This window comes from Arthrobacter sp. 10T425 (assembly GCF_056393985.1).
On record NZ_JBFTGZ010000009.1, the window covers coordinates 1 to 113,731 of the forward strand.

At 67.9% G+C, this 113,731-nt stretch carries 106 protein-coding genes, 1 pseudogene and 1 riboswitch (1 of these 108 cut by a window edge); of the genes and pseudogenes, 68 read left to right on the forward strand and 39 right to left on the reverse strand.

Features of this window, described 5'->3' with window-relative positions; translation table 11 throughout:
• Both AC1DDH_RS11840 and nboR read left to right on the forward strand, forming a co-directional pair.
• Window positions 1-2,493: pseudogene (locus tag AC1DDH_RS11840) on the forward strand (pyruvate dehydrogenase (acetyl-transferring), homodimeric type); the annotation flags it as partial.
• Window positions 2,494-2,514: 21 nt separating this feature from the next.
• The gene (gene nboR, locus AC1DDH_RS11845; protein ID WP_476955487.1) at window positions 2,515-3,138 is read left to right on the forward strand and encodes a nicotine blue oxidoreductase; all 624 of its coding nucleotides are present in this window, start codon (window positions 2,515-2,517) and stop codon (window positions 3,136-3,138) included.
• Window positions 3,139-3,207: 69 nt separating this feature from the next.
• Here the strand turns inward: nboR and AC1DDH_RS11850 are convergent, their stop codons facing one another.
• From AC1DDH_RS11850 to AC1DDH_RS11880, 7 genes are all read right to left on the reverse strand, one after another.
• A complete protein-coding gene (locus AC1DDH_RS11850) occupies window positions 3,208-3,852 on the reverse strand; it encodes a uracil-DNA glycosylase (RefSeq protein ID WP_476955488.1) in 645 nt (214 codons plus the stop codon).
• A gap of 37 nt (window positions 3,853-3,889) precedes the next feature.
• Window positions 3,890-4,873: an aldo/keto reductase gene (locus AC1DDH_RS11855; protein ID WP_230007749.1), complete on the reverse strand. Its 984-nt coding sequence runs from the start codon at window positions 4,871-4,873 to the stop codon at window positions 3,890-3,892.
• 26 nt (window positions 4,874-4,899) lie between these two features.
• Window positions 4,900-7,722, reverse strand: a complete 2,823-nt coding sequence (locus AC1DDH_RS11860; RefSeq protein WP_476955489.1) for a molybdopterin-dependent oxidoreductase — start codon at window positions 7,720-7,722, stop codon at window positions 4,900-4,902.
• Window positions 7,723-7,724: 2 nt separating this feature from the next.
• A complete protein-coding gene (locus AC1DDH_RS11865) occupies window positions 7,725-8,705 on the reverse strand; it encodes an FAD binding domain-containing protein (RefSeq protein WP_476955490.1) in 981 nt (326 codons plus the stop codon).
• Window positions 8,696-9,979: an XdhC family protein gene (locus tag AC1DDH_RS11870; protein WP_476955491.1), complete on the reverse strand. Its 1,284-nt coding sequence runs from the start codon at window positions 9,977-9,979 to the stop codon at window positions 8,696-8,698. Before AC1DDH_RS11870 ends, AC1DDH_RS11865 begins: the two co-directional genes overlap by 10 nt.
• A 17-nt stretch (window positions 9,980-9,996) precedes the next feature.
• Window positions 9,997-10,491, reverse strand: a complete 495-nt coding sequence (locus tag AC1DDH_RS11875) for a nucleoside deaminase (RefSeq protein WP_230008935.1) — start codon at window positions 10,489-10,491, stop codon at window positions 9,997-9,999.
• 284 nt (window positions 10,492-10,775) lie between these two features.
• Window positions 10,776-10,958, reverse strand: a complete 183-nt coding sequence (locus AC1DDH_RS11880) for a hypothetical protein (protein WP_476955492.1) — start codon at window positions 10,956-10,958, stop codon at window positions 10,776-10,778.
• Between the two features lie 382 nt (window positions 10,959-11,340).
• Here AC1DDH_RS11880 and pucL point away from each other — a divergent pair, with 382 nt between their 5' ends.
• Both pucL and AC1DDH_RS11890 read left to right on the forward strand, forming a co-directional pair.
• Entirely contained in the window at window positions 11,341-12,249 is a 909-nt protein-coding gene (pucL, locus tag AC1DDH_RS11885) for a factor-independent urate hydroxylase (RefSeq protein ID WP_476860184.1), read from the forward strand.
• Between the two features lie 108 nt (window positions 12,250-12,357).
• A complete protein-coding gene (locus tag AC1DDH_RS11890; protein ID WP_476955493.1) occupies window positions 12,358-13,866 on the forward strand; it encodes a nucleobase:cation symporter-2 family protein in 1,509 nt (502 codons plus the stop codon).
• Window positions 13,867-13,964: 98 nt separating this feature from the next.
• Here AC1DDH_RS11890 and AC1DDH_RS11895 read toward each other — a convergent pair whose 3' ends face one another.
• Window positions 13,965-14,720, reverse strand: coding sequence for an IclR family transcriptional regulator (locus AC1DDH_RS11895; RefSeq protein WP_476860186.1), 756 nt, complete (start codon window positions 14,718-14,720; stop codon window positions 13,965-13,967).
• A 208-nt stretch (window positions 14,721-14,928) separates the two neighbouring features.
• Between AC1DDH_RS11895 and AC1DDH_RS11900 the strand changes: the two genes are divergently transcribed.
• The 12 genes from AC1DDH_RS11900 to AC1DDH_RS11955 all read left to right on the forward strand — a co-directional run bounded on the left by AC1DDH_RS11900 (window position 14,929) and on the right by AC1DDH_RS11955 (window position 28,258).
• Window positions 14,929-16,341: an NAD-dependent malic enzyme gene (locus AC1DDH_RS11900; protein WP_476955494.1), complete on the forward strand. Its 1,413-nt coding sequence runs from the start codon at window positions 14,929-14,931 to the stop codon at window positions 16,339-16,341.
• 35 nt (window positions 16,342-16,376) lie between these two features.
• Window positions 16,377-17,975 (forward strand): malate synthase A, encoded by a 1,599-nt coding sequence (gene aceB / locus AC1DDH_RS11905; RefSeq protein WP_476955495.1) that lies wholly within the window; start codon window positions 16,377-16,379, stop codon window positions 17,973-17,975.
• Between the two features lie 66 nt (window positions 17,976-18,041).
• Window positions 18,042-19,328 carry a DUF6986 family protein gene (locus AC1DDH_RS11910; protein WP_476955572.1) on the forward strand — a complete coding sequence of 429 codons (1,287 nt, stop codon included), beginning with the start codon at window positions 18,042-18,044 and terminating at the stop codon, window positions 19,326-19,328.
• The gene (locus tag AC1DDH_RS11915) at window positions 19,325-20,137 is read left to right on the forward strand and encodes a bifunctional allantoicase/(S)-ureidoglycine aminohydrolase (protein WP_028275486.1); all 813 of its coding nucleotides are present in this window, start codon (window positions 19,325-19,327) and stop codon (window positions 20,135-20,137) included. Before AC1DDH_RS11910 ends, AC1DDH_RS11915 begins: the two co-directional genes overlap by 4 nt.
• A 166-nt stretch (window positions 20,138-20,303) precedes the next feature.
• A complete protein-coding gene (locus AC1DDH_RS11920; protein ID WP_162159054.1) occupies window positions 20,304-20,465 on the forward strand; it encodes a glycine zipper domain-containing protein in 162 nt (53 codons plus the stop codon).
• A gap of 279 nt (window positions 20,466-20,744) precedes the next feature.
• Window positions 20,745-21,545 (forward strand): hydroxypyruvate isomerase family protein, encoded by an 801-nt coding sequence (locus tag AC1DDH_RS11925; protein ID WP_476860188.1) that lies wholly within the window; start codon window positions 20,745-20,747, stop codon window positions 21,543-21,545.
• 94 nt (window positions 21,546-21,639) lie between these two features.
• Window positions 21,640-22,551 carry a 2-hydroxy-3-oxopropionate reductase gene (locus AC1DDH_RS11930; protein ID WP_290370298.1) on the forward strand — a complete coding sequence of 304 codons (912 nt, stop codon included), beginning with the start codon at window positions 21,640-21,642 and terminating at the stop codon, window positions 22,549-22,551.
• 160 nt (window positions 22,552-22,711) lie between these two features.
• Complete coding sequence (gene gcl, locus AC1DDH_RS11935; RefSeq protein ID WP_476955496.1) at window positions 22,712-24,502, forward strand: glyoxylate carboligase; 1,791 nt, start codon at window positions 22,712-22,714, stop codon at window positions 24,500-24,502.
• A 1-nt stretch (window position 24,503) separates the two neighbouring features.
• Window positions 24,504-25,718 carry a glycerate kinase gene (locus tag AC1DDH_RS11940; protein WP_476931607.1) on the forward strand — a complete coding sequence of 405 codons (1,215 nt, stop codon included), beginning with the start codon at window positions 24,504-24,506 and terminating at the stop codon, window positions 25,716-25,718.
• A complete protein-coding gene (allB, locus tag AC1DDH_RS11945; protein WP_476931606.1) occupies window positions 25,711-27,054 on the forward strand; it encodes an allantoinase AllB in 1,344 nt (447 codons plus the stop codon). Before AC1DDH_RS11940 ends, allB begins: the two co-directional genes overlap by 8 nt.
• 11 nt (window positions 27,055-27,065) lie before the next feature.
• Window positions 27,066-27,716 carry a winged helix-turn-helix domain-containing protein gene (locus tag AC1DDH_RS11950; RefSeq protein ID WP_476887145.1) on the forward strand — a complete coding sequence of 217 codons (651 nt, stop codon included), beginning with the start codon at window positions 27,066-27,068 and terminating at the stop codon, window positions 27,714-27,716.
• A gap of 44 nt (window positions 27,717-27,760) precedes the next feature.
• A complete protein-coding gene (locus tag AC1DDH_RS11955) occupies window positions 27,761-28,258 on the forward strand; it encodes a peroxiredoxin (RefSeq protein ID WP_476955497.1) in 498 nt (165 codons plus the stop codon).
• 51 nt (window positions 28,259-28,309) lie between these two features.
• Here AC1DDH_RS11955 and AC1DDH_RS11960 read toward each other — a convergent pair whose 3' ends face one another.
• Window positions 28,310-29,008: a serine hydrolase gene (locus tag AC1DDH_RS11960; RefSeq protein WP_476955498.1), complete on the reverse strand. Its 699-nt coding sequence runs from the start codon at window positions 29,006-29,008 to the stop codon at window positions 28,310-28,312.
• Between AC1DDH_RS11960 and AC1DDH_RS11965 the strand changes: the two genes are divergently transcribed.
• From AC1DDH_RS11965 to AC1DDH_RS11975, 3 genes are all read left to right on the forward strand, one after another.
• A complete protein-coding gene (locus tag AC1DDH_RS11965; protein ID WP_476955499.1) occupies window positions 28,983-29,171 on the forward strand; it encodes a hypothetical protein in 189 nt (62 codons plus the stop codon). The genes AC1DDH_RS11960 and AC1DDH_RS11965 overlap by 26 nt on opposite strands.
• 313 nt (window positions 29,172-29,484) lie before the next feature.
• Entirely contained in the window at window positions 29,485-29,964 is a 480-nt protein-coding gene (bcp, locus tag AC1DDH_RS11970; RefSeq protein WP_028275479.1) for a thioredoxin-dependent thiol peroxidase, read from the forward strand.
• 200 nt (window positions 29,965-30,164) lie between these two features.
• A complete protein-coding gene (locus AC1DDH_RS11975) occupies window positions 30,165-31,115 on the forward strand; it encodes a hypothetical protein (RefSeq protein ID WP_476955500.1) in 951 nt (316 codons plus the stop codon).
• A gap of 127 nt (window positions 31,116-31,242) precedes the next feature.
• Here AC1DDH_RS11975 and AC1DDH_RS11980 read toward each other — a convergent pair whose 3' ends face one another.
• A complete protein-coding gene (locus tag AC1DDH_RS11980; protein ID WP_476955501.1) occupies window positions 31,243-32,091 on the reverse strand; it encodes a class I SAM-dependent methyltransferase in 849 nt (282 codons plus the stop codon).
• Window positions 32,092-32,180: 89 nt separating this feature from the next.
• On the opposite strand from AC1DDH_RS11980, the gene AC1DDH_RS11985 reads away from it, so the two are divergent.
• The 3 genes from AC1DDH_RS11985 (at window position 32,181) to purM (ending at window position 35,471) form a co-directional block, all read left to right on the forward strand.
• Entirely contained in the window at window positions 32,181-32,564 is a 384-nt protein-coding gene (locus AC1DDH_RS11985; protein ID WP_476955502.1) for a hypothetical protein, read from the forward strand.
• Between the two features lie 64 nt (window positions 32,565-32,628).
• The gene (purF, locus tag AC1DDH_RS11990; RefSeq protein ID WP_476955503.1) at window positions 32,629-34,305 is read left to right on the forward strand and encodes an amidophosphoribosyltransferase; all 1,677 of its coding nucleotides are present in this window, start codon (window positions 32,629-32,631) and stop codon (window positions 34,303-34,305) included.
• Complete coding sequence (gene purM, locus AC1DDH_RS11995) at window positions 34,302-35,471, forward strand: phosphoribosylformylglycinamidine cyclo-ligase (RefSeq protein WP_223913416.1); 1,170 nt, start codon at window positions 34,302-34,304, stop codon at window positions 35,469-35,471. The genes purF and purM overlap by 4 nt, the downstream gene beginning before the upstream one ends.
• Window positions 35,472-35,560: 89 nt before the next feature.
• Here the strand turns inward: purM and AC1DDH_RS12000 are convergent, their stop codons facing one another.
• The gene (locus AC1DDH_RS12000) at window positions 35,561-36,343 is read right to left on the reverse strand and encodes a VOC family protein (RefSeq protein ID WP_476955504.1); all 783 of its coding nucleotides are present in this window, start codon (window positions 36,341-36,343) and stop codon (window positions 35,561-35,563) included.
• 263 nt (window positions 36,344-36,606) lie between these two features.
• Window positions 36,607-36,840 carry a DUF3073 domain-containing protein gene (locus tag AC1DDH_RS12005; protein WP_018774150.1) on the reverse strand — a complete coding sequence of 78 codons (234 nt, stop codon included), beginning with the start codon at window positions 36,838-36,840 and terminating at the stop codon, window positions 36,607-36,609.
• 293 nt (window positions 36,841-37,133) lie between these two features.
• Between AC1DDH_RS12005 and AC1DDH_RS12010 the strand changes: the two genes are divergently transcribed.
• Window positions 37,134-37,904 (forward strand): septum formation family protein, encoded by a 771-nt coding sequence (locus AC1DDH_RS12010; protein ID WP_476947847.1) that lies wholly within the window; start codon window positions 37,134-37,136, stop codon window positions 37,902-37,904.
• Window positions 37,905-37,920: 16 nt separating this feature from the next.
• Here the strand turns inward: AC1DDH_RS12010 and clpB are convergent, their stop codons facing one another.
• Window positions 37,921-40,578: an ATP-dependent chaperone ClpB gene (clpB, locus tag AC1DDH_RS12015; RefSeq protein ID WP_476955505.1), complete on the reverse strand. Its 2,658-nt coding sequence runs from the start codon at window positions 40,576-40,578 to the stop codon at window positions 37,921-37,923.
• Window positions 40,579-41,137: 559 nt separating this feature from the next.
• Between clpB and AC1DDH_RS12020 the strand changes: the two genes are divergently transcribed.
• The 8 genes from AC1DDH_RS12020 to AC1DDH_RS12055 all read left to right on the forward strand — a co-directional run bounded on the left by AC1DDH_RS12020 (window position 41,138) and on the right by AC1DDH_RS12055 (window position 50,298).
• Window positions 41,138-42,196 carry a LacI family DNA-binding transcriptional regulator gene (locus tag AC1DDH_RS12020; protein WP_476955506.1) on the forward strand — a complete coding sequence of 353 codons (1,059 nt, stop codon included), beginning with the start codon at window positions 41,138-41,140 and terminating at the stop codon, window positions 42,194-42,196.
• 166 nt (window positions 42,197-42,362) lie between these two features.
• On the forward strand, window positions 42,363-43,682 hold the full coding sequence (locus AC1DDH_RS12025) for an MFS transporter (RefSeq protein ID WP_476849780.1): 1,320 nt from the start codon (window positions 42,363-42,365) through the stop codon (window positions 43,680-43,682).
• Between the two features lie 85 nt (window positions 43,683-43,767).
• Entirely contained in the window at window positions 43,768-44,532 is a 765-nt protein-coding gene (locus tag AC1DDH_RS12030; protein WP_476856980.1) for an SDR family oxidoreductase, read from the forward strand.
• 100 nt (window positions 44,533-44,632) lie between these two features.
• Complete coding sequence (kce, locus tag AC1DDH_RS12035; RefSeq protein WP_028275471.1) at window positions 44,633-45,565, forward strand: 3,5-dioxohexanoate:acetyl-CoA acetone transferase; 933 nt, start codon at window positions 44,633-44,635, stop codon at window positions 45,563-45,565.
• A gap of 4 nt (window positions 45,566-45,569) precedes the next feature.
• Complete coding sequence (locus tag AC1DDH_RS12040) at window positions 45,570-46,586, forward strand: glycerate kinase (protein ID WP_476955507.1); 1,017 nt, start codon at window positions 45,570-45,572, stop codon at window positions 46,584-46,586.
• Between the two features lie 717 nt (window positions 46,587-47,303).
• Window positions 47,304-47,795, forward strand: coding sequence for a carboxymuconolactone decarboxylase family protein (locus tag AC1DDH_RS12045; RefSeq protein ID WP_476873673.1), 492 nt, complete (start codon window positions 47,304-47,306; stop codon window positions 47,793-47,795).
• Between the two features lie 176 nt (window positions 47,796-47,971).
• Window positions 47,972-49,309, forward strand: a complete 1,338-nt coding sequence (locus AC1DDH_RS12050; protein WP_476955508.1) for an FAD-binding oxidoreductase — start codon at window positions 47,972-47,974, stop codon at window positions 49,307-49,309.
• Window positions 49,310-49,428: 119 nt separating this feature from the next.
• Window positions 49,429-50,298 (forward strand): DUF4031 domain-containing protein, encoded by an 870-nt coding sequence (locus AC1DDH_RS12055; RefSeq protein WP_476887134.1) that lies wholly within the window; start codon window positions 49,429-49,431, stop codon window positions 50,296-50,298.
• A 34-nt stretch (window positions 50,299-50,332) separates the two neighbouring features.
• Here AC1DDH_RS12055 and AC1DDH_RS12060 read toward each other — a convergent pair whose 3' ends face one another.
• The 3 genes from AC1DDH_RS12060 to AC1DDH_RS12070 form a co-directional block, all read right to left on the reverse strand.
• Window positions 50,333-50,806, reverse strand: coding sequence for an SRPBCC family protein (locus AC1DDH_RS12060; protein ID WP_223917130.1), 474 nt, complete (start codon window positions 50,804-50,806; stop codon window positions 50,333-50,335).
• 70 nt (window positions 50,807-50,876) lie between these two features.
• On the reverse strand, window positions 50,877-51,290 hold the full coding sequence (locus AC1DDH_RS12065; RefSeq protein ID WP_028275466.1) for a YccF domain-containing protein: 414 nt from the start codon (window positions 51,288-51,290) through the stop codon (window positions 50,877-50,879).
• A gap of 142 nt (window positions 51,291-51,432) precedes the next feature.
• Complete coding sequence (locus AC1DDH_RS12070; RefSeq protein WP_028275465.1) at window positions 51,433-51,984, reverse strand: YceI family protein; 552 nt, start codon at window positions 51,982-51,984, stop codon at window positions 51,433-51,435.
• A gap of 409 nt (window positions 51,985-52,393) precedes the next feature.
• Here AC1DDH_RS12070 and AC1DDH_RS12075 point away from each other — a divergent pair, with 409 nt between their 5' ends.
• Window positions 52,394-53,443 carry a metallophosphoesterase gene (locus tag AC1DDH_RS12075; protein ID WP_476955509.1) on the forward strand — a complete coding sequence of 350 codons (1,050 nt, stop codon included), beginning with the start codon at window positions 52,394-52,396 and terminating at the stop codon, window positions 53,441-53,443.
• A 77-nt stretch (window positions 53,444-53,520) separates the two neighbouring features.
• Here the strand turns inward: AC1DDH_RS12075 and AC1DDH_RS12080 are convergent, their stop codons facing one another.
• Entirely contained in the window at window positions 53,521-54,531 is a 1,011-nt protein-coding gene (locus AC1DDH_RS12080; protein WP_476860204.1) for a glycoside hydrolase family 16 protein, read from the reverse strand.
• Between the two features lie 301 nt (window positions 54,532-54,832).
• On the opposite strand from AC1DDH_RS12080, the gene AC1DDH_RS12085 reads away from it, so the two are divergent.
• From AC1DDH_RS12085 to AC1DDH_RS12120, 8 genes are all read left to right on the forward strand, one after another.
• A complete protein-coding gene (locus tag AC1DDH_RS12085; protein ID WP_243180637.1) occupies window positions 54,833-55,684 on the forward strand; it encodes a glycosyltransferase family 2 protein in 852 nt (283 codons plus the stop codon).
• Window position 55,685: 1 nt separating this feature from the next.
• Window positions 55,686-56,684 (forward strand): glycosyltransferase family 2 protein, encoded by a 999-nt coding sequence (locus AC1DDH_RS12090; RefSeq protein ID WP_476955510.1) that lies wholly within the window; start codon window positions 55,686-55,688, stop codon window positions 56,682-56,684.
• A gap of 93 nt (window positions 56,685-56,777) precedes the next feature.
• A complete protein-coding gene (locus AC1DDH_RS12095; protein WP_476860207.1) occupies window positions 56,778-57,878 on the forward strand; it encodes a hypothetical protein in 1,101 nt (366 codons plus the stop codon).
• A gap of 11 nt (window positions 57,879-57,889) precedes the next feature.
• Window positions 57,890-59,983: a glycosyltransferase gene (locus AC1DDH_RS12100; RefSeq protein ID WP_476856991.1), complete on the forward strand. Its 2,094-nt coding sequence runs from the start codon at window positions 57,890-57,892 to the stop codon at window positions 59,981-59,983.
• Between the two features lie 8 nt (window positions 59,984-59,991).
• Window positions 59,992-61,875: a hypothetical protein gene (locus AC1DDH_RS12105; protein WP_223917145.1), complete on the forward strand. Its 1,884-nt coding sequence runs from the start codon at window positions 59,992-59,994 to the stop codon at window positions 61,873-61,875.
• Window positions 61,865-62,242, forward strand: a complete 378-nt coding sequence (locus tag AC1DDH_RS12110; RefSeq protein WP_230009974.1) for a hypothetical protein — start codon at window positions 61,865-61,867, stop codon at window positions 62,240-62,242. The genes AC1DDH_RS12105 and AC1DDH_RS12110 overlap by 11 nt, the downstream gene beginning before the upstream one ends.
• Entirely contained in the window at window positions 62,239-62,418 is a 180-nt protein-coding gene (locus tag AC1DDH_RS12115; protein ID WP_026538140.1) for a hypothetical protein, read from the forward strand. The genes AC1DDH_RS12110 and AC1DDH_RS12115 overlap by 4 nt, the downstream gene beginning before the upstream one ends.
• Window positions 62,419-62,515: 97 nt before the next feature.
• Window positions 62,516-63,220, forward strand: a complete 705-nt coding sequence (locus AC1DDH_RS12120; RefSeq protein ID WP_476955511.1) for a hypothetical protein — start codon at window positions 62,516-62,518, stop codon at window positions 63,218-63,220.
• Window positions 63,221-63,251: 31 nt separating this feature from the next.
• Here the strand turns inward: AC1DDH_RS12120 and AC1DDH_RS12125 are convergent, their stop codons facing one another.
• A complete protein-coding gene (locus tag AC1DDH_RS12125) occupies window positions 63,252-63,854 on the reverse strand; it encodes a phosphoribosylanthranilate isomerase (protein WP_476955512.1) in 603 nt (200 codons plus the stop codon).
• Between the two features lie 152 nt (window positions 63,855-64,006).
• Between AC1DDH_RS12125 and AC1DDH_RS12130 the strand changes: the two genes are divergently transcribed.
• Window positions 64,007-64,657, forward strand: coding sequence for a HutD/Ves family protein (locus tag AC1DDH_RS12130; RefSeq protein WP_476955513.1), 651 nt, complete (start codon window positions 64,007-64,009; stop codon window positions 64,655-64,657).
• Here AC1DDH_RS12130 and AC1DDH_RS12135 read toward each other — a convergent pair.
• The 4 genes from AC1DDH_RS12135 to AC1DDH_RS12150 form a co-directional block, all read right to left on the reverse strand.
• Complete coding sequence (locus AC1DDH_RS12135; RefSeq protein WP_476955514.1) at window positions 64,654-65,481, reverse strand: ABC transporter permease; 828 nt, start codon at window positions 65,479-65,481, stop codon at window positions 64,654-64,656. The two genes, AC1DDH_RS12130 and AC1DDH_RS12135, sit on opposite strands and share 4 nt — an antisense overlap.
• A gap of 13 nt (window positions 65,482-65,494) precedes the next feature.
• A complete protein-coding gene (locus AC1DDH_RS12140; RefSeq protein ID WP_223917155.1) occupies window positions 65,495-66,424 on the reverse strand; it encodes an ABC transporter permease in 930 nt (309 codons plus the stop codon).
• A 68-nt stretch (window positions 66,425-66,492) separates the two neighbouring features.
• On the reverse strand, window positions 66,493-67,680 hold the full coding sequence (locus AC1DDH_RS12145) for an ABC transporter substrate-binding protein (RefSeq protein ID WP_476955515.1): 1,188 nt from the start codon (window positions 67,678-67,680) through the stop codon (window positions 66,493-66,495).
• A gap of 88 nt (window positions 67,681-67,768) precedes the next feature.
• Window positions 67,769-68,845, reverse strand: a complete 1,077-nt coding sequence (locus AC1DDH_RS12150; protein WP_476955516.1) for an ABC transporter ATP-binding protein — start codon at window positions 68,843-68,845, stop codon at window positions 67,769-67,771.
• Window positions 68,846-69,082: 237 nt separating this feature from the next.
• On the opposite strand from AC1DDH_RS12150, the gene AC1DDH_RS12155 reads away from it, so the two are divergent.
• The 6 genes from AC1DDH_RS12155 to AC1DDH_RS12180 all read left to right on the forward strand — a co-directional run bounded on the left by AC1DDH_RS12155 (window position 69,083) and on the right by AC1DDH_RS12180 (window position 73,364).
• A complete protein-coding gene (locus AC1DDH_RS12155) occupies window positions 69,083-69,823 on the forward strand; it encodes a FadR/GntR family transcriptional regulator (protein WP_476955517.1) in 741 nt (246 codons plus the stop codon).
• Between the two features lie 79 nt (window positions 69,824-69,902).
• The gene (locus AC1DDH_RS12160; RefSeq protein WP_476955518.1) at window positions 69,903-70,664 is read left to right on the forward strand and encodes a cache domain-containing protein; all 762 of its coding nucleotides are present in this window, start codon (window positions 69,903-69,905) and stop codon (window positions 70,662-70,664) included.
• Window positions 70,665-70,686: 22 nt separating this feature from the next.
• A riboswitch (guanidine-III (ykkC-III) riboswitch) is annotated at window positions 70,687-70,753 on the forward strand.
• Between the two features lie 9 nt (window positions 70,754-70,762).
• The gene (locus tag AC1DDH_RS12165) at window positions 70,763-71,086 is read left to right on the forward strand and encodes a DMT family transporter (protein ID WP_028275448.1); all 324 of its coding nucleotides are present in this window, start codon (window positions 70,763-70,765) and stop codon (window positions 71,084-71,086) included.
• A gap of 20 nt (window positions 71,087-71,106) precedes the next feature.
• Window positions 71,107-71,493, forward strand: coding sequence for a DMT family transporter (locus AC1DDH_RS12170; protein WP_476849797.1), 387 nt, complete (start codon window positions 71,107-71,109; stop codon window positions 71,491-71,493).
• A gap of 188 nt (window positions 71,494-71,681) precedes the next feature.
• On the forward strand, window positions 71,682-72,692 hold the full coding sequence (locus tag AC1DDH_RS12175; RefSeq protein ID WP_476955519.1) for an aldo/keto reductase: 1,011 nt from the start codon (window positions 71,682-71,684) through the stop codon (window positions 72,690-72,692).
• 21 nt (window positions 72,693-72,713) lie between these two features.
• Window positions 72,714-73,364: an MBL fold metallo-hydrolase gene (locus AC1DDH_RS12180; protein WP_243180621.1), complete on the forward strand. Its 651-nt coding sequence runs from the start codon at window positions 72,714-72,716 to the stop codon at window positions 73,362-73,364.
• A gap of 122 nt (window positions 73,365-73,486) precedes the next feature.
• Here the strand turns inward: AC1DDH_RS12180 and AC1DDH_RS12185 are convergent, their stop codons facing one another.
• Together AC1DDH_RS12185 and AC1DDH_RS12190 are read right to left on the reverse strand one after the other, a co-directional pair.
• A complete protein-coding gene (locus tag AC1DDH_RS12185; protein ID WP_476856999.1) occupies window positions 73,487-75,391 on the reverse strand; it encodes a DEAD/DEAH box helicase in 1,905 nt (634 codons plus the stop codon).
• A 344-nt stretch (window positions 75,392-75,735) separates the two neighbouring features.
• Complete coding sequence (locus tag AC1DDH_RS12190; protein WP_476857000.1) at window positions 75,736-76,053, reverse strand: hypothetical protein; 318 nt, start codon at window positions 76,051-76,053, stop codon at window positions 75,736-75,738.
• A 215-nt stretch (window positions 76,054-76,268) separates the two neighbouring features.
• Here AC1DDH_RS12190 and AC1DDH_RS12195 point away from each other — a divergent pair, with 215 nt between their 5' ends.
• From AC1DDH_RS12195 to cycA, 12 genes are all read left to right on the forward strand, one after another.
• Window positions 76,269-77,294, forward strand: a complete 1,026-nt coding sequence (locus tag AC1DDH_RS12195; protein ID WP_476860214.1) for a class I SAM-dependent methyltransferase — start codon at window positions 76,269-76,271, stop codon at window positions 77,292-77,294.
• Window positions 77,291-77,983, forward strand: a complete 693-nt coding sequence (locus AC1DDH_RS12200; RefSeq protein ID WP_476860215.1) for an SAM-dependent methyltransferase — start codon at window positions 77,291-77,293, stop codon at window positions 77,981-77,983. The genes AC1DDH_RS12195 and AC1DDH_RS12200 overlap by 4 nt, the downstream gene beginning before the upstream one ends.
• Window positions 77,984-78,293: 310 nt before the next feature.
• Window positions 78,294-78,713, forward strand: coding sequence for an Asp23/Gls24 family envelope stress response protein (locus tag AC1DDH_RS12205; RefSeq protein ID WP_476860238.1), 420 nt, complete (start codon window positions 78,294-78,296; stop codon window positions 78,711-78,713).
• Window positions 78,710-78,901: a hypothetical protein gene (locus AC1DDH_RS12210; protein WP_223917174.1), complete on the forward strand. Its 192-nt coding sequence runs from the start codon at window positions 78,710-78,712 to the stop codon at window positions 78,899-78,901. The genes AC1DDH_RS12205 and AC1DDH_RS12210 overlap by 4 nt, the downstream gene beginning before the upstream one ends.
• Complete coding sequence (locus AC1DDH_RS12215) at window positions 78,898-79,299, forward strand: hypothetical protein (RefSeq protein ID WP_476887114.1); 402 nt, start codon at window positions 78,898-78,900, stop codon at window positions 79,297-79,299. The genes AC1DDH_RS12210 and AC1DDH_RS12215 overlap by 4 nt, the downstream gene beginning before the upstream one ends.
• On the forward strand, window positions 79,296-79,877 hold the full coding sequence (locus tag AC1DDH_RS12220; RefSeq protein WP_476857004.1) for a hypothetical protein: 582 nt from the start codon (window positions 79,296-79,298) through the stop codon (window positions 79,875-79,877). Before AC1DDH_RS12215 ends, AC1DDH_RS12220 begins: the two co-directional genes overlap by 4 nt.
• Complete coding sequence (locus AC1DDH_RS12225; RefSeq protein ID WP_476857005.1) at window positions 79,874-80,479, forward strand: hypothetical protein; 606 nt, start codon at window positions 79,874-79,876, stop codon at window positions 80,477-80,479. Before AC1DDH_RS12220 ends, AC1DDH_RS12225 begins: the two co-directional genes overlap by 4 nt.
• 59 nt (window positions 80,480-80,538) lie before the next feature.
• A complete protein-coding gene (locus AC1DDH_RS12230) occupies window positions 80,539-80,769 on the forward strand; it encodes a CsbD family protein (RefSeq protein ID WP_476849806.1) in 231 nt (76 codons plus the stop codon).
• Between the two features lie 42 nt (window positions 80,770-80,811).
• Window positions 80,812-81,399, forward strand: a complete 588-nt coding sequence (locus AC1DDH_RS12235) for an RNA polymerase sigma factor (RefSeq protein ID WP_476887112.1) — start codon at window positions 80,812-80,814, stop codon at window positions 81,397-81,399.
• Entirely contained in the window at window positions 81,396-81,989 is a 594-nt protein-coding gene (locus AC1DDH_RS12240) for an anti-sigma factor (protein ID WP_230008642.1), read from the forward strand. Before AC1DDH_RS12235 ends, AC1DDH_RS12240 begins: the two co-directional genes overlap by 4 nt.
• Window positions 81,986-82,408: a hypothetical protein gene (locus AC1DDH_RS12245; RefSeq protein WP_476887111.1), complete on the forward strand. Its 423-nt coding sequence runs from the start codon at window positions 81,986-81,988 to the stop codon at window positions 82,406-82,408. Before AC1DDH_RS12240 ends, AC1DDH_RS12245 begins: the two co-directional genes overlap by 4 nt.
• A 386-nt stretch (window positions 82,409-82,794) precedes the next feature.
• A complete protein-coding gene (gene cycA, locus AC1DDH_RS12250; RefSeq protein WP_476857008.1) occupies window positions 82,795-84,309 on the forward strand; it encodes a D-serine/D-alanine/glycine transporter in 1,515 nt (504 codons plus the stop codon).
• Window positions 84,310-84,471: 162 nt separating this feature from the next.
• On the opposite strand, the gene AC1DDH_RS12255 is transcribed toward cycA, so the two are convergent.
• Together AC1DDH_RS12255 and AC1DDH_RS12260 are read right to left on the reverse strand one after the other, a co-directional pair.
• The gene (locus AC1DDH_RS12255; protein WP_476955520.1) at window positions 84,472-85,920 is read right to left on the reverse strand and encodes an MFS transporter; all 1,449 of its coding nucleotides are present in this window, start codon (window positions 85,918-85,920) and stop codon (window positions 84,472-84,474) included.
• Between the two features lie 91 nt (window positions 85,921-86,011).
• Window positions 86,012-87,043: an Lrp/AsnC family transcriptional regulator gene (locus AC1DDH_RS12260; RefSeq protein ID WP_476857035.1), complete on the reverse strand. Its 1,032-nt coding sequence runs from the start codon at window positions 87,041-87,043 to the stop codon at window positions 86,012-86,014.
• Window positions 87,044-87,247: 204 nt separating this feature from the next.
• Between AC1DDH_RS12260 and AC1DDH_RS12265 the strand changes: the two genes are divergently transcribed.
• Complete coding sequence (locus AC1DDH_RS12265) at window positions 87,248-88,516, forward strand: M20 metallopeptidase family protein (protein ID WP_476955521.1); 1,269 nt, start codon at window positions 87,248-87,250, stop codon at window positions 88,514-88,516.
• Between the two features lie 24 nt (window positions 88,517-88,540).
• Complete coding sequence (locus tag AC1DDH_RS12270; RefSeq protein ID WP_079550797.1) at window positions 88,541-89,830, forward strand: MFS transporter; 1,290 nt, start codon at window positions 88,541-88,543, stop codon at window positions 89,828-89,830.
• 87 nt (window positions 89,831-89,917) lie between these two features.
• Here AC1DDH_RS12270 and AC1DDH_RS12275 read toward each other — a convergent pair whose 3' ends face one another.
• The gene (locus AC1DDH_RS12275) at window positions 89,918-91,189 is read right to left on the reverse strand and encodes an MFS transporter (protein ID WP_476955522.1); all 1,272 of its coding nucleotides are present in this window, start codon (window positions 91,187-91,189) and stop codon (window positions 89,918-89,920) included.
• A gap of 137 nt (window positions 91,190-91,326) precedes the next feature.
• On the opposite strand from AC1DDH_RS12275, the gene trmB reads away from it, so the two are divergent.
• Window positions 91,327-92,283: a tRNA (guanosine(46)-N7)-methyltransferase TrmB gene (trmB, locus tag AC1DDH_RS12280; protein ID WP_476857012.1), complete on the forward strand. Its 957-nt coding sequence runs from the start codon at window positions 91,327-91,329 to the stop codon at window positions 92,281-92,283.
• A 102-nt stretch (window positions 92,284-92,385) separates the two neighbouring features.
• On the forward strand, window positions 92,386-93,192 hold the full coding sequence (locus AC1DDH_RS12285) for a DUF1206 domain-containing protein (protein ID WP_476955523.1): 807 nt from the start codon (window positions 92,386-92,388) through the stop codon (window positions 93,190-93,192).
• Between the two features lie 74 nt (window positions 93,193-93,266).
• Here the strand turns inward: AC1DDH_RS12285 and AC1DDH_RS12290 are convergent, their stop codons facing one another.
• The gene (locus tag AC1DDH_RS12290) at window positions 93,267-93,950 is read right to left on the reverse strand and encodes an anti-sigma factor family protein (RefSeq protein ID WP_476955524.1); all 684 of its coding nucleotides are present in this window, start codon (window positions 93,948-93,950) and stop codon (window positions 93,267-93,269) included.
• A complete protein-coding gene (locus tag AC1DDH_RS12295; protein WP_026538160.1) occupies window positions 93,947-94,456 on the reverse strand; it encodes a sigma-70 family RNA polymerase sigma factor in 510 nt (169 codons plus the stop codon). Before AC1DDH_RS12295 ends, AC1DDH_RS12290 begins: the two co-directional genes overlap by 4 nt.
• Before the next feature lie 186 nt (window positions 94,457-94,642).
• Between AC1DDH_RS12295 and AC1DDH_RS12300 the strand changes: the two genes are divergently transcribed.
• Window positions 94,643-95,170 (forward strand): COG4315 family predicted lipoprotein, encoded by a 528-nt coding sequence (locus AC1DDH_RS12300; protein WP_476850732.1) that lies wholly within the window; start codon window positions 94,643-94,645, stop codon window positions 95,168-95,170.
• Between the two features lie 165 nt (window positions 95,171-95,335).
• On the opposite strand, the gene AC1DDH_RS12305 is transcribed toward AC1DDH_RS12300, so the two are convergent.
• Window positions 95,336-96,262, reverse strand: coding sequence for a DMP19 family protein (locus AC1DDH_RS12305; RefSeq protein ID WP_476955525.1), 927 nt, complete (start codon window positions 96,260-96,262; stop codon window positions 95,336-95,338).
• A gap of 196 nt (window positions 96,263-96,458) precedes the next feature.
• On the opposite strand from AC1DDH_RS12305, the gene AC1DDH_RS12310 reads away from it, so the two are divergent.
• Window positions 96,459-99,863 carry a DEAD/DEAH box helicase gene (locus tag AC1DDH_RS12310; RefSeq protein ID WP_476955526.1) on the forward strand — a complete coding sequence of 1,135 codons (3,405 nt, stop codon included), beginning with the start codon at window positions 96,459-96,461 and terminating at the stop codon, window positions 99,861-99,863.
• A 36-nt stretch (window positions 99,864-99,899) separates the two neighbouring features.
• Here the strand turns inward: AC1DDH_RS12310 and AC1DDH_RS12315 are convergent, their stop codons facing one another.
• Both AC1DDH_RS12315 and AC1DDH_RS12320 read right to left on the reverse strand, forming a co-directional pair.
• Window positions 99,900-100,367: a hypothetical protein gene (locus AC1DDH_RS12315; protein ID WP_476955527.1), complete on the reverse strand. Its 468-nt coding sequence runs from the start codon at window positions 100,365-100,367 to the stop codon at window positions 99,900-99,902.
• 9 nt (window positions 100,368-100,376) lie between these two features.
• Window positions 100,377-102,329 carry a primary-amine oxidase gene (locus AC1DDH_RS12320; protein ID WP_476857020.1) on the reverse strand — a complete coding sequence of 651 codons (1,953 nt, stop codon included), beginning with the start codon at window positions 102,327-102,329 and terminating at the stop codon, window positions 100,377-100,379.
• A 118-nt stretch (window positions 102,330-102,447) separates the two neighbouring features.
• Here AC1DDH_RS12320 and AC1DDH_RS12325 point away from each other — a divergent pair, with 118 nt between their 5' ends.
• Window positions 102,448-103,038, forward strand: a complete 591-nt coding sequence (locus AC1DDH_RS12325; protein WP_223917200.1) for a TetR/AcrR family transcriptional regulator — start codon at window positions 102,448-102,450, stop codon at window positions 103,036-103,038.
• 123 nt (window positions 103,039-103,161) lie between these two features.
• A complete protein-coding gene (locus AC1DDH_RS12330; RefSeq protein ID WP_476860229.1) occupies window positions 103,162-104,133 on the forward strand; it encodes an AraC-like ligand-binding domain-containing protein in 972 nt (323 codons plus the stop codon).
• A gap of 57 nt (window positions 104,134-104,190) precedes the next feature.
• Here AC1DDH_RS12330 and AC1DDH_RS12335 read toward each other — a convergent pair whose 3' ends face one another.
• A complete protein-coding gene (locus tag AC1DDH_RS12335; protein WP_476955528.1) occupies window positions 104,191-105,204 on the reverse strand; it encodes an isopenicillin N synthase family dioxygenase in 1,014 nt (337 codons plus the stop codon).
• 141 nt (window positions 105,205-105,345) lie between these two features.
• A complete protein-coding gene (locus AC1DDH_RS12340; RefSeq protein WP_476955529.1) occupies window positions 105,346-106,815 on the reverse strand; it encodes an APC family permease in 1,470 nt (489 codons plus the stop codon).
• A gap of 333 nt (window positions 106,816-107,148) precedes the next feature.
• Between AC1DDH_RS12340 and AC1DDH_RS12345 the strand changes: the two genes are divergently transcribed.
• Window positions 107,149-108,558: an aldehyde dehydrogenase family protein gene (locus tag AC1DDH_RS12345; protein WP_476955530.1), complete on the forward strand. Its 1,410-nt coding sequence runs from the start codon at window positions 107,149-107,151 to the stop codon at window positions 108,556-108,558.
• A gap of 21 nt (window positions 108,559-108,579) precedes the next feature.
• Here the strand turns inward: AC1DDH_RS12345 and AC1DDH_RS12350 are convergent, their stop codons facing one another.
• From AC1DDH_RS12350 to AC1DDH_RS12370, 5 genes are all read right to left on the reverse strand, one after another.
• A complete protein-coding gene (locus tag AC1DDH_RS12350) occupies window positions 108,580-110,742 on the reverse strand; it encodes an elongation factor G-like protein EF-G2 (protein ID WP_476955531.1) in 2,163 nt (720 codons plus the stop codon).
• 121 nt (window positions 110,743-110,863) lie between these two features.
• Window positions 110,864-111,262 carry a hypothetical protein gene (locus tag AC1DDH_RS12355; protein ID WP_476955532.1) on the reverse strand — a complete coding sequence of 133 codons (399 nt, stop codon included), beginning with the start codon at window positions 111,260-111,262 and terminating at the stop codon, window positions 110,864-110,866.
• 426 nt (window positions 111,263-111,688) lie between these two features.
• The gene (locus AC1DDH_RS12360) at window positions 111,689-112,111 is read right to left on the reverse strand and encodes a heat shock protein transcriptional repressor HspR (protein ID WP_028275425.1); all 423 of its coding nucleotides are present in this window, start codon (window positions 112,109-112,111) and stop codon (window positions 111,689-111,691) included.
• Between the two features lie 15 nt (window positions 112,112-112,126).
• Window positions 112,127-113,110: a DnaJ C-terminal domain-containing protein gene (locus AC1DDH_RS12365; protein WP_476955533.1), complete on the reverse strand. Its 984-nt coding sequence runs from the start codon at window positions 113,108-113,110 to the stop codon at window positions 112,127-112,129.
• A 263-nt stretch (window positions 113,111-113,373) separates the two neighbouring features.
• Window positions 113,374-113,731: the 3' portion of a nucleotide exchange factor GrpE gene (locus AC1DDH_RS12370; RefSeq protein ID WP_230009328.1), read on the reverse strand. It continues 314 nt past the right edge of the window; the window shows 358 of its 672 coding nt (coding positions 315-672); its start codon lies off the right edge, out of view; its stop codon occupies window positions 113,374-113,376.

The following is a 113,731-nucleotide window of genomic DNA, read 5'->3' on the forward strand; positions in this document are numbered from 1 at the left end:
ATCCGGAAGAGACCGCCGAATGGCTGGAGTCCCTGGATACCCTGATTCAGGAACAAGGCACCGAACGTGCCCAGTACATTATGCGAAGCCTGCTCCAGCGGGCCGGCGCGCAGAGCGTGGGTGTTCCGATGGTCACCACCACGGACTACGTCAACACCATCCCGGTCGACCAGGAAGCGGCATTCCCTGGCGATGAAGAGATCGAACGCAAATACCGTGCCTGGCTGCGCTGGAATGCCGCCGTGATGGTGCACCGGGCGCAGCGGGCGGACATCGGCGTCGGAGGCCACATCTCCACTTACGCCGGCGCCGCGACCCTGTACGAGGTCGGCTTCAAYCACTTCTTCCGCGGCAAGGACCACCCCGGCGGCGGCGACCAGGTYTTCTTCCAGGGCCAYGCCTCCCCCGGCATGTACGCCCGCGCCTTCATGGAAGGCCGGCTCTCCGAGGAGGACCTGGACGGGTTCCGCCAGGAGAAGTCCAAGGAAGGGCACGCCCTGTCCTCCTATCCGCACCCGCGCCTGATGCCGGAGTTCTGGGARTTCCCCACCGTCTCGATGGGCATCGGCCCGATGAACGCCATCTACCAGGCCCAGTCCAACCGGTACCTGCACAACCGCGGCATCAAGGACACCTCGGACCAGCAGGTCTGGGCGTTCCTGGGCGACGGCGAAATGGACGAGCCCGAGTCCCGCGGCCTGCTGCAGCTGGCGGCCAACGACAAGCTCGACAACCTCAACTTCGTCATCAACTGCAACCTCCAGCGCCTCGACGGTCCCGTCCGCGGCAACGGCAAGATCATGCAGGAACTCGAAGCGTTCTTCCGCGGTGCCGGCTGGAACGTCATCAAGGTCGTCTGGGGCCGGGAGTGGGATGACCTGCTGGCCAAGGACGARGACGGCTCGCTCGTGAAGATCATGAACGAGACCGTCGACGGCGACTACCAGACGTACAAGGCCGAATCCGGCGCGTTCGTCCGCGAGCACTTCTTCGGCAAGACCCCGCAGACCAAGGAAATGGTCCAGGACCTGACCGACGACCAGATCTGGAACCTCAAGCGCGGCGGGCACGACTACAACAAGGTCTACGCCGCCTACAAGGCCGCCACCGAGTTCAAGGGCAAGCCCACGGTCATCCTGGCGCACACGGTCAAGGGCTACGGCCTGGGTACCCACTTCGAGGGCCGCAACGCGACCCACCAGATGAAGAAGCTCACCCTCGCGGACCTCAAGGCCTTCCGCGACCACCTGCGCATCCCGATCACGGACGACCAGCTCGAAGCGGACCTCTACCGGCCGCCGTACTACCACCCCGGCATGGACTCCCCGGAGATCCAGTACCTGATGGACCGCCGCAAGCAACTCGGCGGCTTCGTCCCCGAGCGGCGTCTACAACCCGGACGGCCAGGGCTACCTCTCCGTGGACCGGGAGCTCGTCCTTGCCTATAAGGAATCGGCCCAGGGCCAGCTGATCCACCCGGGCATCAATGAAGCCGGGGCGGTGGCGGCCTTCACCGCCGCCGGCACGTCCTACGCCACGCACGGCGAACCGCTCGTGCCGGTTTACGTCTTCTACTCGATGTTCGGCTTCCAGCGCACCGGCGATTCCTTCTGGGCCGCCGCCGACCAGATGACCCGCGGGTTCATCATCGGCGCCACCGCCGGACGCACCACCCTGACCGGCGAAGGCCTGCAGCACGCCGACGGCCACTCCCCGATACTGGCGGCAACCAACCCGGCCGTCATCACCTACGACCCAGCGTTCGGGTACGAAATGGGCCACATCATCCGGGACGGCCTGGAGCGGATGTATGGGCCCGGTGAAGCCGGGAAAGAAATTGCCGACAACGATCCGTCGCGGAACCTGATGTACTACCTCACGGTGTACAACGAGCCGATCTTCCAGCCGGCCGAACCCGAAAATCTCGACGTCAACGGTGTCCTGAAAGGCATCTACCGGGTGTCGGCGTCGGACTTTGACGGGCCTAAAAGCCAGATCCTGGCCTCCGGCGTGTCCGTTCCGTGGGCCCTCGAAGCCCAGCGGGTCCTCGCCGAGGACTGGGGCGTCTCGGCGGATGTCTGGTCCGTGACCTCCTGGACCGAACTCCGCCGCGACGGCCTCGCGGCAGAAGAAGAGGCCTTCCTGAACCCCGGCCAGCCCGCCCGCGTCCCGTTCGTGGCCCAGCAGCTCGCCGGTGCCACCGGGCCGGTCGTGGCGGTCACCGACTACATGAAGGCCGTGCCGGACCAGATCCGCCAGTTCCTGCCGCACCAGTTCGCCTCGCTCGGCGCGGACGGCTTCGGCTTCTCCGACACCCGCGCCGCGGCCCGCCGTTTCTTCAAGAACGACATCCACTCGATTGTAGTGAAGACCCTCCAGCTGCTGGCCTCGCGCGGAGAGGTCGATAGCGGGGTGCCCGCCTACGCGATCGACCGCTACAAGCTCCTGGACGTCACCGCCGGGACCACCGGAGGAGCGGGTGGCGACGCCTGAGAAGCGAGTTATGGTGGGCAGATGAGCGACAGCAGAGCGCACGGCACCGGATCCGGCGGCACGACGGCGGTGCTGCTGGCCGCCGGAGCCGGGACCCGGCTGGGGCTCGGGCCCAAGGCGTTGCTCCCCTTCCATGGCCGCACGCTGGTCGAAGTGCTCGCTGACGTGCTGCTAGCGGGCGGCTGCCGGGAGGTGGTGGTGGTGCTTGGCGCGGATGCGGCAAGGGTCCGCGCCGCCACCGACCTCGGCCGGCACCGGGTCATCGACAACCCGCACTGGGCCAGCGGGATGGGCAGCTCGTTCCGGGCCGGTATCGCCGCGGCGGCCCTGGAGGCCCATGTGCTCATTGCGCTGGTGGACCAGCCCGGCCTGACCAGGGAGATCGTCACCCGGCTGCTGGCAGCCCACCGGCCCGGCCGGGTAACGGCGGCCGGCTACCGCGACGCGGAGGGGACGCTGCAGCGCGGACACCCGCTGCTGCTCGATGCCGGGCTTCGCACCGAAGCCGCGGAAACAGCAACGGGTGACGCCGGAGCGCGCGTCTTCCTGCGGGCGCACCCGGACCTGATTGATCTGGTGGACTGCAGCGACCTCTCCGGCGGCGAGGACCTCGACTCCCCCGAACAGCTGCACCTTCTCGACTAAAGACAACGCGGGGTCAGATACGGCCCATTAAGGCCCCCTCGATGGGCCGTATCTGACCCCGCACTGGTTTTAGCGCGAGTGAGCCAAAAACTCCTGCAGGCCGCGCTTGAAACCGGACCGGCCGCCGTGCGCCGGGTGCCTGATTTTCGGCACGTCGATGCCGCTGCGCTGCAGGCTGCGGTGCGCCACATTGCCCACGGCCACCACAGTTTCGATGGAAAACGCCTCGATCAGCGCCTGCCAGAACGGAGTTCCAAGGTCAGCCTCGGACGCCCTCGGCGTGCGGTTGGACAGCGGCCGCCCGGGCACGTGGGTGTGCCACGGGCAGGCGCTCCACAGCAGGGGCAGGAACTCCAGCTCGGCCAGGACCTGCCACATCACCGTGGCCGTCGGCTCGGCGGCTATGCCTTCGGCGTCTGCCGGAAGCACGTACCCCTTCCCGGGCCCAAACAGCCCAAACCCGTTGGCAGGGCCTTCGAACATGGACCGGTTCGTGAAGGGAATCCCGGTGATCCTCATGCCCCTGTACCCGGGGGCTTCGCCCAGCAGCAGGACCTTTGGGGCGCGGTCCTGCATCTCCCGCAGATAGAGCTCCAGGTTCCGCCGGCGCTGCGCATTTCCAGGCACGGTGTGATCAAAGAAGTTGTTGCACCCCGGCCCCGTTTCGACGGCCGCGAGACGGTCAACGAAGCCGTCGATGGAGGAAACAGTCATTTGTCGGCCCTTGGGGACACCCGGCAGAATAAGCGCCCTACCAGCGGGGGTGGATCGTTTCGCGGAAGTAGCGGTCATAGATTTCGCGGACGCCGACGTCGAACGTTGCGTCAATGCCGCTGACACCCGCCGCGGCGGCATTGGAGCGCGCCTGGTCCACGTTCCGCGCGCCCGGGATCACCGTGCTGACGCCGTCCTGCGCCGCGATCCAGGCGATGGCCGCCTGGGCGGTGCTGACGCCGTCGGGCACCAGTTCCTCGAACTCGGCCACCGCTTTGAGGCCTTCCCCGAAGTCCACGCCGGAGAAGGTTTCCCCGACGTCGAACGCCGATCCGGTGCGGTTATAGTTCCGGTGATCGTCCTCCGCGAAGGACGTCTCCGCGGTGTATTTGCCGGAGAGCAGCCCGGAGGCGAGCGGGACACGGGCGATGATGCCCACCCCTGCGGCCTCGGCGGCGGGCAACACTTCATCCAGCGGCTTGAGCCGGAAGGCGTTGAGGATGATCTGCACGGTGGCGGTGCCGTCGTGGCGCATTGCTTCGAGGGCTTCCTCGGTCCGCTCCACGCTAACGCCGTAGTTGCGGATGGCCCCCTCGGCCACGAGCGTGTCCAGCGCGTCGTAGACCTCGTTGTTGCTGTACACCGCGGTGGGCGGGCAGTGCAGCTGGACCAGATCCAGCTGCTCGACGCCCAGGTTGCGCCGCGACCGGTCCGTCCATTCGCGGAAGTTGGCGAGGTTGTAGCTCTCCGGCCGCTGCTCCACCCGCCGGCCCATCTTGGTGGCCACCGTGATGTCCAGGCCGGGGTTGTCTGCCAGGAACGCGCCGATGGCCTGCTCACTGCGGCCGTCGCCATAGACGTCCGCGGTGTCGAAGAACGTGACGCCCGCTTCGACGGAGGCCGCCAGGATGGCCTGCGCCTGCGCGGGGTCCACGTTGCCCCAGTCCGCGCCAAGCTGCCAGGTCCCCAACCCGACCGTGGAGACGTTTCGTCCGGTTTTGCCCAAGATTCGTTGTTCCATCGTCCGACTATAGGCCGGCAGCGGCCTCAAAGCGGACGAACCAGCCCTGCTTCCTTCAGGCCCAGATAGATCTTGTCCCGGGTGATGGGCAGCTGGGAAAACCTCACGCCGGTGGCGTTCCGGATGGCGTTCGCGAGCGCCGGCGCCACCGGATTGAACGGGCTCTCGCTCATCGACTTCGCGCCCAGCGGGCCCAGCTTGTCGCTGGTGTCGGCGAAGTACACCTCGCTGCGCGGCACGTCGGCGAAGGAGGGGACGTGGTACTGCCGCAGGACGTCGGTGGTGACGCGGCCGGCGTCGTCCACTGTGACCTCCTCGTAGAGCGCAGAGCCGAGGGCCTGCGCGATCCCGCCTTCGATCTGGCCGCGGCACTGGCGCGGATTGACCACCACGCCGGCGTCGGCCGCCTGCACGCTCTGCAGGATTCGCAGCTCCCCCGTCCCGGTGTTCACCGCCACCCGGAAGCCCTGGACATTGAACGCCACGGAACGCGGCGTCCCGCCCCAACGCCCCTCGGCGGCGAGCTCGACGCCGGCCTGCTCCGCGGCGTCGTAAATGTCCGTCAGGGGCACCCGGGTTCCCTCGCAGTCCACAGCGTCCCCGTCCAGGACGCAGCCGGAGCGCGGCACGAGGCGGAGGCCGGCGGCGAAGGCGCGGATGCGGAGGGCGAGGTCCTCGGCGGCCGCGAGCGTCGCTTTGCCCGCCACTACGGTGCCGGCAGATCCGAACGCCCCGGAATCGTGGTCCACCAGGTCGGTGTCGGACTGCCGGAGGGTGACGCGGGCGGCGGAGGTGGACAGCGCGGTGGCCGCGAGCTGCGCGTGGACGGTGGAGGTGCCGTTGCCGAATTCTGCCGTCCCGACGTCGGCGGCGTAGGTCCCGTCGGGCAGGAGCCGGAGCCTGGAGTGGGCAAAGTGGCCGCGTGGCGGGACGGTGTCGATCATGGACAGGGCAGTCCCCTCCCCGACCACCCAGTCCGGTCCCAGGCTGTCGAGGCCGGCGGCGCGGCAGCGTTCCCGCCCACGGGCCAGCGCGTCCTCGACCAGCTTCGTGCACTGGTCCAGGCCGTAGCTGCCGTAGCGGACGTCCTCCTGGGGCTCGTCGCGGATGGACAGCATGTCGTCGCCTTCCCGGACCATGTTCCGGCGGCGGAACTCCAGGGGGTCCATGCCGATCCCTGCCGCGAGCTCGTCGATGCCGGATTCGATCGCGAAGATCATCTGGCTGAGCCCGTAGCCTCGGAAGGCACCGGACGGCACCGTGTTGGTGTACACGGCGTGGGCGTCCACTTTCTTGTTGGCGCATTTGTACACCGCCAACGACTCACCGCAGCCGTGGAACATGACCCCGGTCGCGTGGTTGCCATAGGCGCCCGTGTTGGTGAGCACCTCCAGCTTCAGTGCGGTCAGCCGCCCGTCGCGGCTGGCGCCGGCCTTGAGATGGATGGTGAAGGGATGCTTGGTGGTGGCGGCGGTGAACTGTTCGGTCCGGGTGAATTCAAGCTGCACGGGGCGGTTGAGCTTCAGGGCGGCCAGCGCCACGACGTCCTCGGTGAGCACCTCTTGTTTGCCGCCGAAACCGCCGCCCACCCGTCCGGCCACCACCCGGATCTGCTCTTCCGGCAGGCCGAACACCCGGCCCAGGGTGCGCCGCACCAGGAACGGGACCTGGCTGGAGGTGCGGATCAGCAGCCGCCCGTCACCGCCGATCGAGGCGATGGAGGCATGGGTTTCGAGCGCCATGTGCTGCACCCGTTGAGTCCGGTACGTGTGTTCGTGGATGAAGTCCGCCGCGGCGAACCCGGCCGCCATGTCGCCGAGCTCGGAATGCAGTTCCGCGACGACGTTCCGCTCCGGCCGGCTGATGCGGGCCGTGGTTGCGTCCTTGTCCCCGTGGAGGGCGGGGGCGCCGGGGAGCATGGCGTGCTCCGGGGTAAAGACCGCGTCCAGCACCTCGTAGTCGACCTTCAGGGCCCGCACGCCAGCCTCCGCCGCCGCCACCGTCCCGGCGACGACGGCGGCGACGCGCTGGCCGGTGAACCGCACGACGTCGTCAAACACGCGGGTGTCGTCCGGGTCGTCGGTGTAGAGCTCGTGCTGCGCGGTCGAAAACAGCTGCGCCGGGGAGTCCTCGTGGGTGAAGACGGCCGCGACGCCGGGAATCGCCAGCGCGGCTGCTGCGTCGATGGAGCGGATCCGGGCGTGGGCATGCGGGGAGCGCAGCAGTTTCGCGTGCAGCAGCCCGGGCAGTTCATCGGCCGGGACGTCCAGGGTGTAGCGGGCCTGCCCCGTGACGATGGCGAGGCCGGCGGGGGCGGGAGCGTCGTCGCCCAGTTGTCCGGGGCGCGGCTCCGGCCGGCCAGGCCCCTCAGAAGGGGTGACCGGGCGGCTCCCCCTCCCGCAGACGGCGTCCTCGATGGCCGTGTACCCGGTGCACCGGCACAGGTTGCCCTTCAGGTTCCGCGGCAGGTCCGCCCTCTGCTCCTCATCGAACGTCGCTGCCGTCATCACCATGCCGGCCGTGCAAAAGCCGCATTGGAAGCCCTGCCGGTCCAGGAACTGCTGCTGCATCGGATGAAGCGCGGTGCTGTTGGGGTCACCGGGTCCGCCGGAGGCGCTGGCGGCGGCCAGTCCTTCCACCGTGGTGACCGCCCGGCCTTCCGCGCGGACCGCGGGATAAATGCAGCTGTGCACCGGGACCCCGTCCACGTGCACCGTGCAGGCGCCGCAGTCGCCGGCGTCGCAGCCCTTCTTGACGCCCAGGTTCCCCTGTTCGCGAAGGAACGTCCGCAGGCACTGGCCGGGACGGGGTTCGGCCTGCGCCGGGACACCGTTGATCTCGATTCTCATGCTCAGGCACCTTCCGTCCGGGGTCCACCGTTCAGGGTCCCGCCCCGCGGCGGCCAGAAGTCACCGGATATGCGTAACGGGTCGCGGCCTGCCGGGGCGGTGAGTTCGGCCTGGATTTCATGGGCCAGCCGGTACGTCATGTCCTTGCGCCAGGCGGGCAGGCCGTGGACGTCGTCGTGGTACAGGTCATCGGGGATGGCGGCATCCAAGGCCTCGGAGAGAGCATCAGTGAGGGCGCCGGCGAGCGCCGCCGCGGAGGACTCCAGGCGCAGCTGCACGGGGCGCTTGGTGGCTGCGGTGACGGTCAGGACCAGGGTGCCGCCGGCGTCGAGCCTTCCAATCAGCAGCACCGCTGACCTGCCCAGGTTGCTCAGCGACAGCCGGCGGAAGGCCACCCGGGAGGACAGTGCCGCCGCCGGCAGGCTCACGCTGCGCAGGAGCTCGCCGGGAGCGAGGCAGTTCGTCCCGTCGCCTGTAACGAAGTCCAGCACCGGGAGCGTGCGGCGGGCGCCGCCGGGGCCCAGAATGGTGGCCGTGGCGTCGAGCGCCGCGCAAAGCGAGATCATGGGCCCGGCCGGCAGGGAAGTGCACAGGTTGCCGCCCACCGTGGACATGTACCAGACCTTGAAGGAGGCCACAAAAGACTCGCAGCAGGGGCGGACGAGTTCCACGCCGGGCCAGTTCCCGGCCAGCCCCCGGCCGGCGGCCGAGCCGGCATCCGCATCCGCATCCGCATCCGCATCCGGGAATGCATACAGTTGCGCGATGGTGCAGGTCGCCGCCAGCTCGATGCCGGCCGCCGACACCGCTATGGGTGTCCAGTCCGTGGAGCCGAGGTCCAGGAGGCGCCGGAGCGGTTCCTGTCCGGCGGCGGGGCTCCCAGAGGAGAAAAGCACGGTACCCCCCGCGAGCCAGGCGTCCCCTTCGCGCCACTGCGCCGGATCCGCGGTGCGGACCACGGCCTCGATGGTGTTCATGTCCACTGGGCCTCCTCAGGTTCCGGCATGCCGGCGCTGCTGTCGTGATGGTTGCGGTCGTGATGGTTGCGGCCGTGATGACTGCTGTCCTGATGATTTCGGGAGTAGTGGTGAATGGGGCCGCTGGCATCCTTCAGGGACACGCTGCCCTGGGCCAGCCCGGCGGCCTTGCTCCGGTTGGCCACGAGTTCTGCCGTGATGGAGACCGCGACCTCTTCCGGCGTGACGGCCCCGAGGTCCAGGCCGATGGGTGAGTGCAGCCGGGCCAGGTCGCCGTCGGCCACGCCGGCCTGCCGCAGAGCATCGATCCGCCCGCGGTGGCTTCGTCTGGACCCCATGGCGCCGACATAGTCCACGTCCAGGCCGAGCGCGGCCTGCAGGAGCGGAACATCGAATTTCGGATCGTGTGTGAGCACGCAGATGGCCGTCCGGGCGTCGGTGCGGCCGGCCAGCACTTGGTCCGCCAAGTACCGGTGCGGCCAGGCCGTGGCCACCTCGTCCGCGGCGCCGAACCTGTCCTGCTGTGCGAACGCCGGGCGCGCATCGCACACCGTGACATGGAAGCCCAGGAGTTTCGCGGCCGGCACGAGTGCCGCACCGAAGTCATTGGCGCCGAAGATCAGCAGGCGCGGTGCCGGTAGCCGGCTCTCCACCAGCAGGCTCACGGGTTCCTGCTGGCGCTCCCCCGCGGACGCGATCCGGACCAGCCCTGTACGGCCTCCCCTCAGCAGCGGTTCCAACTGGGCTGCTGCCGCCCGCATCGCGAGCCCGGCACCACCGGAACCGCCCGCACCGAGCATCGCGGCGAGTTCGGCCGACTGCAGTACCTGGAAGGCCGCCGGGTCTGGAACCACGACGGCGCCGCCTCCGCCGGCGTCTACCCTGCGGATCAGCGCAGCGCCGCCGGCCGGATGCCTCCCGGCCAGGGCCAGCAGGCCGTCCAGCCGCAGCCGGCCGGGCCCCGTATCCACGGGTTCGATGTGGATTTCCAGCCTGCCGCCGCAGGTCAGCCCGGCCGCAAACGCGTCCTCGGCGCTGTATCCGAAGAACTCCCGGCGCGTCCCGCCGTCGCGCATTGCCGCCAGGGCCGCTTCCACAACGGCCCCTTCAACGCATCCACCGGACAGGCTGCCCAGCACCTCGCCGGTCTCCGAGACCAGCATGGAGGTGCCCACGGGCCTCGGCACTGATCCGGCAGTGCCCACGACGGTGGCCACCGCGCAGAGCTGCCCGGACGCGGCCGGCCGCCATGTGCCCAGGTGCGGGAGCAGATCCAACATGGCCGCAGTCCCCGGCGCTAGTAGTCGGTCCGGGACTCAAGCGAGTTCCAGGCCTTGAAGGGATCCAGTGCCGCGGGCGCTTGCGGGTCTGTCAGTTGCAGCCTGCCCACCGGCATGAGCGTGTCGCGCTGGTCGTTTTCGAAGTATTCGTAGAAGACGGCGTCATCGAACCCCGCAGCCGCGGCATCGTGCCGGTCCGCGGCGAACATCACGCGTGACACCCGCGCCCACAGTGCGGACGCCAGGCACATGGGGCACGGCTCGCAGCTGCAGTAGAGCGTGGCTCCGCTGAGATCGAAAGTGCCAAGTTCGCTGCAGGCCTGCCGGATGGCCGTGACCTCGGCGTGCGCCGTGGGATCGTTGGTGGCGGTGACGCGGTTGACGCCTTCGAACGCTAGCCCGTCCGCAGTGACCACCACTGCGCCGAACGGGCCGCCGCCGTTCAGGACGTTGGCCGTGGCCAACTCGATGGATCTCGCCAGGAACTTCTGGGCCGTATCGGTTGTAGTCATGCCGCCACTCCCTACCTGCGGAAGCCTGTACACCGTGACGGGTACGCAAGGGCCGTATGCGACGGTGACCAGTCTTCAGCATGTGCCTTGAAGGTTGCGCCTGGTAGATAGCTTCCCGGATCCCGGGCTGCCCGCCGTTGGCAAGATCGACAGTAGCACCGGGATGTCCGCGCGGCGCGCCCTATTTGAGGGAAGCCTGTTTTCGTTATGTGAAATCTCTATTTCCGGGTCTTCACGCCAACGCCCTGCCGCCGCCCAACCGCCCAACCGCCCAAGAGAAACGCCTACCGGCCAAAGAGCGGCAGCGCGCGGAGCCACCGGCAAAAGCCGCGGTCCCTCCGCTCGCAGTCGGCCGGAATGTAGAAGTCTGGGTCCGTGGCGCCGAAGTCCGTGGCGGCGAACGGCAGGTACAGCTCCACCCCGGGCGCCGGAAATTCAACGGCACTGTCCGTCTCCTGCGAGTTCATGGATTCCTCCTCATGCATTGCGTGGGCGCTTCTCCGCACCGAGTCGAAGCACACGGAAGAGTTCCACAATTTGGAAATAATTTATTGTTATGTGGAAAAGAGTAGGGGCGGGCGGAGCCGCCGGTCAAGAGCGTTGGCCGCCGCGGTCACAAACCGTTTTTTCGGAAAGTGATGTACACCACGCCCGGACCGGGCTACGCTTAATCCCAATTCGTGGCGCAGGTCACGTAACCTGGGAGCAGCAGGCAGGGTCGTAATGAGCTGGCATCAACTGATGTCGGCTCTTTTTTGTGGGCCGACGGAATGAGAAACGCGCGGGAAACACGCGCTTAATTTCTATGTGGGACTTTGGTGCCACATACCTGAAGTTGGGAATCAGACCATGAGCAACAAGATCGTCCTCGGCCACAACCAGTACGGAAAAGCCGAAGTCCGGGTCGTCAAGATCACCAGGGACACCGACCGCCATGAAATCGAAGACCTGAATGTCACCTCGCAGTTGCGCGGGGACTTCGCGGCTGCCCACCTCGAAGGCGACAACAGCCATGTGGTGGCCACGGACACCCAAAAGAACACCATCTATGCCTTCGCCCGGGACGGCATCGGCTCCCCGGAAGCCTTCCTGCTGCGGCTAGGCAAGCACTTCACCTCGAACTTCGACTGGGTCACCGGCGGCCGCTGGGCAGCCGAATCCTACAAATGGGACCGGATCCAGGCCCACGGGACCGGGCACGACCACTCCTTCGTCCGCAGCGGCCAGGAAGTCCGCACCGCGGTCCTTGTCCGCAACAGCGGTACCGAGCACCTCATCGCCGGGCTCAAGGACCTCACCGTGTTGAAGTCGACCCAGTCCGGGTTCAGCGGCTTCCCGCGGGACAAGTACACCACCCTCCCGGAAACGTCCGACCGCATCCTCGCCACGGACGTATCGGCCCGCTGGCGCTTCAGGACCGGCACCGATTTCGGCACGTTCGACTTCAACAAGAGCTACGAGGACGTCAAGAGCCTGCTGCTGGAGGGCTTCAGCGAAAACTACTCCCACGCCCTGCAGCAGACCCTCTTCGACATGGGCGCCAAGGTCCTCGAAGCTCACACCGAGATCGACGAGATCAAGTTCTCCATGCCCAACAAGCACCACTTCCTCGTCGACCTCTCGCCCTTTGGCCTCGACAACCCCAACGAGGTCTTCTTCGCCGCCGACCGCCCCTACGGCCTGATCGAGGCCACTGTCCAGCGTGAAGACGCCAGCCCCGCAGAAATCGCCTGGTCCGGGATCGCCGGCTTCTGCTAGGACTCCCGGGCCGGCCGGCCCGGGCCTCCGGCGCCGGCACTACGGCACCCGTTAGCCAGACATTGTTAGCCGGACAACGACGTCCGCCATGAACCAAGAAGGTCTGCCATGAACGCACGCAAAAAATTGACGGCCCGGCTGCCACGCACCCGCGGCACCGGCGGCAATCCCCGCCCCGAGGACCAACGGCTCTCCGTCGGAAGCAGCTTCGCCTACGGCTTCCAGCACGTCCTGACCATGTACGGCGGCATCATCGCCGTCCCCCTGATCGTCGGCCAGGCCGCCGGCCTGGCCCCGGCCGACGTCGGGGTTCTGATCGCCGCGGCCCTCTTCATGGGCGGCCTGGCCACGCTGCTCCAGACCCTGGGCTTGCCGTTCTTCGGCTCCCAGCTCCCCCTAGTTCAGGGCGTCTCCTTCGCCAGCGTGGCGACGATGGTCGCCATCGTCACCGGCGGAGGCGGCCTCCCTGCCGTCTTCGGCGCTGTCATTGCCTCTGCAGCCATCGGGCTGCTGATCGCCCCGGTGTTCTCCAAGATTGTCCGGTTCTTCCCGCCGGTGGTCACCGGCACAGTCATCACCATCATCGGCCTCACACTGATGCCCGTGGCGGCCAACTGGGCCATGGGCGGAAACAGGAAGGCCGAGGACTACGGGAGCGTGGCCAACATCGGGCTGGCGGCTATTACCCTGGCCCTCGTGCTCCTGCTGAGCAAGGTCGGCAGCGCCACTATTTCCCGCCTGTCCATCCTGCTGGCCATGCTGGCCGGAACGGGGGTCGCCGTCGTCACCGGCATGGCGGACTTCTCGAACGTCGGCGACGGCCCGATCGTTGCCTTCCCCGCACCGTTCCACCTCGGCGCACCCACCTTCGAGGCTGCCGCCATCATCTCCATGCTGATCGTGGTCCTGGTCATCCTGACCGAGACCATGGCCGACATCCTGGCCGTCGGCGAAATCGTGGGCACCCGGGTTGATTCGAAGCGGATCGCCGCGGGCCTGCGGGCCGATATGGTTTCCAGCCTCGTGGCGCCGGTCTTCGGCTCCTTCACGCAAAGCGCGTTCGCCCAGAACGTTGGCCTGGTCGCCGTCACCAAGATCAAGAGCCGCTATGTGGTGGCGGCCGGCGGCGTCATCCTGGTGCTGCTGGGCCTGCTGCCGGTGCTCGGCCGGGTGGTCGCGGCGGTCCCGACGGCGGTCCTGGGAGGTGCCGGGATTGTGCTCTTCGGCACGGTGGCCGCGAGCGGCATCCGGACCCTGGCCAAAGTGGAGTACCGGAACAACATGAACCTGATCATCGTCGCCGCCTCCATCGGCTTCGGGATGATCCCGATCGCCGCCCCCACGTTCTACGACAAGTTCCCCAGCTGGTTCGCAACGATTTTCCATTCCGGCATCAGCTCCGCAGCGGTCATGGCCATCGCGCTGAACCTGCTCTTCAACCACCTGAAGACGGGCAACTCGGAGAACCAGTCGGTCTTCGTGGCCGGAACGGGCCGCGTCATCCGCGAGGAAGACCTTCAATGCCTGGCCGAGGGCGACCGTTACGAGAACGGCAAACTGATCGACTGCGACGGCAAGGAAGTCCCGGTGGAGTCCGCCGCGACATCCGAACACTAGCCCCCTAAGACACCACCGGCATGAGCGTTGCGGCCCCTCCCTGTGAAGGTAAAGGGGCCGCAACGTGGCCTGGCAGACGGCGGCACAGCCGCTGGAGGTCAGCTCTTGTTGAGGTCCTGGGAGATCGCCAGGGCTGCCTCGCGCAGCAATGGCACAGCCCGGTCCGCGAAAGTCTCGTCCACCCGGGAAACAGGCCCGGAGACGGAAATCGCCGCGGGGGTCGGAGCATTGGGGATGGCAATCGCGAAGCAGCGGACGCCGATCTCCTGCTCTTCCTCATCGATCGAATAGCCGCGGCCGCGGATCAGCTTCAAGTCGGCGAACAGGGACTCGACGTCGCCGATGCTCTTCGGAGTGGGGGTGGGCATGCCCTTCCGGGTCACGATGCCACGCACCGTCTCATCGTCCAGCTGGGCCAGGATCGCTTTGCCCATGCCGGTGGCATGCATGTAACCGCGGCGGCCCACTTCGGTGATCATCCGCATGGAATGAAGGGACGGGACCTGGGCCACGTACATCACCATGTCGGAGTCCAGCACAGCCATGTTGGCGGTTTCCCCGAGCCGTTCCACGAGGGACTGGAGTTGCGGCCGGGCAAGCGCGCCGAGCTGCTTGTTCGCCGCCTCGCCCAGACGGATCAGGCGCGGGCCCAGGGCATAGCGGCGGTTCGGCAGCTGCCGGATGTAGCCCAGGGTGACGAGGGTGCGCAGCAGCCGGTGGATGGTGGGAAGCGGCAGGTCGGTGGAGGACGAGAGTTCGCTGAGTGTGACGTCGCCGCCGGCGTCAGTGATCAGTTCCAGAAGTTCGAAAACGCGTTCAACGGACTGCACGCCTCCGGGGGCTTTTTCCGCCATAACTTTGCTCTCCTGAGAGGTTGCTTCCGACAAATTTTATCCACATGGTGAAAAAAGTGCTTAGTAGACCCAAGATACAGTACCGCCGGCCCGCCGTCGACGGATCCACAGGGGCTTGTATTTCCACAAAGTAGATAATAATATCCATCATACGAAATAAATTAGTGCAGTAAGAGCCCGCCCGCGGGCCGACTAGGAGGAAAATTCAATGGCGAATCCCAGCCCCGGAAATTCGATCACCCTGCGCGTGGAGGCGCCCTCGAGCTTCACCGCCACCAGCGAACTGGCCGCCGCCGTCGGTGCGGCCGGCGCCGCGATCACGGCCCTGGACGTCACCGAGTCCCACCACGAGACCCTGGTAGTCGACGTCACCTGCAACACCACGGACGACGACCACGCCGCACGCGTCAAGGACGCGCTCAACGCGCTCGACGGCGTCACGGTCCGGAACGTCTCGGACCGAACCTTCCTGATGCACCTCGGCGGCAAGCTGGAGGTTGTGCCGAAGGTCGCCCTGCGCAACCGCGACGACCTCTCCCGCGCCTACACCCCCGGCGTCGCCCGCGTCTGCCTGGCGATCGCGGAAAACCCTGAGGCCGCCCGGAACCTGACCATCAAACGCAACACCATCGCCGTCGTGACCGACGGCTCCGCCGTCCTGGGCCTTGGCAACATCGGCCCGGCCGCCGCACTTCCGGTCATGGAAGGCAAGGCCGCGCTCTTCAAGCAGTTCGCCAACGTCGACGCCTGGCCGGTCTGCCTGGACACCCAGGACACGGAGGAAATCATCCGGATCGTCAAGGCGCTCGCCCCGGTCTACGGCGGGGTCAACCTTGAGGACATCGCCGCTCCGCGCTGCTTCGAGATCGAAACCCGGCTCCGCGAGGAACTCGACATCCCGGTCTTCCACGACGACCAGCACGGAACCGCAATCGTCACGCTGGCAGCCCTGACCAACGCCCTGCGCGTCGTGGACAAGAAACTCTCCGAGGTCCGGATTGTCGTTTCGGGCGTCGGCGCCGCCGGCTCCGCCATCATCGCGCTGCTCAAGGCACAGGGGGCCCGCAACATCATCGCCGCCGGCCGCTCGGGAGCGATCCACTTCGGCGAACAGTACAACGACGAGCACCGCACGTGGATTGCCGAGAACACCAATGAACGGGGCTTCTCGGGCACCCTGCACGAAGCGCTCAAGGGAGCCGACGTCTTCATCGGCGTCAGCGCACCGCACGTGATCGGCGAAGAACAGGTGGCATCCATGGCCAACGACGCTATTGTGTTCGCCATGGCCAACCCCACGCCGGAAATCGACCCGGTGGTCGCATCACGGCACGCCGCTGTGGTGGCGACCGGCCGCAGCGACTTCCCCAACCAGATCAACAACGTCCTGGCCTTCCCAGGGTTCTTCCGCGGGCTGCTGGACGCGGGGGCGGCGGACATCACCCCCCAGATGCTGGTGGCCGCCGCCGCGGCGATCGCCAACCGGGTCGCCGACGACGAGCTCAATGCCAGCTACATCATTCCCAGCGTCTTCGACCCCCACGTTGCCGCCGACGTCGCCGCGGCGGTTGTCGCGGCTGCCCACGCGACGGTCCCGGCCGCCGCGCTGACCCACGCCTGATTCGCCGCCTGCTTCACCGACCAGGAAGGACCACAATGGCCCTCACCATTTCAGCCCGCCGCCCCGTTGACCGCGCGGAGGAGATCCTCACACCCGAGGCGCTGGCCTTCATTGAGCAATTGCACCAGCGTTTCGCCGCCACCCGCGCGGATTTGCTCAAGGCCCGCGCGGTCAAACGCGACGAGGTGGCCCGCACCGGCCGGCTCGATTTCCTGCCGGAAACCCGTGATATCCGTGAAGGCGACTGGACGGTGGCCCCGGCCCCGACAGCCCTGCAGGACCGCCGGGTGGAAATGACGGGTCCGGCCGCACCGGCCAAGATGGCCATTAATGCCCTGAACTCCGGGGCCAAGGTCTGGCTCGCGGACCTCGAGGACGCCAGCACTCCCACCTGGTCCAACGTGATCGAATCAATCCTGAACCTCCGCGACGCCGCGGCGGGAACCCTGGCCTACACGTCCCCCGAGGGCAAGGAATATACGCTCCGGACCGATGCCCCCCTGGCCGTCGTAGTCGCCCGCCCGCGCGGCTGGCACATGGCAGAGCGCCACCTGCTGATCGACGGCGAACACACCGTGGGCGCCCTGGTGGACTTCGGCCTGCACTTCTTCCACACCGCCAGGCAGCTGCTGAAGAATGGCCATGGCCCGTACTATTACCTGCCCAAGATGGAGAGCCACCTCGAGGCCCGGCTGTGGAACGAGGTCTTCGTCTTCGCCCAGGACTACCTCGGCATTCCGCAAGGCACCATCCGCGCGACCGTCCTGATCGAGACCATCCCCGCAGCGTTCGAAATGGACGAGATCCTCTACGAACTCCGCGACCACGCCTCTGGCCTGAACGCCGGCCGCTGGGACTACCTGTTCAGCATCATCAAGTACTTCCGTGACGCCGGCTCGCGCTTTGTGCTGCCGGACCGCGCCACCGTGGCTATGACTGCGCCGTTTATGCGCGCCTACACCGAACTGCTGGTCAAGACCTGCCACCACCGCGGCGCCTTCGCCATGGGCGGCATGGCAGCTGTCATTCCCAACCGCCGCGAACCCGAGGTGACAGCCCAGGCGTTCGAGAAAGTGCGCGCGGACAAGACCCGTGAGGCGAACGACGGCTTTGACGGTTCCTGGGTGGCCCACCCGGACCTGGTGCCGGTCTGCCGGGACGTCTTCGACGCCGTCCTGGGCGAGCGGCCGAACCAGCTGGACAGGCAGCGCCCGGAAGTCTCGGTCACCGCGGACCAGCTCCTGGACGTCGCCTCCGCCCGTGGCACGGTCACCGAGGCAGGCATGCGCCTGAACCTCTACGTTGCCGTCGCCTACACAGCGGTGTGGATTTCGGGCAACGGCGCGGTCGCCATCCACAACCTGATGGAGGACGCGGCGACGGCGGAAATCTCGCGGTCCCAGGTCTGGCAGCAGATCCGCAACCACTCTGTGCTCGCCGACACTGGCCGGACCGTCACCCGCGAGCTGGTATCCGGGATCCTGGCCGAGGAAACCGAGAAGCTCCGGGGCGAGGTGGGCGAGGACGCTTTCGTGAAGCACTACCTGCCCGCCAGCAAGCTCATCGGCGACATCTGCCTGTCCGAGGACTACACGGACTTCCTCACCACGCCGGCGTACGAGCTGGTGGGCTGAGGCATGGCAGCCACCTCCGCCAGCGCCAGGCCGCAACCACGCAGCCATCTGCAGCGTCAGGGGCCGGTGACACCTGCCCTCTCCGGGGCCGACCTCGCCCGGATCGATGCGCAGCTCGCCGACACCGACCGGCTGCTGGAGCGCAGCTACCCGGGCGACGACGGCTCCCGCCAGCCGGTGCACACCGTCTACGTTCCGGCCGACCGCTTCAGCCCGGAGTTCGCCGCGGACTGGGGCGGCCAGGCCCTCGCCGCGGTGGACGCCCGCGGCGGCGTCGAAAGCCTGTGCGCGCTGCAGGGCCAGGAAGCCGAACTGGCCGCCGCCGTCGCGCCGCGGGTCCGGGCCAAGCTCTCACGCGAGCCGATCGAGGACCTCCGCCTGGACTTTGAGGACGGGTTCGGGGACCGGGGTGACGACGCCGAGGACGCCGCCGCTGTCGCCGCGGCATCTGCCGTGGCCGCCGCCGTCGCCGCCGGTACCGCGCCGCCGTTCATCGGGATCCGCTTCAAGTGCTTCGAGGCTGCCACCCGCGCCCGGGGTCTGCGGACCCTGGATCTCTTCGTCTCGCAGCTGGCCACGGCCGGCGAACTGCCGGACGGGCTCGTCCTCACCCTGCCCAAGGTCACCACGGTGGCGCAGGTGGAGGCCATGGCCTTCGCCGTGTCCCGGCTCGAGGAAGTCCACTCGCTCCCCGCGGGCCGGCTCCGCTTTGAGGTGCAGGTGGAAACGCCGCAGCTCATCCTGGGCCCGGACGGAACCTCGCCGGTGGCGCGCCTGCCGCACGCGGTGCCCGGCCGGATCAGCGGGCTGCACTACGGCACCTACGACTACTCAGCATCGCTGCAGATCTCCGCCGAATACCAGTCCATGGAACATCCCGTGGCGGACTTTGCCAAAGAAGTCATGCAGCTTGCCGCGGCCGGCACCGGGATCCGGCTCTCCGACGGCTCCACCAACATCATCCCGGTGGGCGGGAACGTGGAGCAGGCCTGGCAGCTCCACGGCCGGCTGGTCCGCCGCTCGCTGGAACGCGGCTACTACCAGGGCTGGGACCTCCACCCCGCCCAGCTGCCCAGCCGGTTCGCCGCGACCTACGCCTTCTACCGGCAAGGGCTCCCGGCCGCCGCTGCCCGGCTCCGCAATTACGTGGACCAAACCGCCGGCGGCGTTCTGGATGAACCCGCCACCGCACGGGCTCTGGCAGCCTTCGTGCTTCGCGGCGTCCAGTGCGGCGCCGTCGGCACCGAAGAAGTCCTGGCGCTGGCCGGCGTCGGGCTCCCCGAACTCACCGCGCTGGCCCACCCCCGGCTGGCCAACACCTCCACTCCCTCAGCAAAAGGAACGCACCCATGAGCAACTATTTCTACCCCGAAGGCGGGCTTCCGCCGCAGACCCAGATCCTCTCGGACCGGGCCGTGGTCAAGGAGGCCTACACCGTCATTCCGAAGGGCGTGCTCCGGGACATCGTCACGAGCAAACTGCCCGGCTGGACCAACACCCGTTCCTGGATCCTGGCCCGGCCCATCGCCGGTTTTGCCACGACGTTCTCGCAGCTGATCGTCGAGGTGGGACCGGGCGGAGGTTCGGAGAAGCCCGAGCCGGAGGCCGGCGTCGAAGGCGTTATCTTCCTGACCAAGGGCGCCCTGGCACTGACCCTTGAGGGGGAAATCCACAGGCTGGGCGAGGGCGGCTACGCCTACCTCGCCGCGGGGGCCCAATGGTCCGTGGCGAACGAGTCCGGGGAGATCGCCAGTTTCCAGTGGATCCGGAAGGCCTACGAGCCGCTGGACGGCTACACGGCGAAATCCTTTGTAACCCGCGACCAGGACGTCGCACCGCGGGCGATGCCGGACACCGACGGGGCCTGGGCCACCACGCGTTTCGTGGACCCGGAGGACCTCGCCCACGACATGCACGTCAACATCGTCACCCTCAAGCCCGGCGCCTCCATCCCCTTCGCGGAAACCCACGTCATGGAGCACGGCCTCTTCGTGCTGGAAGGCAAAGCCGTCTACCGGCTCAATGACGACTGGGTGGAGGTGGAGGCCGGCGACTTCATGTGGCTGCGTGCCTTCTGCCCCCAGGCGTGCTACGCCGGCGGTCCGGGCAACTTCCGGTACCTGCTGTACAAGGACGTCAACCGCCAGATCCGCCTGACCTAAGACCGATCCACCAATACCGATCCACCAATACCGATCCACGTAGTGGAGTCCGCCCCGTCTGACGGGGCGGACTCCTCCGTGGTTCCGCCGGCCGCGCCTCGGCACCAAATCTGGTCACCCAGCCCGGAGCCCTTGCGGCCCGGGCGATGCTTGCTAGCCTGAGGCTGTGAAGTACGAATCCCTGTGGATCGGAATGCTCCTTGGCGCGGCCCTCGGCTTCGCCATCGGAGTCACCACCGTCGACAAGCCATTCACGGGCCTGCTGATCGGCCTCGGGGTCGGCGCACTCGTGGGCCTGGGCATCCGCAAGGACCCAACGAAGCGGTAGGGAATTTCGCCGCATCTGCTGCCCGCGCGCCCTGAACTGCCGGAACCTGAAATACCGTAGGCTCCCGCGCTCCGAGGTGCCGGGGCAAGAATATCGGGGTCCCTCGCGCCTCACCCCGCAGCCACACCTCCATTCGCTCACCCCTTGACTCCCCGGCCCAACCTTCCCTACACTTTTCATAAAGCAGAATCTTAATTCCACAAGGCGGAAAACAAGCAAGGATCCGCAAGGCAAAGGTGCCCGGGATCCAGCTCCCGCCCACACCGGAAGGAACCCATAATGACGTACACCGTGAACTGCTCCATCCTCCTGACGGAGCTCCCCCTCTGGGAACGACCGGCCGCCGCGAAGGCCGCCGGTTTTGACGCCGTAGAATTCTGGTGGCCCTTCGAGACCTCCGTCCCCACCGACGTCGAGGTTGCCCGGTTTGAGAACGCCATTACCGACGCCGGCGTTCAGCTGACGGGCCTGAACTTCAACGCGGGCGACATGCCCGGCGGCGACCGCGGCCTGGTCTCCTGGCCCGCGCGCTCCACCGAATTCCAGGACAACATCGACGTCGTCGCCGGCATCGGTGAGCGCCTCGGCTGCAAGGCCTTCAACGCCCTCTACGGCAACCGCATTGACGGCGAATCCGCTGAGCAGCAGGACGCCATTGGCGCCGAAAATCTCGCGACGGCGGCTGCCGGCGTGGCCCGCATCGGCGGTACGGTCCTCCTGGAACCCGTCAGCGGCGCCCCCCGGTACCCCCTGCTCAAGGCGCAGGATGCCCTCGATGTGATCGCCCGGGTCAAGCAGGAATCCGGCGCCGGGAACGTCAAGCTCCTCGCGGACTTCTACCACCTGGCCGTGAACGGTGACGACGTCGCCGCCGTCATCGAAAAGCACGCCAAGGACTTCGGCCACATCCAGATCGCCGACAACCCCGGCCGCGGGGCTCCCGGAACCGGGCAGCTTCCCCTCGGCGAATGGATCGCCCGCAGCCGCGCACTCGGCTACGAGGGCTACATCGGCCTCGAATACAAGGAACCCGCGGAGACCGCATTCAGCTGGGCCATCCGCCAGCGCGTCCCGCAGTAATCCCCACCCGCTCCCTAACCTCGCAAGCTCGGCCAGGGAACCCGGCGGGCGTGGGCCCACCGCCCGCCGTGGCAAAGAAGCACACCCGCGCTACATCGAACACAAAGACTTCAGAAAGAGAACCACAATGAGCAACATCGCAGTCATCGGCCTCGGTATCATGGGACTGCCCATGGCCATCAACCTCGTCAAGGCCGGCCACGCGGTCACGGGCTTCAACCGCAGCCAGGACAAGACCGACAAGCTCGTCTCCGAAGGCGGCAAGGGTGCCGCGAGCATCGCGGAGGCCGTCAGGGACGCCGACGTGGTCATCACCATGGTGCCGGACTCCCCCGACGTCGAAGGCGTGGTCAGCGGTCCCGACGGCGTGTTCGACAACGCCAAGCCGGGCGCCCTGTGGGTTGATGCCAGCAGCATCCGCCCCGACGTCGCCAAACGCCTCGCCGACGACGCCCGGGCCGCCGGGATCCGTCCCCTCGACGCCCCGGTCTCCGGCGGCGAACAAGGCGCCATCGACGCCGCGCTCTCCATCATGGTGGGCGGTGACGCCGCCGACTTCGAGGCGGCACGGGATGTCCTGGCCGCCGTCGGCAAGACCATCGTCCACGTGGGGCCCTCCGGCGCCGGCCAGACCGTCAAGGCAGCCAACCAGCTGATCGTGGCCGTCAACATTGAAGTCCTTGGCGAGGCGATCGCCTTCCTCGAGGCTTACGGCGTGGACACGGACGCCGCCCTCAAGGTCCTCGGCGGCGGCCTGGCCGGCTCCAAGGTCCTGGAGCAGAAGGGCCAGAAAATGCTGGACCGCAACTTCGACCCCGGTTTCCGCCTGGCCCTGCACCACAAGGACCTCGGCATCGTCACCTCCGCGGCCCGCGAGGCCAATGTCGCCGTCCCCCTCGGCGCCATCGTCGCGCAGCTCGTCGCCGCCACCGTCAACCAGGGCGACGGCGGACTGGACCACTCGGGCCTTTTCAAGCAGGTCCTGAAGCTCAGCGGCCGCAACTAAGCGGCGCTGCCGCCCCGTCAAGGGGCACTTCGACACGAACGCACCGGCCGGCGTCGAGATTTACGACGGCGGCCCGCCCTCCCCCCAACAAGAGGTGCCCGCGACGATTCGCCGGGCTTCCCTTCAGCACACCCAAAAACAGACCTTCAAGGAGCACACCATGACGAAGATGCGCACTGTAGACGCAGCCGTCGCCATCCTGGAAAAGGAGGGCGCCACCGAGGCGTTCGGCCTGCCAGGCGCGGCGATCAACCCGTTCTATTCGGCCATGAGGGCCCACGGCGGCATCCGCCACACCCTGGCCCGCCACGTTGAAGGCGCCAGCCACATGGCCGACGGCTACAGCCGGGCCAAGAACGGCAACATCGGCATCTGCATCGGCACCTCGGGCCCCGCGGGCACGGACATGATCACCGGCCTGTACGCGGCGTGGGCCGATTCCATCCCGATGCTCTGCATCACCGGCCAGGCACCCGTGGCCAAGCTGCACAAGGAGGACTTCCAGGCCGTGGACATCGAGTCCATCGCCAAGCCGGTCACCAAGTTGGCCATGACCATCCTTGAACCCGGCCAGGTTCCCGGAGCCTTCCAGAAAGCTTTCCAGCTCATGCGCTCAGGCCGGCCGGGCCCGGTCCTGCTGGACCTGCCGATCGACGTGCAGATGGCCGAGATCGAATTCGATATCGACACCTATGAGCCCCTGCCCGTGGAGAAGCCCAGGGCCAGCCGGAAGCAACTGGAAAAGGCACTCGACATGCTCACCGCAGGCGAGCGCCCGCTCATCGTGGCCGGCGGCGGCATCATCAATGCCGGAGCCTCGGCCCAGCTCGTGGAACTGGCCGAGCTGCTGGGCGTCCCCGTGATCCCCACCCTGATGGGCTGGGGCGTGATCCCGGATGACCACGAACTCATGGCCGGCATGGTGGGCCTGCAGACCAGCCACCGGTACGGCAACGAGAACTTCCTGCGCAGCGACTCCGTGATCGGCATCGGCAACCGCTGGGCCAACCGCCACACCGGCGGCCTGGACACCTACACCGCCGGCCGCACGTTCGTGCACATCGACATCGAGCCGACCCAGATCGGCCGCGTGTTCTCCCCGGACTTCGGCATCGCCTCCGACGCCGGCGCCGCCCTGGATGGGCTGCTGGAGCTGGCCCGGGAACGCCGGGACGCCGGGTCCCTGCCGGACTACACCGCCTGGGTTGACGAATGTTCCGGGCGCAAAGCCACACTGCACCGCAAGACCCACTTCGACAACGTGCCGATCAAGCCGCAGCGCGTGTACGAGGAAATGAACAAAGCATTCGGCAAGGACACCACGTACGTGTCCACCATCGGACTGTCGCAGATCGCCGGCGCCCAGATGCTGCACGTGTTCGGCCCGCGCAAATGGATCAACGCCGGACAGGCAGGCCCGCTGGGCTGGACCGCCCCCGCCGCGCTGGGCGTGGTCCGGGGCAAGCCGGACCAGACCGTGGTTGCCCTCTCCGGCGACTACGACTTCCAGTTCATGATCGAGGAACTGGCCGTGGGCGCGCAATTCAACCTGCCGTACATCCACGTTGTGGTCAACAACTCCTACCTCGGCCTGATCCGGCAGTCCCAGCGCGGCTTCAACATGGAACAGAACGTGTCCCTGGCGTTCGAGAACATCAACTCCACGGATCTCTCTGCAACCGCAAGCGGCTACGGCGTGGACCACATTAAGGTGGCCGAGGGCCTGGGCTGCAAGGCGATCCGGGTGGAAAACCCGGAGGACCTGCCTGCCGCGTTCGACAAGGCCAAGGCGCTCCTGGGCGAGTTCAGGGTTCCGGTGGTGGTGGAAGTCATCCTGGAGAAGATCACGAACATCTCCATGGGCACCGAAATCAACGCCGTCAACGAGTTCGAGGCCCTGGCCGAGACCGCCGAGGACGCCCCCACCGCCATTCTGGCCCTGCAGGCCTGAGATGCGCGTCGTCATAGCGCCGGACAAGTTCAAGGGATCGCTCTCGGCCCCGGACGTCGCCCGGCACCTCGAAGCAGGGCTGCAGAGGGCTTGCGGTGGCAATCTGGAGGTACTGCGGATTCCCGTGGCCGACGGCGGCGAGGGCACCCTCGATGCCGCCGTCGGCTCCGGCTTCACCCGCCGCAGCGCCGTCGTCAGCGGCCCCACCGGCGCGCCGATCCGGGCGGAGTTCGCGGTCCGCGGACGCGAGGCGGTCATCGAGATGGCCGCCGCGTCCGGCCTCGCCGTCCTGCCCGGCGGCAGGGGCGGCCGCCCTGATTCCGCCTCCGCCAATGGCGCCAGCAGCAAGGGAACCGGCGAACTGATCCGGGCCGCGCTCGACGCCGGGTGCCGGCAGATCATCCTGGGCGTCGGCGGCAGCGCCAACACCGACGGGGGCGCGGGGGTCCTGCAGGGACTCGGTGCCAAGCTCCTCGATGCCGACGGCAACGAACTTCCGCCCGGCGGTGCGGCCCTGGCCCGGCTGGACTGGATCGACTTCTCCGGCTTCGATTCCCGCCTGGACGGCGCACGCTTCGTACTCGCCAGCGACGTCGACAACCCGTTGCTTGGTGCCCAAGGCGCCGCTGCGATCTTCGGTCCGCAGAAGGGCGCCGACCCCGAGGACGTAGCAGCCCTCGACGCCGCCCTGGCCCGCTTTGTGGACGTGCTCTGCGCCGAAATCGGGCCCCGCGCGCGGAAGGCTGCGGACGCTCCGGGTGCCGGAGCTGCCGGCGGCGTGGGCTACGCAGCCATCGCGGTACTGGCCGCGACCCGCCGGCCCGGCATCGACGTCGTCCTCGAATTCACCGGGCTGGCCGAGCGGCTGGCCGGCGCGGATCTGGTGATCACCGGCGAAGGCAGCCTCGACGAACAGACCCTGCTGGGCAAGACTCCGGTGGGCGTTGCCCGGGCGGCGCGCCGCGCCAAGGTTCCGGTGGTCGCGGTGTGCGGCCGGTCCGTCCTGACCCCGGAGCAGATCAGCAGTTCCGGGTTCCTCGCAGTCCACGCTTTGACGGAGCTGGAAAGCAATGTAGACACATGTATAACCGACGCCGCGGCGCTGCTGGAGCGCCTCGGACGGCAACTCGGCGAGCAATTGGCCAACGTGGCGCACTCCGCGCAGGGCGCCCGCGCCCTGGACAGTGCTCCGGGAAAGGAGACCCTCAGTGTCTGAAGAAACCTACGACGTCGTCTTCCGCGGGCAGCGGGTGCTGACCACCGCCGGCATCGCCGCCCGGGAAGTCGGCATCCGCGGCGGCGTGATTGTCGCGATCGAGCCGCTGGGCAACGGCCTCTCCGGCCGTGAAGTCATTGAACTCGCCGACGACGAGACCCTCCTGCCGGGCCTCGTGGACACCCACGTGCACGTCAATGAGCCCGGCCGGACCGAGTGGGAGGGATTCGCGTCCGCCACCCGGGCGGCAGCGGCCGGCGGCGTCACCACCCTCATTGACATGCCGTTGAACAGCATCCCGCCCACCACTACCGTGGAGGCCCTGAAACTGAAGCGGGAGGTGGCCGGGGACCAGGTGTTCGTGGACGTCGGCTTCTGGGGCGGAGCCGTCCCGGGCAACAAGAACGAACTGCGGCCGCTGCACGACGAGGGCGTTTTCGGCTTCAAATGCTTCCTGCTGCACTCCGGCGTGGACGAGTTCCCGCACTTGGAAGCGGACGAAATGGAACAGGACATGGCCGAGCTCAAGTCCTTCGACTCGCTCATGATCGTCCACGCCGAGGACTCCCACGCGATCGACCACGCGCCCCACCCCGGCGGCGACCACTACTCCACGTTCCTGGCCTCCCGCCCGCGCGGGGCCGAGAACAAGGCCGTCGCCGAGGTCATCGAACGGGCCCGCTGGACCGGAGCCCGCGCCCACATCCTGCACCTTTCCTCCTCCGACGCGCTCCCCATGATCGCCACCGCCAAGCGCGACGGCGTTCGCCTCACCGTGGAAACGTGCCCGCACTACCTGACGCTGACGGCCGAGGAAATCCCGAACGGCGCCACAGCCTACAAGTGCTGCCCGCCGATCCGCGAAGCCTCCAACCGCGAACTGCTGTGGGCCGGCCTGCGGGACGGCACCATCGACTGCATCGTCTCGGACCACTCCCCGTCCACCCTGGACCTGAAGGACCTGGAAAACGGTGACTTCGCCGTGGCCTGGGGCGGCGTCTCCTCGCTGCAGCTGGGCCTGTCGCTGATCTGGACCGAGGCCCGGCACCGCGGCATCCCGCTCGAGCAGGTTCTCTCGTGGATGGCGGCAAAGCCGGCCCAACTCGCCGGCCTGGGCAACAAAGGCCAACTGGCGCTGGGATACGACGCCGACCTCGCCGTATTTGCCCCGGACGAGGCTTTCGTTGTGGATGTCTCCAAGCTCAAGCACAAGAACCCCATCACCCCGTATGACGGCAAGGCGCTTTCCGGCGTCGTCCGGCAGACCTACCTCCGCGGCACCCTGATCGACGGCCGGACCCCGGCCGGCAAGCTGATCCGCCGCGGCGGCGTGTGAGCCAGGCGGCCGTGGCCGGCACCCCGCCCGCCGTTCACGGACGGGCCCGGCATAACGGGCAGGCACGGCAGGCCGGCCTCACCGCGAAGGGACTGGCGGTCTGGGTCACGGTGCCGGACGACTCCGACGTTGACCCGGTGTGCCTGGCCCGCGCGGCCGAACTCGTGCTCGGCCGCGCCCTCAGATGTGCCCCGGAGGCGGAAGTCCACTTTAGGCCCGCCGCCGGAGCCGCAACATCCGCCGTCGTCCGGTCCCCCGGAGACGACGGCACCCCGGCGGGAACAGCAGATCCCGCCGGGGACACCGGCGGGGCGGGCCTGGAGCCCGTCCCCGGCAGCATCAGCCGGCTCGCCGTCGACCTCGCGGCCGGAGACGCCAGGCTGGATGGAGAGCGGGTGCCCCTGACGGATCTGGAGTTCACGCTTCTGAGATGTCTCGTGCAGAACTGCTCCCGCACGGTAAGCCGGCAGGAGCTGCAGCTTTGCCTCGACGCGTTCGACACCCCGGGCGCGGCAACCCGGTCCATCGACGTGTACGTCGGCCGGTTGCGCCGGAAACTCAAGGGCTGCCGGCACGCCGTCGTCACCGTCCGCAGCGGCGGCTACCGCTTCGTCCCCGGTCCGCGGGCGACGGTCCGCGGACCAGCGGAATACAGCATCTGAGCTCCGCTGCCACAACCATCCCGACCCTCGATCGAAGGAACTGCATGCAATCCACCGTGACCACCAAGCTGCACGCCATCACTAAGCTGCACAGCGAAGATCCAGCACCCGGGTTCACGCTGCCAGATGCTGCGGGCCGCCGGATCTCCCTGGCCGATTATCGCGGCAAAAGCGTCATCATCTACTTCTACCCCCGCGCAGCCACTCCCGGGTGCACCACCGAGGCTTGCGACTTCCGAGACAGCCTCGCTGCCCTCCACGGCGCAGGCTTCGAGGTCCTTGGCATCTCACCCGACGCCCGGGAGGCCCTGTCCGCCTTTGCCGCGGAACATGCGCTCACGTTCCCCCTTCTCGCGGACGAAGACCACGCTGTGGCCCTCGCGTACGGCGCCTGGGGCGAGAAGCTGATGGACGGCGAGGTCCGCGAAGGCACGATCCGGTCCACCGTGGTTGTCGGTCCCGATGGCAACGTGGTCTTGGCGCAATACCACGTCAGTCCGCAGGGCCACGTGCGGGCGCTGCGGGAGGAGCTTGGCATCTAGGGGCTCGGACGCCATGCGGGCGGACCCGGACGTGCGCGGGCTGGAAACGGCCTAGAAGAGGGCGCCCGCCACGGCCTGCGTCAGCTGATGGATCACCTCGGTGCGTTCCGGGACGTCGCTCAAGTCCTGGCCCTTGGTGTAGATGACAAGCGCGTATGCGGTGCTGCCTTGCGCGAGGACGGCGGCGTCATGCAGTTCACCGCCCAGGAGCCCGTACTTGTGGAAGACCGTGATCCCCTCCGGAACGGCGGCGGGAATGAGCGTTTCGTAGTTGGTGTCCTGCATATAGGACAACAGCTGGGCGGTGTGGTCTGCCGTCAGGAGCGTCCCGGAATAGACCCCCGCCAGGATCGTCGCCATTTCCGCCGGTGTCAGCGTGTTGGTTTCCGGGTCATAGCTCACGCCCAGCGATGCCGCGTACTCCGTCAGCTCCTCGTGGCCCACGGCATCCATGATCAGCGACCACGAGTCGTTGTCGCTCTGCTGGATCATCTCCCGGAGCTGGAAGCCGGCGGTGTAGCTCCCCAAAGGGTCATCGAGGCTGGCCGCCCCGGTTTCGACCAGGTGGTAGTAAGCCGCCGCGGCCAGCACTTTGGCGGTGCTCGCCGCCACGAACTCCTCCCGGACCCCGTATTCGTGGACGTCCGCGGCGCCGGGGTCCTGGGCGAGGTCGACCAGCGCCACGCCGATCTGGAACTGGCTGTTGGCATCGAGAATGGCCTTGATGCGCGCATCCAGGGCCTCCTCCACCGTTCCCGGCGCCGGTCCGGATGCCTGGGCCGCCGCATCGGGGCTGGCCGACGGCGACGCGCTGGCCTCCGCCGTCGGCGCGGCAGACGGCGTGGCAGACGCCGTCGTGGGATTCACCGCCGTGGGATTCGCCGCCGTCAAGCGGACTTGCGCAAAGGAATAGATACCTGCGGCCAGGACGACCGCGAGCACTGCTGCACAGACCGTACCCATCAAGGCCCGTGGCCGGACGGTCACTCGACGCGCCCGCGGCCGGAAGTGCGCCCGAATCCAAATCGTCGCTGCTGTGGATTTCGCTGTTCCATAATGACTTCAATCTAGCTACGGCAGCTATGCCGGAGCTATGAAAAAGCTGTCGGCCCCAAGCCTGCCAAAGCCGCCCCGGACGGGTCCTTGCCAGACCCAGGCGGCGGAATACAGCCTCGGTCCACGATGTTGTGCATCACAGACCCGTTGTCCACCCCCGAAGGATCATCATGAGCGCAAACATGACCGTCAAGCTTCAGCCGGGCACCCCGGCCCCGGATTTCACCCTGCCTGACGCCGAAGGCAAGCCGGTTGCCCTGGCCGACTACCGCGGCAAGAACGTCATTGTGTACTTCTACCCGCAGGCGGCAACCCCCGGCTGCACCACCGAGGCGTGCGATTTCCGCGACAACCTCGCGTCCCTGCAGGGCTCCGGCTACGAGGTCCTGGGCATCTCCCCCGACGCCCCCGAGGCCCTGGCCCATTTCACCGGCGACTTCGCCCTGACCTTCCCGCTCCTGGCCGACGAGGACCACGCCGTGGCCCTCGCCTACGGCGCGTGGGGCGAGAAGCTGGTCCACGGCGAGGTCACGGAGGGCATCGTCCGCTCCACCGTGGTGCTGGACCCCGAGGGCAAGGTCAAACTGGCGCAGTACCAGGTCAAGGCCCAGGGCCACGTGGCGTCGCTGAAGGAAGCACTGGGCGTCTAACGCTGCACCGCTCCCGCGGCGTTCTCGCGGCGTTCTCGCGGCGGATTCGGACCACCGCGGCGGAATCGGACAGATGCAGCGCGGATCCGCGGCGCGCGGTTCCCATAGCTGCGCGCCGGTCCGAAGCCGCAGCGGAGTAGTTTTCCACATCCGCCCCGCCGGTGGTTGTCCGGCCCCGCAGCGCGGGCCAGCATCGGGGCATGGACCTACCCCGACTGATTCTCAGCAGCGACCTCGCGCGCCTCGGCCAGGACGCACGGGGCCTTGCACGGCAGGCGAAAGCCGGGCAGCTCCGGCGCATCAGGCAGGGAGTGTACGTCCGGGCCCACGAGTGGGAGGCGCTGCCGCCGTGGGACAGGAATCGGGTCCTCATCCGGGCGGCTGCTTCCACATTGCGGAGCCGGACCGTCTTCTGCCGCCAGTCCTCCGCTGTGCTGTGGGACATGCCGGTTCTGGGCCACAGCCATCTGGTGCATGCCTGCACGTCCGACGGCGGCGGCGGGCGCTCGCGCGCCGGGGTCCGCCGGCATCTGGTCGATTTGGGCTCGGTGCAGATCGAGAAACGTCACGGGCTCCTGGTCACAGACCGTGTCCGGACAGCACTGGACCTGGCCGCCTTCGAATCGTTTGAGCAGGGCGTCGCAGTATTCGACCATGTCCTGGGGCAGCGGCCTGGCAACCTGGCACCGCTCAGCCGCGGGGAACTCGACGCCGGCATCGGCGGCAACTACACGGCAGCAGCGGCCCGGCGGATCCGGACCGCCCTGCAGTTTGCTGATCCTGCGTCCGGCTCCCCTGGAGAATCGGTGAGCCGCGCCCTGATGCATCGGCTCGGCTTCCGGGTCCCCCTCCTTCAGGTCGAAATTCGTGATGCCCGGGGGCTAGTGGCGTTCACTGACTTTGACTGGCCCGATGATCAGCTTTGCGGAGAGTTCGACGGCCTCGTGAAGTACCGCAAGGCGGAGTATCTCCAGGGCCGGACCCCAGCCGAGGCCCTCACCGACGAGAAACGCCGGGAGGACCGGATTCGTGCCACCGGCCGCCGGGTGATCCGTTGGACGTGGTCGGAGCTGGCCAATCCCGGAACATTCGGCACATTTCTGGCGGCGGCTGGCGTTCCCCGGCGGCCGCTCCCGTCCTGCCGGCGCTGATCCCGCCACGTTCCCGGGAATTCGCTACGAAATCGGACCCGTGCAGCGCGGATCCCCGGCGCGCCCGTCCGAAACCGCAGCCCCTGTCCGAAAACGCCGCGAAAACGGGCCTGGGACGCCCGCCGGGCTACACCTTGGTCCCCGCCACCACGGTGGCGGTGGACCGGAGCCGGATCGCGCCGTCGTGCTCGTAGCGGCCCAGCAGAGCGAACACATCCGAGCGGATCAGGGCCCGCGACTCCGCGTCCGCCTTGGCCAGGCCCATCGCCACGGTGGTCGCGATGTCGGTCATGAACTCCCAGTAGCTCTCCGGGGATTCGTGCACCAGGTCGGTGCTGACCTGGTGCTCGGCCACCTCGGCGAGCCCGGCCTCCTTGAACATCCGGGTCATGAACCCAGTGGGTGCGCAGCGGAACAGCCCGGGAGTCTCGGCGGGCGGAATGGGCAGTTCCCGGTGCCGGGCAATTGTGCCCAGGATCAGGCTGGCCCAGGGGTTTGCCGCCGCGCGTCCCCAGACGACGGCGCCCACCCGGGCGCCCGGCCTCGCGGTGCGCGCCATCTCTGCCATGGCCGCGGACATCACCGGGAAGAACATCAAGCCGAAGTGGCTGTACACGGCGTCGAATGTGTTGTTGCGGAACGGCAGGGCGGCCGAATCGCACACTTGAAAGTCCAGGTTGTTCAGGCGCCGGGCCGATGCCTTCTCCTCGGCCACCCGGAGCATTCCGGCCGAAATGTCAGTCAGGACCACACGGCCTTCCGGCACCTGCGCGGCCACGTTCAGGCCGGGCTCCCCCGTGCCTGCCGCGACGTCCAGCACCACTGAGTCGGGGCGGAGCCGGAGCTCCTGGCGGAGGGCGTCGCCGAACGGGGCCTGCCAGCCGAGCAGTTCCGCGTCCCATTTCTTCCAGCCCGCCGAGAACTCATCCCAGAGCAAGCGCTGCTCCTCACGAACACGGTCGGCTGAGGCTAACATGGCGGATCCTTAGCTCGTCTGTACCTAGCCCTAGTCTGCTCTGGGATGCGGTCCGCGGCAATGAGTCGAAGGGCAGTAGGCTTAACGGCATGTCTCCCCACGAAACCCCCGGCACAGCAGGCAACGACCCCCAGCGGGAACCGGCACAGGGCAACGTTCAGGGCGGCGTTCCGGAGCGCCGCGAGGTCACCGTCCGCCGGGCCCCGAAATATGTGCCCTTCCTGATCCTGGGCGGGCTCCTGGGCGTGGCCGTCGCGGCCATCATCGCCTACGCCCTGCCCGGTGACCCGAGCTTCGACCGTTCCTCGGTCTTCGGCTTCTTCATGGTCCTCTGCGCGGCCGGCGGCGTCATCGTGGGTGCCGCGATCGCCCTCGTCCTGGACCGGCGGAGCGTCCGCCGCGCCGAGCACGCCGTCGTCGAATCCGCACCGGACGCCGACGACGACGAGGGCCGCGACGGGAACCACCGCTGAAGGGCGTCAGGTCATAAACCGGCCGCCGGAAAAGTCTTAGCGCACATCGTGAGATAATCGACCAGTGGCACGCGGCGATGGAAAACTTTCTCATGATCTTCTCCCAGGCGAAAAAGGCCCTCAGGACGCATGCGGCGTCTTTGGGGTCTGGGCACCCGGTGAAGAAGTAGCAAAACTCACCTACTACGGGCTGTATGCACTGCAGCACCGCGGTCAGGAGTCGGCTGGCATAGCAACCAGCGACGGCAAGCGGATCAACGTCTACAAGGACATGGGCCTCGTTTCCCAGGTCTTCGACGAGACCACGCTGAACACCCTGACCGGGCACCTGGCCGTCGGCCACTGCCGCTATTCCACTACCGGTGCGAGCCACTGGGCCAACGCCCAGCCGACCCTGGGCGCGACGTCCACGGGCACCGTGGCCCTGGCCCACAACGGCAACCTGACCAACACGGCCGAGCTCAAGGCAATGATCGAGGACCGCAACGGCGGAAACCTCAGCGGCGAGATGAAGCAGGGCAACACCTCCGACACCGCACTGGTGACCGCGCTCCTGGAGGGCGAAGAGGGCAAGTCCCTGGAGCAGACGGCCATGGAGCTGCTGCCCAAGATCAAGGGCGGCTTCTGCTTCGTCTTCATGGATGAGGGCACCCTCTACGCGGCCCGCGACACCTACGGGATCCGCCCGCTGTGCCTTGGCCGGCTCGAACGCGGCTGGGTGGTTGCCTCCGAGCAGTCCGCCCTCGCCACCGTCGGCGCCAGTTTCATCCGCGAAATCGAACCCGGCGAATTCATCGCGATCGACGAGGACGGCGTCCGCTCGCAGCGCTTCGCCGAGGCGACGCCGGCCGGCTGCGTTTTCGAATACGTCTACCTCGCCCGCCCGGACGCCTCCATTGCGGGCCGCTCGGTGTACGAATCCCGCGTCGAAATGGGCCGCCAGCTGGCCCGCGAAAACACCCAGGAAGCGGACATCGTCATTCCCGTGCCCGAATCCGGCACCCCCGCGGCGGTGGGCTACGCCGAAGAATCCGGCATCCCCTTCGCGCACGGCTTCGTCAAGAACTCCTACGTGGGCCGCACGTTCATCCAGCCCTCGCAGACGCTGCGCCAGCTCGGCATCCGGCTCAAGCTCAACGCCCTCGAATCCGTGATCCGCGGCAAGCGTGTCGTCGTGGTGGATGACTCGATCGTCCGCGGCAACACCCAGCGCGCCATCGTGCGGATGCTCCGGGAGGCGGGCGCCGCAAGCGTCCACATCAAGATTTCCTCCCCGCCGGTCAAGTGGCCCTGCTTCTACGGCATCGACTTCGCCTCCCGGGCGGAACTGATCGCCAACGGCGCCACCATCGACGAGATCACCCAGGCCATCGGCGCCGACTCGCTCGCCTACATTTCCGAAGACGGCATGATCGACGCCACCCGCCAGCCGCGCGACCGTCTCTGCACCGCCTGCTTCACCGGCAAGTACCCGATTGAGCTGCCCGGCGCTGACAAGCTCGGCAAGAACCTGCTCGAGCGCACCGACCTCGGCGGTCTCCCAACCGCCGCCGGCGCGGCTGATTCCGCCGCGGCGCCCTCCGGTGCCGCGTCCGACGCCGAACCCGGCACCTCCATCGCCGACGATCCGGCCGAGAAGGCCGGCGCCACCGGTTGCGATCCGGGGCCGGACTCCGAATTCGAAGAACTGCTCACCGATGCCGACCGCGTCACCACAGCCGACAAGAAAGAGCCAGTATGACTTCCGCCTCCCCGGCCGCTGACATGAACGCCGCCCAGAACGCCGGCATCACCTACGCCTCCGCCGGCGTCGACGTCGAAGCGGGAGACCGCGCCGTCGAACTCATGAAGGACGCCGTCAAGGCCACCCACAACGCCTCGGTGATCGGCGGCGTCGGCGGGTTCGCTGGCCTCTACGACGTCTCCCGGCTGCTGACCTACAGGCGCCCGCTGCTGGCCACCTCCACCGACGGCGTCGGCACCAAAGTGGCAATCGCTCAGGCCATGGACATCCACGACACCATCGGCTACGACCTCGTCGGCATGGTGGTGGACGACATCGTCGTCGTGGGCGCCGAGCCGCTGTACATGACCGACTACATCGCCTGCGGCAAGGTGGTCCCGGAGCGCATCGCCGACATCGTCCGCGGCATCGCGGCCGCCTGCTCGGTCGCCGGCACCGCCCTGGTGGGCGGCGAAACCGCCGAACACCCCGGCCTGCTCGGGGAACACGAGTACGACGTCGCCGGTGCCGCCACCGGCGTTGTCGAGGCCGACCAGCTGCTCGGCCCGGACCGCGTCCGCGCCGGCGACGTGGTGATCGGCATGGCCTCCTCCGGCCTGCACTCCAACGGCTACTCGCTGGTCCGCCGCGTCATCAACCACGCCGGCTGGGCCCTGGACCGCCAGGTCTCCGAGCTAGGCCGCACCCTGGGCGAGGAGCTCCTCGAGCCCACCCGCGTCTACGCCGCGGACTGCCTCGACCTCGCCCGCACCTTCCCGGTGAACGGCTCCGCGGGCGGCAAGGCCGTCCACGGCTTCAGCCACGTGACCGGCGGCGGCCTCGCAGCCAACCTCGCCCGCGTCCTCCCGCAGGGCTTGCTGGCCACCGTCGACCGCTCCACCTGGGAGCTCCCTGCCATCTTCAAGCTGGTTTCCGAGCTCGGCAACGTCCCGCTGGCCGACCTCGAGCGCACCCTGAACCTGGGCGTGGGCATGGTCGCCATTGTTTCGCCGGAAGCGGCCGACGCGGCCGTGAACCGGCTCAACGACCGCGGCCTGCCGTCCTGGATCATGGGCACCGTCGAGCAGAACTCGGATGCGGTCCTCAAGACCGGCCCGGATTACGTCCAGGGCGCCAAGGGCGTCGACGGCGGCGCCGTCCGGCTGGTCAACGCCTACGCCTAAACGGGCCCGACCCACGTCGAGTGCTCCTCGGCCGTTTTGAACGCTCAGAACGGCCGGTGGGGAGCACTCGATCCGTTTAAGCCGCGGTCCTAAACCTCCAGCAGGCTGAAGACGCCGCCCTGCGGATCCTTGAGGGTGGCGATGGTTCCGGCTTCCTCGACCTCGTCCGGTTCGATCAGCACGACACCGCCCGCGGCCACCGCAGCCTGCACCGCCGCTGCGACGTCGGAGACGCCGAAGTAGACCTGCCACCCCGGCTCGAGGGTGTCCTGCGCGTCGCCGGGGACCCGGGCGATGCCGGCCACCTCGGCGCCGCCCACCATGAGCGTGGTGTAGGTGCCGCCGTCGTCCTGGGGGTATTCGGTGACGTCGTGCCCGAAGAGCTGTTGGAAGAAGCCGACGGCGGCCTGCGGTTCCGGTGTGAGCAGTTCAGCCCAGGCCAAGGTGCCCGCCTCCTGGCTCCGGCCGGCTCCGATGTGGCTGCCGGCCTGCCAGGCCCCGGTGGTTCCGCCGCCGGGCGGGGCGAAGAAGACCATGACGCCGGTGTCACCGATCTCCTCGGGGCCGAATTCAAGGTGCCCGGGAGAATGCGCCAGTTCGGTGGCCAGGTCCCGGGCGTCGTCGACCGCGAAGTACACGTTCCACCGGCCCGGTTCAGCCACGGCTTCCTGCTGTGGGTTCTGCGGAGCGAGCACGGTAACCAGGTCGTCGCCCAGGAAGGCTTTCGCGTAGCTGCGTCCGTCGGGAGTGGGCAGGTCTTCGTACCGCCAGCCGAAAACCTCCGTGTAAAAGACCTTCGCTGTCTCCACGTCGGGGGTCTGAAGGTCCGTCCAGCAGAGCTCGCCCTCGGCGAATCCTTTGCGCATGGTCATGGCAGTCCTGCCGGGGCATCGGTGTGGCGTCCGGGAAAATCCGGCACGAACAACCTAGCCCGGTGCCCCGCCGGTGACAACTGCGCCGGCTCATCCGCGGCGAAGCGCGGGCCAGCCGGCCGCCCGGATACGGAAGGCTGCGGGCACAAGAAAGGCCGCCGGCCACGCCTGTTACAGGTGTGGCCGGCGGCCTGAAAATCTTTGGCTGGCACCGCGGTGCCGGATGGATCCCCCCGGAGAAAACTGCCGGAAGGAAGCGTCGGCTAACCTATGCGACGGGAATCAACCTCGTCGTCATCGTCTTCCACATCGTCCGCGTACTTATCCACATACGCTGAATAATCCGGTTCAACCGGGTCATCCGCGAAGTGGCTCGTGGCACGACTTCCCGGGCCCGTGAGCTCGCGCTGGAGGGCCGAATAGTCAGTGTTCGGGGAGTAGTACTTGATGTCCCGAGCCTGCTTGGTAGCTTTTGCCTTTTGACGGCCGCGCCCCATGGCGTGACCCCCTTTTGTACTTGGACCGGAGGTGGTCACCTTTTGGCGATAGGTGAGGCCCCGGAATGTTTGGTCAATTTGTCGTACACCTAGATTACATGCTTTCGGCGCCAACTGCTCGCCGGCCCGCCCCCTGTGGACAGTGTGGCGCCTCCCGCAACGGTGGCCGGAGCCACCGGCGCATGCGCGGTGCCGCGCATCTTCGATAGAGTTTCGTGATGTGCGCCCAGAAAAGGGCCGCTACGCCGGGCCTCCAGCCCCGGCAAAGACGCACGGAAGTGGTGAATTTCTCAGTGACCGAAGAGAATCCAAGGAACGACGCCGGGGCCATCCCGCCGCCGCCCTCGAGGCCGCCGACGTCCGCCCTGCCCGTCATTACAGCCGACCGTGCGCGGCCCACGAATCCTGCGGCGGCACCCGCAGCGGCGAAACCCGCGCGCCCGGCCCTTGCCGGCACCGCGTTCGCCGGCGCCAGGAAAGCGCTCTCACGCACCAAGAAGGCTCTCTCACGGCGGGCACGCCCCCTGGTCCGCCGGATCCGCCGGCAGGGGCCAAAGCGGCTCGGCGCGGCCGTGGCCGTCCTGGTGGTGCTTGCGGTTCTGGTCTGGTGGGCTGTGGCCGCATTTGCCGGCAGCGGCCAGGCCTCCGCGGAAAACGACAGCCCGGCCCCCGCCGCTTCGTCGGCGTCCGCCCCCGCCAGCCGCGGGGCGTTGCCGCTGGAGGGCGTCAGCCCCCTGGACTTCCAGCTGCGGGACTGCTTCAAGGACTTCGACCCGGATGCGCAGCAGTCCACCGTCGTGGATTGCGCCACCGGCCACTCGGCGCAGCTGGTCGCCGTGGAAAAATACGGGCCAGATGACTCGTACCCCGGCCGGGACCAGCTCAAGCAGAAGGCACGCGATGCCTGCAAGGCGGCTCCGCTCACGGCAAAGGCCGGCGACTACGACCTGAGCTACAAGCTGGCCTACCCGAGCCCGCGCAGCTGGGAGATGGGCGACCGGCGGGTCGACTGCTACGCCGCGACGAACGGCGGAAACGTCATCAAGGAGTCCCTGCTGCCCTAGGCTTGCCCGGCGGCGCCTACTCCTTGCGCCGGACCGAGAGCCCGGTGCCCGTGGCCGCGCCGCCGCTGGTCAGCTCCCCGTCCCCCAGCCCGCCCATGGTGAGTTCCATCAGGTCCGGCGCGGTGTCCACCAGGACGGTGTCGCCGTCGGCGATTTCGCCGGCCAGGATGGCCTTTGCCAGCCGGTCGCCGATCTCGCGCTGCACCAGGCGGCGCAGCGGCCGCGCGCCGTACGCGGGATCGAAGCCGGATACGGCCAGCCAGGCGCGGGCACCCTCGGTAACTTCGAGGTTCAGCCGGCGGCCCTTGAGCCGCTCGCCCAGCTCCTTGACCTGCAGTTCCACGATCCGGGAGAGCTCCTCCACGCTCAGCGGATCGAACAGCACCACTTCATCGAGCCGGTTAAGGAACTCCGGCTTGAAGGAGGCGTTCACCGTGGCCATGACGGCGTTCTTCTTGGCCGCCGCGTCGAGGTTGGGGTCCACGAGGAACTGGCTGCCCAGGTTCGAGGTGAGCACCAGGATCACGTTGCGGAAGTCTACGGTGCGGCCCTGCCCGTCGGTGAGCCGGCCGTCGTCGAGCACCTGCAGGAGGATGTCGAAGACCTCCGGGTGGGCCTTTTCCACTTCGTCGAGCAGCAGCACGGAGTACGGGCGCCGCCGCACGGCCTCGGTAAGCTGGCCGCCCTCCTCATAGCCGACGTACCCGGGAGGCGCCCCGACGAGCCGGGCCACGGAGTGCTTCTCCGAATATTCGGACATGTCGATCCGCACCATCGCGCGCTCGTCGTCGAACAGGAAGTCCGCGAGGGACTTGGCGAGTTCGGTCTTGCCGACGCCGGTGGGGCCGAGGAACAGGAACGAGCCGGTGGGCCGGTTGGGGTCGCTGATCCCGGCGCGGGCGCGGCGCACGGCGTCGGAAACCGCGGCGACGGCCTGCTTCTGGCCGATCAGCCGCTCGCCCAGCACGTGCTCCATGTTCAGCAGCTTCTGGCTCTCGCCCTGGAGCATGCGCCCCGCGGGGATGCCGGTCCAGGCCGAAATCACCTCGGCGATGTCGTCGGCCGTGACCTCGTCGGCCACCATCTGCCCGGACTTGTCCGGCACGGCCGCCTCGGCCTCGGCGGCGGCGTTCAGTTCCCGTTCCAGGGCGGGGATCTCACCGTAGAGGATCCTGGACGCCGTCTCCAGGTCCCCTTCGCGCTGGGCCTTGTCCGCGGCGGAGCGGAGCTCGTCAAGCTTGGCCCGCAGGTCGCCCACCCGGTTCAGCCCCGCCTTCTCGGCTTCCCACCGGGCGTTCAGGCCCGCGAGTTCCTCCTTCTTGTCCGCCATGTCCGCCCGCAGGGCCGCGAGCCGTTCCACCGAGGCGGGATCGGTCTCGCTGGCCAGGGCCAGTTCCTCCATGGTCAGTCGGTCCACCTGGCGGCGCAGCTGGTCGATCTCCTCCGGGGCGGAATCGATTTCCATGCGCAGCCGGGACGCGGCCTCGTCCACGAGGTCGATCGCCTTGTCCGGCAGCTGCCGGCCGGAGATGTACCGGTTGGAGAGCGTCGCGGCCGCTACGAGGGCGGAGTCGGAGATGGAGACTTTGTGGTGGGCCTCGTAGCGTTCCTTGAGGCCGCGCAGAATGCCGATGGTGTCCTCCACGCTGGGCTCACCCACGTAGACCTGCTGGAACCGGCGCTCCAGGGCGGGGTCCTTTTCGATGTTCTCGCGGTACTCGTCCAGCGTGGTCGCACCGATGAGGCGCAACTCGCCGCGGGCCAGCATGGGCTTGAGCATGTTGCCGGCATCCATGGAGCTGTCCCCGGTGGCGCCGGCACCCACCACCGTGTGGAGCTCGTCGATGAACGTGACGATCTGCCCCTCAGAGTTCTTGATTTCCTCCAGGACAGCCTTGAGCCGCTCCTCGAATTCGCCGCGGTACTTTGCCCCGGCCACCATCGAGGCGAGGTCCAGGGCGATCAGCGTCTTGCCGCGCAGGCTTTCGGGCACGTCGCCTTCCACGATCCGCTGGGCGAGCCCCTCGACGACGGCGGTCTTGCCGACGCCGGGCTCGCCGATGATGACGGGGTTGTTCTTGGTGCGGCGGCTCAGGACCTGGATGATCCGCCGGATCTCGGCATCGCGGCCAATCACAGGGTCCAGCTTGCCCGAGCGGGCGACCGCAGTGAGGTCCGTGCCGTACTTCTCCAGCGCCTGGAACGAGTTCTCTGGGTCCGCGTTGTCCACTTTGCGGTCGCCGCGGACGCCCGGGAAGGCGGCCAGCAGTGCCTCGTGGGAGGCGCCGGCCTCGCGCAGGAGCTTCCCGACGCCGTCGCTCCCGGCGGCAAGGCCCAGCAGCAGGTGTTCGGTGGAAACAAAGGCGTCCCCGAGCCGCTCGGCCTCGTTCTGGGCATTCTTGATTGCCTGCAGCCCTGCCCGGGACAACTGCGCCTGCTGCACGCTGCTCCCGGAGGTCGACGGAAGGGCCTTGATGGCGGTGCTCGCCTGGACACTGACGGCGTCCGGGTCGGCGCCGGTGGCGCGGAGCAGCGCTACGGCGACGCCCTCCCGCTGGTCCATGAGGGCCTTGAGCAAGTGAGCGGGCTCGAGCTGCGGGTTGCCCGCGGTCGAGGCGTTCATGGCGGCCGCAGCGAGGGCCTCCTGGCTCTTGGTGGTGAATTTGGCGTCCAACGAGGGCTCCTTCCGGAATGGTTCTGATATCAAAGTTGAGTCTACATCGCTCAACTTTGATAAGAGGGGGGCTGGCTCCATGTTTGCCGACAGCGAAACGCCTGTCTAGGGCCGACCGCCCGCGGCCACCGTGCGCCCCGCGGCCGCGCACCCCTGCCGCGCACCCCGCCGCGGGACATGCCCTCCCCTGGGCACCCCGCCGCTGGACATGCCCTCCCCCGCGCCCGAAGAGTGGACATAGTGCCACTATGCCCAGCGCCCGGGCCCACGGCTGGACATGTCCCCCCGGCCCGGGCGCGAACAATGAACGTGCCCCCTCGGCCCGGGCGCGAACAATGAGCATGCCCCCTCGGCCCGGGCGCGAACAATGAGCATGCCCCCTCGGCCCGGGCACAAACAATGGACATGTCCCCCCGGCCCGGGCGCGAACAATGAGCATGTCCGGCAGCAGTCGGCCTGCACGGCCCGCGTGAATGACTTAACGTTGCTTAACGATCGGCGGGCTCCTTACTGTAACTGGGGTCACAGCAAAACGAACCGACGCGAAGGAGGGCCGGACATGCACGAACACGCCGTAAGCGCCACCGTCGACGGCCCCGTACCGCCGGTTTCGGCCGCTGCCGTGGCCCGCGCTGCAGGGGTTTCCTCGGCTGCGGTCTCCTACGTCCTCAACGGCAAGGGCGGCGTCTCGCCCGAGACCCGGCGCCACATCATCCACGTGGCGAACGAGCTCGGCTTCAGGCCCCGTAAGCCGTCGCAGTCAACCGACCCGCAGCGGACCCGGGTCATCGGGCTGATCCTGCCGAACATCATCAATCCGATGTTTCCGCGCTGGGCGCAGGGCGTCATTACGGCCGCGGCGGAGTCCGGCTACGAAGTGTTCGTCGCCACCACCCAGGACGATCCGGAGGTGCTCGCCCAAGTCACCTCGACGCTCGCGCACCGCAACGTCGATGGCATCATCCTGGCCGCCTCGCTCCGGGACGACGCCACCGCGCTCCGCACGCTGAGGGCGGCCCGCATCCCGTACGTGTGCCTGTCCCGCCGGGCGGACTTCCTCGACTCGGATTTCATCGGGATCGACGACGACGCCGCAGCCACCACGCTGATGCAGCACATGCTCAGCCACGGCTTCACCGAAATCGCCACCGTGATCGGCCCCCGGTTCTCAACGGCCTCCCTGGCCCGCGAACAGGCGTTTGTCCGCACAGCCGCCGCGGCGGGCATCACGATCAGCGGCGACCGGAAGATCAGCACCAGGGTTAACAACGAGGGCGGCAGGCTGGCGGCGGAGCGGCTCTTCTCGGCCGGAACGCCGCCGCAGGCCGTGGTCTGCGGCAGCGACGAGCTTGCCATCGGCGTCATGGAATACGCGCTGTCGCGCGGCCTGCGCATCCCGGACGACGTCGCCGTCGCCGGCTGTGACGGGCTGCCGCACAGCCGCTCCGGGCTGATCAACCTGACCAGCATTGTCCAACCGCAGCAGGAAATGGCCAACGAGGCGTTCGCCATGCTGCTCAAACGCATCGATTCCCCGTCCGCCACCTATACCTCGAAAGTGTGCCGGCACCGCCTGCACGTCGGGCGGACGTGCGGCTGCACGCCTCCTGACAGCTGAGGCCGCGCTACACGCGGGCCGGCCCGTCCGCGGCCAGCCCTACCCGTTCCCGCGACCCTGCCGAACCACGCGCCGCGCGCACTGGCGCGGCCGCCTGCCTCCCGTTTGCCCTTTCCGCATGCCCGCCCCGACCACCTTTCCCACCCACGAGCCAAGGACCCCGACCATGTCAGTTGTATCCGCAACAAAGAAGATGCGCACACCACAGGAAATCAACGGCGTGATCTTACGCCGCGTCATGCCGCTGCTGATCGGCGCCTACATCATGGCCTTCCTGGACCGCACCAACATCGGTATGGCCAAGGACCGGCTGGAGATCGACCTCGGCATCTCGGCCACCGCGTACGGCATCGGCGCCGGGCTGTTCTTCCTGACCTACGCCTTGTCCGAAATCCCGTCCAACCTGATCATGCACAAGGTCGGCGCCCGCTTCTGGATCATGCGGATCATGATCACCTGGGGCATCATCTCCGCCGGCATGGCGTTCGTCCAGGGCGAATGGTCCTTCTACATCATGCGGATGCTGCTCGGCGTGGCCGAAGCCGGACTCTTCCCGGGCGTCATGTACTTCCTGACGCAGTGGTTCGTGGTCAAGGACCGCGCCAAGGCCAACGGAATGTTCCTGCTCGGCGTCTCCATCGCCAACATTGTCGGGGCCCCGCTGGGCGGGCTGCTGCTGACCTTTGATGGGCTCGGCGGCCTGCACGGCTGGCAGTGGATGTTCCTCGTCGAAGGACTCCCGGCCTGCGTCCTCGCCTACGTCGTCTGGAAGAAGCTCCCGGACCGCCCCAGCATGGCGACGTTCCTCACCGCCGAGGAAGCCGCCGATCTCGAGGCCCGCATCGCCGCCGAGGAGACCGCCGGCGCCGCGGCCTCCGGCAACCACCTGCTCCGCGATGTCCTGAAGGACAAGCAGATCCTCCTCGTCGTCGGCGTCTACTTCACCCACCAGATCGCCGTCTACGCCCTGTCCTACTTCCTGCCCTCCATCATCGGCACGTACGGCAAGCTCAGCCCGCTGCAGATCGGCCTGCTGACGGCCATCCCGTGGATCTTCTCCGCGGCGGGCGCCCTGCTGGTCCCCCGCTTCGCCACCGACGGCCGCCGCTCCCGGATGCTGGTCACCGGCACCATGACCGGCATCGTCGCCGGCTTCGCCCTCGGCGCCGTCGGCGGGCCGCTGCTGGGCATGATCGGCTTCTGCCTCGCCGCCTTCAATTTCTTCGCCCTGCAGCCGATCCTCTTCACCTACCCGGCCACCCGGCTCAGCGGCGCCGCCCTCGCCGGCGGCATCGCCTTCGTCAACACCATCGGCCTCTGCGGCGGCTTCCTGGGCCCCTACGTCATGGGCTTCATGCAGGACGCCACCGGCTCCAAGCTCTCCGGCCTGTGGTTCATCGTGGGCATGTGCGTCATCGGCGCGCTGCTGTCCCTGCTGCTCAAGCGCGGCACGGAGAAGCCCGCGATTGTTCCGGCCGCCCACTGACGCACTGCTCCCACCGCCCGTTCCGGATGCGCCCCGCCGCGCGTTCGGAGCGGGTCCGCAAGCCATCTCACTGCAAGGACTACTCATGGATTTCACCGCCAAGCGCATTCTCGTCACCGCCGGAGCGAACGGCATCGGCCTGGCCATCGCCAGCAAGTTCCGGGAACTCGGCGCCACCGTCTTCGTCACCGACATCGACCCCGACGCCGTCGACAAGGCCCGCGTCAACGGGCTCCTCGCCGCGGTCAGCGACGTCTCGGACGAGGGCCAGGTCCGCGAACTCATGGACACCGTCCGGGACGAAATGGGCGGCCTCGACGTCCTCGTCAACAACGCCGGCATCGCCGGTCCCACCGGGCCCCTGGAATCCCTCGACGCCGCGGCGTGGAAGGCAACCTTCGACGTCAACATCCATGGCCAGTTCTTCTGCATCAAGCATGCCCTGCCCCTGCTGCGCGAGGGCAGCGGCGCCTCTATCGTGAACCTGTCCTCGGCCGCCGGGCGGCTGGGCATGGCCGGCCGCAGCGCCTATTCGGCGTCGAAGTGGGCCGTCGTCGGGCTGACCAAAACCCTCGCGATCGAACTTGGCCCGGACGGCATCCGCGTCAACGCCATCTGCCCCGGCGCCGTCAACGGCCCACGCATCGACTCCGTGATCGCCGCCAAAGCCCGGATGCTCGAGCTGCCGGCGGACGAGGTGTCCGCGCTGTACCACAACCAGTCCTCGCTGGGCCGGCTGATCGAGGCCGAGGACATCGCCAACATGGCCGCCTTCGTGGCCAGCGACATGGCCCGCAACGTCAACGGCCAGGCACTCGCCGTGGACGGCAACACCGAAAAGCTCTACTGACCTGAACTGAACTGCCTGGGGAGCCGGTCCGCCCCAGGCCGCCGCCCGCCCCGCACCCACGCTGCCCCGCCCCGCCCCGCCCCACCAAGGAGACATTCCCATGGCTGCTGCCCGCAAAGTCATCATCACCAGCGCCGTCACCGGCGCCATCCACACCCCGTCCATGTCCCCGCACCTGCCCGTCTCCCCCGACGAGATCGCCGACGCCGCGATCGGCGCCGCCGAGGCAGGCGCCGCGATCGTGCACATGCACGCCCGCGACCCCAGGGACGGCCGTCCCTCCCAGGACCCCGAGCACTTCGCCCCGATCCTGGACAAGCTCAAGCGCAACACCGACGCCGTCATCAACATCACCACGGGCGGCTCGCCGCACATGAGCGTCGAGGAGCGGATGCAGCCGGCGGCGCTGTTCAAGCCGGAGCTTGCCTCACTCAACATGGGCTCGATGAACTTCGGGCTGTACCCGATGCTGGACCGCTTCACCGAGTTCGGCCACGACTGGGAGCGCGAGGGGCTCGAAAAGAGCCGCGACCTCGTCTTCAAGAACACCTTCCAGGACATCGAGACCATCCTGGGCATCGGCAACCAGAACGGCACCCGCTTCGAGTTCGAGTGCTACGACATCTCGCACCTGAACAACCTCGCGCACTTCCACGGCCGCGGGCTGGCCAGGGGACCGCTGTTCGTCCAGTCGGTCTTCGGCCTGCTCGGCGGCATCGGCGCGCACCCCGAGGACCTCATGCACATGCGCCGCACGGCGGACCGCCTGCTCGGCGAGGACTATGAGTGGTCCATCCTGGGCGCCGGCAGGAACCAGATGCCGCTCGCCACGATCGGCGCCGCCATGGGCTCCCACGTCCGGGTGGGCCTGGAGGATTCCCTGTGGATCGGTCCCGGCCAGCTCGCCGCGTCCAACGCCGAACAGGTCACCCGGATCCGCACCATCCTGGAAGCCCTCAACTTTGAGGTCGCCACCCCCGACGAGGCGCGGCAGATGCTGCAGCTCAAGGGCCGGGAAAACGTAGGGTTCTGAGCCGATGAGCATCCTGGTGGCCCCGGACAGTTTCAAGGGCACCTTCACGGCTTCCGAGGTGGCCGGGCACATCGCGACCGGCATCCGCACGGCCGGCGCGGCGGCCCGAGAGCTGCCCGTGGCCGACGGCGGCGAGGGCACCACCGAGGCCCTCGCCCGCGGTCTGGACGCCCGGCCCGTCCTTGTCACCACGGTCGGGCCGTGGGGCGAATCCGTCGAGGCGGCGGTCGGGCTCACCGCCGACGGGACCGCCGTCGTCGAACTGGCCGTCGCGAGCGGCCTCAACCTGCCGTCCGCCGGCGGCCGGGACCCGCTGACGGCGAGCACGTACGGCACCGGCGTCCTGATCGCGGAGGCCGCCCGGCACGGCGCACGCCGCATCGTGGTGGCGGCAGGGGGCTCGGCCACCACCGACGGCGGGGCCGGCGCCATCGCCGCGATCGAGGAACGCGGCGGGCTCCGCGGTGCCGAGCTGGTGATCCTGAGTGATGTCACGACGCGTTTTTCCGACGCCGCACGCGTGTTCGGGCCGCAGAAGGGAGCCGGGCCGGCCGCGGTTGAGCTGCTGACACACAGACTCGAACTGCTCGCGGCGGAGTTCGCCCGGGACTACGGCCGCGATCCCAGTCTGGTGGACCGGACCGGCGCGGCGGGTGGCTTCTCCGGCGGAATGTGGGCCCGTTACGGCGCCCGCCTGGTGTCAGGGGCGGACTATGTCCTGGATCTGCTGGGCTTCGACGCGCAACTGGCCGCCAGCAGCGCGGTGGTGGTCGGCGAGGGCCGGCTGGATTCCCAGACCGGCCAGGGGAAGATCATCGGTGCCATCCTGGCCCGTGCCGGCACCACGCCGGTGTACGCGGTGGTGGGATCGGTGGATCCGGACCTCGGCGACTACGCAGACAGCTTTGTCCGCATCATCGTGGCCGGAGATCCGGCAGCCATGCAGGCGGCGGGGGCGGAACTGGCCCATGCGGCTTCGGCGGCTTCCCCTGCTGCTGGCGCTGCTCCTGCTCACCTGTGAGTCCGCGGGACATGTCCTCCTTGGCCCGCGCCAGTGGACATACTCCCTTTGTGCCCATCCCCGGGCCTGAAGACTGGACATGTCCTCCGCTGCCCGGCGTGACCAAGGGACATGCCCTCCCCCGCTCCGCAAAATTGCCCAAAAAATGGACATGCCCATCGCTGCCACGTGTGACCACCGGACGTGCCCTCCGCCGCCCCGTGCCAGTGGACATACGCCCTTTGTGCCCATACCCGGACCTTAAGAGTGGACATGTGCCCCGCTGCCGGACGTGACCATGGGACATGTATTCCCGCGGCCGCACGATTGGCTGAAAACTGGACATGTCCCCCCAGCGGGAACTGGCGAAAATCAACTCGTGAAGCCCGGCCTGGCGGAGCTCGGCGGCGCGAAGCCTGGCCCGGCTCGGAAGGCCCGGCTAGGAAGGCGCGACTCGGAAGGAGCGGCTCAGAAGGAGTCGCCGGGTTAATGTGGCCCGGTTAATGCGGCCCGGCTCGTGAAGCCCGGCCTAGCGGAGCTCGGCGGTGCGAAGTCTGGCCCGGCTCGAAAGTAGCTGCCCGGGGAGGCCCGGCTCTGAAGGAGCGGTCCGGCGGCCGGGTCCCCCAAGGAGCCGGCCGCCGAACCAAACACTCCCACCCCCAAAGCTTGTCACAGGTTTGACAAAATTGTCACACGCCGCTCCGGGCCGTGCCGAGGCCCGTCGGTATTGTGGAATTCATGAATGACACGACGGCACCGCAGGATCCCGGGCACCGGAGCATATTCCTTGACAAGGCGCACCCCGCTGCCTGGCGCGCACTCAACGGGCTGGGCCTGAAAGCCAAGGAAGCCGCCACCGAGGCCGGGCTGGACGACACCCTCATCGAGTTGCTCAATGTCCGCATTTCGCAGATCAACGGCTGCGCCTTTTGCCTGGACATGCACGTGGGCGACGCCGTCAAGAACGGCGAGTCGGCCCAGCGCCTGGCCGTCCTCCCCGCATGGCGCGACACCACCCTGTTCTCCGAAAAGGAACGTGCAGCCCTGACGCTGGCCGAGGCCATCACCACCATCTCTGACGCCCATACCCGCGACCATGAAGGCGCACAGGCCAGGCGGCACCTGACTGCCGAAGAATTTTCCGCCGTCAGCTGGCTGGCGATTACGATGAACGCGTTCAACCGGGTTTCCATCGTCAGCCAGCACCCGGTCCGCGACGCCCGCGGCTAAACCACCGTCCACTCCCGCCAGCCGCCCGCACCAGAACACCCGGTCGGCGGACAGGTGTCGGCGACTATGGCGCCGGCAGTGCGCGGCTGGCTAAGCAATGAGCCGTAGCCACAACTGGCGTGCAGTCGTAAGCTCGAAAAGTGGGGCGGAGCCGCGGTCACCGAGGGAGCACTGCCATGAGGTGGGTCAGGCCGGGTCACCCGGAGTACGACGAAACACGAAGACTCTTCAACGCGATGATCGACCGCCATCCGGCCGTCATAGCCCCGTGCGCCGACCCGGTAGGGGTGGCCGAGGCGCTGGCGTACGCGCGGACACACGGCTTCGAAGTCGCCGTCCGGGCCGGCGGCCACTCCGTGGCCGGCATGTCCATGAACGACGGCGGCCTCGTGATCGACGTTCGTCCGATGAAGTCCGTGCGGGTGGACCCGGAGGCCCGCACTGCCACGGTGGGCGCGGGCCTCACCTGCGGCGAGTTTGACCGCGCCACCCAGGAATACGGCCTCGCCATCACAGGCGGGCGGGTCTCCACGACCGGGCTCGCGGGTTTCACGCTCGGGGGCGGGTCCGGCTGGCTCGAGCGCGCCTTCGGCTTCGCCTGCGACGACCTCGTCTCCGTGGATCTGGTCACCGCCACCGGCGAGCAGGTGAGGGCCAGCGCCCAGGAGAATCCCGAACTCTTCTGGGCCCTGCACGGCGGCGGCGGAAACTTCGGCGTCGCCACCTCGTTTACGTTCGGCCTGCATCAGCTGGGGCCACGCGTGCATGCCGGGGTACTGATGTGGCCGGGGGACGCAGCCCCGGAACTCAGCCGCGGATACCGGGACCTGGCCTCCGCGGCTCCCAACGAAGAGTCCGCCACCCTCATCTACGGGATTGCACCGGCGGAACCCTTCGTGCCCGCGGCCATGGTGGGCAAGATGGCGGTGTACGTCGTGTATGTCTTCGCCGGGGATGCCGAGGAAGGCAAAGATCATGCCAGGGCATACCGGGAACTGGGCCCTGTTGTGGACCTGGTGGAAGACACCGGCTACGCAGACTTCCAGTGCTCCCTGGACGACCCGCCGGGCAAGTACAACTACTGGAGTGCCGACTACCACGATGAACTCTCCGACGACGCCCTGGACGTCATCATCGACTCGGCCCGGAACCTCCCGGGACCAAGCTCCCAGCAATTGATCGCCCATTGGGGCGGGGCGGTGAGCGGGCCGGCCGCCGCGGCCACCCCGCTGCTGAACCGGACCGCCAACTGGGTGAGCCACCCGTTCGGCCTGGGTGACACCCCGCAGGGCGGGCAGGACGCGAAGGCATGGGTCAAACGCTTCCGCCAGGACATCTCCCCCTACGCGACCGGGGGCGTCTGGCTGAACTTCATCGGCGACGAAGGCCAGGCCCGGATCCGCGCGGCCTACGGCGACGAAAACTACAACCGGCTGGCAGAAGTGAAACGCGAGTTCGATCCCGGGAACGTGTTCCGCGGGAACCAGAACATCCGACCCGCCGTCGCGGTGTGACCACAACGGCGGTGGCCCCGCCGTCGCGGCATGACCCCGACGGCGGCGCCCGCCCGGCGCCCGCACCGGTGCCCGCAGTCCGGGCCGCGCGTGTCCGGGGTCGGGGCTAGACTGCCACCATGGCCGTCTACGTCGATCCGCCGCTCTGGCCTGCCCACGGAACCCACTTTTCCCATCTGGTCTCGGACACGTCGCTCGCGGAACTGCACGCCTTCGCCGCAGCCGCCGGCATCCCCGGGCGAGCGTTCGACGGCGACCACTACGACGTCGCCGAGGCCCGCTACGAGGCCCTGGTGGCGGCCGGCGCCATCCCCGTGGAGGGCCGGGTCCTCGTCCGAAAGTTGATCGCCAGCGGGTTGCGGATCCCGGCCCGACGACGCGGCAAGGCCCTCCGGGTCCCGCTCCTGAACCGCTGGAACGAGGCGTTGCCGGGCCACGACGCCCTCTTCCTGGACCTGCTGGACCGCTGGGGCGAGGAACACCGGACGTACCACGGCCGCACCCACCTGCTGGCGGTGCTGGAAGCCCTGGACCTGCTGTGCGATCCGGCCGATCCGCCCCGGACCGTGCTGCTGGCCGCCTGGTTCCACGACGCCGTCTACCGCGGCGTGGCAGGCCAGGACGAGGAAGAGTCGGCACGGCTGGCCGACGACCGGCTCCGGCATGCCGGTCTCCCGGCCGCCGAGGTGGACGAAGTGGTGCGCCTGGTGCTGCTGACGGCCGACCACTGTCCGGAGCCCGGAGACGACGACGGCGCTCTGCTTAGCGACGCCGACCTCTCCGTCCTCGGCGGGGAACCGGAGGCCTACGCCCGCTACCTCGCCGCCGTCAGGGAAGATTTCGCCCACATCGGCGACGCCGACTTCGCCGCCGGCCGCGCCGCCGTCGTCCGCCAGCTGCTGCAGCTCGATCCGCTCTTCCATACCGACCGTGGCCGGACACTGTGGCTGGACGCGGCCCGCCGGAACCTGCAGGGCGAACTCGCGTGAGCCGTGTGCCGGCCTCCCACCGGCGGCCGGCGGCTCAGGCAGCCACGCTGAGGTGATTCGCCAGCCGGTCGAACGACTCGCGCCACCCTTCGCCATGGCGGTCGCGGCTTTCCGCGGAGTCGAACGGCCCCTGGGTGAAGGTCATCTGCGTGCCGCCGTCGATCTCCTCCAACCGGATCGTCACCTCGGTCTCGAAGCCGCGGGTTCCGTCCGGCTTGTCCCAGGCATGGGTGAACACGAACAGGTGCGGCGGCTCGACATCGGTATGCACCCCGCTCCACCAGAATTGCTGCCCGGTACTGTCCTGGATCATGCAGGCGCGGTACAGGCCGCCGACTTCGAGGTCCGCGTCGACGCTCTCACGCGGGACGTGGAAGCCGCGCGGGCCCCACCACTGCGGAGCCTGGTCCGGGTCCGTCAAAGCCGACCACACGCCCTGGATCGGCGCCCTGAACTCGCGGACAATGACCAGCATGAGGTCCGTGTCGCCGTTTGCCGTTTGGCTCATGGTCCTCTCCCTCGGATTGCTTGAACTGACAGGCGAAGTGCCCCCGGCCTGCTGGCTGCGCTGCCGCCGCCTAGCGCCGGCCGGGGCTGTAGGCGGTCACATACGGGGTGTTGCTCGGGATGATTTGTTTGCCGAGCGGCATCAGCGAGATGGGTATGAGCTTGAGATTGGCGATCGCCAGCGGAATGCCGATAATCGTGATGGCCATGGCGAAAGCCGTAACGACGTGAGCGATCGCGATCCAGATCCCGGCCACAAGCAGCCAAATGACATTTCCCACCAGGGTGAATATGCCGTTGCCGCCGGGCTTGTCCACCACCATGCGGCCGAACGGCCACAAGGCATAGGACGCGATGCGGAACGAGGCCAGGCCCCACGGAATGGTGACGACCAGCAGGCAGCACACGACGCCGGCCAGGAAATATCCCAGGGCAAGCCACAGGCCGCCGAAGAGCAGCCAGATGATGTTCAGGAGTGTCTTCATGGATTAATTCTCGCCCGTAGGAGTGACATTCGGATCAGTGGTTTACCCGGAAAGATCCCTGACTTTCGCGCCCAACCCCGGACAGGTTTCCACGAGCCCGGTCCACGGGTGCCCGTCCGGGTTCGGCCCGCCTCGTCGGTGCTTAGGTATCGGCCTGTTTGACCATGGCGGCCTCAACGTTGATCTTGACCTTGTCGCTGACCAGCAGGCCGCCCGCTTCAAGGGCGGCGTTCCACGTCAGGCCGAATTCCTTCCGGCTGATGTCCGCCTCGGCACTGAATCCGGCCCGGGTGGCGCCGAAGGGGTCCACCGCCACACCGGTGTACTCGACTTCGAGCTCCACCGGCTTGGTGACTCCACGGATTGTGAGCTCGCCGGTCAGCACATAGTCTTCCCCTTCGCCCCGGATCCCGGTGGCCCGAAAAGTCATGTCGGGGAACTGCTCAACGTCGAAGAAGTCCGGGCCGCGGACGTGGCCGTCGCGGTTGGCGTCGCCCGAATCGAAGCTGGCGGTCTTGACCGTGGCGTGCAGGCTTGCGTCCGCCAGCGACTCGCGCACCCTTGCCTCGGCGGAGGCCTCGTTGAACCGGCCGCGGACCTTGCTGATGCCCGCGTGGCGGACGCTGAAACCGATTTCGCTGTGGGACATGTCCAATGTCCACACTCCGGGGGTCAAACCTTCGGGCAGAGTCACAACGGTCTCCTTCGAGCGGTGGCGGGCCTGTCCCGCCGGGGCGGTCGGGGTATTCCCCACTCTGCATGCTAACGAGGAAGCCCGTCCCGGGCTAGGTCCCACCGGCCCTGACGCGGGACACGCGGCACGCGACACGCCAGCGGCCACCCCGGCGGCGGCGTCGCGCGTCGGCGTCGCGCGTCGGCGGCGGGATTTCCGACGGCGGGTCCAGCGATCCGGGGCCGGACGCGTTCTCTGGCCTTCGCTCCACGGCCGGGTTACTCTGGCCTATAAATGCCGGCCAATCACCGAATTTCGCAGAACTATTTACACAGTCCTGATCAACCAAATGATGTGAGGAATCGTGGCCAGGTCCCTGGGGAAACATGGCAAGGCGGGTATCGGCGCTTGCTTGCTGAGCCTGGGTCTATTGCTTTCCGCCTGCCAGCCCGGGCCGCCGGAACCCGCACCGCGCCCGAGCCCCGGCACGCCGTCGTCCACCGCGCCGTCGCCCCCATCGCCGTCCACCGCACCGCCGTCGTCGTCTGCCGCGCCGTCGGCCGGCGAGCCCGTGCATTTCACCGCCCAGGGTGACATCGGCGTAGGCTCGGGCGCCAAGAAGGTGCTCGACGCCGTTGCCGGCCTCAAGCCGCACCTGAACCTGGCTCTGGGCGACTTCGCATACAAGGCCGGGCTCGAACAGGAGTTCTGCGACATGGTCACCGCCCGTCTCGGCGAGAACTTCCCGTACCAGTTGGTGACCGGAAACCACGAGAGTGACGGCCGGGATGGCGACATCGAGAAGTATGTCCAGTGCCTGCCCAACAGGATGCCCGGCCTCCAGGGCGAATACGGCGTCCAATGGCGCCTCGATGTCCCCGAGCAGAATCCGGTTGTCCGCTTCATCATGGTTTCCCCCGGCATCGATTTCCGGGGCGGGGAGCCGCTGGACTACTCAAGGGACAGCGAACGCTGGCGCTGGACCGCGGACGCCATCGACGAGGCCAAATCGCAGAACATCCCCTGGACGGTGGTGGGCATGCATACCCCGTGCCTGAGCGTCGGCAACTACGACTGCCAGGCCGGGCAGGACTTCACGAACATGCTGATCGAAAAGCAGGTGGACCTGGTCCTGTCCGGCCACGACCACGTCTATCAGCGGACGCATCAACTGGCCACGGGCGGAGGCTGCGCGGAACTCGTTCCCGCGACCTTCGCCTCCGCATGCCTGGCCGATACCGATGACGCCATGGCCCAGGGCTCGGGGACCGTGTTCGCCACCGTCGGCGTTGGCGGCGTCGGACTCTACAACGTCCGATCCGAGGACCCGGAGATGCGCTACTTCGCCAGCACATCCGGAAAGAACCAGGACCCGGCCTTTGGGACCCTGGACGTCATGGCGACGGCGGATGAACTTGCCGCCCGGTTCATTCCCGCCGACGGCTACAGCTTCTCGGATTCCTTCACCCTCCGCCGGTAATCTGCTGCGGCATTAGGGCTCAGGTGTGCGGCGGCGGGTGGGCCGCCGGTAAGCCGTCGGACGCGCCCCGAGAGGGCTCAGGCCGGCACCCAGATGCTGACCCAGTCCAGGTAGACGTGGCCCTGGGTTTCCGGAGCCGGACACAGAGGCAGGCAGGATTCGGTCTGCAGGATGAAATGCATGGGCGTCGAGGGCACGTCCGTTGTGCTCGCGCCGATGGATCGTCCGTCAATGAAGAACTCAACGCGACCGGGGGTCCACTCTGTCGTGGCAACATGCCAGTCTGTGGAAACTTTATTGGAAAAGAACTGTTCAAAGCGCTTTGGATCCAAGGACATGAAATGGGCAGCTGCCGTCAGGATTGCTCCGAGGTCGCCTTCTGGGAAATCTATCTCCCCGTCCCGCGGCCAGATGCCACTATCCGGCCACAGGAGCCACGCCGTCTTGAAGCCAGGCATGGCATCCCCCCTGTACCGGACTGAGTAGCGGCCGTACAGCATGCTGTTGGCCCTCGGGGGATTCTTGCTGGCATTCGGAAATTTGGGCGTGGGCGCGGCACCCATGAAGACACCGTTTTCCGAATGCATGAACCAGTCCAGAACGCCGTTTTTGACGCTCAGGACTTTCGAGGGATAGTAGCCCGATTTTCCGCCGCTGACCTGCCCGTCCGTATCCGGTGTTCCGTCTTTGTATCCGGCACTCCACCGGTCCCGGTAAAGCGGCCCGGGAAAGGAGCCCAGGGGGACGTCACCGCCGGAGAAGTCCTCCACAAAGACGTTCCTCCATCCGGGCAGATCCCCCGACATGGCCGTGTCAGTGGTCCGGTCCGGAGGCGGTGCCGATGTCCGGGCAGGCCGGGACGCCGGCGCGCCCCCAGGCGCAGGGGCGGCAGTCGCGGTGCCACCTGCCGGCGGCTCGGTCGGCGCCACCGACTGGAGCCCGGGCTGTGCCCCTCCTGTTCCGGCGTCGGTCGGCGGAGCCGCCGGCGACGCCGAAATGGACGTGAACAGCGGCCGCTCGCCCTGTGGAGCGGCATCCGTGCCGCACGCCGCCAGGGCCATGACCAGGACCATGGCGGGAACCGCCATGGTCCTGAAGGTCAGGAGACGCCGGCGTCCTGCCGGCACGCGCCCCCAATGAACGGGTGTCCGCATCGAGCCAGTGTCGCATGGAGGCAACCGCCCATCAACAGTTGTGCCTCAAATTTGGTTGAAAGTTCCAGTTAATCCAAGGTTAATGCAAGGTGGCGAAACCAAACTTTAACCCTGGGGTATATCACTAAGTTGTCGACAACCGAACAGCGTAAGCATTGGGTCTATTTTCCGGTCGGAGGAGTCGGAAAGCGCTGTAGTTGCGACGAGCAGAATACGTCATTGAGTGGTGAGGCCAGTGTCCATCCCGAATCTCAAGCCGAACGTGCGCCCCCAAACGACGCCCCCGCCGGCAAATCCCTCGGTCAGCGTGGTGATCCCCACTTTGAACGAGGCAATGAACCTGCCGTGGGTGCTGCGGCGTATGCCCTCCTATGTGGATGAGGTGGTAATTGTTGACGGCCGTTCCCTGGACGGCACAGTGGAGGTGGCCCGGGCCTTGCGCCTGGACGTCGTGGTGGTGGCAGAGCCCCGCCCTGGCAAAGGAAACGCCGTGCGGGCCGGATTCGCCGCAGCCTCCGGCGACATCATCGTCATGCTCGACGGGGACGGCAGTATGGACCCCCAGGAGATCGGCTGGCTGGTGACTCCGCTCCAGCACGAATACGACTTCGTCAAAGGCTCCCGCTATGTGACGGGCGGCGGCTCAGACGATCTCACATGGCTGCGCAGCGGCGGAAACAAGATGCTCACCCGGCTCGCCAACACTGTCCTCCACAGCGACTACTCAGACCTTTGCTACGGCTACATCGCCCTGCGCCGCGAATGCGTTGACATTCTGGAGCTGGAGTCGGACGGGTTCGAGATCGAAACTGAACTGATTGTGCGGGCCTCAAGGGCGGGCCTGCGCATTGCCGAGGTGCCCAGCCACGAACTGTCCCGCATCTCGGGGCAGTCAAACCTGCATACCTTCCGGGACGGCTGGCGGGTCCTCCGCACCTTGGCCCGCGAGCGCGTGAGCTGGGAAGCCCCGACCGCCGGCGCCCGCCCCGAAGCCCTGCGTCGGGTCAAGTACAAGTACCCCAACGAGGTCTTCCCGCACGTTCCCACCGATCCCAGCAGCGTCCTGGGCGTACGGGCAGGCGAATAGGATGTCCGAGAACTCCAGCCTTCCGGAAGTATCCGTGGTCATTTGCTCCTACTCGGAGGACCGGTGGGACCAGCTGATCGGCGCCCTGGACTCCGTCCGCACCCAGACCTTCCCACCCAAGCAGACGATCGTCGTCGTGGACTACAACGTGGACTTGTACAAGCGCCTGATCTTTACCGTCCCGGATGCCGTAATTATCGAGAACGCCGGACCCAAGGGTCTCTCGGGCGCCCGCAACACCGGAGCAGGCATCGCCAAGGCCGAGATCGTGGCCTTCCTCGATGACGACGCCGAAGCCGAGCCGGACTGGCTCGAACGGCTCGCGGCGATGTACGACGATCCCGACGTTCTGGCGGTCGGCGGCCGGGTGGAACCGCTCTGGGAAGCCGGACGGCCGGGCTACTTCGCCAACGAGCTCGACTGGATTGTCGGCTGCACGTACCGGGGAATGCCCAAAGTCGCCGCCGAAGTCCGCAACGTCATTGGCGCGAACATGTCCTTCCGCGCCAGCGTCCTGGAACGGGTCGGCGGTTTCAACACAACCCTGGGCCGTCAGGACGCCGTCCCGCTGGGCTGCGAAGAGACCGAACTGTGCATCCGCGCGGTGATCGGAGCTCCCGGATCCCGGGTGGTCTATGAGCCCGCGGCCCTGGTGCACCACCACGTTCCGGCCGAGCGCGGCACCTTGCGCTACATGCTGGCCCGTTCCTGGGGCGAAGGGATTTCCAAGGCGCAGGTCAGCAGGGTGGTCGGCCACAAACGGGCACTTGGTCCCGAACGGCGCTATGTCCGGCAGGTCCTGCCTCGTGCAGTATTCGCCGGCATCCGCGGCTGGCTCGGCGGCGGGGACCGTGCCGGGCTCGGCCGGGCAGCGGCCATCATCGCCGTGCTCGCGGCCACCGCGACCGGCTATGTGCGCGGCCGCCGGCTGCCTGCGGCGCCGTCGCCGGCCAAAGCGGCTGTTGTGACGCCGGAAGAGCCGTGGCGGGAAGTCAAATGAACCGCGCTGCGCCCTTCCCCGTAGACCGCCGGGTGCAGGCCCTGCACCCGGAACCACCTGACCGCAGGAACCCGACCCCAGAAAGCTTGGATCATGAGCCAACCTGAGCGCGACGTGAAACAGCCCATTGGCGCCTCTGCCGGAGCCTCCTTCGATGTCCACGGGATCGTGGGCATCGACGTGGAGGCGGGCACACCAGGGGAACCGCAACTGCGGGATATGCTCGCCCCGTTCCTGGGGAATTCCACCGCGCCGCGGCGGATCACCATCGGCGCCAGGATATCGCCGGTTTCCAGCCAGTCGCACGCGGAGGATGCCTACCGGTTCACCGGGGAGTCCCTCTATATTCCGGCGGACCGCGTCCAGATCATCGAAACAAAGGACGGGTACCGGATCGAAGGCGCCGGTGAGCTCCTGACCTCTGTGATTCCGCTGCTGGACCGGCTGTGTGTCCAGGAGGAGACGGCAATGATCCATGCTGCCGTGGTGGACTTCCGCGGCTCCGGGGTTCTCCTGCCGGCCTGGGGAGGTGTTGGAAAGACCAGTACGGTGGCGAAGCTGGTGGCCATGCCCGATGTGCGGTTCATGGCCGACGACTGGGCCTTCATGGGCGCCGGCGGAATGCTCATGGGCTACGCCAAACCGATGTTCATCAAACCCCACCACCGCGCCATCTACCCGGACATGTTCCGGGGAACCCGCAAGCCCCTGGCCCCCGGATGGCTGACGACTCCTGTCGCCCATCTGGCCACGGCGGTCCATCCGGTCATTGTCCGCTATCCGAAAACAGCCGCATTCACCCGGCGCTGGTCCCCCGAACACCGCATGGTGCAGCCGGAGCATGTTTTCGGGGCGCAACGGATCTCGTCCGCGGCGCCGGCACAGCTGGCCATCTTCCTCGAGCGCTTCGACGGCGCGGACGCGCGGCTGGAAGCACGCAGCGCCGAGTGGATGACCTCCCGGGTCGTCGGCAACTTCCATTCGGAACTGCCCATGGTCTCGCGGCGCCTTGTCGAGGCCCTCGGCGCCACCAGCCTGGTCCCGCTGGAGGAGCATTTTGGCCAGAAGGCGGCCGTGGTGCGCCGGGCCCTGGAGGACGTTCCCTGCTGGCTGCTCCGGCTTCCCGCCGCTTGGTCAGCGGACCAGGCCTCTGACTTCATCGCGAATCTGGTTCGTTCAAAACTGGATGAGTGAGGCGAGGCCACGTGAGCGATCTGAAGGTGTCGGTTGTTGTTCCGGCGCGCAATGCCGCAGCCTGGCTGGGCGAGTGCCTGGAGTCGATCCGCAGCCAACACCCGTACGAAATGATCGTGGTCGATGGCTGCTCGACGGATGACACTGTCGAAATCGCCCGCGACTGCGGGGCGACTGTCATCTCCGATGAAGGACGCGGCCTGCCTGCCGCACGGATGCTCGGCGCCCGCAGTGCCACCGGCGACGTTGTCGCCCTGATCGACGCCGACGTCGTCCTTCCGCCGAAGAGCCTGTCCCGGCTGCTGACCGAATTCGAGGCCGGCGGCTACGACGGCCTGCAATTCGGGCTGGCCAGCGAAGCCGACGGCCCCGGCTATTGGGGGGCTGCGCTGGCCTGGCACCACAACCACAGCCGGGTGCGCAAGTGGTTTGGCGTCAGCGCCACGCTGATGCGCCGCGACGTGCTGCTCGACGTCGGGTTCGACGACGACTTCCGCTCCGGGGAGGATGTGGAGCTGAGAATCCGGCTGGAGCAGGCCGGGTTCAAGCTCGGCGTCTCCGACTCCGTGGTGGTCAGGCACCGGTTTGACGACACGTTCGACTACGCCCGCGACCAATGGCTCCAGGACGGGGCCGGGATGGCCCGGACCGTCCGCAAGCACACGGGCCGCGCCGGCTGGCTCGTGATGCTGCCACTGCTGGCCACCGTGCGGGGGGTCGGCATGTCCCTGGTCCGGGCACCCCGCTTCCTGCCGTACTGGATGGGCTTCCTGCTCTACAACTACCGCGCCATGGCCGGCGAGCTCCTGCGGCCGGCCCACAAACCGATCTCGGTCGGCGGGAACGCGGCCTGGCTGGCCGCCGCGAGGATTGCCCCCATGGTGACGGGCTTCCTGTTCTGGGCACTCGCGGCCCTCGTGCTCCCGCCGGAGCAAATAGGCCTGGGGTCCGCGGTGGTCGCAGCCGCGCTCCTGACCGTGCAGCTGGGGATGCTCGGCGTCGGGCCTGCCACGCTGACGCTGCTGCCCGCGGAAACTGACGGCGGCCGGCGCCTCATCGCCACCGGCCTGCTTACCGTGGCAACCTGCTCCCTGCTGGGCGCTGGCCTGCTGGTTGCCGTCACCTCGTGGCTCGGCACAGGCGTGGGCGAGGCCTGGGCCGACCCCCTGGTCACCATTCTTTTCCTGGCCACGGCACTGCTCGCCGCCACCGCCTACCAGCTGGACCACGTGGGCGTAGCCCAGGAACGGGCCGACCGCACGCTGGTCAGAAGCCTCGCACAGTCCCTCGTGCAGCTCCTCTTCCTGGCCGCCGCGCTGGCCGCCGGGCTCCGTGACCTGGCGGTGATTGTGGGCGCCGTCGCCGCCGGCGCCCTGGCCAGTGTCCTCGTAGGGCTGCGCCAGCTCGCCCGTGCCCACGTGTCCCCGGACTGGAAGCACGGCTTCCGGCCTCGGCCGGCCCTCAATCTCCTGAAGCCGGGGCTTCCCAACCACGCCCTCACGCTCGCCGACCGCGCGCCCGGCTACCTGCTCCCGCTCATCGTTGCAGCTACCCTGGGCCCGGCGTCGACTGCCGCCTGGTATGTGGTCTGGATGATGGCCTCGGCAGTGTTCTTCGTGCCGCAGTCCGCCGGGTTTACCCTGCAAACGGCCCTCGCGGGTTCACGGGCGCGGCCGGGCCTCCTCGCCTCAGCGTTACGGGCCAGCTTTATGCTGACTCTCGTGGCCGGGCTGATACTGCTGCTGGCCGGCCCCCTGCTTCTGGGCTTCCTCGGACCGGATTACGCGTCCGCGTGGGTCCTCATTCCTGTACTCGTCCCGGCACTCCTCCTGAGTTGCGTGACCCAGGTCTACTACGGGCTGTGCCGGGCCCAAGGGCGGCTTTTCGAATCCACGATAGTCGCCACTCTGGCCGCCATCCTGGTCGTGGCACCCGCCGCGGCAGTGGCGCAGCAATATGGCCTCACCGGGGTCTCAGTCCTATGGGCCGTTGCCCAAGCGGCTGCTTGCCTGATGGCCACCTGGCGCCTGATCACCCTGACCCGGATGAAGCCCGCCTCCACCGCAGGCGAGATTCCTTCAGCGGCGCGCCACCAGCCGACCTGAATCGAGAAATGATGACACACGAAACGGCAACAAGCCTCCCTGTGGGCACCGCCCACCGGCATGAGGCGCATGCGCACGTCGGCGGTGCTAAGCCGCCCACCCACCGCAACCTCGGACTCACCCCGTCGTGGCACATCGGTGCCCTGGCCGCGGCAGCCGCGGCCGCGCTCGCCCTCGGCGTGTGGAGCATGAACCAGGTCAATCCTTTTCAGATCGGCGGGGCCGGGCTGATTGATGCCCTCCCGCCGGCCTATTTCGTTGCGCTCGCGCTCAGCCTCGCCGGATTTGTCGCCTCGCTGAGCCTCCGCCGTCTGGTTCCGGCGCTTCTGACCTGGCAGCTCCTGGTCACAGTGGTTCTCCTCGACGGTGCTGACCCGATCATTCATGGCCTGCCCCGGCTCGAGGCCAGCTTCCGGCATCTGGGCATTGCGGACACCATTAGCCAATCGGGCCAGCTGGATCCGACCCTGGACGCCTACTTCAACTGGCCAGGATTCTTCAACGTGCTGGGAATGCTCTCCGGGGCGACGGGCGCCAAGGATCTTTTCGGGATCGCAACGTGGGCGCCGGTGGGCATCAACATCCTCCTGCTCGCACCACTGCTGGCCCTGGCCCGGCGGTTGACGGCAAATCCGCGCCAGGCCTGGGCGGCTGTCTGGATCTTTTACGTGGCCAGCTGGATTGGACAGGACTACCTGTCACCACAGGCCTATTCGTTCCTCCTCCTGCTCACACTGATTGCCTGCCTGCTCAGCGTCTTCGGCGGTTGGGCCTGGCCAACGGAGCGCACCCGCTTCTCCCGGTGGCTTGCCCGCAGTGTCAGCAAACTGGACAGCTCGGTCCCGCGGTATGGCGCCGCGGAACCGCACCGGGCGGACACGGCGATTCTCGTGGTGGTCTGCGCACTGATCCTGCTTGCCATGACGGCTTCACACCAGCTCAGCCCCTTCGCCGCGATCCCCATCCTGGCCGCGCTCCTGCTGACCGGACGTCTCCGGCTGCGCTTCTTGCCGGTCCTGGCCGTGGTCCTGCCCGTCGGCTGGCTGCTCTTTGCGGCTTCCACATTCGTGGAGGGGCATTTCGGCCAGCTGCTCGGCTCGCTCGGTGACATCGGTGCGAACAGCCTCGGCGCGCTGAGCAGCAGGGTCTCAGGCAGCGACGCCCACATGTTCGTGGTTTACACGCGCATGGCCGAGGTTGCGCTGGTCTGGGTGCTCGCCGTTGCCGGCGCCATTGTGGGCTACCGGCGGAAGGCACCGTGGCTGGCGGCCGCGGCCGCGGCGCTGGCGCCGCTGGTCCTGATTCCCCTCCAGCCCTATGGCGGTGAACTGCTTCTGCGCCTGTATCTCTTCAGCCTTCCGTTCGCCGTCTGCCTGGCGGTGCTGCCACTGATGTCAGACAGTGCCGCGGGGCTGAGCCTGCGCCGGGCCCTCGCGCTGCTGCTGATGGGCGCGGTGCTCGCTACAGCCACTGTCGTCTCCCGTTATGGAAATGACGGCATGGAAAGCTTCAACGACGACGAAATCGCCTTAGTGAACCACCTCTATGCGACAGCGCCCACCGGTTCCGTCCTCATTGAGGCAGTTCGCAACACCCCGTGGAGATACCAGCACTACGCGGACTACGACTACCGGGCGCTCGTTGCTGCCGAGCCCATTCCCAACGCCGCGCCGCTCAGTTGTGACGCGGCCAACCAGATCGCCCACAAAGCGGGCGCGTACCTCATCGTTACCGAAAGCCAGCAGGAGGCAGCCGAACTTCGCGGTTCGACTCCCACCGGCGACCTTCAACGTTTTACCGCCACATGCGCCACGAGTCCGGGCTGGACAAAGGTTTTTGAAAACGCAGGCGGCGTGATTTTTCACATCGAAGGAGTTAGCAATGGCAACTGAACGCAGCTACGTGAGCTATGCGACGGCAGCCGTCGCCGTAGCAGCCATACCGCTCTCGTTTGTCGGCCCCGAGGGCCTGCGCCTGGCGGTGATAGGCCTGCTGATGCTGGCCGGGCCTGGAACGGCGCTGGTGCTGCTCCTCCGCTTCGACCCCCCGCGCTCAGCCCAGGCAACTGGTGCGCTTCCCCTCAGCATCGCCATCGCAATCGCCTTCAGCCTCGCGATGTCCACCCTCGTGGCGACGGCGATGATCTACGCACGTCTCTGGTCACCGCCGGCGGCTGTATGCCTCCTGTCGGCCCTGACGCTCGTATTCCTGGGCATTGAGTTCAAGCGGCCAAAGCGTGCCCTGGTGCGTGCGAAATGATCATCTTCCTGACGGGGCTGGCCACGATGACGGCCCTCGTGAGCTGCGATGTGCTTCGCGTGTTGCAGCCGGACAAGGCACTCCCGCGCGCCGTGGTGATCACCACGGCAGCCCTGCTGGCCATAGTCGGCGTCGCGGTGGTCATGCAATTGGTGCATCTGGCGCAGCTGGCATGACAGAAACCGTCCGCCCGGTGCCGCGGCACCGGGCGTACACCAACAAGTCGAACCAATCACGGAAAGTATTTCAATGAGAAAACTTAGAACACTCAGCATGGTTGGGACGCTCGGAATGCTCGTAGCCGGTTCCCTTGTCTTCGGTTCCGCCCAGGCTGCCACCGCCGCAACCTGCAGCCCCGCACCGACAAACTCCTATCCGGGCACCGTCGTGCTCGCCACCAGTTTTGAAGCCAGCAGCTTTTGCGGCCTCATCCCCCAGGTTTCAGGCACCGGTACGGCAACTATTTCCAGTTCGCTGAACCATACAGGTGCCCGTTCGGCCAAGCTGCACGTGACCACGGATTCCGGTTCACTCGCAAATCTTTCCTCTCCGGCATTCACCTCGGGAACCAAGACCTCGTACGCGGACGGCTGGTTCAAGATCACGGTGGCCGGCGTTTCCGGCAATGACGTCCCGTACTTCCGGTTCTTCTCCGGCTCCACCCGCGTCGCAGACATCTACCGCTACAACAGCAACGGGCAGCTGTGGCTCCGGGTCACCTCACCGAGCGGCACGTTTGTCTACACGAAGCTGATCTCAAGCAGCATCTCCCTGAGCGCCTGGCACCATGTGTCCATGCGGGTGACCGCCAACGGGAGCGCGTCAACAATCCAGGTGTGGTTCGACGGCGTGCAGCGCTACAGCAGCTCGAGCGTTAGCATGCTCGGCAGCACCCTGAGCAAGGTTCAGCTCGGGGCCGAGCACAACCGGCAAAAGGGCGACGAATACATCGATGACGTGATCATCAAACGCTCCTAGCCCCCTCAGATGGTCCGCGGGCGGTCCAGCCTCATTCCGGCGCCTTGGCCGCCCGCACGAAATCCCCGATCTTGGCCAAGTCCTTGATGCCGCGCGCCGACTCGACGCCGGAGGACACATCGACACCCCACGCCCCGGCCTCCGCCGCTGCCAGGGCGACGTTGGCGGGATTGAGACCGCCGGCGAGCAGCCACTTGCGTCCGGTCAGGGCCTTGGCCCGGACCGAGCCGTAGTCCCAGGCCTCGCCTGAGCCTGGCACGGCGGCGTCGATCAGGAGCAAATCCTCGCCCCAGTCGCTGAAGGCCTCCGCGGCGGCGGCCATGGTGACGGCCCTGATCAGTTTCATCCCGGCGTCGAGCACTGTCCGGACGTCGGCGGGTGAGCGGTCCCCGTGGAGCTGGACCCAGACCAGGCCCGCCTCACGGGCGACGGCGACGGCGACGGCGGCCGGTTCGTGCCGGAACACCCCCACCGCGGGCACCCCGTCCGGGACATGGGCGAGGAGGTTCCTGACCTGTTCCGGCGTGACCTCCCGGGGGCTGCGGGTCAGGACGAAGCCGACGGCGTCCGCGCCGGCGCCTGCCGCGACGCGGACCGCATCCGGGGTGCTCAGGCCGCACACTTTGACAAACATTCGGGCTCCTTCTGCGCGCTTCCTGCCTCCGACGTTAGCAAGGCCGGGCCCCGCCGCCGACTTTGCGTCGGCACGGGCGTGCGCAGCCCCGCCGGCGTCCCGGCGCGTCGGCGCGAGCGCCGTCCCCGGAAACGGGCCGATAGGCTGAGGCCATGGAGATCATCCGCTATGCCGAGCTCAAAGCCCACCCCTGGCGCAACGGCGGCGGGGTGACGCGCGAAGTGGCGCGCCATCCAAGGACCCCGTCCCTGCGGACCGCCCCGCAAGATACAGGGCAGGACAGCGCCTGGGACTGGCGCGTCAGCATTGCCGAAGTCTCCAAGGCGGGCCCCTTCTCCGCGTACGCCGGGATGGACCGTGTACTGACAGTGATTGACGGCGACTTGCTGCTGCTGAGCGTGGACGGGGCCGAGCACCCGCTGGAGAAGTACCGGCCGTTCCGGTTCTCCGGCGACGCGGACTCGGCGGGGGCACTGCCCACCGGCGACATCCGGGATCTGAACGTCATCACCCGCAACGGCGCCTTCAAGGGCTACACCTCGATCATCGAGCTGTCCAAGAAGCGTGCCCATCCGGTGTTCGCAGGCCAACTCGGCATCCTCCTGCAGGGGCAGGGGACCGTCAGCCCCGGGACTGCAGGCGGCACTCCCACCGGGCCGGCCGCCGTCGCCCCCGAGCCGGAGCGCGTCGAGCTGAACCGTTACGACGCCGTCGTCGGCGCCGATACCGCGACGCCTGAAATCGTGGGCCGCGGATTCCTGGCTGTCATCTCGATCGACCCTGCGGAACCCGGCACCGTTTAGCGCTCGTCCGCCTTCACCCGGGCGCCGCTGACACGCACCGAGTCCCCGGACAGCCGCTGCGCGAGCCAGATCGGGACGATCGAGACCACGATCAGCACGACCGCCACGACATTGACCACGGGAGCCTGGTTCGGACGGAAGAGGTTCTGCAGGATCCAGATCGGCAGCGTGGTCTCGCCGGCCCCGATCGTGAACGTGGTAACGATGATCTCGTCGAAGCTCAGCGCGAAGGCCAGCAGGCCGCCGGCCAGCAGGGCGGAGCGGAGCTGCGGGAAGGTCACCAGGCCGAATGTGGTGAAGACACCGGCGCCGAGGTCGGCAGAGGCTTCCTCGAGGCCGGCGCTGGTGCGGCGGAGCCGTGCAATGGCGTTATTGAACACTGTCACCATGCAGAACGTGGCGTGGGCGATCACCACCGTCCACAGGCTCAGTGGGACGCCCAGGATCGTGGTGAACATGTTGTTCAGCGCGATGCCCGTGACAACCCCGGGCAACGCGATTGGCAGGATGACCAGGAGGTTGATGACGTCACGGCCGAAGAACTCATAGCGCTGCAATGAGATCGCCAGCAGCGTCCCCAGCACCAGCGAAATGATGGTCGATACGACTGCCACCCACAGGGAGGACACGACGGCTTCCCTGACGCCGGGCGAGTCAAAGGCCTTGACCCACCATTCCAGCGTGAAGCCCTTGGGCGGCCAGCCGAAAGTCCGGTCTGCGTTGAACGAGTTCACCACCACCAGCAGCAGCGGTGTGTAGATGAACAAAAACACCAGCGCCGTGACAATGCCCAGGACCACCTTGGCGCTACGGGAAAGTCTCATGATGCTCCTCGCACTACAGGCTGTTCAGGGCGCCGGTGCGGCGGACGACGAAAAGGTAGAACATGATGATGGCGATCGGCACCAGCGATACCGCGGCGGCGAACGGCAGATTGTTGGCCGCTCCGACGTTGGCGTAAATCACGGTGCCCAGCATCTGGGTGGTCCCGCCGACGATCTGCGCAGTGATGTAGTCGCCCAGCGACAGGGAGAACGTGAAGATCGTGCCCGCGATGATGGAGGGGACCAGCAGCGGAAGCATGACCAGGCGCATGGTGGTGAGCGGCTTCGCGCCCAGGTCCCCGGAGGCCTCCAGCAGGGAGTCGGGCACCCGGTCAAAGCCCGCGTAGATCGGCAGGATCATGTACGGCAGCCAGATGTAGGACAGGGTCAGGATGACGGCGGTTTCGCCGTAGCCCGGCGAGGACAGGCCGATCGGGGTCCCCAGCCACTCCAGCAGCCCACCCTCGGACAGGACATTCCGCCAGGCGTAGGCCTTGACCAGGTAGCTTGCCCACAGCGGCATGAGCACGGCCACCACGAGCAGTTTCTCCCAGCGGGCGGGAGCGACCTTGGCGATGAAGAAGGCGATGGGCAGTGCCAGGATCATGTCAATCACGGTGACTGCCACGGCGATCCACAATGTCCGCAGGGTGATCCGCTGATACACCGGATCGGTCAGGACCGTGACGATGTTTTCCGTGGTCCAGACCGTGGACACCTCCCCGGTGAAGGTATCCACGGTCCAGAACGCGGTGATGAGCAGTGCCGCCAAAGCGGCGATGTACACCAGCACCAGCCAGCCCGCCGGGGCGGTGAGCAGGGCCGCCAGCCTCAGCCGGGGCGAGCGGTGCAGCAACGCCGAAAAGGCGTTGGTTTTCGCCCGTGGCACGGCCCCGGCATCACCGGGCGCCCCGGGCGGCAGCTGTTGCGTATGAAGTGCCATCTCGCCTTAATCTCTGCCGGCCCCCGGGGCCGGCTCGTTCGTGCGGGTTTGGTGCGGCGGAGCCGGAATCAGCCCTTGATTTCCGTCCAGGCCTTGGTCCATTCCGAATAGTCGGTGCACTTGACGTCCTTGCGGCCATCGAGGCACTCGGCCACCGGTGTGGTCCAGAACCAGATCCTGTCGGCGTAGGCCGCATCACCTGAGTGGTACGTCTGGCAGTGGTTGGGATCCTTGGTCAGCTCGCAGGCTTTCGCGTTGGCCGGCGATTCGCCAAAGTACTCCGCCACCTGGGCGTTCGCCTTGGGGCTGGCTATGTAGTCGAGCCACTTGTAGGCGCAGTTCGGGTTCTTGGTCTTGGACCCAATCATCCAGGTGTCCGACCAGCCGGTGGCGCCCTCGTCCGGGACGAGGGTTGCGACCTTGGCGCCGTCTGCCGTCGCGATGTTGGCCCCCACCTGCCAAGTGGTGCCGACCACGGTGCTCCCGGACGTAAAGGCCTGGACCTCCTTGACGACGTCGCTCCAGTACTCGCCGATGTGGGTGCGCTGCTGCTTGAGCAGGTCGACGGCCGCGGCCAGCTGGTCCTTGTCGAGGGCATAGGGGTTCTTGATGCCGAGGTCCGGCTTATGGGCCATGAGGTACATGGCGGCATCGGCGATGTAGATGGGCGAATCGTAGGCCGTGACCTTGCCGGTGTTCTTGGCGGCGTCGTCAAACACCGCGCTCCAGGAGGCGGGCGCCGGGGCGACCTTGTCCGTGGAGTACATCAGCAGGTTGGCGCCCCAGCCGTGGGGCATTCCGTAGTTGACGCCGTTGACGGTGTTCCAGGCTTTGTCCTTCAGGAACGGGTAGATGTCCGGGTAGTTCTTCAGCAGGCTCATGTTGACCGGTTGCACGTCCTGGCCGGCGATCAGGCGCAGCGACGCATCCCCGGAGGCCGAGATAACGTCGTACTGTCCCGTGCGCATGAGCGTCACGGCCTCGTCCGAGGTGCCGAACGGCTTGAAGCTGACCTTGCACTGGGTTTCCTGTTCGAACGGATGCACCCAGTCGACGGCCGGGTCGTTGCTGCCATCCTCGACGTAGCCGGGCCATCCGAGGATGGACACCTGGCCTTCACCGGTGCCGATCTCGGTTTTGACCGGCTGCGCCGACTGTGCAGAACCCGATCCGCCGCTGGTTCCGCAGGCCGACAGCGCGAGGGCTGCGGCCGCAACCACCCCGACTACGAGGGAGGCCTTAGTTCTTGGTGCCATGATCCGAACCTTTCGCTGTGGAGAAAAACTCTGGACTGGAACGCTGCGCCGCGGCACGGACGGCAACCCCGCCCGGCATGGCCCGGCGTCAGGTAGTGCCGGGGACCGGAAGCCAAACGACGGCGTCGTCGTCCCAGCTGACTGTGACGGGCCCGTTCACCAGATCGGTGTCGCTGCCGGGCAGCTTTTCCGGAACGAGCGCGACGACGGCGGGTCCGCCGTCGAGCTGCACCCGCACCTGGGTGGCGTGCCCTACGTAAACGAACGACGTCACTGTCCCCGGCCGGGAGGTGGTGCCAAAACGGCGCTCCGGTTCGCCGGTCCAGGCGACGCGCAGCCGCTCGGGACGGATGCACAGCGGCTCCGGCCGGCCATAGATCGCCTGGGCCTGGCCGGCGTCGAAAATGTTGGAGGTGCCGACGAAGTTGGCCACGAAGATGCCGCCCGGGCGCTCGTAGATTTCGTGCGCGGTGCCGATCTGTTCGATGCCGCCGTTGTTGAACACGCCGATCCTGTCGCTCATGGTCAGTGCCTCCTCCTGGTCGTGGGTGACGAAGATGAAGGTGATACCCAGCGAGCGCTGCAGTTCCTTGAGTTCGACCTGCATCTGCTGCCGGAGCTTGAGGTCCAGGGCACCGAGCGGCTCGTCCAGGAGGAGGACCTTGGGCTCGACCACCAGCGCGCGGGCCAGGGCAACGCGCTGCCGCTGGCCGCCGGAGAGCTGGGCGGGTTTGCGGCCGAGGAACTTCCCGAGCTGGACGCGGTCCAAGGCTTCCCTGGCCCGCTCCCGCCGCTGCTTCCCGGGCATGCCGCGCACCCGCAGCCCATAGGCGACGTTGTCCACCAGGGACATGTGCGGGAACAGCGCGTAGTCCTGAAATACGGTGTTGACGTCCCGCTGGAAGGGCGCCATGGCCGTGACGTCCTTGCCCTCGAGTTCGATACTCCCGGACGTCGGCAGCTCGAAGCCGGCGATCAGGCGCAGGACCGTCGTCTTGCCGGAGCCGGACGGGCCAAGCATGGAGAAGAATTCCCCGTGGCGGATGTCCAGGTCCACGCCATTTACCGCGACGGTGTCCCCGAAGACCTTGGTGAGCTTACGCAGACGGATCGCCGGAACCTCTTCCTTTCCGGTCGAGGTGCCGGCGGCCAGTGTTTCGGTCATGGGGTGCGCCTTACTCCGTTGCCGGATCGTCCACAGGAACCACGCAACCGAATGTGATCCAGTCCACACTGGGCTGCTGGGCCAAATGCTATTACTCCATAGGTTTTGTGTATAGACCCTCCGGCAAAGCCCGGATTAGGATGTCATCAGCCCGGGCGACGCGCGGCGGCACCGCGGAAGCCGCAGGGATGCACGGCCGGGGCGGGGCGGATACCGCCGGAGGGAAGGGAGGCCCGAATGGTGTTGTCGCCCACGGGCGCCTCCCGGAGCCTGGCGGCGGTGTTCACGCCGATCAAATCACGCGGGCTTGTGGATGAAGTGTGCGGCCGGATCGAACAGGCCGTGGAGACCGGGCTGCTCACCAGCGGCCAGCGGCTGCCGAACGAAACCGAGCTGGCCGCGGCCCTTGGAGTGTCCGCGGTAACGGCACGGGAGGCACTCTCCCAGCTGCGCGCCTCGGGAATCATCCGGACCGCGCGCGGCCGCAGCGGCGGAAGCTTCATCGCCGACGACGTGCTGCCCTCCCGGGAACGGGCCCTGGCGCAACTGCATGAGCTGAGCCGGCTGCAGATCAGGGACCTCGCGCTGCATTACCAGGCGATCGCCGCGGCCTGTGCGGGCGTGGCGGCCCGCCGCTCCGACGCCGCCGACATCGCCACGCTGCGCTCATTCATCCCCGCAGCGGACGATGACTCCCTGAGCTGGCGTCTGGCCCTCTCGGAGTTCCTGCTGGAAGTCGCGGCCATTGCCCGCTCGGCCCGGCTTGCCGGGGAGCTCATCCGGCTGCAGGCAGATCTCGGCACCCTCACGCTGCTGCCCTGCGCCGACACCGGCTACCGCGGACGCACCGCCGTGATCCTCGGGGACGTGGCGGCCGCCATCGAGACCCACGACCCCGGGGCCGCCGAAACGGGGGTCAAGGCCCTCATCTCCGCCACCACCGACTGGCTGCTGACCGAGCAGGCCAAGAGCTATTGACCGCACCCGCATCCCGGAGCCACGATCGTGGCCATCTTTGACCGCAAATGTCCGGCACCTTCGAGCTAAGGCAGCACCGATGTCCGAAACCACCTCCACCGCAGGCCCCACCGCAGCGTCCATGGCAGCGCCGGCCGAACCCGGCGCTGTTGAGAAGGCGGCCCAGCTGGCCGCAGCCGAACTCGACGCCACCATCGCCGGCATCGAGCACTGCCTGACGGAGTGGGCCGCTGACACCGGGGCCGCCCTGGCCGCCATGTCCGGCAAAGTCACCGGCACGGCCGTGGACAAGCTCATCCGTCCGGTGGTCGAGGAACTGGTGCAGCTGCCCGGCGGCTACGCGGCCGGAGCGGGGTTCATCGCCAACGCCGGGTTGCTCGGGCCCGGGCGCAGCTACATCGCCTGGTGGCAGGGCCCGGATCTGGAGCACGTCGACGCGCTGGCCAACTTCAGTCCCAACTCCATCAGCCGCTACGTCAAGGCCGAGTGGTTCCGGATCCCCGTGGAAACAGGACGGGCCCACGTCACCGGGCCCTACGTGGATTTCCTCTGCACCGACGAGTACGTCCTGACCTTCACGCACCCGGTGTATACCCGCCCGGACGGCCCGGTCGCGGGAATCGTGGGCATCGACGTGACAGTTCAGCGCCTGGAACGCGGAGCCATGGCGGCGCTGCGGCGGATCGGCGGCCGGGCCACCCTGGCCAATGCCGACGGCCGGGCCATCGTGTCGGCGGCATACGATATCGACGCCGGCGACCTTACCGCGCCGAACGAGCCGTGCGCGCAGTACCCCGTGGGGCGCACGTTCACTCTTTGCAGCGACGCCGTCGGGCTCTGATGCCGATTTGCTAGACTTGGAGGCCAAGGCCCCTCTTCCAGGCCTCCGGACGACGGTTCAGTACCCGGCACGCGACAAGACTGGCCACAGGAGTTGTCATGTCGTGGTTAATACTCATTCTTTCCGGGGCGCTGGAGGCCGTTTGGGCCGCCGCCCTGCACCGGACCGCCCAGGCCAGGGGCCGCCGCCGGCTGGTCCCGGCCCTCGTTTTCCTCGTTTCCGTCCTCGCCAGCACCGGCGGGCTCGCCGTCGCCATGCAGTCCATCCCTACCGGAACGGCCTACGCCGTGTGGGTGGGGGTCGGCGTCGTCCTGACGTCCGGCTACGCGATAGCCGCCAAGGTTGAGCGCCCGACGGCGGCACGGATCCTGCTTCTTGGCGGGATTGCCGCGAGCGTCGCCGGCCTGAAGCTGGTGGCGTGACCATGATGAAACCAGCTGCAATGTCATGGGTGATTCTGCTCGCTTCCGCTGTGCTGGAGGCGGTCTGGGCCACGGCACTGGGCCTGTCCGACGGGTTCTCCCGCCCGTTGCCGACCCTCGTGTTCGCCGTGACGGCCACCCTCAGCATGGTGGGGCTCGGCTTGGCCGTGAAGCGCATTCCGCTCGGCACCGCCTACGCCATCTGGGTGGGGATCGGCGCTGCACTGACGGTCGGCTGGGCGATGGCCACCGGCGTCGAACCGGCCAGTCCGCTCAAGCTGCTGTTCATCGCCGGAATCGTCGGATGCGCGGCGGGCCTGAAGCTCCTCCCGCCAACGGCGGACTCAGAGGAACCGGCACAAGGCGCTGTCCGGCCGGCCTCCCCTGCGGAAATTCCCCACGTTTAGGGCAGTCCGACGGCGTGTCCCCTGCGGCGCGCCGTCGTGCCGGCCGCGCAACGGTCAAAGGTGGGGAGAATCGTCTGCCCGGCCGATAGCAGGGCCGGAATAGCTGCCGGAATAGCCGCGCGCATCCCGGGGTTCTTGGCAGGGACGGAAGTCCTACGGAACTATGCAGTGCGCGAATGGAGACCAAGATGACGGCAGCAACAGTCCGGCTCGGCGACGGCCTGATGGTCAGCCCCCTGGGGTTCGGCGGCATGGCCCTGACCCCTGTCTACGGCGAGGTGGACCCGGCCGAGGCCCTGCGGACCCTGCATCACGCGGTGGACGCCGGCGTCAGCTTCATCGACACGGCGGACATTTACGGCGGCGGCAGCAACGAGGAGCTGATCGCGCGGCTGCTCAAGGAACGCCGCGGCGAAGTCCAGCTGGCCACCAAATTCGGCCTCGTGGGCACACCGTCGGCCGGCTACACGGACATCCGCGGCGACGCCGCCTACGTGCGGCAGGCCGTGGACCGCAGCCTGCAACGGCTGGGCACCGACACCATTGACCTGTACTACCTGCACCGCCGTGACCTCCGCGTTCCGATAGTGGAAACCGTGGAGGCCATGGCGGGGCTGGTACAGGCCGGCAAGGTGCGGCATCTGGGCCTGTCAGAGGTGACGGCCGAGGAGCTGCGCGAGGCCAGCCGCATCCACCCGATCGCCGCGGTCCAGAGCGAATGGTCCATCTGGAGCCGCGACGTGGAACGCAACGTGGTGCCTGCCGCCGCCGAACTCGGGGTGGGATTTGTGCCGTATTCGCCGCTGGGCCGGGGATTCCTCACCGGCACCGTGGACGCCTCGACGCTGGGCAGCAACGACTTCCGCCGCAACATCCCGCGTTTCGCGGCGGACGCTGCCAGCGCCAACCAGGGCGTGGTGGCGGCCGTGCAGGCGGTCGCTGCGGAACTGAGCGTTGCCGGGCAGGCTGCAACTCCTGCCCAGGTGGCGCTGGCCTGGCTGCTTGCGCGGGGCCGCCAGCTGGGACTGCCCGTGGTCCCCATTCCCGGCACCCGCAAGGCGGACCGGATCGACGAAAACCGGGGCGCCCTGGCCCTCGACTTCACCGCAGCGCAACTGAGGACGCTCGAGTCCGCCGCGGACGCCGTCGTCGGTTCCCGCGCCGCGGACCCCAACTGGGTGTCCCAGGGCCGTGAATAGCGGCTCCGTAGACTGATGCCCATGGACTCGCTCATTCACTCTTTACGTGACATCACCATCCGCCGGATTTCGGTCGGCGAGATGGACAACAATGTTTACCTGCTCACGGCCAGGGCCTCCGGCGCGCAGCTCCTGATCGATGCGGCCGATGATCTGGCCGCCATCCAGGGGCTGCTCGCGGACGCCGCCGCGGATACTTCCGCGACGCCGAAGCTGGCGCTGGTTGCCACCACCCACCAGCACTGGGACCATGTCCGGGCGCTGCCGGGCCTGGTGGAAGCCACCGGTGTGAAAACGGCGGCCGGGACAGAGGATGCCCCGGAGCTGCCGGTGCCGGTGGATGTACTGCTGGACCACGGGGACGTCGGCAACTTCGACGGCTTCGACGTGACGGCTGTACATCTGCGCGGCCACACACCGGGTTCGATCGCCCTTGTGTACCAGGACCCCGAAGGCCCGGCCCACATCTTTTCCGGCGACTCGCTGTTCCCCGGCGGGGTAGGCAACACACAGAAGGATCCGGCGCGCTTTGCCCAGCTGATCACCGATGTGAGCGAGCGGCTGTTCGATGTGTATCCGGATGACACCGTGGTGCACCCGGGACACGGCCAGCCCACCACCCTCGGCGCGGAACGGCCACACCTGGAAGAGTGGCGCGCCCGCGGCTGGTAGCTTCAGCTTTTCGCGGCGTTTTTGGACAACCGCTGCGCTTTCGGACGGCCGCTACGGGGATTCCCGTAKCGGCCGTCCGTTTGCGCAGCGCCAGCTATTTTGCGTAGCTGAGAACCGGAACCTTAGCGGCCGCGGCGTTCGTTCGAGGCCGGAGCCGACGCGCGGCGGGGGCCCGAGCCGCGGGCCGGACGTCCTTCACCGGAACGGCCGTTGCCGCCGCCGGCGTAGGATCCGCCCGAGGTGCCACCGGTGTTGGAGGACCAGACAGCCGCGCTGCCTCCAGATTTGCTGCCGGCGGACTTGGCGCCGGCAGCTGCACGCTGGCCGGTTGCCGGGCGTCCGCTGCGCTGGCCGCCGGTCGAAGCGCCGGTGCGGGGAGCGCCACCTGTGCGGGGAGCTCCGCTGCGGGGAGCCGAAGCGCCCCGGGCGTCGCCGCGTCCGTCTGCGGCGCGACCGTCCGAACCGCGGCCGGCTGCGGCACGGCCGCCGGCGGCCGGAACATCGTTGTGGTGCGCATAGGCGGTGGTGCGGCCGCGGCCACGCGCATTCCGGCGTTCGGCGCGCTCGGCATCTGCGCGGTCCTGGTTCTGTTCGGCGACACGGTCGGCGGCGTTGCGGGCAGCAGCTTTGCCTTCGTAGGCGACGGCGCGGCGCTCGGCGCGCGGCAGGTCGGTCCGCGGTGCCTCGGCGGACACCCGTCCGCGTCCGCCACGGCCACCACGGCCACCCGCGGTGGGTGCAGCCTGGGTGGTGCGGCGGGCGCGCTTGCGCTCGGCGTTGGCACCGGTGGAGGTGCCGCCGCCGTGCTGGGCGGCTTTGGCTGCCAGCAGGGCGGCACGGGTGCGGGGATCGATCTTGTCGGCCATTTCGCCGACCAGTTCAGCAACCAGCGGGGAGTTGGCGGTGACGCGCTCGAAGTTGACCTCGACACCGGCGGCCTTCATCAGCTTCTTGACGTCGGACTGCTGCTCGGGCAGGGTCAGCGTGACCACGGTGCCGTCGGAACCGGCGCGGGCCGTACGGCCTGAGCGGTGCAGGTACGCCTTGTGCTCCGTGGGCGGATCCACGTGGATGACCAGTTCGACGTCGTCGACGTGGACGCCGCGGGCCGCGACGTCGGTGGCCACCAGGACGCGGACATCGCCGGAGGAGAACTCGGCCAGGTTGCGGTCACGGGCGTTCTGCGAGAGGTTGCCGTGCAGATCGACGGCGGGGATGCCGGCGTCGGTCAGGGTCTTGGCCAGCTTGCGGGCGTGGTGCTTGGTGCGCATGAAGAGCACGCGGCGGCCGGCCCCGGAGGCGAGCTCGACGATCAGCTGCTTCTTGACGGTCTGGTCGTTGACCACCAGCACGTGGTGTTCCATGGTGGTCACCGCGGCCTGCGGGTCGTCCACGGAGTGGGTCAGCGGGTTGGACAGGTAGCGCTGGACGATCTTGTCCACGCCGTTGTCCAGGGTGGCGGAGAACAGCAGGCGCTGGCCCTGGGTGGGGGTCATGTCCATGAGCTTCTTGACCACCGGGAGGAAGCCAAGGTCGGCCATGTGGTCGGCCTCGTCCAGGACGGTGATCTCGACTGCTTCGAGGGTCAGGATGCGCTGGCGGATCAGGTCCTCCAGGCGGCCCGGGCAGGCGATGACGATGTCGACGCCGGCGCGCAGGGCCTTTTCCTGGCGGGCCTGGGAGATGCCGCCGTAGATCACGGTGGTGGTCAGGCCCATGGCCTTGGCCATCGGCTCGATGGTCGCGTTGATCTGCGTGGCCAGTTCGCGGGTGGGAGCCAGGACCAGGCCCATCGGGCGGCCGGGCTTGCGGAAGTGCTTGGCTTCGCGCTCTGCGAGTCGTGCCACCAGCGGGATGGCGAATGCGATGGTCTTGCCGGAGCCGGTGCGGCCGCGGCCCAGGACGTCGCGTCCGGACAGGGTGTCGGGAAGGGTCTTGACCTGGATCGGGAAGGGCTCCACGATCCCCTGTGCGGTCAGGGTGTCGGCAAGTGCTTTGGGCGTGCCGAGGGCAGCAAATGTAGTCATGTGTTTCAAAGTCTTTCAGGCGGTATCCGTGCGGATATCGGCCCCCGATGCCGGTTGGCTCAAGGGTTCGCCGAAGAAAAGTCAGGTGATCAACCGGGCTGTTGCCAAACTTCAGCAAGCGGCCGCCGGGACCAAATGGAACGCGTTCATCGACGCAGGATGTGCCTCTCACATGAAAAAATCCCACTGCCTGCGTGCGGATTCCCGAAGGATTCCGGCAGGGATCCGGCTGATGGACCGAAGCCGGTCAACCAAATCAAAAGTGGGCATCACTGCACATCAAGTTCCACTAGCCTACCACCCGGCAGGCCCGGGTCCCGTATCCGTGACGGCCGGCCCGGCCCCTAGCCCGCCATGCTGGGGGCTTGGAACAGCGGCATGTGGGACAACTGGGCGGATGCATGAGCGGATGTGTTGACGGCCGCCCGTGACGGCGTTTTGGCCGGTCCCCGGTCGGCTGGCCGCAGGATCACGAGCGCCTCGGCGTCGATGAGGCGGCGGGTCCCCGTCCGGGCATCGAGGATCCAGAACAGGTCCACGCCTGTGACGGTCTGGGTCACCGGGCCCCGGTGGAAGAGCTTCCCGTTGTGCCACGCCTCGATCTCGTCCCCCACGTTCAACTCGGCCGAGCTGCGGATCTGCCGTGCTTCGTCAACGTCCATGGTCATTGCCCTTCCCCAGCGTTCAATGTCTTGTGCCCAGCATTCATGACGCAGGTTTCAGATTGGTTTCCGGAGCGTGATTTCCACGTGTCCGTCCGCCTGCGCGGCGCCCGGACGGAAGCCCGGACGGCGTATTGACCGCCCTTACGTCCGGGAGGACCATGGTGGGCGGGAAGGGCCGCACGAGGGGCGGCCCGTGAGGGGAGTCGGACGCAATGCCGGGAATAGTCTCCGCTGGCCTGTTTCGGGTCATCCAGCTGGCGTTGTTTCCCTTGAGTGCGGCCGGCTACATCACGTCCGTCCCCGGGATGCTCGCCTACAGCCGGCGCACCGGCACGTCGGCCACGCTGCTCGCATCCCTCTACACGCGCTGGATGCAGCACCGCCTGGGGACACGGCCGGATGTCCCCGCGGCCCGGCTCATGGCCGTTCTGCCGAACGTGTCCGCGACTGGCATCCAGATGGAGACCGCCCCCACGCTCGCCGCCCACCTGATCACGGGCTACGTGCCCAGGCTCTACCGCTATCCGTACCCGGGGCCGGCACCGATGCGCCACCAGCCGACAGCACGGACCAGCCTCTATGACGCGGCCGTTCAACGGCATCGCGGGGGCATCGACCAGCTCGTGATCCTCGGGGCGGGATTCGACACCCGGGCGTTCCGGCTGGCGCCCGGGGACCGGGTGCGTTGCTTTGAACTCGACCTGCCCCGGACCCAGGCTTTCAAACTCGCGATGCTCGAAAAAGCGGGCCTCTCTACGCGCCTGGCCACGTACGTACCCGCCGATTTCGAGACCGAGGACTGGATGGAGAAGCTGCTCGCAGCCGGTTTCGACCCGAACCGGCCCGCACTGTTCCTCTGGGAAGCGGTGACCATGTACCTGGACCGCGCCTCCGTCGAGGCGACGCTGCGCAGGATCGCCGGCACCGCCCCGGGCAGCATCGTGGCCTTCGACTACTTTTCCAGGGAAACGATCACCTCGGGATCGCCCTACATGCGGTATGCGCGGGCTGCCGCGAGATTCGTCGGCGAGCCCCTGACCTTTGGGATCGACAACACTCCCCCGGCCAGGAAGAGCGCCGCGGACTTTGTTGGGTGCTTCGGACTGGTCCTTGAGGAGCACAGGAATTTCGGCAGGGAGACCCGACGGCGGTCCGCGCCGGGAGGGTTCGTCACCGCCGTCGTGCCTGAAAACAAACAGCGAAACCCGGCGAACCGCCATGATGAGGGGAAACCATGACAAAACGCAGCCACAGCCACGAGCATGTCGCCGCCGAACACGCGGCGGTCGAGGATGCGGCGCCCGGTTCCGCAGCCCGGATGTGGGATGAAAAGTACAGCAGCCGGTCCAGGATGTGGAGCGGGGAGCCGAATCCGCAACTCGTCGCCGAGGTGGCGGACCTTCCTGCCGGCGAGGCCCTGGACCTGGGGTGCGGCGAGGGCGCGGACGCGATATGGCTCGCTGCCCGCGGTTGGAGCGTGACGGGCCTGGACGTTTCCGCCGTCGCCCTGGAGCGTGCGGCCGCCCACGCCCGGGAACGGGGCCAGGACGCCACCATCGAGTGGGTGCAGCAGGATCTTGCCACATGGGTCCCGGACCGGTTGTTCGACCTCGTCACGGCCCAGTTCCTGCATTCCACCCAGATGCCGTGGCAGCAGGCGTTGCAGCTCGCCGCGGCCGCGGTGCGGACCGGCGGAACGCTGCTGATCGTCGGCCATCACCCCGACGGGCTGCCTCCGTGGGGCGCGCACCATACTCCGGAGAAGTTCTTCACGGCCGAGGACCTTGCCCGGGAACTCCGGATCGAGGAGCCGATGTGGCGTGCCGAGGTCCTGGACAGCCGGCGTCGCAGCGCCGTCGGGCCCGACGGCGAGGCAGTGTCCCTTACGGATGCCGTGCTGCGGGCCACGCGCCTGGCCGCCCAGTAGACGGCCCAACGGCCTGTCGGGCCATTGTCTGGATGGCCTGCGGGGCCGCTGCCTCAGGCGGCCCCGGGATGTCCAGGACCGCATGTGATGCAGCTCACTCCGATTCGACCGTGAGGATTTCCGTTCGCGGCCCGTCTTATCTATGACGGCGCCACAGAGCGTCTTCCTCAACCGATCAGGAGTGATTGCCTTGACCACCCAAACGCAGACCACCCAGACGCACACCCCGGCAGACGTCCAGGGACAAGCCGGCCCGGCAACCGAAGCGAAGGCCCCCGCAGCGAAGGCGCCCGCCGCGAAGTCCCCCACGCTGGGCGCGCCCGCACCGGCCCCAGGCATCGACGGCCGCGGTGCGACCACTGTCGCAGACGGCGTTGTGGCAAAGATCGCCGGCATCGCGATCCAGGAAATCGAAGGAGTGCACGCCCTCGGCGGCGGAGCAGCCCGTGCGCTGGGAACCCTGCGTGAAAGGGTCGGCCAAAAGGACCTCACCCAGGGCGTCAGCGTGGAAGTCGGACAAACGCAGGTAGCCGTCGACATCACCCTGGTGGTCGAGTACCCGCACCCGCTCCAGCTTGTCGCGGACAAGGCCCGCGACGCTGTGTATACGGCCATCGAGGACCTCGTCGGCATGGAGGTGACGGAAGTGAACATCACCATCACGGACATCCATGTGCCCTCCGATGACGAGGACACCGAGGACGCACGGACCGAGCCGAGGGTGGCTTGAGCCCCACGCTGGCCGGCCTGGCCATCGGAGCCGTCCTGGCCGCAGCGTCCCTGGCGTTCGGATTCTGGGGTTTCCTGCTCACCGCGCTCTTCATGGGGGCAGGGGCCGTGCTGGGCCGCGCGGCCGAGGGGCGGCTGGATCTTGGCGGAGTGCTGGACGCCCTGCGCGGCAAGCGCTCCTCCTCGTGAAGCGGGCGGGGCACACCCGGATCACCCCGGCAGCCCTCAGGCACACCATCGAGACGATCGCGGCCCACGCCTTCAGCGTTCCGAGATCCGACGTCGCCGCGGTGCTGGATGACGATTCGGGCCGGCTCGCCGCGAGAGTCTCCGTGAAGCTGGCGCTCCCGCCGCTCCTGGGCCCGCGCCGGGGGCCCGACGGCGGCACCGTCTTCGACCGCTCCCGGGCGGCCCGGACAGCCATCATTGCCCGCGGCCTGGACCTCACCGGCCGGACGCTCAGCAGCGTAGATATCCGGCTCAGCGGGGCCGCACAGCACTCCGGCACTGCCAGGGTCGACGCGCCATCCGGAGCGCCACGCCGGAACCACAAGGACCGGAACCACAAGGAAAGGAAAATCGCATGAGCCAGGATCGAGCCATTCGGCGCCTCGTTCGCAGGGAGACCCACTCTTCCCGGGCCACGGCGTCCATCCTGACCGCTAGCGTCCTTGCCGCCGTCTTCCTCTGGCTTGCCCTCGAGACCGTCCTGGCCCTCCTCCAGGAGAGCCCGCTCCTTGGCAGCCCCGACCGGCTGGGCCGATGGCTCACCGGCGTGCCGGCCACCACGCTCCCGGCCGGGTTGGTGGCCGCCGGCGCCGGCCTGGCGGTTCTCGGTCTGGCGCTGCTCGCAGCCGCAACCATGCCCGGCCGCCGGTCCCGGCACGCCGTGCACAGCGGCCGGAGCGCCGTGGTGGTCGATGGCGAGGTGATCGCCTCGGCAGTATCCCGGCGGGCGCGCCTCACCGCGGGGCTGGCTCCCGGGCAGATCATCACCACGGTGGGCAAGCGGGCTGTACGCGTCCAGGTCCGTCCGACGTCGGGCGTTTCCGTGGACCGGGACGCGATCAGCGCCGCGGTCGACGACGAGCTGGCCGGGTACTCCCTTGGCCGCCGGATCGCACCGACAATCCACATCATGAGGGAAGGGGCGCTGGGGCAATGAGTCGGACCAACAGGGCATTGAACCGGATCCTGCTGGCCCTGGCCGGGCTCGTGCTGCTCGCGGCCGGCGCTGCAACGGCTGCCGCCGGGATCCTGCCGGACGTTGCGGCCGCATGGGCGGCCACAGGATCCTCCCTCCTGGACCAGGCCGGAACACTCCTCGCCTCGGCACCGCTCCCGGGCCCCGCCCGCAGCTGGTGGGCCATGGCCGGGCTCGCCGCGCTGGCCACGGCCGCCGGGCTCAGTATCGCCTGGATCGCATCGCAGGGTGGCGGCCGGACACCTCGCGTGGGCCGGGAATCTGACGGCGGCCGCGGCACCACCGTCGTCGAAACCGGGTTTGTCTCGGCGGCCGTCAAACAGGCCCTCGCCGGCAACCGCCTGGTACTCGGCACCTCGGTATCGGCATGGGACAACAGAGGCACAACGGGACTCCGGCTGCGGCTCCAGGCGCGGCAGGGCGCATCTCCAAGGGAGATCGCGGACACCGCCGACGTCCTGGTCCAGGGGATCGACACATTGCTCGGCCATCCGCTCCCGGTTCTGGTCCGAATCACCAGCGGCACCAAAACCTGGGCGGCCGCACCGGATCGCGCCCGCTAGCCGGCCGGAAGATGTACCGCAACACCGCACCACGCCGTAATGACAGCAGAGGAAACATCATGGGAATCGACGACAAAGTCAACTACACAGTCATCCACCACATCGGTGCGGCCAAAGAAGGCGTCGGCAGCATGACAGGCGACCAGGGCCTCAAGCGGGAAGGCCAGCACGAGCAGGCCCAGGCAAAACTGCAGGAGGCCGGCGACCGGGTCAAGGACGCCGCGGCCGATATCGGAGAGAACATCAAGGACGCCGCGCGGAAGCTCAAGGAAGGCTTCAGCAAGGAGTAGCCCGCACCCCGATATGCCCGCGATGAAAGCAGAGATAAGCGCGTGACTGGTTCACCTTCGGCGCCGCATCAACTGGACCTCGTACCGGACGCCCTGCTGGTGGGTCGGGCCACCGACGGCGACACCGCCGCTTTCGAGGCGCTGGCCCGACGGCATGGCCCCGTTATGCGGGCCTGCGCCCGCCGCCTGACCGGCTCCCTCGCCGATGCCGACGACGTAGTGCAGGAATCGCTGATGCAGGCCTGGAAGCAGCTCGACACCCTGCGCGATGGGGACGCCGTGAAGGGCTGGCTGCTGCGTATTACCGGCAGCCGCAGCATCGACCACCTGCGCCGGCGAAGAAACCATTCGGACCTCGGCGATCTCCACCACGGGCTGGAGGCTGGTGCGGGCGCCGCTCACAGGGACCACCCCGAACACGCCGCCCTGAGCGGTTCCCGGATGGACGCGCTCAAGACCGCGCTGGCCGCCCTGCCCGAGGAACAACGCCGCTGCTGGGTGCTGAAGGCGTTCAATGACCAGAGCTATGAGGAAATTGCGCAAACCTTGAACATCAGCACTGCCAGCGTCCGCGGCCGCCTTTCCCGGGCACGCATCACTCTGGCCCGCGAAATGGAGGACTGGCGATGAGCACCCCTGGCGAGACTCTCGGCTGCGGGCACAACCTGGCAGACCTGAGCGAATACCTGGACACCGGACGGATCGGCGATCCCGGCCACCTTGAGGACTGTCCCGAATGCCAGTCCGGGCTGGCCTCGCTGCGCAGGCTCGCGGCCCTCGGCAATGAACTGCTCGACGCCGACACCGCCGCGGCCGGCAACGGCAGCGACGACTGGATGAAGACCATTCTGGACAACCTGCACCTGGAACTGCGGCCGGGCAGGAACATTCCCCTGCGCGCCGACACACCCGGCGACCTCCTCACCGAGACAGAGGGCGCCATATCGGCGCTGATCCGCTCTGTTGCGGATTCCCTGCCCGGCACCGCTGCCGGAAAATGCCGCCTGTACGGGGACGTCACCGAGCCGGGGGCCCCCATCACCATCGGCGTCGACCTCGCCGTCGTCTACGGGCATCCCTTGGAACAGCGCGCCACCGCGCTTCGCTGGAAGTTGGCCACGACCCTGGCCCTGCAGACAGAACTGAACATCACGGCGATCGATGTCACGATCACCGACGTTTTGGAGCCCGGCAATCCAGACCCAGAGGAGACGCCATGACCCAGCCCTTGCCTCCCGGGCACGGCACACCTGCGGCACTGCCCGACGCCGCGCTGCCGGCCGAGCTGCCCGACGCTGCGCTGCCGGCCGAGCTGCGGGCGGTCATCGAGGCCGTTCACGGCGTGACGGCGGTGTATCCGGCGCGACCGCTCTGGCAAACGATCGCGGGCGCGGCCCGGTCGGCCGTGACCGGAGAAGCGCCGCCGGCTGTTGACGTCATCGATTCCGGTGCCGGCGCGACACCTTCGACCGTGAGGACGCGCATCGGCGTGAGCGGGGCGTACCCGGCCCCGGAGGTGGCCCGGGCCGTGGCCGCGGCGGTGCGGCGGCACTTCAGCCCGCACCCTGTGAATGTCCACGTTGGCATCGTCCAGATCGGCATCGACCAGGTTTCAGAAGCCCCGCCGCGCAAAATATGACAAAAGACAGCGGACGACAACTGAAGCTAAGATGATCGACAGCTGTCGAACCCGCCCACGGGCGGGTGATCTGCGCCAATGCGATTCGGAGCCCGCAGCGGGCGGGCGTGCCCGCGTCGCAATTTTCCCTAGGGCCCGGCGAAAGATGAGGGTCCCGGACCGGCTCCCGCGCCTTCCGGGAGCTTCGTCCCGCCGGGAGCGCGGCGGCACTCCACCGACCAGACGGTCCACCTACGCGGACCGACGTGACAACAGGGACCACGAAATACCGGCCCTAACCTTGATCTACCCGCCAAAACTGTTACCTCCGTCACACTCTGACGGATCCGTGCGGCCCGCACTGTGGAACCCCCGCCGGCGACCGCCTGTGACAAGGAAGAAGCCTCATGTCTGAACGCACCACCACGGCCGCTCCGGCCACTGCAGAATCTGACATTGCCCAAACTGGAACTGCCGCCTCCGCCAACGGTGACTCCGGGAACCGCGAACCGCACCTCGCCCGGGCCCTCGGCAACCGCCACATCCAGCTGCTCGCCATCGGCGGCGCGATTGGCACCGGCCTGTTCATGGGATCCGGGAAGACCATCTCGCTCGCCGGCCCCTCCGTCATCTTCGTCTACATGATCATCGGCTTCATGCTGTTCTTCGTGATGCGTGCCATGGGCGAGATCCTGCTCTCCAACCTGAACTACAAGTCCTTCAGCGACTTCGCCGGTGACCTCCTGGGGCCGTGGGCCGGCTTCTTCACCGGATGGTCCTACTGGTTCTTCTGGGTGGTCACCGGGGTGGCGGACATCGTCGCCATTTCCGGCTACGTGGACAAGCTCGCTCCCGGCACGCCCCTGTGGATCCCCGCGCTGCTCACGCCCGTGGTCTTGATCCTCCTGAACCTCCCCACCGTGAAGGCGTTCGGTGAAGCGGAGTTCTGGTTTGCCATCATCAAGGTGGTCGCCATCGTGGCCCTGATCGTCACCGGCGCGGTCATGATCGCCACCCACTTCACGTCCCCGAACGGCGCAGAAGCCAACCTCGCCAACATGTGGAACGACGGCGGCATGTTCCCGCACGGCATGTTCGGCTTCGTCCTCGGCTTCCAGATCGCCATCTTCGCTTTCGCCGGAATCGAACTGGTGGGCACCGCCGCCGCCGAAACCAAGGACCCGGAGAAGAACCTGCCGCGCGCCATCAACTCCATCCCGGTCCGCGTCCTCCTCTTCTACGTGGGCGCTCTGGTGGTCATCATGGCCGTCAATCCGTGGCGCACCATCGACCCCGCCAGCAGCCCGTTCATCGGCATGTTCACCCTCGCCGGGCTGGGGATCGCCGCGGTGGTCATCAACCTTGTGGTCCTGACCTCCGCCGCCTCCAGCGCCAACTCCGGAATCTACTCAACCTCCCGGATGGTCTACGGCCTCGCCCAGGACGGGAACGCGCCCAAAGCGTTCGGAAAGCTCAGCGTCCGCAAAGTACCGCAGAACGCGCTGCTGTTCTCCTGCATCTTCCTGCTGGCCGGCCTGGTCCTGCTCTATTCCGGCGACTCCGTGATCGGCGCGTTCACGGTGGTCACTTCCGTGGCGTCCGTGCTGACCATGTTTGTGTGGTCCATGATCCTGGTCAGCTACATCGTCTTCCGCCGCCGCCGGCCGGCCCTGCACGAGGCTTCGTCCTTCAAGATGCCCGGCTCCGCCTTCATGCCGTACGTCGTGCTCGCGTTCTTCGTGTTCATGCTGGTGGCCCTGGGGCAGGCCGACGACACCCGGCTGGCACTCTTCGTGGCGCCCGTGTGGTTCCTGCTGCTGGGCGCGGCCTGGCACTTCAACCGCAAGTCCCCGCTGCAGCAGGCCCGGATTGTGGAATGGAAGGCCGTCCGCTCGCAGGAGGAAGCCCGCGCGGCTGCCTGATCCCCGCGCGGAAACAAGCGAGCGCTGAAACAAAGGAGCGCTGACGCACAGGAGCCCCGGCCGGATCATCCGGCCGGGGCTCCTGTGCAGTGCTTGTTATGGTGCTGTGCGCGTCATGGTGCTGTGCCCGTCATGGTGCTGTGCCCGTCATAGTGCTTGCCCCTACGCGCGTTTGGTGACGGCGGCCGGGACGACGGCGACGCGCGGCGCGACGGCCACGGCGGCCATCCCGATCACCGCCGTCAGCGCGAACACTCCGGCAAACGACGCCGACGGCGCCGCCGTCGCGAACGCTGCGAACACGATCCCGGTGCCGGCGAGGGCCAGGGCACCGCCGAGGGAATCCGAAATGGACATCGCCGAACTGTTGAAACCCTCGGTGTCCTTGGTGGAGAGTGCCAGGGTCATGACGCTCAGCCGCGGATACATCAGGCCCATGCCGCCCCCGGCGAAGATCCATCCCGCGATCGCGACCGCGGCCGGCCAGGCCAGCACCGTGGTCACGAGGGCCAGGACGACGGCGCCAAGGACCAGGGCCGATCCGATCCGCACCGCCCTCCGGTGCTCCAGCCGGGTCCCCAGCCGGCCTTGGATGGCCGACGCAGCAGCCCAGGCGATGGCGCCGCCGGTGAGCGTGAGGCCAGCAAACGTCGGGGCGAAGGCGTAGCGTTCCACGAGCAGGTACGGCAGGTAGACCTCGGCGCCGAAAAACGCCGCGGATGCCAGGCCGCGGGTAAGGATCACGCTCGGCAGGCCGCGCCGGGCGGTCAGCGTTCCCCGCGGCATGAGGGGACGGACGGCCAGGAGCGCGACGGCGACGGCGGCCGCCGCCAGCACCCCGCCGGCGACCGGTACCGCGGCGGACAGGTTCAGGCCCAGCACGGCGAGCGCTGCCAGCGCCGCCAGCGCCAACTTGGCAAGGCCTCCCGGCCGGCCGCGGGGCCCTGGCTCAGCGGCCGGGGAATCTCCGTCGGCGCCCGTGCTGCCGTTCAGGCCGCGCAGGGCCGGGGCCGTCAGGAGCAGGGCCGGCACCACCAGTCCGACCACACCGAGAAAGACCCACTGCCAGCCGGCCAACTGGGCCACGGCGCCGGCCGCGAACGGTCCCACTAGGGACGGGATGACCCAGGCCGCGGAGAAGGCGGCGAAAATTTTCGGATGCAGGACCGGCGGGTAGACCCGGGCAATCACCACGTAGAGGGCCACGGTAAGCCCGCCGCCGCCGAGTCCCTGCACCAGCCGTCCGGACACGAGGACCGGCATGGTTCCGGCGGTACCGGCGATGAGCAGGCCGAGCACGAACATGCCCACTGCGGCCAGGAGCGGCGCCACCGGCCCCTTGCGGTCCGACCAGCTGCCCGCGGCCACCATGCCGATCACCCCGGTGGCAAGCGGCCCGGCGAAGGCCAAGGCGTAGAGTCCCGCACCGTCCAGTTCCCGGCTGACGAGCGGCATGATGGTGGTCACCGCCAGGGACTCGAAGGCCGCCAGGAACACGAGCGCGCAGGCGCCGAGGGTCACCAGCAGGTAGCTGCGGTGGAAGATGCCGGCCGATTCCGGGACGGCTTTCGGACGGGATTCCTGGTGATGGGGCGGGTCGGTCTGGGGCACGTGCCACAGCTTACAACCGGACCCCCACAGCCCGCCCGCCTGTGGGCCTATCAGCTGGCCGGTGGGCCCATCAGCTGCCGGTCCGCCGCCGTCAGCCCGCCTCGTCGAACCCCTGGGCAGGAACCACGACGGCGCCACTGGCCCTGGAGTCCGGGTTCAGCATCCAGCCCACACGCTTGACGGTGCTCAGCATGACGACGCTTTCCACGAGCTCGATCCCGGGCACTTTTTGCTGCAGCGCCACCTCGATGTTCATGACGTCCGCCAGGGACTGCAGCCACATTATGATCACGAAATTCGTGGGCCCCGTGGTGGAGGCGCTGAGCCGGACGTTCCGCATGGTCCTCAGCTCGGCGGCGGCTGCCTCGTGCCGCCCGGCGGGGACGTTGACGAACCATTGGCAGGTCACGGGGAAAGCGGAGAGTTTCTGGGCCACCTCGCACCGGAATGACAGGATGCCGCTGGCGAGCACACGGTTGAGCTGGCGCTGGACGGTGGCCGGGTGCCTGCCGAGGCCGCGGGCAATGTCCGCCGCCGTGGCCCGCCCGTCCCTGGCCAGGAACGGCAGGAGCGCCAGGTGGCTGTCCGGCAGCGCCTCCCGGGCGGCAACCTGGGCAACCCCGGTGGCCTCGGGGCCGGCCAACGCCCGCACGGCGGCCTGCTGCGCGCGGCTCAACACGTTCAGCCGCCAGGAGCCGCCGCTCGCGTGCAGCCTGGTGCACAGGGCGGTCTGATATTTGAGGAGGCCGTCAATCTCCTTCAGCCGGGAGATGACTTTCAGGCTGAAATCGTCCAGGGAGGGCGTAATGACGGTCAGCATGAGGTCCCGGTGGCTGGCCGCCTCCTCCACCGTGACGATTTCCGGCATCTCGGCGAGCCTGGCGGTGACTTCCTCGCGCCGGTGCATTTCGCAATCCACGGCGACGAATGCCAGGCACATTTGCTGGGGGTCACCGATCAGGTGGGCGGTGATCCAGGACACGCCAGAGTCCAGCAGCCGCTCCCACCGGGCGGCCAGGGTGGTGGCGTGCGCGCCCAGCACCTGGGCCGCATCCGCCCAGCTCAGCCGCGGGGCAATCTGCAGGACGTTGATCAGGGCGAGATCGTCCTCGCTGAGTTCCATCATTTATCCCTTCATCCGTGCACGAAACCTGCGGCAACAGTCTATTCCTGCATTTTTTCTGCCCTTCGGGCGGGTGTGAACTGTGTCACTTGAGAATAGACGCAGGACGTCCCCGCCGGACGTGAACCAAGGAACTTCGAAAAACAAGCCAGTCGCCAGCCAGGCGATTTTCGACAAACGACAAACGACAAACAAGGAGAACACGTGCCGATCACCGCAGATGCCCGGGAAATGCAGACGGACCTTGCCCGGCTCCGCCACGAACTGCACCGGGAACCCGAGATCGGCCTGGCGCTGCCCCGCACCCAGGAGAAGGTGCTCAAGGCCCTGGACGGGCTTCCCTACGAGATCACCCTGGGCCAGGAGACGACGTCGGTCACCGCAGTACTGCGGGGCCAGGGGCCCGGGACCGAAGGGGGCTCCCGCCCGGCGGTGCTGCTGCGCGCTGACATGGACGGCCTGCCGGTGCAGGAGAAGACGGGCGTGGACTACACGTCCAGGATCGACGGCGCCATGCACGCCTGCGGCCACGACCTGCACACCTCCATGCTGGCAGGGGCCGCCACCCTCCTGGCCGAACGCCGGCACCAGCTGGCCGGCGAAGTCGTCCTGATGTTCCAGCCCGGCGAGGAAGGCTTCGACGGCGCGAGCCACATGATCCGCGAAGGCGTGCTGGATGCCGCCGGCCGGCGTGTGGACGCCGCCTACGGCATGCACGTGTTTTCCGCCCTCGAACCGCACGGCACGTTCTGCACCAAGCCCGGCGTCATGCTGAGTTCCTCCGACGGCCTGGTGGTCACCGTGCTCGGCGCCGGCGGTCACGGCTCGGCCCCGCACTCGGCCAAGGACCCCGTCACGGCGGCCGCCGAGATGGTCACTGCCCTCCAGGTCATGATCACCCGCCAGTTCAACATGTTCGACCCCGTAGTCCTCTCCGTGGGGGTCCTCCAGGCTGGCACCAAGCGCAACATCATCCCGGAAACCGCGCGCATCGAGGCCACCATCAGGACCTTCTCCGAGGAAGCCCGGCAGAAAATGATGGACGCCGTGCCGCGGCTGCTGAAGGGAATCGCGGCGGCACACGGCCTGGACGTCGACGTCGACTACCAGCAGGAGTATCCGCTGACCATCACGGACGAGGACGAAACGCACACCGCGGAGAACGTCATTGCGGGCCTGTTCGGCGACTCCCGGCTCTCCCGCTGGGCCACCCCGCTGAGCGGCTCCGAAGACTTCTCGAGGGTTCTGGCCGAGGTCCCCGGCACGTTCATCGGGCTGAGCGCCGTCCCCCGGGACACCGACCATGCCACCTCCGCGTTCAATCACTCCCCGTACGCCACGTTCGACGACGGCGTGCTGGCTGACGGCGCCGCACTCTACGCCGAGCTCGCCATCTCAAGGCTGGCCGCACTCGCGGCCGCCGACGCTCCTGCCGCGGCCAACACGGTTGCCGCCGCCTCCGCCCTTTCCTAGCCCGCACCCCCGAGGGAGAAGACCATGACTGCAGCCACGATCACGCCGGCGGCAACCCGAACATCCACCCGCAAGACGCTCGTCGGCACCGGCATCGGCAATGCCGTCGAATGGTATGACTGGGCCATCTACGCCACGTTCACGCCGTTCATCGCCAGCCAGCTTTTCAGCAAGTCGGATCCTGCGTCCGCGGTGCTGTCCACGCTGGCGATTTTCGCCGTCGGCTTCGTTGCCCGCCCTTTCGGCGGCTTCCTGTTCGGTTGGATCGGTGACCGGATCGGCCGGAAGGCTTCCATGACCCTGGCCGTGGGGCTGGCGTCGGTGGGCAGCCTGATGATCGGCATCGCGCCGACGTTCGCGGCGGTCGGCGTCTGGGCATCGCTCACGCTCCTGGTGGCGCGCCTGATCCAGGGCCTGGCCCACGGCGGCGAGCTGCCGTCGTCGCAGACGTACCTGTCCGAAATGGCGCCGAAGGAACACCGCGGCTTCTGGGCCACGCTGATCTACACCTCCGGCACCGTGGGTATCCTGTTCGGAACCCTGCTCGGTGCCGTGCTGAACATGACGCTGAGCACCGAACTCATGAACGCGTGGGGCTGGCGCATCCCGTTCCTGATCGGCGCGGCCATGGGTCTCTACGCGCTGATCATGCGGTCCCGGCTGCACGAAACGGACGTCTTCGAGGGTGAGGCCGCGACGGAGAAGCGCGCTCCGATCTGGCCGCAGATTGTCCGCCACCGCAAGCAGGCCCTCCAGGTGATCGGCCTGACGGTCGGCCTGACCGTGATCTACTACATCTGGGGTGTCGTCGCCCCCAGCTACGCCACCACCGCCCTGAAGATCGACCGGGGCGAGGCCCTGTGGGCCGGCGTGATCGGCAACATCGTGTTCATCGCGGCGCTGCCCTTCTGGGGCAAGCTGGCGGACCGGATCGGACGCAAGAAAGTGCTGTGGGCCGGTGCGATCGGCGCAGGAATCATGCACTTCCCGATGACCGCCCTGCTCAAGGATTCCGCCTGGCAGCTGGCCGTCAGCATGTCCGTCATGCTGATCTTCATCGCCGCCAGCGCGGCGATCGTCCCGGCCGTCTACGCCGAGCTGTTCCCCACCAGCATCCGCACCGTGGGCGTCGGAGTGCCCTACTCGATCTGTGTGGCCGTGTTCGGCGGAACCGCGCCCTATCTGCAGCAGTGGCTCGGCACCACCGTGCAGATGCCGCAGCTGTTCAATGTGTACGCCGTGCTGCTGCTTGCCATCTCCGCGGCCTGCGTCTTCACCATCCCGGAAACCAAGGGCAAGGACCTCACGCTCTGATCCGGTCCCGCCCGGTTGAGCTATCAGCTGTGGCTGTTCTGGAGGGTCCAGGACAGCCACAACTGATAGCTCATCGCATTTAAAGCATCAGTCGCCGATGTAGCGGTCGCGCCCGGCCCGGTACCCGAACACCGCTGCTAGAGAGCCCACCAGCATGAACAGCACACCCGCCGCTGCAAAGGATCCGGTGGACTGGTGCAGCTGGCCGACCAGGAGCGTGCCGCTGGAGCCAATCCCGTAGCCCACGCCCTGCATCATCCCGGAAAGGTGGGCCGCGGTGTGCCCGTCCCGGGTGCGGACCATGATCAGCGTCAGCGCGGCGGCGGTCAGGCTTCCCTGCCCCAGGCCGAGCAGCCCGGTCCACAGCCACAGGAGTTCCACAGGCCCGAAGATGCTCAGCGCGAAGCCACCGCCGGTCATGAGCGCCACCACCGTGTTGAGGGCACGCTGGTCCCGGAACCTGGTGGCCAGCGCCGGCGCGAACAGCGAGCCCAGCATCTGCAGCGCAATCGAGGCCGAGACGATCAGGCCGGCCGTGCCGCCGTCCACCCCCCGTTCGCGCAGGATCGGCGCCAGCCAGGCGAAGACGCTGAAGGACATCATGGCCTGCAGGACCATGAACCCGGTCACCTGCCAGGCCCCGGCGGAACGCCAGACGTTGACGCCTCTGGCCGGCCGCGCCGCCCCGCCGGGACGGGCCCGGAGCGCCGGCGGCAGGAACAGCAGAAGGACGACGCCGGCCGGCAACGCCCAGAACCAGAGCGCCGCCGTCCATTCCCCGCTCGCGCGGAAGACCGGGAACGTGAAGCCGGCACCGAGCGCGGCCGAGGCACAGATCGCCGTGGTGTAGAGGCCGCCCATGAGGCCCAGGCGATGCGGGAAGTCACGCTTGACCACGCCCGGCAGCAGCACGTTGCACAGTGAAATCGCGGCCCCGCACGCGGCGGTCCCGGCGAGCAGAGCCGGAAGGTGGCCGGCCGCCGGCAGCTCCAGGGGCCGCGGCAGCAGCCCGGCGGTGAGCACCGCCATGGCACCGAGCAGCACCCGTTCGGCCCCGAACCGGCGTGCCAGCCCAGGGGCGAGCGGAGCGAACACCCCGAGCAGCGTCACCGGGACGGTGGTGAGCACCATGACCGCCCAGGCCGGAAGGCCGGCGTCGGCCGTCACCTCCGGCAGTACCGCAGCGAAGCTCGAAAAGACTGTGCGGAGGTTCAGTCCGATCAGGACCAGGCAGATCCCCAAATACGCGAGCTGCCGGCGGCCGGCAGCGCGCGACGGCCCGGCGGGGCCGTCCCGGAGAACGGCGCCGGCCGAATGGTCCAACTCGTCAGTTTTCCCAGCTGAGGTCACCCGCCCCATTCTTGCAGGCCCGCGTCTTCACCCCCTCCCTTCAATCCTTCCTCCGCGGCTCAACCCCTCCTCCGCGGCCGGCCCGCCGGGGCGGCCGCGGGATCCCCGGGCGGCCCGGCCCGGCGAACTCAACTATTCTGGAAGGGATGAGCGAATCCCCAGAATCCCCCGGTCTGCAGGCAAACCCGGAGTCCGGCGTCCCGGACCAGAGCCAGTTGCCGCGCCCCGTGACCCCCGGCAGCCAGGCCTCGTTCGGCACCTATGGGGGCCGCCCGGTGAGCTTTGTACGCCGCGGCACGCGCCTTCAGGGCCGACGCCAGGCGGCCTGGGAGGAACACGCAGACCGTTGGGCGGTTGAGGTCCCCCGCCATGTCGCCAACACCTCCGTCCACCCGGACTATGTGTTCGACGCAGAGGCCGAATTCGGCCGCACGGCTCCGCTGGTTGTCGAGATCGGCTCCGGGCTGGGCGACGCCGTTTGCCACGCCGCGGAGCAAAACCCGGACAAGGACTTCCTGGCCGTGGAGGTTTACACCCCCGGCTTGGCCAACACGTTGATCAAAATCAACAGCCGCGGACTGAGCAACGTGCGGGTGGTCGAGGCGAACGCCCCTGAGGTGCTCGCAACCATGCTCCCGGCTGGCTCCGTCACGGAACTATGGGTGTTCTTCCCGGATCCATGGCACAAGTCCCGGCATCACAAGCGCCGCCTCATTCAACCGGCGTTCGCTGATCTCGCCGCCCGGGCCATCAGGCCCGGCGGCATCTTCCGGATCGCGACCGACTGGTCCAACTACGCCGTTCACGTCCGCGAGGTCATGGCGGGCTCGGCGGAGTTCGAGAACCTGCACGAGGGCGAGCGCGCCGGCGCGGACAGCCCCCTGACCCAGGTGTGGGAATCCGGCGTCGAGTCCCGCGTGGGCGGAGCACCGGTCAAGGAAGGCCGGGCGCCGGTCAGCACCGAGCACACCGGACCCAACGAGGGCGTCGACGGGACCGGCGGGTGGGCGCCGCGGTTTGAGGGCCGTATTCTGACCAGTTTCGAAAACAAGGCGCACGAAGCCGGCCGCCTGATCTTCGACCTCAGCTACCGCCGGATTTAGGCACCACGGCGCGCGGGTACCTTTTGTTGAGCGGCTTCGCGTGGCACGATTACGGAACGAACCACGCTGGGTAGTACTAAGGAAACGATCATCAAACGAGAATTGAACGACGCTGCTGACGTCGCCGAGGACGTCACCAATTCGAAGCCCCTCGAAATCGCAGCGCGGGCCGGGTTCGCCGTGTCGGGGTTGCTGCACTTCCTCATCGGGCTGGTCGCGATCCGGCTTGCCATGGGCGGCCAGGGCCAGGCCGATGTCAGCGGCGCGGTGGAAGAGCTCGCCGGGCAGCCAGCGGGGCCGTTGCTGCTCTGGACGTCGTTTGCCGCCTGCGTGGCGCTGGCCATCTGGCAGGCGTCCGACACCATTTTCGATTTCGGGCACCTGCCGACCAAGAAAAAGGTCGGCAAGAAACTCAAGGCGGCCCTGCAGGCCGTGGTGTACACCGCGTTCGCCCTGACGCTCGCGTCGGTCGCTACCGGGGCCGGCTCCGACAACCGCGAGTCGACGTCCGATATGACCGTAAACCTCATGAAGGCACCGGGCGGCGTCGCACTCCTGGTGATTATCGGCGCCGCGGTAGCCGTCACCGGGGTCGTCTACGCGATCCGCGGCTTCAAGAAGTCCTTCATCAAGTACCTGCGGATGCCGTCCCAGCCGCAGGCGCGCACCGCAGTGACGGTGATCGGCATGGTGGGCTACGTTGCCAAAGGCTTTGCCCTGCTGCTGGTGGGCCTGCTCATCATCATCGCCACGGTGAAGGCACACCCCGAAGAGTCAACCGGGCTCGACGGCAGCCTGAAGGCCCTGCGGGAGCAGCCGTTCGGCGTGTACCTGCTGGCCGCAGTGGGCGTAGGCCTGATCTGCTACGGCATCTACATGGCGATGCGGGCCAAGCTCGCGAAGATGTAGGCCCGCGTCGGTTTCCATGTCCCGGACCGGAAGCATGTCCCGGACCGGACGGACCGCCGCGCCCCACGAGTGGGCTACCCCTGGGGCACGGCAATGACAGCAACGGTCTGCTGCTGCTCATCGCGCATCTCGACACTGGCGATCCTGGCCATCTGCACCGGCGTCGCCCCGGTGATCCGGACTCTGCCGGTGGGCGTCGCCGTCCACGCGCAGGCGCGGTCCACGCCGCCGTCACGGTCCTTTACCCAGAGTGAGAGGGTCCCGGCGACGGGCAGGCTGCGGCCGTCCACCGCCAGTTCGGTGCCCCAGGTCTTCTTGACGAGCCCCACAGTGACCTCCAACCCGCTGCTGGCCGCAACGGAATAGCTCGCGTCCGGTTTGGCGGGTTGGTTCAGCAGCGGACCAGCCAGGATCCCCAGCCCCAGGCATGCGGCGGCCGCCGCGGCCACCGCCGACGTCCACCGGCGCCGCACCTTCCGGCGTCGGGCGGCGAGCTCGTCCAGGAGCCGGCTTGGGACAGGTTCGCGTTCCGGCGGGATCAGCGCGCGGTCCCGGGCGGCCGCCGCCGCGGCGGTGAGCGCGACGGCGTCGGACACCGGGATCGCGTCCAGCAGCGCGGGGAGGCTGGCAAGTTCGTCCAGCTCCTGACGGCAGTGGGCGCACACCGCAAGATGCTGCTCGAAGGCCGCGGCTTCGGCCGGCTCCAGCCCGCCGAGCAGGTACGCGCCGAGGTAGTGATGCAACTCGGTCCCGTTCACTGCTGCACCCCCATTTCGTCGAGGATCGTCCGTAGGGCCCGGACGGCGTAGAACGCCCGGGACTTCACCGTGCCGCTGGGGATCTTCAATTGGGCGGATGCCTCCTGGACTGTGTAGCGGCGGTAGTGGAGCGCAACAAGGACTTCGCGGTGTTCCGCGCTGAGCCGCAGCAACGCCTCTTCCATCAGCACCTTGTTGAGCAGCTCGTCAATGCGCCCCGCGCCGACGCCGCCTTCCGGGAGGGCCTGGACATCGCGGTCGCCGGCTTCCTGCGGCCGCCTTTGGGCCTTGCGGTAATTGTCGATCATGATGTTGCGTGCCGTCCGGAACAGGTAGCTGCGCAGGCTGCCTGTGATCTGCGGCGCCTGCTGCCAGACCCGCAGCACCGTCTCCTGGACGACGTCGTCGGCGAGCTGAGGATCCCGGGAGACGCTGAGGACAAAGCGTTTCAGGGCCGTTCCGTGGTCGCGGTAAATCGCAGCCACGACGTCTTCGTCCAGCGGCATTGCCCACCTCCCGGAAATTCGTGCTCTGCCCCTCTACGACGTACGGGCAGGCCCAATAGTTCAGTGTGCCCCAGGACAGCCCGACACGAACATGTCGGTTCCGCCATGAACCATTCCGCTCTCCATGGCGTCGTATCTCGTAGCGCCGGCCTCCGAGTTGGGCTGGCTCGAGTCTAGGAGCAGCAAATGAAGAAGCATCTCAGCATTGGCTTGTCCGCGTTCGCTCTGGCCGCCCTCCTGTCCGGCTGCGGCGGCGGAACGACCACGACGCCGACGTCGGCGGCACCGGCCACGTCGGCTCCCGCAGAGTCCAGCGCGCCGGCGAGTTCCGCGCCGGCGTCCATGACCGCGGCGGAGCTCTCGGTGGGCGAGTCCAAGGCGGGCCAGATCGTGGTGGCCGACCAGGGACTGAGCGTCTATTTCTTCACCAAGAACACGAAGGATTCCGGGAACAGCGTCTGCACCGGCGCGTGCCTGACGTCGTGGCCCGCTGTCACGTCGACGACGGCGACTCCCACAGTTAACGGCGTCACCGGCAAGGTCGGAACCATTCCCACGGCTGACGGAAAGATGCAGGTGACCATCAACGGGATGCCGATCTACTACTACTCCAAGGACCAGGCCGCGGGGGACATCAACGGCCAGGGCGTCGGCGGGGTCTGGTTCCTCGTGTCACCCTCCGGGGAAATGATCACCGCACCGCCGGCCGGGTAGGCTCGCCGGCCGCGGATCCGCCGGGCCCGGTCCGCCGGGCAGGAAAATTAAACCCGGCACGGCCGGGCCAGAGTTAGCCGGCACGGGTTGCTCAACACGGCACGGCCGGCGCCTGCATTTGGGGGCAGACGCCGGCCGTACCGGAAAACTGTCGCGGAAGGCCGCCTACGGGCGGGCCTTTTCGAACTCCGCTGACCCTGCGAACTCAACAGCCTCTTCGAACTCCACAGCCGCGAGGATTTCCTGGGTCCGCGGATTGAGCATGAAGGCCTCCTCGTCGTCCTCCAGCATGAGGAATTCGCCCTGTTCCGTGGTGAAGTGCCAGGCCAGGGTGGTTTCCCCGTTGTGCTCATAATTCGGATCGCCCATGGTGATCCGCACCAGGCTGTGGCCCGCGAGGGCGCACAGCTCGCGGATGATCTGCTCGAACTCCGGCGCGTCCAGGAGCGCCTCCTCGGCGGCTGCCGCCTGGCGCTCCGCGAGGTCGGAAAGCCGGGCCACCCGCCCGGCAATGTGGGCGTCGAGGTCGTCGTCGGAAAGGACCAGCAAGTCCTCCTGGCCGCGCAGCCACGCGGCATTCAGCGCAGCGATGTCCTCTGTTGCGAGGATCGACTCGAATTCCCCGTCCAGTTCTTCGATGCGCCGAACGGCGTCGGAGACCCCGTCGCCCGGTTCGTCTTCCTCTGTGCTTCCGGCGGCCCAGCCGCTGCCGCCATCGAGGTAGCTGTCGACGTCGGTGTCGCTCAGGGCGCCGAAGGCGGCCACCGTGCGGTTGAAGAGGTCCAAGTGCGCGGCGGCACCCATGGCCTCCAGGCCTTCCCGGACGTAGGGGTCGACTTCCTCGCGTTCGGGCGCGGTGAACACGTACTGCGCGAAGCCGCCGGCCAGCGCCTGCGTCAGGTAGAAGTCCACGTAGTAACTGCGCAGCGCAGCCGGGGAGATCTCTTCCGTGTCCAGCAACTCCTCGAACATGGCGTTGACCACGTTGACGTTCGCGTCGACAACGTCCTCGTTTCCGCCTTTGAGGCTTTCGGTGGTCAGCACGGTGGGGTAGCTGTGGGCGGACTGGATGGTGGGCTCACTGTGGGTCATGCGGAATCCTTACTGCTGGCGCTGCTGATACTCCGGACCTCTCCACGGTAGGGCCGTCGTCACGGCGGGCGGCCGAGCCCCGGTTGAACGTCAGGCGAAGTTTAAGCGGCGCTTGTGCTGGCGGCGGCGAAGTTCCGGGGTCCCGGCCGGCTCGGTAAGATGGATCAGATGACCACCTGCCGAAAGTAGCGCGCACATGCCATCCCATCCGGACGAGAGTGCGGCACTGGCAATACAGACTCCCGCGATCAACGACCGCTCCCTCGCGGCCGGGCTCGCCTACGCCATGGGGAGCCGCGTTTCCGGGATCTCCTTCGACGCCGCCACAGGCCTGCTGCTGGGCAAGGTGCGGGGCGGTTCCGACGTGCCCTATTCCACGACGGCGAAGCTGGTCCGGAAGGCAGGCGGCTGGAGCTGCACGGTGGGCGTCTGCAGCTGCCCGGTCCGCAAGGACTGCAAGCACGTGGCGGCCCTGCTCTTCGCGGCCGAAGACAACCCCGCCACCAGGATGCAGCTGCTGGCCCCCGCCGAGGGCACGCGGCTTTCCCGCCAAAGCCCGCCACCGGAAATGGCCGACTGGGAGCAGGCCCTTAGCCCCCTGATCGCCCACCCGGGGATCACGCCATCCGCCAACGGCACCCCCCTGGCGCTCCAGTTCGACGTCGAGGAACCCGCCCCGCACTTTTCCTACACGGGCCGCCGCGACCCGCTCCGCAGCGTCCGCCAGCTCAAGGCACGCCCCGTCATCATGGGCGCCAAGGGCAAGTGGATCCGCGGCGACGTCTCCTGGAGCACACTGAGCTACCTGAACTACCGGCGCGAATGCAACGAAGCGCACGTCGAGTGGATGCAGGAATTCCTCGCCTCGCACACCGCTGTGGCAAACCGCCAGCACTCCGGCACCGGACTGTGGCTGGGACTGAACACCTACGCCGGCAAGAACCTGTGGAGCCTGCTGTCCCAGGCCCAGAAAATCGGCGTCGCCCTGGTGCACAGCCGCGGCACTGAGCCGGTGCGGCTGGCCGAGCAGCCTGCCGCCGTCGGGCTGAACCTGGCGCGCATCGGCACCGGCGGGGACGACGGTGGTCTCGAGCTCGCGCCGACCATCACGGTCGAAGGTGAGGTGGTGGATCCGGCGTCGGTCGGGACCATCGGCCGCCCGGCGCACGGAATCTTCCTGGCGTCCGGCGGCGGCGCCCTGCCCGGTACCGCCCCCGCCGACCCCGTCATCACCCTCGCCCCGCTGGAAAGCGGTCTCAGCGAGGAACTGCTGACCTTCGTCACGGGCGGGACCACCCTGCACATCCCCGCACGGGACGAAAGCCGCTTCCTGACCGGGTTTTACCCCAAGCTCAAGCAAACCGCCCGGGTTACCGCCTCCGACGAGTCGGTGGAACTGCCCACGCTCGCCGTCCCCACCCTGTCCCTGCTGGCCAATTACGGGGCCGACCACCGGGTCCGGCTGCATTGGGAATGGCACTACACGTCCGGAAACCTCGTCACGGCGCAGCCGCTGTGGCGGCACCCGGGCGATCACGGCTACCGGGACGACCCGGCCGAGGCTCGCATCCTCGAGGCGGTCGGGCAGCCCTGGGACGTCGTGCCGGCCCTGGGCGAATCTGCGACCGGCGGCTGGGGCACGCCGCGCCTGGCTGCAACGGCAGAGCTGACCGGACTGGACACCCTCGCCTTCACCGAGGACGTGCTCCCCCGGCTCCGGGACCTCCCCGACGTCTCCGTGGATACCTCCGGCGAGATTGCGGACTACCGCGAAGCCGACGAAGCCCCGGTGGTGGCGATCTCCACAAAGGCGACGGACAGCCGCGACTGGTTCGATCTGGGCATCGTCATCACCCTGGAGGGCCAGCCGGTTTCCTTCGCGGCACTGTTTTCCGCCCTCGCCGCCGGCCAGACCCGCATGCTGCTCCCCAGCGGGGCGTACTTCGCGCTGGATCTGCCGGAGCTGCACCAGCTGCGGGCCCTGATCGACGAGGCCCGCTCCCTGCAGGACAACCCCGGCGACAAGGACGCCCCGTTGCAGATCAGCCGCTTCCAGGCCGGGCTGTGGGACGAGCTCGCACACCTGGGCATCGTGGATGAACAGGCCGCGGCGTGGCGCGAGTCCGTGGGCGGTCTGCTTGAAGGTGGCATCAAGGGCCTTCCGCTGCCCGGGTCGCTGAACGCCGAGCTGCGCCCGTACCAGCTGGAAGGCTTCAACTGGCTGAGCTTCCTGTACCGCCACGGCCTCGGCGGCGTGCTGGCCGACGACATGGGCCTGGGCAAGACCGTCCAGGCCCTCGCACTGATCTGCGCCGCAAAAGACGCCGCCGCAGGCGATGAAGCCGGGTCCGGGTCCGGGGCCGCCCCGTTCCTAGTCGTCGCCCCCACTTCCGTAGTGGGCAACTGGGAGGCGGAAACGGCACGGTTCGCGCCCGGGCTCAGCGTGCGCGCCATCGGCGAAACCTTCGCCAAGAGCGGCTCGCACCCGGCCGAGGCGATGGCCGGAGCGGACATCATCATCACCTCCTACGCCCTGTTCCGGATCGACTACGAGGCCTACGCCTCCCAGACCTGGGCCGGGCTGGTCCTGGACGAGGCGCAGTTCGTCAAGAACCACCAGTCCAAGGCCTACCAGTGCGCCCGCAAACTGCCCGCCGCCTTCAAACTCGCCATCACCGGCACGCCGCTGGAGAACAACCTGATGGAGTTCTGGGCACTGACCTCGATCGTGGCTCCCGGGCTCTTTTCCAGCCCCAAACGGTTCGCCGAGTATTACCAGAAGCCGGTGGAGAAGAACGGTGACAAGGGGCAGCTGGACAAGCTCCGGCGGCGTGTCCGGCCGCTCATGATGCGGCGCACCAAGGAACAGGTCATCAGTGACCTGCCGCCCAAGCAGGAACAGATCCTGGAAGTCGTGCTGAACCCGCGGCACCAGAAGGTCTACCAGACCCACCTGCAGCGGGAGCGCCAAAAGATCCTGGGCCTGATTGAGGACGTCAACAAGAACAGGTTCACCATCTTCCAGTCGCTGACCCTGCTCCGTCAGCTGAGCCTGGATCCCTCGCTGATCGATCCCTCCCTGTCCGGGGTGCGTTCCAGCAAGCTCGATGTCCTGTTCGAGCAGCTCGCGGACCTGGTGGCCGAAGGGCACCGGGCCCTGATCTTCAGCCAGTTCACCGGTTTCCTGGGCAAGGTCCGGGAGCGGCTGGTCGAGGAGAACATCGAGTTCTGCTACCTCGACGGCGGCACACGCAACCGCACCGACGTCGTGAACGAGTTCAAGAACGGCGCCGCGCCGGTATTCCTCATCAGCCTCAAGGCCGGCGGCTTCGGCCTGAACCTCACCGAGGCCGACTACGTGTTCCTGCTGGACCCGTGGTGGAACCCGGCATCGGAGGCCCAGGCCGTGGACCGGACCCACCGGATCGGCCAGGCCCGGAACGTCATGGTCTACCGGCTGGTCGCCAAGGACACGATCGAGGAGAAGGTCATGGCGCTCAAGGCGAAAAAATCCCAGCTCTTCGCCGACGTCATGGAAGGCGACGCGCTCACCGGCGGTGCCCTGACGGCGGAGGACCTGGCAGGGCTGTTCAACGACTGACGCTGACCAACCCGGAAGCAGCGCTTCAGCCGCGCTTCAACCCTGATTCGGCCAACCTGGGTCCGCCCGCAGCCGGGCCAGCAGCGTCGCGGCGATTAGCGCCGTCGTCATTTCCAGCGCGATGACTGCCAGCAGCGCCCCGGAACCCGACGGCGCCGCGCCGGCCCCTGCGGCCGCTGCGGCGGTTCCGTGGTGACTGTGGCCCGTGCCGCCGGCTCCCGTGCCGAGGAGCAGGACCGCGTGCACCGCGGTCATGGCCAGCGCCGCGGCCATCACCTGGCGAAGGGCCCTGAGCCTGCCGTGGCGCCAGATGTGCACGGCGCACGGCAGGCACACTGCCACCATGGCGAGCATGAGCACGTTCAGCCAGGTCCCGTGCTGGTTCCCGGCGGCCAGCCACAGATGCGCGAGGCACGACGCCGCGGTCACGGCGGCGCAGATCCGGGAATGTAAGACGACGCCGGCGGGGCCGGCCCGGCGGCCCAAGCTGGCTGCGACACTCACGGCGTCGGCCTAGCTGTGGCAGTGTGCGCCGGCGTCGCCATCGCCATGGCAGCCAGAGGACTGTTGAGCGTTGGCCGGCACGTCCAGCACGGGGCTGCGGTCGAAGAAGCCCTCGGGCCGGAGCTTGAAGCCGACCGTGTCCACCGGCATGATGGGCCAGTCCTCCGGACGCGGGAAGTGGGTCAGGCCGAAGGTGTGCCACACCACGATGTCCTGGCCGTCGATGTCGCGGTCCTGGGCAATGTAGGCCGGCAGGCCTGCTCCCCCGGCGTGCTGGTTGACGAAGTCGCCCGTGGGGTACCGCTCCTCCTCCGCGAACCGCGTGACCCACAGGTCCTTCGTGGCAAAGGCGGCGCGCCGGGCGATGGAGGACTCCGGGTCTGCCAGGAGAGTGGGCTGGCCCTGGGCATGCAGCTTGTAGCCCACGGGATCGCCCAAGCGGTTGCGTGATTCCGGGTTGGAAATGATCCAGGTCCGGCCGCTGCGCGCGTCGGCTTCCCGGACGGCTTCCGACTCGCGCGCCAGGACAGTCCGCTTCCGTGAGAACGCGTTGCCGCGTTCGTTGCCCTCGCCCATTCCCTGGCGGACCACATCCTCTTCCTCGACCCGGTTGGTGAGGCCGTCGACCGCCATGTCCAGCCGCGCGCTGAACAGGTGCTGGTGGTACGGGGCGCCCAGGCCCGGAGCCAGTTGGGAGATATTGGCCGAGCCGCCTTCGGGGTAGGCGGAGGTGAAGACCACGCCGGTGGCCTTGGCCTCGAACTCGATGGTGCCGTCGAGGTAGAGGTACCAGTAGAAGCCGTAGTCGTAGTTACCGATGGTGGTGAAGAACGAGATCACCAGGCGGCGGTTGCGGCGGGTGTAGTTGATGCCCGTCCAGAGGTCGCTGTGCTTGGCCAGGATCCCCCAGTCTTCCTCGTGCATGCAGATGCCGTTGCGGATCTCGCGGGGGTTGCCGAAGGCGTCGCTGATGACGGGGCTGAGGTAGGTGATCTCGCCGAGGCAGTCGCAGCCCAGTTCCAGGGAGTTGGCGTACTGGCCCACGAGGTATTCGCCGGTGTCGAAGTAGTTCTGCCACGACCGGATCGGCGACGGGTCCCCGTACGGGACCACCATTTCGGCGATCGATGCGCGGTTGATGATGGGCCGCAGGCGGTCGCCGTCCTGGAAGGCAAGGTTGTGCAGCACCACCCCCTCGCGGACGTCGAAGCCGACGTCGAGGCTCCATTTTTCCCATTCGACGTGGTTGCCGCCGGTGACCGTGAAGCTGGGCCCGTCCGGCTGCGTGATGTTGATGGGCTTCTGCGTGGTGCGCAGCGGGCCGGTGAGCTCCGGATCGGTGTAGTTGCCGTGCTCCGCGGGAATCGGGACGGCGCCGGTGTCCAGCACCTGCGTCACTTCCTGGCTCACGACGTCGACATAGGCCACGAGCCCGTCCACCGGGTGCGCCCAGGCGCTGTCCTCGGGGAAGTCCTGCACGAAGGCCAGGCCTCGCAGGATCCGCCGGCCCCTTTCCTCCGGGTACTCGAAGACGCCGGCGGACAGCGGGGCAACGCGGACCTTGCTGACGTCCAGACCGCGGCTGGCGAGGGCCTTGAGCCAGCGCTCGTCCGTGGCCAGGAGCTGTTCGACGACTTCGAATTCCTCCTCGAGCACCGGGAGCTCGCCGGTTGCCGCCGTGTCCAGCTCGACGGCGGAAACCACCGTGCCGCTGGAGACCGAAACGGTCACATCGGCCGGCCTTCCCCCTGCGGCATCGTGCAGGAAGACCCGGAACCGGCGGTCCTCACTTTCGGCCGGGGCGTTCCGGGCGGGGTCCAGCAGACCGAGGTACGCGATGCGCCGGGTCCCGCCCAGCAGTCCCGCGGCACGCAGGATGCCCTGGACCGCGGTGATTTCGGCGCCCGTGGCCAGGCTGTAGGGGCTGTAAGGGGTGCGGGTGTCAGTTTGTGCGGTCATCATGACGGCCTTCGTTCGGTGACCCTGGCGGGTCAGAACTTTATTTTCTATAGTTGTAGAGAATACGGAAATGTAAGCTGTGCCACAAGAGTCCGACGCAAAATATTTGGGGAGCTATCCGGTGCCAAAGATTGTCGACCACGACCAGCGGCGGCTTGAACTCGTCGACGCCACGTGGCGGATCATCGCCCGGCTCGGGATCGAAAGTGCCACCATGCGGGAAATTGCCCTCGAGGCAGGTTTCGCGAACGGCGCCCTCAAGCCCTACTTCCCTACCAAGGATGACCTGCTGACCTTCGCGTTCGGGCACGTCTTCAACCGCACCAACGAGCGCATCGCTGGAGTCACCGCCGGGCAGGCCGGGCTGGCGGCCCTGCGGTCGTTTTGCGTCGAGGTGCTGCCGCTGGATGAGGAGCGGATCAACGAGGCCCGGATTGTCATCCCGTTCTGGCAGAAGGCCATCAATGACCCCGGCAAGGCCCGGATCCACCGGGATTCGATGGAGCAGTGGCTTGCGGCGATGCGGCGGTACCTTGCCGAGGCGCGGCAGGCCGGCGCCGTCACCACCGCCGTCGACGACGCCGCCCTGGCCGGGCAGCTGCTTAACCTCCTTCTCGGCGCGCAGATTACGGCGGCACTCACCCCGGAAGGCCAAGTGGAACTCGGGCTGAACGAGCAGCTGGAAGGCTTCCTGACCCTGCTGGCCTGCTAGGCCCCAGACAATTTTTATTCGCCGAGCGTCGAAAATAGATGACATCGGCGGGCCGCGCCGCTACCCTGAAAGGACTGTGTCCCATGACACATTCCAAGAATTACGACGGCGTCAGGATCTTCGATGACTGCAGTTGCAACCCGCCCAGTGGCCAGCCCCGCCGGACAGGATGTCCTCACCAGCACAGCAGAATCTTTCGACCACTGGAGGCACCTGGTCGCGGAGTCCTTCGTTCCCCTGGCCGCCTCGAGCGCCGATGCGGACAACTTCCGCGGCCGCATGCGGGCCCGCAGGCTGGACCGTGTGGCACTCGTCGAGGTCTCCTCCTCGAGCCATGAGGTCCACCGCACGCCGGCGCTGATTGCGCAGTCCAACCAGCGCTATTTCAAGCTCAATCTCCAGCTGCAGGGCACCGGACTCCTGATCCAGGACAACCGCGAGGCAGTCCTGCATCCGGGGGATCTCTCCATCTATGACACCAGCCGCCCGTACACGCTTGCCTTCGAGGGCGACGCCCGGCTCATGGTGTTGATGTTTCCCTGGGACGCGCTGTCCCTGCCGCCGGACTGCATCGCGCAGCTTTCGGCGCTGCGGATGGCCGCCGACGGGGGCCTCGCCGCGATCGTCGGCCCCTTCATCGCCCATCTCGCGGAGAACCTGGAGGCGCTGAGCGGCCCCAGCGGATCGCGGCTGGCCACCAACGCCCTTGATCTCGTCTCCACGATGCTGCATTCGGAACTGGACATGTCCCCCGACCGTATGAGGCCCCAGGCCCTGTTGGCGGCATCCGTCCGCGAGTACATCGATGCCCACCTGGCCGATCCCATGCTGTCACCGGCGTCCATCGCGGCGGCCCATTTCATCTCCACCCGGCACCTGCACAACGTCTTCCATGAATCCGGGACCACCGTGGCGAGCTGGATCCGGACCCAGCGGCTGGAGGGGGCGCGCCGCGAACTGCGCGATCCGCTCCTGGCCGGAATGCCGGTCGGAGCCGTGGCCGCGCGCTGGGGCTTCCTGGATGCGGCCCATTTCAGCCGCTCCTTCCGTGATGCCTTCGGTGAGTCCCCCAGCGACTGGCGGCGCGGCGCCTAAGCCTGGCCTTCACCCCCCTGCCGAGAGCACCTGCCGTCGTCAGCACCGGCGCCAACGTCAGTTCGTGATCAGATCCGCGTGGTGAACTGCGGCGACGTTCGGGTGGGCCCGGAGCCGGTAGCGAAGAGCGTTGTCTCCGTAGGTTTCCAGGATCGGGCTGTTGGTCGGGTCAACGGACAGTCCGCGGGCCTTGGACTGAAACTCCGGGCTCACCGCAAGCTTCGGCATGGTCGCGTCCAGCGCAGGGTTGTAGAAGAACGGCAGAGAGATCCTGTCAGTGCCGCGCAGGGGCGAGATCACGCGGTGCAGAGTCGCCTTTAGATAGCCGTTTGTGGCCAGTTCGAGCATCTCGCCGATGTTGACCACGAATGTTCCGGGCACCTGAGGTGCGTCGATCCACTTCCCCTGATACTCGACCTGGAGTCCGCCCTTTCCGGGTTCGACCAGAAGGAGCGTCAGGACGCCGCCGTCGCGGTGGGACCCGACGCCCTGCTTGGGCTCCGGATTGGACTCCCCCGGATAACGTACAACCTTAAGCAGGGGAAAAGCCCGTGCGGCAAAAGCCACGTCGAAGGTGTCCTCGGGCGCTCCCAGGGACACGGCAAGCGCCCGCAGGAGAGCGAGGGAAATGGCGCTCAGCCGCTCGGTCCACTCAGAGACAATCGCCCGCATTTCGGGCAGTGCATCCGGCCATAGGTTGGCCCCCTCCAGGCGCCAGTAGTCAGCGACGCCGGCACCCGGCTCCACAGCGTCACGCTCGACGCCGATATCGATCTGCTCGCGCCAGTCCACCGCCCCGTCCGTGAGTTCGCCGCCGACGCGGGTGTAGCCGCGGAACTGCGGGCTGTGGACGTTCTCGACGGAGAGCTTCTGTTCCTCGGGCAGTTCGAAGAAGCGGCGTGCGACGTCGAGCATGTCGTCAACGAGCTTCTGCGGGATGCCATGGCCCGCCAGATAAAGGAACCCGACTTCATGCATGGCGTTACGCAGCTCGTCCCGAAACTGGGAGGCCTCCTCAGGCCCTGCATTCAATCGGGAGAAGTCCAGGACGGGCAATGATTCGAGTGACAATGCGGACTAGTCCTTTACAGCGAACTTGGCAAGCCGAAGCCTCTATTAGTTTCAATGTTACGGACGGAGCGACAGCGATGAGGATAAACGTGTCGAAATAAGACATCCGGAGCAGGACGGCGCCCTGGGCAGGGCCCGCCGTCAGGCAGTGACCCCTGCGCGCGCGGCCCTGCGCTCCACGGCAATTTCCACCAGCACACCGGCGGTAAACACAAGGGGTACGGTCAGCAGCAGGCCCACGGCCGTTTCGGCACTGCCGCCGATCAGAGCGGTGAAGTTGATGATGACGAGGGACAGGACCCAGCCAAGCAGCAGGGTGGCCAGCACCGGTGCCACCGCGGTCTGCCAGAGCTGGCCGGACACCCTTTCCCGCCGGAAGTAGGCGACGACGGCCAGCGAGCAGAGCATGTACAGCACCAGGAGCGCGGCCACGGCCAGCCCGCTGAACCAGGAAAAGAGGGTGAGGACAGGATCCAGGGACAGCACCGCGAACGGCGCCACGAGCAGGAAGGCGACCACGGTCTGGATCCGCGCAGCGACGGCGGGCGCCTTGTGCCGGTTGGTCCGGGCCACTCCGCGGGGCATCGACCCGCGCAGGGCCAGCGAATGGAGGTAGCGGTTGATGCCGTTGTGGAAGGCGATGATGCCGGCGAGCAGGGAGGTCACGAGCAGCATGCCGGTGACCGTTCCGGCCCACGGCCCGAACAGCTCCACCATCGGCGTCAGCACGAACGCGGTGGAATCGCCCGATTCGAGAGCCGCGCCCGCGGCGTCGATGACATGCGAGGGTCCGTAGTAGCTGACCAGCATCCAAGATATGAAGGAGAAGAAGACCGCGATGACGACTACCGAAAGGTACGTGGCCCGGGCGACGGTGCGGTGGGCGTCCTTGGCCTCGGCCGAGTAGATGGCCGTTGATTCGAAGCCGAACATGGAGGCGACGGCGAACATGATGGCAACGCCCGGGGCGCCTGCGCCGATCGCCGCGGGAGAGAAGGACGCCGCCAGGCTGATCCCCTCCGGCCCGCCGCCCCGCAACAGCACGGTGAAGCCGAACATGAGCAGGATGGCGACCTCCAGGCCCACGAGCACCGCCAGGACCCGCGCCCCGAGTTCGATGTTGAGGGAGCCCAGCACCTGCACGCCCGCCATGGTGATGGCGGCCAGAAGCCACCAAGGGACCACGATCCCGGCAGATCCGAGGAGGCCCGAGAACGCCGCGCCGTACAGCCCATACATCGCGGCCTGGACCGTGCTGTACGCGAGGAGCGCGAGCCACGCCGCTCCCGCGCCGACCTTCCGTCCGAAGGCGGCGGTGACATAGGCGTAGAAGGCGCCGTTGGCCTGGATCTTCCGGCTCATGGCCACGAAGCCGACCGCGAAGATCACGATGACGATGCCCACCACCAGATACGCGCCGGGGGCGCCGGCGCCGTTGCCGAGCGCTGCGGCCAGGGGTGATGCCCCGACGATTCCGGTCAACGGCGCCTGGGCTGACAAAACAAAGAAGAGTATGCCCATGACGCCGACGCTGCCGGCACGCAGCGCGGTGGAGTGCTCCGTGCGGTGGCTGGATTCTGCGGTCCGGGAATCTGAATTTGAAATACTCATCGGATCCTTCTTAACGGTCATGAGTCTGGGAGATGGGGTGCGTTGCACCGTGAAATCCAGCATGGCAGGTGGCGCCCGTCACGCTTTTGTCGATTAGCGACCGGTTGTTGTTCCTGAGCGTAGTCAGCACCAGGCCCTGCGCCGGCCGCACGGCGGGCCGGACGGCTTCGGGTCCGCAGCCTCAGGAAATAGCTTTCGGTGTTCCGTTCGCTCCCGCACAACAGCTCTTCGCGGATAGACAAGCCCCTCGGCCCCTCGCCGGAGCACGCTTGAAACAGCACTCTTAGGCCGCACCGGCCGCGTTCTCTGACCTACTCGATGTGGAGTACCCCCATGGAAACCTACGACGCCCTGCTCGCCTCGATCACCCCGGTGTCCGGGGAAACCCGCACGATCTGTGACCCTGCCACCGGACAGCCGGTCGGCGAAGCACCGGTCCACACCGTTCAGGACCTCGAAGCCGCCATCTCCGCCGCAGCCGCCGCGCAGCCGGCCTGGGCTGCACTGGGCCACGACGCCCGGTCCGCCGCGCTGCTCAAGGCCGCCGACGCCGTCGAACGCTCCGCCGAGGAACTCGCCCGCCTGCTCTCCCGCGAGCAGGGCAAACCGCTGAACGGCCCGAACGCCCGCTTTGAGGTCGGCGCCTGCGCCGCCTGGCTCCGCGTCGCCGCCGGCACGCCCCTGGACCCAGAAACCGTGGTGGACGACGGCGAAACCCGCGCCGAACTGCACTACCGGCCCATCGGCGTCGTCGGCGCGATCGGCCCCTGGAACTGGCCCATGATGATCACCGTCTGGCAGCTCGCCCCAGCCCTGCGCATGGGCAACGCCGTCGTCATCAAGCCGTCCGAATACACCCCGCTGTCCGTCCTTGCCCTCGTCGAAATCCTCAACCAGGAACTCCCCGAAGGCCTCCTCACGGCGGTCTCCGGCGGCCGCGACGTCGGCGAGGCCCTGGCCGGACACCCCGCGGTCGGCAAGATCATGTTCACCGGCTCCACCGCCACCGGCAAGGCCATCATCAAATCCTCCGCCGACACCGTCAAGCGCCTCACCCTGGAGCTCGGCGGCAACGACGCCGGCATCGTCCTGCCCGACGCCGACCCCAAGGCGATCGCCGAGGGCCTGTTCTGGGGCGCCTTCATCAACACCGGCCAGACCTGCGCGGCGCTCAAGCGCCTCTACGTCCACGACGCCGTTTACGACGCCGTCTGCGAGGAACTCGCCAGCGTGGCCCGTGCCATGCCCATGGGCAACGGACTCGACGAGGCCAACGTCCTGGGCCCGCTGCAGAACCGCCAGCAGTTCGATATCGTCGCCAGGCTCGTCGAGGCAGCCCGCGACTCCGGCGCCAGGATCCTGCTCGGCGGCAACCCGGAGAACGACCAGCCCGGGAACTTCTACCCCACCACCCTCGTCGCGGACATCGCCAACAGCAACCCGCTGGTCGCCGAGGAGCAGTTCGGCCCCGCCCTGCCGATCATCCGCTACGGCACCGTGGACGAGGCCATCGCCATGGCCAACGCCGTCGACGTCGGACTCGGCGCCTCGGTCTGGTCCTCCGACCCCGCCGAAGCCCGCAAGGTGGCGGCCCGGCTCGAGGCCGGCACCGTCTGGATCAACAAGCACGGGGCCGTGGACCCCCGCATCCCGTTCGGTGGCGCGAAGCAATCCGGCTACGGACTCGAATTCGGTGTCGAAGGCCTCAAGGCCCTCGGCGTTCCGCAGGTCATCAACGGCTGACGCTGCGCTTTGCAGGGGCCATCAGCGCAGCGCCTGCGGCACGGGTTCGTGCCGCAGGTAGCTGCGCCGGAACCGGCCGCTGCCGGCGGTCAGGGCCCGCAACTCCACCGCGTACCGCAACAGTTCCTGGTCCGGCACCTCGGCGCTGATCTCGGTGCCGTCGGCGCCGGCGGAGGTGGTTCCGGTCAGGCGTGCCCGCCGGGAGGACAAGTCGCTCATCACGGCGCCCACATGGTCCTCCGAAACGCTGATGGTCACGGACGAGACCGGCTCCAGGAACTGGATGCGGGTTGCCCCGGCCGCCTCCCGGAGGGCCAGCGCCCCGGCCGCCTGGAAGGCCGCATCGGAGGAATCCACGCTGTGCGTCTTGCCGCCGATCAGCGTTACCTTGATATCCACTACCGGGAACCCGGCCGAGACGCCTTTCTGCATCTGGGCCCGCACGCCCTTTTCCACCGAGGTAATGAACGGCCCGGGAATCACGCCGCCAACGGTCTTGTCGACAAACTCGAACCCGCCGCCGCGGTCAAGCGGTTCCACCTCGATGTCGCACACCGCGTACTGGCCGTGGCCGCCGGATTGTTTGACATAGCGCCCGTGTCCGGCGGCCGGCGCGGCAAACGTCTCCCGCAGCGGCGTGATGACCGGGACGCTCTGCAGGTTCACCCCTTGGTCCCGCAGCCTGCCCAGGACGACGTCGGCGTGCGCCTCGCCCATGCACCACAGGATCAGCTGGTGGGTTTCGGAGTTGCGTTCCACCCGCAGCGTCGGGTCCCCGGCAGTGACCTTCCCCAGGTTCCTGGCCAGGGCGTCCTCGTCGCCGTGCGTGGCGGCTTCGATGGCGACCGGCATGAGCGGGTCCGGCATGTCCCAGGCGGCCACCAGCAGCGGCAGCTCCTTGGCCGAAATCGTGTCGCCGGTCTCGGCGGTGCCCAGCTTGGTCAGCGCGCAGATATCCCCCGCGACGCAGAACGGCACTGGCCGCAGTCCTGATCCCAGTGGCGAGTACAGGTGGGTGACCCGCTCGTCGCTGTCGTGGTCCTCGTGGCCGCGGTCGGCCATTCCGCGGCCGCCCACATGGATGGCGGCGTCCTCCCGCACCACGCCGGAGAAAACGCGCACCAGGCAGACGCGGCCAAGGAACGGGTCGATCGTCGTACGGACCACTTCACCGAGCAGCGGACCGTCGGGGTCGCAGCCGAGCGCGCCGGCGGGCACCCCGTCGAGGTCGGTCGCTGCGGGGACGCCGCGCTCCGCCGGCGTCGGAAACGCACGCACCAGGACCTCGAGCAGTTCCGCCAGGCCGAGCCCGGACTCCGCCGACGCCGGCAGCACCGGGTGGAAGGACCCGCGGGCCACGGCCGTCTCAAGATCGGTGACCAGGACGTCGGGGGCGATTTCCTCGCCTCCGAGGTAGCGGTCCATGAGCGTCTCGTCTTCGCTCTCGGCAATGATCCCTTCGATCAGCGCGCCCCGTGCGGACTCCGCGGCGGCGAGTTCGACGCCGGTCGCGGCCCGGGTGGCCGGCGTCGGTTCCGCATCACTGTAGTCGGAGACCGTGCCGGTCAGCAGTCCCAGCAGCCCGGTGACTGGACCGTCCGCGGGGACCGGCAGGTAGAGCGGAAGGATGGAGTCGCCGAATGCCAGGCGGCAGCGGGCGATGGCGGCGTCGAAGTCCGCGCGCGGATGGTCCAGGCGGCTGATGACCACGGCCCGCGGCATCCCGAGCCGCTGGCACTCGCTCCAAAGCGCCGTGGTCGCTGCGTCGACATCGTCGGTGGCCGAGACGACGAACAGCACCGCATCCGCCGCCCGGAGCCCTGCCCTCAGCTCGCCGATGAAATCCGTATAGCCCGGAGTGTCCAGCAGGTTGACCTTGATGTCCCCCACCATCACCGGCACCACCGCGAGCGCCACGGAGCGCTGCTGCGCGATGGCGGAAGGATCCGAGTCGCTCACCGTAGTGCCCTCGGCGATCGAGCCCTTGCGGGTGATGGCTCCGGTGGCGACAAGCAGTGCCTCGGTGAGCATCGTCTTTCCGGAACCGGAATGCCCCACGAGTGCCACATTGCGGACCTTGTCCGGCTGTTCCGGCGGCGCGACGCCGTTGGCGTCTGCCCGCCGGAGGTCAGACGTACCCCGGACCGGTCCCCTTGACGGCGTCTTGGCGCCTTTCGACGGCATGAGAACCTCCCGGCGTCGCATCCACTCGTGCCCTGCAGGGCCTTGTGTTAAGGATTGGACACCCTGGGACGCCCGGACAGCAAGGTCTTTTTCAGGCCGTGGCTTTTCAGGCCGTGGCTTTTCAGGCCGTGGCCGGAGCAACCAGGGACCCGGAGGCTGCCCGGTCCCGGAGCCAACGGCCCAGGGCCTTGCCTTTGCCCGTCCACCAGCTGTCCTCGTCGCTGCCATGGTGCCACCTGAAGATCACGGCGACCATGACGAACACTCCAGCGGCAACCTCGGGCCAAGAGCCGGAGGCGGCATCGAGGAGCACGCTGAACGCCATGACCACGATGGAAGGCAGTGCAAGTGTCCGGAACCACGTGTTGGCGACGAACCGGCTGCGGGATCGCGGCACGGAGACCGCGCGGACGAAGTCGAAGCACAGGCAGACAACCACCAGGGCCTGCCCCAGGGACATCAGGATGTGCCCCGGCAGGGAACCGGCAAACAGGACGGCCGCCTGGAGCCCCGGGCTCACGGCGTGCCCGTCAACGCAGCTGGCCGCAGCCGGGACCCGCCCCGAAGGGGCGAATCAAACCTGGGCAAATCACACCTGGACGGATCAAACTCGGTTGAATCATGCATGCGATGCCCCCCGGCGTCTACGCTGCTCCTGCGCTGGCTCCGCGCCCGGGCTTCCCGCAGGAGCTGTAGGCGTGTCATGCCAGCCTTTTCTGACACTCCAATTCAACGCGCGGAATGGGCATGAAGTCACGCAAATCAGGTACCCGACTATCGGATGGTCGGGTACCTGATTGCGTTCCGGTGTACTCGGTTTGCTCCTGCCGCTACTTGCCCCGGCATTGGGACGTAACCGAAAAACGTGATGGTTGACACATTCCCCGTGACCGTGTCATCGCCGTCCTGCTCACCAGGGAAACCTGGGGAAACCGCGAGATGAGTCCTAGCCCATGCCCCTCGGCCGCCACACCACCAGCGCCTGCGACCGCGCCTGCGGACGCTTGCCGCGGGCCAGGCTGACGACGTCGCCGGCAGTTCCTGCGGCGAAAATCCGCGAATCGGCCCCTTGACGGCGCCGGCCCAGTTCCTCAGTCAGTTCTCCGACCCGGCGCTGCAGGGCGGCCACCTGGTTCTCCAGCTGCAGGATCCGCTTGATGCCCTCCAGCGAGACCCCCTCCTGGGAGAGCCGCTGGACCTCGCGGAGCATATTCACATCCCGCTGCGAGTAACGCCGCGACTTGCCCGGGGCGCGGCTGGGCGAGACGATGCCCAGCCGGTCGTACTGGCGCAGCGTCTGCGGGTGCATGTCCGCCAGTTCCGCGGCAACGGAGATGACGAAGATCGGCTGGTCGAAGTCGATGGCCATGGCTGGATCCCGTTCCTAGAGCCGGGCCTTGGCTGCCAGGCCCGCGCGGACGTCCTCATTGGCGGTGGCCGCGGCGAAGGCCTTCACGGCCTCCTCCGCTTCCTTGTTCAGCTTCCGCGGAACAGCGACGTCGATCGTCACCAGCAGATCGCCGGTGGCTTTGGCGTGCTTGACGCCGCGGCCCTTGACGCGCAGGGTCCTGCCCGAGGGCGTCCCTGCCGGAACCCTGACCTTGACCGTGTCGCCGTCGACCGTCGGAACCTCGATGTCTGCGCCCAGGGCCGCCTCCGGGAAGGAGACCGGGACGTGGATCCGGAGGTTGTCGCCGTCGCGGACGTAGAATTCGTGCGGCTTTACCGAAACGGTGACCATGAGGTCGCCGTTGCCGGCGGGGGCGTACTGCCCCTTGCCGCGGACGCGGACCTTTTGTCCGTCCTTGATGCCGGCCGGGATGCGGACGTCGATGACCTCACCGTCCGGTTCACGCAGGCCGATCGTGGTGCCGCGGATGGACCCGCCGAATGAGATCGAGGTCGACGCGGTGCGGTCCGAGCCCTTCTGCGGAGCCCGCTGGAAGGACTGGCCCCCGCCGCCGAATCCGCCGCCGCCGAAGAGATCTGCGAACTCGGGCGGAATGCCGCCGGCCGTGCTGTAGCCGCCGGAGTGGCGGCCTCCGCCGCCGGTAAAGAGCCCGCCGAAGAGGTCCTCGAAGCCAGCTCCGCCGCTGGCCCCGCCGCTTCCGCCAGGGGCAAAGCGTGCGCCGCCGCCCATGGCCCGGATGGCGTCGTACTGCTGGCGCTCATCGGGGTCCGAGAGCACGGAATAGGCCTCGGAGATGTCCTTGAACTTCTTCTCCGACGCGACGTTCCCCGCGTTGGTGTCCGGGTGGTGCTGCCGGGCAAGTTTGCGGTAAGCCTTCTTGATGTCGGCGTCGGAAGCGTCCTTGGCGACACCAAGGATCTTGTAGAAGTCCTTGTCCACCCAGTCCTGGCTAGCCAATGGCGTTTCCTTTCAAAGTCTGTATTGCGTTCGAGCTCCGCTGGATAGGGGGCCGTGCCCGCTTCGCGGTGCCCGCCACGCCGCGGCCCCCTATCGAGCTGCGCTGCGTTCATCTCACCTTAGGCGAGACAACCGCTGAGCGGAGCGAGACAAGGGGCCCGGGAGTGGCATCGGGCCTATCGGAGCGTGGCGGCTTGGGTCCGCAGGACCCTAAGCCGCCACGCGTAGGGGCGGGGCCCCTTGTCTCGCTTCGCGATAGGTGACTACGCCGGTACCGCCACGATCACCTGGGCCGCGCGGAGGACGCGGTCGCCGGACTTGTAGCCCGAGCGCAGCACCTGGCTGACGGTGTCGATTTCGATATCCGTGCCGGGCTGCTGGATGAGGGCCTCGTGGATGGTCGGATCGAACTCCACGCCGGTCTCATCGATGCGGACCAGCCCGTACGTCTTCAGCGCAGCCTCCAGTTTGGCGGCGATCGCGGCGAAAGGGCCGTCCGCGAGGTCGCCGTGCTGGCGGGCGGCGTCGACGTCGTCCAGTACCGGCAGCAGCGCGTTCAGGACGCCGATGACGGCCATCTCGCCCGCCACGGCCCGGTCGCGCTCGACCCGCTTGCGGTAG

Bases quoted from the DNA above. Each gene is read 5' to 3' on its own strand.
- nboR (WP_476955487.1), top strand. From the start codon at position 2,515: ATGAGCGACAGCAGAGCGCACGGCACCGGATCCGGCGGCACGACGGCG.
- AC1DDH_RS11850 (WP_476955488.1), bottom strand. From the start codon at position 3,852: ATGACTGTTTCCTCCATCGACGGCTTCGTTGACCGTCTCGCGGCCGTC.
- AC1DDH_RS11855 (WP_230007749.1), bottom strand. From the start codon at position 4,873: ATGGAACAACGAATCTTGGGCAAAACCGGACGAAACGTCTCCACGGTC.
- AC1DDH_RS11860 (WP_476955489.1), bottom strand. From the start codon at position 7,722: ATGAGAATCGAGATCAACGGTGTCCCGGCGCAGGCCGAACCCCGTCCC.
- AC1DDH_RS11870 (WP_476955491.1), bottom strand. From the start codon at position 9,979: ATGTTGGATCTGCTCCCGCACCTGGGCACATGGCGGCCGGCCGCGTCC.
- AC1DDH_RS11875 (WP_230008935.1), bottom strand. From the start codon at position 10,491: ATGACTACAACCGATACGGCCCAGAAGTTCCTGGCGAGATCCATCGAG.
- AC1DDH_RS11880 (WP_476955492.1), bottom strand. From the start codon at position 10,958: ATGAACTCGCAGGAGACGGACAGTGCCGTTGAATTTCCGGCGCCCGGG.
- pucL (WP_476860184.1), top strand. From the start codon at position 11,341: ATGAGCAACAAGATCGTCCTCGGCCACAACCAGTACGGAAAAGCCGAA.
- AC1DDH_RS11890 (WP_476955493.1), top strand. From the start codon at position 12,358: ATGAACGCACGCAAAAAATTGACGGCCCGGCTGCCACGCACCCGCGGC.
- AC1DDH_RS11895 (WP_476860186.1), bottom strand. From the start codon at position 14,720: ATGGCGGAAAAAGCCCCCGGAGGCGTGCAGTCCGTTGAACGCGTTTTC.
- AC1DDH_RS11900 (WP_476955494.1), top strand. From the start codon at position 14,929: ATGGCGAATCCCAGCCCCGGAAATTCGATCACCCTGCGCGTGGAGGCG.
- aceB (WP_476955495.1), top strand. From the start codon at position 16,377: ATGGCCCTCACCATTTCAGCCCGCCGCCCCGTTGACCGCGCGGAGGAG.
- AC1DDH_RS11915 (WP_028275486.1), top strand. From the start codon at position 19,325: ATGAGCAACTATTTCTACCCCGAAGGCGGGCTTCCGCCGCAGACCCAG.
- AC1DDH_RS11925 (WP_476860188.1), top strand. From the start codon at position 20,745: ATGACGTACACCGTGAACTGCTCCATCCTCCTGACGGAGCTCCCCCTC.
- gcl (WP_476955496.1), top strand. From the start codon at position 22,712: ATGACGAAGATGCGCACTGTAGACGCAGCCGTCGCCATCCTGGAAAAG.
- AC1DDH_RS11940 (WP_476931607.1), top strand. From the start codon at position 24,504: ATGCGCGTCGTCATAGCGCCGGACAAGTTCAAGGGATCGCTCTCGGCC.
- AC1DDH_RS11955 (WP_476955497.1), top strand. From the start codon at position 27,761: ATGCAATCCACCGTGACCACCAAGCTGCACGCCATCACTAAGCTGCAC.
- AC1DDH_RS11965 (WP_476955499.1), top strand. From the start codon at position 28,983: ATGCGCGCATCCAGGGCCTCCTCCACCGTTCCCGGCGCCGGTCCGGAT.
- bcp (WP_028275479.1), top strand. From the start codon at position 29,485: ATGAGCGCAAACATGACCGTCAAGCTTCAGCCGGGCACCCCGGCCCCG.
- AC1DDH_RS11975 (WP_476955500.1), top strand. From the start codon at position 30,165: ATGGACCTACCCCGACTGATTCTCAGCAGCGACCTCGCGCGCCTCGGC.
- AC1DDH_RS11980 (WP_476955501.1), bottom strand. From the start codon at position 32,091: ATGTTAGCCTCAGCCGACCGTGTTCGTGAGGAGCAGCGCTTGCTCTGG.
- AC1DDH_RS11985 (WP_476955502.1), top strand. From the start codon at position 32,181: ATGTCTCCCCACGAAACCCCCGGCACAGCAGGCAACGACCCCCAGCGG.
- purM (WP_223913416.1), top strand. From the start codon at position 34,302: ATGACTTCCGCCTCCCCGGCCGCTGACATGAACGCCGCCCAGAACGCC.
- AC1DDH_RS12000 (WP_476955504.1), bottom strand. From the start codon at position 36,343: ATGACCATGCGCAAAGGATTCGCCGAGGGCGAGCTCTGCTGGACGGAC.
- AC1DDH_RS12005 (WP_018774150.1), bottom strand. From the start codon at position 36,840: ATGGGGCGCGGCCGTCAAAAGGCAAAAGCTACCAAGCAGGCTCGGGAC.
- AC1DDH_RS12020 (WP_476955506.1), top strand. From the start codon at position 41,138: ATGCACGAACACGCCGTAAGCGCCACCGTCGACGGCCCCGTACCGCCG.
- AC1DDH_RS12025 (WP_476849780.1), top strand. From the start codon at position 42,363: ATGTCAGTTGTATCCGCAACAAAGAAGATGCGCACACCACAGGAAATC.
- AC1DDH_RS12030 (WP_476856980.1), top strand. From the start codon at position 43,768: ATGGATTTCACCGCCAAGCGCATTCTCGTCACCGCCGGAGCGAACGGC.
- kce (WP_028275471.1), top strand. From the start codon at position 44,633: ATGGCTGCTGCCCGCAAAGTCATCATCACCAGCGCCGTCACCGGCGCC.
- AC1DDH_RS12040 (WP_476955507.1), top strand. From the start codon at position 45,570: ATGAGCATCCTGGTGGCCCCGGACAGTTTCAAGGGCACCTTCACGGCT.
- AC1DDH_RS12045 (WP_476873673.1), top strand. From the start codon at position 47,304: ATGAATGACACGACGGCACCGCAGGATCCCGGGCACCGGAGCATATTC.
- AC1DDH_RS12050 (WP_476955508.1), top strand. From the start codon at position 47,972: ATGAGGTGGGTCAGGCCGGGTCACCCGGAGTACGACGAAACACGAAGA.
- AC1DDH_RS12055 (WP_476887134.1), top strand. From the start codon at position 49,429: ATGGCCGTCTACGTCGATCCGCCGCTCTGGCCTGCCCACGGAACCCAC.
- AC1DDH_RS12060 (WP_223917130.1), bottom strand. From the start codon at position 50,806: ATGAGCCAAACGGCAAACGGCGACACGGACCTCATGCTGGTCATTGTC.
- AC1DDH_RS12065 (WP_028275466.1), bottom strand. From the start codon at position 51,290: ATGAAGACACTCCTGAACATCATCTGGCTGCTCTTCGGCGGCCTGTGG.
- AC1DDH_RS12080 (WP_476860204.1), bottom strand. From the start codon at position 54,531: ATGGCGGTTCCCGCCATGGTCCTGGTCATGGCCCTGGCGGCGTGCGGC.
- AC1DDH_RS12090 (WP_476955510.1), top strand. From the start codon at position 55,686: ATGTCCGAGAACTCCAGCCTTCCGGAAGTATCCGTGGTCATTTGCTCC.
- AC1DDH_RS12095 (WP_476860207.1), top strand. From the start codon at position 56,778: ATGAGCCAACCTGAGCGCGACGTGAAACAGCCCATTGGCGCCTCTGCC.
- AC1DDH_RS12105 (WP_223917145.1), top strand. From the start codon at position 59,992: ATGATGACACACGAAACGGCAACAAGCCTCCCTGTGGGCACCGCCCAC.
- AC1DDH_RS12110 (WP_230009974.1), top strand. From the start codon at position 61,865: ATGGCAACTGAACGCAGCTACGTGAGCTATGCGACGGCAGCCGTCGCC.
- AC1DDH_RS12115 (WP_026538140.1), top strand. From the start codon at position 62,239: ATGATCATCTTCCTGACGGGGCTGGCCACGATGACGGCCCTCGTGAGC.
- AC1DDH_RS12120 (WP_476955511.1), top strand. From the start codon at position 62,516: ATGGTTGGGACGCTCGGAATGCTCGTAGCCGGTTCCCTTGTCTTCGGT.
- AC1DDH_RS12125 (WP_476955512.1), bottom strand. From the start codon at position 63,854: ATGTTTGTCAAAGTGTGCGGCCTGAGCACCCCGGATGCGGTCCGCGTC.
- AC1DDH_RS12130 (WP_476955513.1), top strand. From the start codon at position 64,007: ATGGAGATCATCCGCTATGCCGAGCTCAAAGCCCACCCCTGGCGCAAC.
- AC1DDH_RS12135 (WP_476955514.1), bottom strand. From the start codon at position 65,481: ATGAGACTTTCCCGTAGCGCCAAGGTGGTCCTGGGCATTGTCACGGCG.
- AC1DDH_RS12140 (WP_223917155.1), bottom strand. From the start codon at position 66,424: ATGGCACTTCATACGCAACAGCTGCCGCCCGGGGCGCCCGGTGATGCC.
- AC1DDH_RS12145 (WP_476955515.1), bottom strand. From the start codon at position 67,680: ATGGCACCAAGAACTAAGGCCTCCCTCGTAGTCGGGGTGGTTGCGGCC.
- AC1DDH_RS12150 (WP_476955516.1), bottom strand. From the start codon at position 68,845: ATGACCGAAACACTGGCCGCCGGCACCTCGACCGGAAAGGAAGAGGTT.
- AC1DDH_RS12155 (WP_476955517.1), top strand. From the start codon at position 69,083: ATGGTGTTGTCGCCCACGGGCGCCTCCCGGAGCCTGGCGGCGGTGTTC.
- AC1DDH_RS12160 (WP_476955518.1), top strand. From the start codon at position 69,903: ATGTCCGAAACCACCTCCACCGCAGGCCCCACCGCAGCGTCCATGGCA.
- AC1DDH_RS12165 (WP_028275448.1), top strand. From the start codon at position 70,763: ATGTCGTGGTTAATACTCATTCTTTCCGGGGCGCTGGAGGCCGTTTGG.
- AC1DDH_RS12170 (WP_476849797.1), top strand. From the start codon at position 71,107: ATGTCATGGGTGATTCTGCTCGCTTCCGCTGTGCTGGAGGCGGTCTGG.
- AC1DDH_RS12175 (WP_476955519.1), top strand. From the start codon at position 71,682: ATGACGGCAGCAACAGTCCGGCTCGGCGACGGCCTGATGGTCAGCCCC.
- AC1DDH_RS12180 (WP_243180621.1), top strand. From the start codon at position 72,714: ATGGACTCGCTCATTCACTCTTTACGTGACATCACCATCCGCCGGATT.
- AC1DDH_RS12185 (WP_476856999.1), bottom strand. From the start codon at position 75,391: ATGACTACATTTGCTGCCCTCGGCACGCCCAAAGCACTTGCCGACACC.
- AC1DDH_RS12190 (WP_476857000.1), bottom strand. From the start codon at position 76,053: ATGGACGTTGACGAAGCACGGCAGATCCGCAGCTCGGCCGAGTTGAAC.
- AC1DDH_RS12195 (WP_476860214.1), top strand. From the start codon at position 76,269: ATGCCGGGAATAGTCTCCGCTGGCCTGTTTCGGGTCATCCAGCTGGCG.
- AC1DDH_RS12200 (WP_476860215.1), top strand. From the start codon at position 77,291: ATGACAAAACGCAGCCACAGCCACGAGCATGTCGCCGCCGAACACGCG.
- AC1DDH_RS12220 (WP_476857004.1), top strand. From the start codon at position 79,296: ATGAGCCAGGATCGAGCCATTCGGCGCCTCGTTCGCAGGGAGACCCAC.
- AC1DDH_RS12225 (WP_476857005.1), top strand. From the start codon at position 79,874: ATGAGTCGGACCAACAGGGCATTGAACCGGATCCTGCTGGCCCTGGCC.
- AC1DDH_RS12230 (WP_476849806.1), top strand. From the start codon at position 80,539: ATGGGAATCGACGACAAAGTCAACTACACAGTCATCCACCACATCGGT.
- AC1DDH_RS12240 (WP_230008642.1), top strand. From the start codon at position 81,396: ATGAGCACCCCTGGCGAGACTCTCGGCTGCGGGCACAACCTGGCAGAC.
- AC1DDH_RS12245 (WP_476887111.1), top strand. From the start codon at position 81,986: ATGACCCAGCCCTTGCCTCCCGGGCACGGCACACCTGCGGCACTGCCC.
- cycA (WP_476857008.1), top strand. From the start codon at position 82,795: ATGTCTGAACGCACCACCACGGCCGCTCCGGCCACTGCAGAATCTGAC.
- AC1DDH_RS12260 (WP_476857035.1), bottom strand. From the start codon at position 87,043: ATGGAACTCAGCGAGGACGATCTCGCCCTGATCAACGTCCTGCAGATT.
- AC1DDH_RS12270 (WP_079550797.1), top strand. From the start codon at position 88,541: ATGACTGCAGCCACGATCACGCCGGCGGCAACCCGAACATCCACCCGC.
- AC1DDH_RS12275 (WP_476955522.1), bottom strand. From the start codon at position 91,189: ATGGGGCGGGTGACCTCAGCTGGGAAAACTGACGAGTTGGACCATTCG.
- trmB (WP_476857012.1), top strand. From the start codon at position 91,327: ATGAGCGAATCCCCAGAATCCCCCGGTCTGCAGGCAAACCCGGAGTCC.
- AC1DDH_RS12295 (WP_026538160.1), bottom strand. From the start codon at position 94,456: ATGCCGCTGGACGAAGACGTCGTGGCTGCGATTTACCGCGACCACGGA.
- AC1DDH_RS12300 (WP_476850732.1), top strand. From the start codon at position 94,643: ATGAAGAAGCATCTCAGCATTGGCTTGTCCGCGTTCGCTCTGGCCGCC.
- AC1DDH_RS12305 (WP_476955525.1), bottom strand. From the start codon at position 96,262: ATGACCCACAGTGAGCCCACCATCCAGTCCGCCCACAGCTACCCCACC.
- AC1DDH_RS12310 (WP_476955526.1), top strand. From the start codon at position 96,459: ATGCCATCCCATCCGGACGAGAGTGCGGCACTGGCAATACAGACTCCC.
- AC1DDH_RS12320 (WP_476857020.1), bottom strand. From the start codon at position 102,329: ATGATGACCGCACAAACTGACACCCGCACCCCTTACAGCCCCTACAGC.
- AC1DDH_RS12330 (WP_476860229.1), top strand. From the start codon at position 103,162: ATGACTGCAGTTGCAACCCGCCCAGTGGCCAGCCCCGCCGGACAGGAT.
- AC1DDH_RS12340 (WP_476955529.1), bottom strand. From the start codon at position 106,815: ATGAGTATTTCAAATTCAGATTCCCGGACCGCAGAATCCAGCCACCGC.
- AC1DDH_RS12345 (WP_476955530.1), top strand. From the start codon at position 107,149: ATGGAAACCTACGACGCCCTGCTCGCCTCGATCACCCCGGTGTCCGGG.
- AC1DDH_RS12350 (WP_476955531.1), bottom strand. From the start codon at position 110,742: ATGCCGTCGAAAGGCGCCAAGACGCCGTCAAGGGGACCGGTCCGGGGT.
- AC1DDH_RS12360 (WP_028275425.1), bottom strand. From the start codon at position 112,111: ATGGCCATCGACTTCGACCAGCCGATCTTCGTCATCTCCGTTGCCGCG.